The sequence below is a fragment of the Microcoleus sp. B9-D4 genome, from assembly GCF_036705105.1.
Taxonomy (GTDB): Bacteria; Cyanobacteriota; Cyanobacteriia; order Cyanobacteriales; family Microcoleaceae; genus Microcoleus.
This window is the reverse complement of the sequence record NZ_JAUBTS010000006.1, coordinates 1-112,509: the sequence shown is the minus strand read 5'-3', so window position 1 is coordinate 112,509 and position 112,509 is coordinate 1. Positions and strand designations below refer to the sequence as shown.

Annotated in this window: 106 protein-coding genes and 1 pseudogene; 66 read left to right on the top strand and 41 right to left on the bottom strand. The window is 45.0% G+C overall.

Annotation, left to right across the window (positions count from 1 at the left end):
* Positions 1-291: 291 nt before the first annotated feature.
* Positions 292-1,314 (bottom strand): beta-eliminating lyase-related protein, encoded by a 1,023-nt coding sequence (locus tag QUB24_RS05650; protein WP_333151499.1) that lies wholly within the window; start codon positions 1,312-1,314, stop codon positions 292-294.
* A gap of 82 nt (positions 1,315-1,396) precedes the next feature.
* Between QUB24_RS05650 and QUB24_RS05645 the strand changes: the two genes are divergently transcribed.
* The 5 genes from QUB24_RS05645 (at position 1,397) to QUB24_RS05625 (ending at position 5,747) form a co-directional block, all read left to right on the top strand.
* On the top strand, positions 1,397-1,609 hold the full coding sequence (locus QUB24_RS05645; RefSeq protein ID WP_006633566.1) for a DUF2997 domain-containing protein: 213 nt from the start codon (positions 1,397-1,399) through the stop codon (positions 1,607-1,609).
* A gap of 11 nt (positions 1,610-1,620) precedes the next feature.
* The gene (locus QUB24_RS05640) at positions 1,621-2,403 is read left to right on the top strand and encodes an XRE family transcriptional regulator (RefSeq protein WP_333151497.1); all 783 of its coding nucleotides are present in this window, start codon (positions 1,621-1,623) and stop codon (positions 2,401-2,403) included.
* 20 nt (positions 2,404-2,423) lie between these two features.
* On the top strand, positions 2,424-4,022 hold the full coding sequence (locus QUB24_RS05635; RefSeq protein WP_333151494.1) for an Hsp70 family protein: 1,599 nt from the start codon (positions 2,424-2,426) through the stop codon (positions 4,020-4,022).
* Between the two features lie 109 nt (positions 4,023-4,131).
* Positions 4,132-4,989 (top strand): bifunctional class I SAM-dependent methyltransferase/HIT family protein, encoded by an 858-nt coding sequence (locus QUB24_RS05630; protein ID WP_333151492.1) that lies wholly within the window; start codon positions 4,132-4,134, stop codon positions 4,987-4,989.
* A 188-nt stretch (positions 4,990-5,177) separates the two neighbouring features.
* On the top strand, positions 5,178-5,747 hold the full coding sequence (locus tag QUB24_RS05625) for a hypothetical protein (RefSeq protein WP_333151490.1): 570 nt from the start codon (positions 5,178-5,180) through the stop codon (positions 5,745-5,747).
* A 91-nt stretch (positions 5,748-5,838) separates the two neighbouring features.
* Here QUB24_RS05625 and QUB24_RS05620 read toward each other — a convergent pair whose 3' ends face one another.
* Positions 5,839-6,393 carry a GNAT family N-acetyltransferase gene (locus QUB24_RS05620; RefSeq protein ID WP_333151488.1) on the bottom strand — a complete coding sequence of 185 codons (555 nt, stop codon included), beginning with the start codon at positions 6,391-6,393 and terminating at the stop codon, positions 5,839-5,841.
* Between the two features lie 303 nt (positions 6,394-6,696).
* Between QUB24_RS05620 and ilvA the strand changes: the two genes are divergently transcribed.
* On the top strand, positions 6,697-8,229 hold the full coding sequence (gene ilvA / locus QUB24_RS05615; RefSeq protein WP_333151635.1) for a threonine ammonia-lyase, biosynthetic: 1,533 nt from the start codon (positions 6,697-6,699) through the stop codon (positions 8,227-8,229).
* A gap of 163 nt (positions 8,230-8,392) precedes the next feature.
* Positions 8,393-8,890: a DUF29 domain-containing protein gene (locus QUB24_RS05610; protein WP_333151486.1), complete on the top strand. Its 498-nt coding sequence runs from the start codon at positions 8,393-8,395 to the stop codon at positions 8,888-8,890.
* 238 nt (positions 8,891-9,128) lie between these two features.
* Here the strand turns inward: QUB24_RS05610 and QUB24_RS05605 are convergent, their stop codons facing one another.
* Entirely contained in the window at positions 9,129-9,398 is a 270-nt protein-coding gene (locus tag QUB24_RS05605) for a ParE family toxin-like protein (protein ID WP_333151484.1), read from the bottom strand.
* Positions 9,395-9,625, bottom strand: coding sequence for a hypothetical protein (locus tag QUB24_RS05600; RefSeq protein WP_333151482.1), 231 nt, complete (start codon positions 9,623-9,625; stop codon positions 9,395-9,397). The genes QUB24_RS05605 and QUB24_RS05600 overlap by 4 nt, the downstream gene beginning before the upstream one ends.
* Positions 9,626-9,771: 146 nt before the next feature.
* Here QUB24_RS05600 and QUB24_RS05595 point away from each other — a divergent pair, with 146 nt between their 5' ends.
* Entirely contained in the window at positions 9,772-10,071 is a 300-nt protein-coding gene (locus QUB24_RS05595) for a hypothetical protein (RefSeq protein ID WP_333151480.1), read from the top strand.
* Positions 10,050-10,517, top strand: coding sequence for a PIN domain-containing protein (locus tag QUB24_RS05590; RefSeq protein WP_333151478.1), 468 nt, complete (start codon positions 10,050-10,052; stop codon positions 10,515-10,517). The genes QUB24_RS05595 and QUB24_RS05590 overlap by 22 nt, the downstream gene beginning before the upstream one ends.
* Before the next feature lie 122 nt (positions 10,518-10,639).
* On the opposite strand, the gene QUB24_RS05585 is transcribed toward QUB24_RS05590, so the two are convergent.
* Positions 10,640-11,146, bottom strand: a complete 507-nt coding sequence (locus QUB24_RS05585) for a hypothetical protein (RefSeq protein ID WP_333151476.1) — start codon at positions 11,144-11,146, stop codon at positions 10,640-10,642.
* 260 nt (positions 11,147-11,406) lie between these two features.
* On the opposite strand from QUB24_RS05585, the gene QUB24_RS05580 reads away from it, so the two are divergent.
* The 5 genes from QUB24_RS05580 to QUB24_RS05560 all read left to right on the top strand — a co-directional run bounded on the left by QUB24_RS05580 (position 11,407) and on the right by QUB24_RS05560 (position 14,587).
* Complete coding sequence (locus tag QUB24_RS05580; RefSeq protein ID WP_333151474.1) at positions 11,407-11,925, top strand: hypothetical protein; 519 nt, start codon at positions 11,407-11,409, stop codon at positions 11,923-11,925.
* A gap of 138 nt (positions 11,926-12,063) precedes the next feature.
* Positions 12,064-12,270, top strand: coding sequence for a hypothetical protein (locus QUB24_RS05575; RefSeq protein WP_333151472.1), 207 nt, complete (start codon positions 12,064-12,066; stop codon positions 12,268-12,270).
* 202 nt (positions 12,271-12,472) lie between these two features.
* On the top strand, positions 12,473-12,697 hold the full coding sequence (locus QUB24_RS05570; protein WP_333151469.1) for a hypothetical protein: 225 nt from the start codon (positions 12,473-12,475) through the stop codon (positions 12,695-12,697).
* Positions 12,698-12,703: 6 nt separating this feature from the next.
* Entirely contained in the window at positions 12,704-12,964 is a 261-nt protein-coding gene (locus QUB24_RS05565) for an ISAs1 family transposase (RefSeq protein ID WP_333151633.1), read from the top strand.
* Positions 12,965-14,227: 1,263 nt separating this feature from the next.
* On the top strand, positions 14,228-14,587 hold the full coding sequence (locus QUB24_RS05560) for a group 1 truncated hemoglobin (protein ID WP_333055558.1): 360 nt from the start codon (positions 14,228-14,230) through the stop codon (positions 14,585-14,587).
* 519 nt (positions 14,588-15,106) lie between these two features.
* Here QUB24_RS05560 and QUB24_RS05555 read toward each other — a convergent pair.
* Complete coding sequence (locus QUB24_RS05555) at positions 15,107-15,241, bottom strand: hypothetical protein (RefSeq protein WP_333151467.1); 135 nt, start codon at positions 15,239-15,241, stop codon at positions 15,107-15,109.
* A gap of 20 nt (positions 15,242-15,261) precedes the next feature.
* Here QUB24_RS05555 and QUB24_RS05550 point away from each other — a divergent pair, with 20 nt between their 5' ends.
* The 3 genes from QUB24_RS05550 to QUB24_RS05540 all read left to right on the top strand — a co-directional run bounded on the left by QUB24_RS05550 (position 15,262) and on the right by QUB24_RS05540 (position 21,202).
* Positions 15,262-17,619 (top strand): glycoside hydrolase family 31 protein, encoded by a 2,358-nt coding sequence (locus QUB24_RS05550; RefSeq protein ID WP_333151465.1) that lies wholly within the window; start codon positions 15,262-15,264, stop codon positions 17,617-17,619.
* 475 nt (positions 17,620-18,094) lie between these two features.
* Positions 18,095-19,960 carry an ABC transporter ATP-binding protein gene (locus QUB24_RS05545; protein WP_333151463.1) on the top strand — a complete coding sequence of 622 codons (1,866 nt, stop codon included), beginning with the start codon at positions 18,095-18,097 and terminating at the stop codon, positions 19,958-19,960.
* 621 nt (positions 19,961-20,581) lie between these two features.
* Complete coding sequence (locus tag QUB24_RS05540; protein WP_333151461.1) at positions 20,582-21,202, top strand: Uma2 family endonuclease; 621 nt, start codon at positions 20,582-20,584, stop codon at positions 21,200-21,202.
* A 213-nt stretch (positions 21,203-21,415) separates the two neighbouring features.
* On the opposite strand, the gene QUB24_RS05535 is transcribed toward QUB24_RS05540, so the two are convergent.
* The gene (locus QUB24_RS05535) at positions 21,416-21,835 is read right to left on the bottom strand and encodes a hypothetical protein (protein WP_333151459.1); all 420 of its coding nucleotides are present in this window, start codon (positions 21,833-21,835) and stop codon (positions 21,416-21,418) included.
* Between the two features lie 293 nt (positions 21,836-22,128).
* Here QUB24_RS05535 and gnd point away from each other — a divergent pair, with 293 nt between their 5' ends.
* The gene (gnd, locus tag QUB24_RS05530; protein ID WP_333151457.1) at positions 22,129-23,583 is read left to right on the top strand and encodes a decarboxylating NADP(+)-dependent phosphogluconate dehydrogenase; all 1,455 of its coding nucleotides are present in this window, start codon (positions 22,129-22,131) and stop codon (positions 23,581-23,583) included.
* A gap of 34 nt (positions 23,584-23,617) precedes the next feature.
* Here gnd and QUB24_RS05525 read toward each other — a convergent pair whose 3' ends face one another.
* Positions 23,618-23,872: a hypothetical protein gene (locus tag QUB24_RS05525; protein ID WP_333151455.1), complete on the bottom strand. Its 255-nt coding sequence runs from the start codon at positions 23,870-23,872 to the stop codon at positions 23,618-23,620.
* On the bottom strand, positions 23,856-24,053 hold the full coding sequence (locus QUB24_RS05520) for a hypothetical protein (RefSeq protein ID WP_333151453.1): 198 nt from the start codon (positions 24,051-24,053) through the stop codon (positions 23,856-23,858). The genes QUB24_RS05525 and QUB24_RS05520 overlap by 17 nt, the downstream gene beginning before the upstream one ends.
* Before the next feature lie 225 nt (positions 24,054-24,278).
* Between QUB24_RS05520 and QUB24_RS05515 the strand changes: the two genes are divergently transcribed.
* Positions 24,279-24,749 carry a restriction endonuclease gene (locus QUB24_RS05515; protein ID WP_333151451.1) on the top strand — a complete coding sequence of 157 codons (471 nt, stop codon included), beginning with the start codon at positions 24,279-24,281 and terminating at the stop codon, positions 24,747-24,749.
* Between the two features lie 72 nt (positions 24,750-24,821).
* Positions 24,822-25,235 (top strand): alternative ribosome rescue aminoacyl-tRNA hydrolase ArfB, encoded by a 414-nt coding sequence (gene arfB, locus QUB24_RS05510; RefSeq protein ID WP_333126168.1) that lies wholly within the window; start codon positions 24,822-24,824, stop codon positions 25,233-25,235.
* A 39-nt stretch (positions 25,236-25,274) separates the two neighbouring features.
* Here arfB and QUB24_RS05505 read toward each other — a convergent pair whose 3' ends face one another.
* From QUB24_RS05505 to QUB24_RS05490, 4 genes are all read right to left on the bottom strand, one after another.
* Positions 25,275-25,544 (bottom strand): helix-turn-helix transcriptional regulator, encoded by a 270-nt coding sequence (locus QUB24_RS05505; protein WP_333038826.1) that lies wholly within the window; start codon positions 25,542-25,544, stop codon positions 25,275-25,277.
* Between the two features lie 237 nt (positions 25,545-25,781).
* Positions 25,782-26,063, bottom strand: coding sequence for a helix-turn-helix transcriptional regulator (locus QUB24_RS05500; RefSeq protein WP_333102662.1), 282 nt, complete (start codon positions 26,061-26,063; stop codon positions 25,782-25,784).
* A 308-nt stretch (positions 26,064-26,371) separates the two neighbouring features.
* Positions 26,372-26,962 carry a helix-turn-helix transcriptional regulator gene (locus QUB24_RS05495; RefSeq protein ID WP_333151447.1) on the bottom strand — a complete coding sequence of 197 codons (591 nt, stop codon included), beginning with the start codon at positions 26,960-26,962 and terminating at the stop codon, positions 26,372-26,374.
* Between the two features lie 327 nt (positions 26,963-27,289).
* Positions 27,290-27,532, bottom strand: coding sequence for a helix-turn-helix domain-containing protein (locus tag QUB24_RS05490; RefSeq protein ID WP_293176868.1), 243 nt, complete (start codon positions 27,530-27,532; stop codon positions 27,290-27,292).
* Between the two features lie 276 nt (positions 27,533-27,808).
* Between QUB24_RS05490 and QUB24_RS05485 the strand changes: the two genes are divergently transcribed.
* The 10 genes from QUB24_RS05485 to QUB24_RS05435 all read left to right on the top strand — a co-directional run bounded on the left by QUB24_RS05485 (position 27,809) and on the right by QUB24_RS05435 (position 42,184).
* The gene (locus QUB24_RS05485) at positions 27,809-28,807 is read left to right on the top strand and encodes a hypothetical protein (protein ID WP_333151445.1); all 999 of its coding nucleotides are present in this window, start codon (positions 27,809-27,811) and stop codon (positions 28,805-28,807) included.
* A gap of 7 nt (positions 28,808-28,814) precedes the next feature.
* On the top strand, positions 28,815-28,976 hold the full coding sequence (locus QUB24_RS05480) for a hypothetical protein (protein WP_333151443.1): 162 nt from the start codon (positions 28,815-28,817) through the stop codon (positions 28,974-28,976).
* A 1,018-nt stretch (positions 28,977-29,994) separates the two neighbouring features.
* Positions 29,995-30,147: a hypothetical protein gene (locus QUB24_RS05470; RefSeq protein WP_333151441.1), complete on the top strand. Its 153-nt coding sequence runs from the start codon at positions 29,995-29,997 to the stop codon at positions 30,145-30,147.
* A 127-nt stretch (positions 30,148-30,274) separates the two neighbouring features.
* The gene (locus QUB24_RS05465; protein ID WP_333151439.1) at positions 30,275-30,886 is read left to right on the top strand and encodes a 2OG-Fe(II) oxygenase; all 612 of its coding nucleotides are present in this window, start codon (positions 30,275-30,277) and stop codon (positions 30,884-30,886) included.
* Positions 30,887-31,132: 246 nt separating this feature from the next.
* Complete coding sequence (locus tag QUB24_RS05460) at positions 31,133-32,425, top strand: AAA family ATPase (RefSeq protein ID WP_333151437.1); 1,293 nt, start codon at positions 31,133-31,135, stop codon at positions 32,423-32,425.
* 4 nt (positions 32,426-32,429) lie between these two features.
* Positions 32,430-33,089: a hypothetical protein gene (locus QUB24_RS05455; protein WP_333151435.1), complete on the top strand. Its 660-nt coding sequence runs from the start codon at positions 32,430-32,432 to the stop codon at positions 33,087-33,089.
* Between the two features lie 358 nt (positions 33,090-33,447).
* Positions 33,448-34,722 (top strand): alpha/beta hydrolase, encoded by a 1,275-nt coding sequence (locus tag QUB24_RS05450; RefSeq protein WP_333151433.1) that lies wholly within the window; start codon positions 33,448-33,450, stop codon positions 34,720-34,722.
* A gap of 1,046 nt (positions 34,723-35,768) precedes the next feature.
* Positions 35,769-37,943, top strand: coding sequence for a glutamine synthetase III (locus QUB24_RS05445; protein WP_333151431.1), 2,175 nt, complete (start codon positions 35,769-35,771; stop codon positions 37,941-37,943).
* Positions 37,944-38,306: 363 nt separating this feature from the next.
* Positions 38,307-39,311, top strand: a complete 1,005-nt coding sequence (locus QUB24_RS05440; protein WP_333151429.1) for a BMP family protein — start codon at positions 38,307-38,309, stop codon at positions 39,309-39,311.
* 41 nt (positions 39,312-39,352) lie between these two features.
* On the top strand, positions 39,353-42,184 hold the full coding sequence (locus QUB24_RS05435) for a PAS domain S-box protein (RefSeq protein WP_333151427.1): 2,832 nt from the start codon (positions 39,353-39,355) through the stop codon (positions 42,182-42,184).
* 370 nt (positions 42,185-42,554) lie between these two features.
* On the opposite strand, the gene QUB24_RS05430 is transcribed toward QUB24_RS05435, so the two are convergent.
* From QUB24_RS05430 to QUB24_RS05405, 6 genes are all read right to left on the bottom strand, one after another.
* Positions 42,555-43,964: a cation:proton antiporter gene (locus QUB24_RS05430; protein ID WP_333151425.1), complete on the bottom strand. Its 1,410-nt coding sequence runs from the start codon at positions 43,962-43,964 to the stop codon at positions 42,555-42,557.
* 161 nt (positions 43,965-44,125) lie between these two features.
* Positions 44,126-44,899, bottom strand: a complete 774-nt coding sequence (hisA, locus tag QUB24_RS05425) for a 1-(5-phosphoribosyl)-5-[(5-phosphoribosylamino)methylideneamino]imidazole-4-carboxamide isomerase (RefSeq protein ID WP_333151423.1) — start codon at positions 44,897-44,899, stop codon at positions 44,126-44,128.
* Between the two features lie 139 nt (positions 44,900-45,038).
* The gene (locus tag QUB24_RS05420; protein ID WP_333151421.1) at positions 45,039-45,716 is read right to left on the bottom strand and encodes a TIGR02117 family protein; all 678 of its coding nucleotides are present in this window, start codon (positions 45,714-45,716) and stop codon (positions 45,039-45,041) included.
* 14 nt (positions 45,717-45,730) lie between these two features.
* Positions 45,731-46,933: a glycoside hydrolase family 10 protein gene (locus QUB24_RS05415; protein WP_333151419.1), complete on the bottom strand. Its 1,203-nt coding sequence runs from the start codon at positions 46,931-46,933 to the stop codon at positions 45,731-45,733.
* A 131-nt stretch (positions 46,934-47,064) separates the two neighbouring features.
* Positions 47,065-48,324, bottom strand: coding sequence for a serpin family protein (locus QUB24_RS05410; RefSeq protein WP_333151416.1), 1,260 nt, complete (start codon positions 48,322-48,324; stop codon positions 47,065-47,067).
* A gap of 169 nt (positions 48,325-48,493) precedes the next feature.
* The gene (locus tag QUB24_RS05405; protein ID WP_333151414.1) at positions 48,494-49,903 is read right to left on the bottom strand and encodes an amidohydrolase; all 1,410 of its coding nucleotides are present in this window, start codon (positions 49,901-49,903) and stop codon (positions 48,494-48,496) included.
* A 209-nt stretch (positions 49,904-50,112) separates the two neighbouring features.
* On the opposite strand from QUB24_RS05405, the gene QUB24_RS05400 reads away from it, so the two are divergent.
* From QUB24_RS05400 to QUB24_RS05385, 4 genes are all read left to right on the top strand, one after another.
* Positions 50,113-50,883 carry a cysteine hydrolase family protein gene (locus tag QUB24_RS05400; protein WP_333151412.1) on the top strand — a complete coding sequence of 257 codons (771 nt, stop codon included), beginning with the start codon at positions 50,113-50,115 and terminating at the stop codon, positions 50,881-50,883.
* Between the two features lie 144 nt (positions 50,884-51,027).
* Positions 51,028-51,480 carry a cupin domain-containing protein gene (locus QUB24_RS05395; RefSeq protein ID WP_333151410.1) on the top strand — a complete coding sequence of 151 codons (453 nt, stop codon included), beginning with the start codon at positions 51,028-51,030 and terminating at the stop codon, positions 51,478-51,480.
* Between the two features lie 494 nt (positions 51,481-51,974).
* Positions 51,975-53,567 carry a CocE/NonD family hydrolase gene (locus QUB24_RS05390; protein WP_333151408.1) on the top strand — a complete coding sequence of 531 codons (1,593 nt, stop codon included), beginning with the start codon at positions 51,975-51,977 and terminating at the stop codon, positions 53,565-53,567.
* Positions 53,568-53,586: 19 nt separating this feature from the next.
* A complete protein-coding gene (locus tag QUB24_RS05385; protein ID WP_333151406.1) occupies positions 53,587-53,934 on the top strand; it encodes a DUF952 domain-containing protein in 348 nt (115 codons plus the stop codon).
* A gap of 203 nt (positions 53,935-54,137) precedes the next feature.
* Here QUB24_RS05385 and QUB24_RS05380 read toward each other — a convergent pair whose 3' ends face one another.
* A complete protein-coding gene (locus tag QUB24_RS05380; RefSeq protein ID WP_333151404.1) occupies positions 54,138-55,391 on the bottom strand; it encodes a CCA tRNA nucleotidyltransferase in 1,254 nt (417 codons plus the stop codon).
* A gap of 108 nt (positions 55,392-55,499) precedes the next feature.
* Between QUB24_RS05380 and QUB24_RS05375 the strand changes: the two genes are divergently transcribed.
* The 3 genes from QUB24_RS05375 to tsaB all read left to right on the top strand — a co-directional run bounded on the left by QUB24_RS05375 (position 55,500) and on the right by tsaB (position 58,544).
* Positions 55,500-55,748 carry a Ycf34 family protein gene (locus tag QUB24_RS05375; RefSeq protein ID WP_333151402.1) on the top strand — a complete coding sequence of 83 codons (249 nt, stop codon included), beginning with the start codon at positions 55,500-55,502 and terminating at the stop codon, positions 55,746-55,748.
* A gap of 190 nt (positions 55,749-55,938) precedes the next feature.
* The gene (locus QUB24_RS05370) at positions 55,939-57,651 is read left to right on the top strand and encodes a serine/threonine-protein kinase (RefSeq protein WP_333151400.1); all 1,713 of its coding nucleotides are present in this window, start codon (positions 55,939-55,941) and stop codon (positions 57,649-57,651) included.
* A gap of 2 nt (positions 57,652-57,653) precedes the next feature.
* Complete coding sequence (gene tsaB / locus QUB24_RS05365; RefSeq protein WP_333151398.1) at positions 57,654-58,544, top strand: tRNA (adenosine(37)-N6)-threonylcarbamoyltransferase complex dimerization subunit type 1 TsaB; 891 nt, start codon at positions 57,654-57,656, stop codon at positions 58,542-58,544.
* Between the two features lie 292 nt (positions 58,545-58,836).
* Here tsaB and QUB24_RS05360 read toward each other — a convergent pair whose 3' ends face one another.
* Positions 58,837-59,100, bottom strand: coding sequence for a hypothetical protein (locus QUB24_RS05360; protein ID WP_333151395.1), 264 nt, complete (start codon positions 59,098-59,100; stop codon positions 58,837-58,839).
* Positions 59,101-59,251: 151 nt separating this feature from the next.
* Between QUB24_RS05360 and QUB24_RS05355 the strand changes: the two genes are divergently transcribed.
* Positions 59,252-62,671, top strand: a complete 3,420-nt coding sequence (locus QUB24_RS05355; protein ID WP_333151630.1) for a tetratricopeptide repeat protein — start codon at positions 59,252-59,254, stop codon at positions 62,669-62,671.
* Between the two features lie 557 nt (positions 62,672-63,228).
* On the opposite strand, the gene QUB24_RS05350 is transcribed toward QUB24_RS05355, so the two are convergent.
* A complete protein-coding gene (locus QUB24_RS05350) occupies positions 63,229-64,050 on the bottom strand; it encodes an SDR family NAD(P)-dependent oxidoreductase (RefSeq protein WP_333151393.1) in 822 nt (273 codons plus the stop codon).
* A gap of 712 nt (positions 64,051-64,762) precedes the next feature.
* Positions 64,763-66,196, bottom strand: a complete 1,434-nt coding sequence (locus QUB24_RS05345; protein WP_333151391.1) for a carotenoid oxygenase family protein — start codon at positions 66,194-66,196, stop codon at positions 64,763-64,765.
* Between the two features lie 194 nt (positions 66,197-66,390).
* Between QUB24_RS05345 and QUB24_RS05340 the strand changes: the two genes are divergently transcribed.
* The 7 genes from QUB24_RS05340 (at position 66,391) to QUB24_RS05310 (ending at position 74,022) form a co-directional block, all read left to right on the top strand.
* Positions 66,391-67,404, top strand: coding sequence for an LD-carboxypeptidase (locus QUB24_RS05340; RefSeq protein WP_333151389.1), 1,014 nt, complete (start codon positions 66,391-66,393; stop codon positions 67,402-67,404).
* A 112-nt stretch (positions 67,405-67,516) separates the two neighbouring features.
* A complete protein-coding gene (locus tag QUB24_RS05335) occupies positions 67,517-68,275 on the top strand; it encodes a class I SAM-dependent methyltransferase (protein ID WP_333151387.1) in 759 nt (252 codons plus the stop codon).
* 221 nt (positions 68,276-68,496) lie between these two features.
* Positions 68,497-69,498: a cytochrome c oxidase subunit II gene (locus QUB24_RS05330; RefSeq protein ID WP_333151385.1), complete on the top strand. Its 1,002-nt coding sequence runs from the start codon at positions 68,497-68,499 to the stop codon at positions 69,496-69,498.
* 78 nt (positions 69,499-69,576) lie between these two features.
* Positions 69,577-71,382: a cytochrome c oxidase subunit I gene (gene ctaD / locus QUB24_RS05325; RefSeq protein ID WP_333151383.1), complete on the top strand. Its 1,806-nt coding sequence runs from the start codon at positions 69,577-69,579 to the stop codon at positions 71,380-71,382.
* Between the two features lie 171 nt (positions 71,383-71,553).
* Positions 71,554-72,177, top strand: a complete 624-nt coding sequence (locus tag QUB24_RS05320; protein WP_333151381.1) for a heme-copper oxidase subunit III — start codon at positions 71,554-71,556, stop codon at positions 72,175-72,177.
* 90 nt (positions 72,178-72,267) lie between these two features.
* Positions 72,268-72,621, top strand: a complete 354-nt coding sequence (locus QUB24_RS05315) for an HNH endonuclease (RefSeq protein ID WP_333151379.1) — start codon at positions 72,268-72,270, stop codon at positions 72,619-72,621.
* Between the two features lie 171 nt (positions 72,622-72,792).
* Positions 72,793-74,022, top strand: coding sequence for a hypothetical protein (locus QUB24_RS05310; RefSeq protein ID WP_333151377.1), 1,230 nt, complete (start codon positions 72,793-72,795; stop codon positions 74,020-74,022).
* A 14-nt stretch (positions 74,023-74,036) separates the two neighbouring features.
* Here QUB24_RS05310 and QUB24_RS05305 read toward each other — a convergent pair whose 3' ends face one another.
* Positions 74,037-74,336, bottom strand: a complete 300-nt coding sequence (locus QUB24_RS05305) for a (2Fe-2S) ferredoxin domain-containing protein (protein WP_333151375.1) — start codon at positions 74,334-74,336, stop codon at positions 74,037-74,039.
* A gap of 261 nt (positions 74,337-74,597) precedes the next feature.
* Positions 74,598-75,572: a cysteine synthase A gene (locus QUB24_RS05300; protein ID WP_333151373.1), complete on the bottom strand. Its 975-nt coding sequence runs from the start codon at positions 75,570-75,572 to the stop codon at positions 74,598-74,600.
* Between the two features lie 155 nt (positions 75,573-75,727).
* On the opposite strand from QUB24_RS05300, the gene QUB24_RS05295 reads away from it, so the two are divergent.
* On the top strand, positions 75,728-76,339 hold the full coding sequence (locus QUB24_RS05295; protein ID WP_333151370.1) for a lipase family protein: 612 nt from the start codon (positions 75,728-75,730) through the stop codon (positions 76,337-76,339).
* A gap of 21 nt (positions 76,340-76,360) precedes the next feature.
* Here QUB24_RS05295 and QUB24_RS05290 read toward each other — a convergent pair whose 3' ends face one another.
* A complete protein-coding gene (locus QUB24_RS05290; protein WP_333151368.1) occupies positions 76,361-76,945 on the bottom strand; it encodes a Uma2 family endonuclease in 585 nt (194 codons plus the stop codon).
* Positions 76,946-77,245: 300 nt separating this feature from the next.
* Positions 77,246-77,884, bottom strand: a complete 639-nt coding sequence (locus QUB24_RS05285; RefSeq protein ID WP_333151366.1) for a peroxiredoxin — start codon at positions 77,882-77,884, stop codon at positions 77,246-77,248.
* A 160-nt stretch (positions 77,885-78,044) separates the two neighbouring features.
* Here QUB24_RS05285 and QUB24_RS05280 point away from each other — a divergent pair, with 160 nt between their 5' ends.
* The 6 genes from QUB24_RS05280 to QUB24_RS05255 all read left to right on the top strand — a co-directional run bounded on the left by QUB24_RS05280 (position 78,045) and on the right by QUB24_RS05255 (position 82,984).
* A complete protein-coding gene (locus tag QUB24_RS05280; RefSeq protein ID WP_333151364.1) occupies positions 78,045-78,320 on the top strand; it encodes a hypothetical protein in 276 nt (91 codons plus the stop codon).
* Between the two features lie 87 nt (positions 78,321-78,407).
* On the top strand, positions 78,408-78,569 hold the full coding sequence (locus QUB24_RS05275) for a hypothetical protein (RefSeq protein ID WP_333151362.1): 162 nt from the start codon (positions 78,408-78,410) through the stop codon (positions 78,567-78,569).
* Positions 78,570-79,118: 549 nt separating this feature from the next.
* Entirely contained in the window at positions 79,119-79,994 is an 876-nt protein-coding gene (locus tag QUB24_RS05270; protein WP_333151360.1) for a ChaN family lipoprotein, read from the top strand.
* A 52-nt stretch (positions 79,995-80,046) separates the two neighbouring features.
* Entirely contained in the window at positions 80,047-81,300 is a 1,254-nt protein-coding gene (locus tag QUB24_RS05265; protein ID WP_333151357.1) for an AAA family ATPase, read from the top strand.
* Positions 81,297-81,944 (top strand): retron system putative HNH endonuclease, encoded by a 648-nt coding sequence (locus QUB24_RS05260; protein ID WP_333151355.1) that lies wholly within the window; start codon positions 81,297-81,299, stop codon positions 81,942-81,944. Before QUB24_RS05265 ends, QUB24_RS05260 begins: the two co-directional genes overlap by 4 nt.
* 458 nt (positions 81,945-82,402) lie before the next feature.
* A complete protein-coding gene (locus tag QUB24_RS05255; protein ID WP_333151353.1) occupies positions 82,403-82,984 on the top strand; it encodes an NAD(P)H-dependent oxidoreductase in 582 nt (193 codons plus the stop codon).
* 77 nt (positions 82,985-83,061) lie between these two features.
* On the opposite strand, the gene QUB24_RS05250 is transcribed toward QUB24_RS05255, so the two are convergent.
* A complete protein-coding gene (locus QUB24_RS05250; protein ID WP_333151351.1) occupies positions 83,062-83,685 on the bottom strand; it encodes a hypothetical protein in 624 nt (207 codons plus the stop codon).
* Between the two features lie 90 nt (positions 83,686-83,775).
* Here QUB24_RS05250 and QUB24_RS05245 point away from each other — a divergent pair, with 90 nt between their 5' ends.
* Together QUB24_RS05245 and QUB24_RS05240 are read left to right on the top strand one after the other, a co-directional pair.
* Positions 83,776-84,246, top strand: coding sequence for an excisionase family DNA-binding protein (locus QUB24_RS05245; protein ID WP_333151349.1), 471 nt, complete (start codon positions 83,776-83,778; stop codon positions 84,244-84,246).
* Between the two features lie 3 nt (positions 84,247-84,249).
* Entirely contained in the window at positions 84,250-84,819 is a 570-nt protein-coding gene (locus QUB24_RS05240) for a PIN domain-containing protein (RefSeq protein WP_333151347.1), read from the top strand.
* 196 nt (positions 84,820-85,015) lie between these two features.
* Here the strand turns inward: QUB24_RS05240 and QUB24_RS05235 are convergent, their stop codons facing one another.
* From QUB24_RS05235 to QUB24_RS05225, 3 genes are all read right to left on the bottom strand, one after another.
* Entirely contained in the window at positions 85,016-85,189 is a 174-nt protein-coding gene (locus tag QUB24_RS05235) for a hypothetical protein (RefSeq protein WP_333151345.1), read from the bottom strand.
* 145 nt (positions 85,190-85,334) lie between these two features.
* Positions 85,335-86,168 (bottom strand): inositol monophosphatase family protein, encoded by an 834-nt coding sequence (locus tag QUB24_RS05230; protein ID WP_333151343.1) that lies wholly within the window; start codon positions 86,166-86,168, stop codon positions 85,335-85,337.
* 75 nt (positions 86,169-86,243) lie between these two features.
* The gene (locus QUB24_RS05225) at positions 86,244-87,677 is read right to left on the bottom strand and encodes a BCD family MFS transporter (protein ID WP_333151341.1); all 1,434 of its coding nucleotides are present in this window, start codon (positions 87,675-87,677) and stop codon (positions 86,244-86,246) included.
* Between the two features lie 150 nt (positions 87,678-87,827).
* Here QUB24_RS05225 and QUB24_RS05220 point away from each other — a divergent pair, with 150 nt between their 5' ends.
* Entirely contained in the window at positions 87,828-88,772 is a 945-nt protein-coding gene (locus QUB24_RS05220; protein ID WP_333151628.1) for an aldo/keto reductase, read from the top strand.
* A 239-nt stretch (positions 88,773-89,011) separates the two neighbouring features.
* On the top strand, positions 89,012-89,527 hold the full coding sequence (locus QUB24_RS05215) for an isoprenylcysteine carboxylmethyltransferase family protein (protein ID WP_333151339.1): 516 nt from the start codon (positions 89,012-89,014) through the stop codon (positions 89,525-89,527).
* Positions 89,528-89,580: 53 nt separating this feature from the next.
* Here the strand turns inward: QUB24_RS05215 and QUB24_RS05210 are convergent, their stop codons facing one another.
* The 5 genes from QUB24_RS05210 to QUB24_RS05190 form a co-directional block, all read right to left on the bottom strand.
* Positions 89,581-92,448, bottom strand: a complete 2,868-nt coding sequence (locus QUB24_RS05210; protein ID WP_333151338.1) for a tetratricopeptide repeat protein — start codon at positions 92,446-92,448, stop codon at positions 89,581-89,583.
* A 109-nt stretch (positions 92,449-92,557) separates the two neighbouring features.
* A complete protein-coding gene (locus QUB24_RS05205; RefSeq protein WP_333151336.1) occupies positions 92,558-92,836 on the bottom strand; it encodes a hypothetical protein in 279 nt (92 codons plus the stop codon).
* A gap of 87 nt (positions 92,837-92,923) precedes the next feature.
* The gene (locus QUB24_RS05200; protein ID WP_333151334.1) at positions 92,924-93,913 is read right to left on the bottom strand and encodes a tetratricopeptide repeat protein; all 990 of its coding nucleotides are present in this window, start codon (positions 93,911-93,913) and stop codon (positions 92,924-92,926) included.
* Between the two features lie 133 nt (positions 93,914-94,046).
* Entirely contained in the window at positions 94,047-95,651 is a 1,605-nt protein-coding gene (locus QUB24_RS05195; RefSeq protein ID WP_333151332.1) for a protein kinase domain-containing protein, read from the bottom strand.
* A gap of 212 nt (positions 95,652-95,863) precedes the next feature.
* Entirely contained in the window at positions 95,864-97,531 is a 1,668-nt protein-coding gene (locus QUB24_RS05190; RefSeq protein WP_333151329.1) for an NB-ARC domain-containing protein, read from the bottom strand.
* Between the two features lie 225 nt (positions 97,532-97,756).
* Between QUB24_RS05190 and QUB24_RS05185 the strand changes: the two genes are divergently transcribed.
* From QUB24_RS05185 to QUB24_RS05175, 3 genes are all read left to right on the top strand, one after another.
* Positions 97,757-98,347: a C39 family peptidase gene (locus QUB24_RS05185; protein ID WP_333151327.1), complete on the top strand. Its 591-nt coding sequence runs from the start codon at positions 97,757-97,759 to the stop codon at positions 98,345-98,347.
* Between the two features lie 157 nt (positions 98,348-98,504).
* Positions 98,505-99,383: a peptidoglycan-binding protein gene (locus tag QUB24_RS05180; protein ID WP_333151325.1), complete on the top strand. Its 879-nt coding sequence runs from the start codon at positions 98,505-98,507 to the stop codon at positions 99,381-99,383.
* A gap of 112 nt (positions 99,384-99,495) precedes the next feature.
* On the top strand, positions 99,496-99,759 hold the full coding sequence (locus QUB24_RS05175; RefSeq protein WP_333151323.1) for a hypothetical protein: 264 nt from the start codon (positions 99,496-99,498) through the stop codon (positions 99,757-99,759).
* A gap of 164 nt (positions 99,760-99,923) precedes the next feature.
* On the opposite strand, the gene QUB24_RS05170 is transcribed toward QUB24_RS05175, so the two are convergent.
* Positions 99,924-100,538 (bottom strand): pentapeptide repeat-containing protein, encoded by a 615-nt coding sequence (locus tag QUB24_RS05170; protein ID WP_333151321.1) that lies wholly within the window; start codon positions 100,536-100,538, stop codon positions 99,924-99,926.
* Positions 100,539-100,613: 75 nt separating this feature from the next.
* Between QUB24_RS05170 and QUB24_RS05165 the strand changes: the two genes are divergently transcribed.
* The 6 genes from QUB24_RS05165 (at position 100,614) to QUB24_RS05140 (ending at position 106,949) form a co-directional block, all read left to right on the top strand.
* Positions 100,614-102,047: a hypothetical protein gene (locus QUB24_RS05165; protein WP_333151319.1), complete on the top strand. Its 1,434-nt coding sequence runs from the start codon at positions 100,614-100,616 to the stop codon at positions 102,045-102,047.
* Positions 102,048-102,458: 411 nt separating this feature from the next.
* Complete coding sequence (locus tag QUB24_RS05160) at positions 102,459-104,042, top strand: chloride channel protein (protein ID WP_333151317.1); 1,584 nt, start codon at positions 102,459-102,461, stop codon at positions 104,040-104,042.
* Positions 104,043-104,104: 62 nt separating this feature from the next.
* A complete protein-coding gene (locus QUB24_RS05155; protein ID WP_333151315.1) occupies positions 104,105-105,037 on the top strand; it encodes an Rpn family recombination-promoting nuclease/putative transposase in 933 nt (310 codons plus the stop codon).
* Between the two features lie 64 nt (positions 105,038-105,101).
* On the top strand, positions 105,102-105,989 hold the full coding sequence (locus QUB24_RS05150; RefSeq protein WP_333151313.1) for an Rpn family recombination-promoting nuclease/putative transposase: 888 nt from the start codon (positions 105,102-105,104) through the stop codon (positions 105,987-105,989).
* 131 nt (positions 105,990-106,120) lie between these two features.
* Positions 106,121-106,600 (top strand): J domain-containing protein, encoded by a 480-nt coding sequence (locus QUB24_RS05145; protein ID WP_333151312.1) that lies wholly within the window; start codon positions 106,121-106,123, stop codon positions 106,598-106,600.
* 76 nt (positions 106,601-106,676) lie between these two features.
* Positions 106,677-106,949 (top strand): DUF3143 domain-containing protein, encoded by a 273-nt coding sequence (locus tag QUB24_RS05140; RefSeq protein WP_333151310.1) that lies wholly within the window; start codon positions 106,677-106,679, stop codon positions 106,947-106,949.
* Between the two features lie 145 nt (positions 106,950-107,094).
* On the opposite strand, the gene QUB24_RS05135 is transcribed toward QUB24_RS05140, so the two are convergent.
* The 4 genes from QUB24_RS05135 to lysA form a co-directional block, all read right to left on the bottom strand.
* A complete protein-coding gene (locus QUB24_RS05135) occupies positions 107,095-107,841 on the bottom strand; it encodes an isoprenyl transferase (RefSeq protein WP_333151307.1) in 747 nt (248 codons plus the stop codon).
* A gap of 72 nt (positions 107,842-107,913) precedes the next feature.
* Entirely contained in the window at positions 107,914-109,185 is a 1,272-nt protein-coding gene (gene iscB / locus QUB24_RS05130) for an RNA-guided endonuclease IscB (protein ID WP_333151305.1), read from the bottom strand.
* 268 nt (positions 109,186-109,453) lie between these two features.
* Positions 109,454-110,347 (bottom strand): diadenylate cyclase CdaA, encoded by an 894-nt coding sequence (gene cdaA / locus QUB24_RS05125; RefSeq protein ID WP_333151303.1) that lies wholly within the window; start codon positions 110,345-110,347, stop codon positions 109,454-109,456.
* A gap of 230 nt (positions 110,348-110,577) precedes the next feature.
* Positions 110,578-111,996, bottom strand: coding sequence for a diaminopimelate decarboxylase (gene lysA, locus QUB24_RS05120; RefSeq protein WP_333151626.1), 1,419 nt, complete (start codon positions 111,994-111,996; stop codon positions 110,578-110,580).
* Positions 111,997-112,176: 180 nt separating this feature from the next.
* Between lysA and QUB24_RS05115 the strand changes: the two are divergent.
* A pseudogene (locus tag QUB24_RS05115) lies at positions 112,177-112,509 on the top strand (hypothetical protein); the annotation flags it as partial.

Genomic DNA, 112,509 nt, shown 5'->3' with positions numbered 1-112,509 from the left:
CACAAACAATAATTGTAAATAACCAACAATCTCTCAAACCCGCCCCCACCCAACGAGAAATCCCCCCGCCTATTTTTCGCATTTAAAATGTAGGGGAGGGTTTCACAAACAATAATTGTAAATAACCAACAATCTCTCAAACCCGCCCCCACCCAACGAGAAATCCCCCCGCCTATTTTTGCATTTAATATAAATCAAGGTTGATGTGGATTATTGGTTAGGTGGGGGCGGGTTTCTTAGATGGTTCATAGCTGGCAGGTATTATTTGTAAAACCCGCCCCTACATTTTAATCATTGATGTCGTTTAACCGCTTCCACCAAAGCAATAACATCCGCTTCCAAAGTATTAAAAGCCGTTACCAGTCTAATAGTACATTCATCCCACCGATAAAACAGAAAACCCTCAGCTAAAACCGCTGTAATTACCGATTCGGGAAGTTGAATAAAAATCTCGTTTGCTTCAACTTGATGGCAAAACTTCGCTCCCTCAACTCCCGCCAAACCTGCGGCTAATTTAGCTGCCATATTATTTGCATGAGCCGCATTCTTCAGCCACAAATCATCCGTTATATACGCTTCCAACTGTGCCGACAAAAACCGCATTTTCGAGAAAAGATGCCCGCTGCGCTTGCGGTAAAAAGGGAAAGTCTTTGCCAATTCTCGGTTGAAAAATACCACAGCTTCTGCAGCCATCGCGCCGTTTTTTGTCGCTCCAAACGATAGAATATCTACACCGGCGCGCCAAGTGACATCAGCAGGAGAACAGCCAAGACTGGCGACAGCATTGGCAAAGCGAGCTCCATCCATGTGGAGGTGCAAATTGCGCTCGCGAACTACTTCCGAAATATGGGAAATTTCCGCTGGATTGTAGACTGTGCCGGCTTCCGTTGCTTGAGTGATGCTGACGGCTGCGGGTTGTACGTGATGGACGACACCTGCACCAGCGCGATCGAGTATTTTTCCTAAAGTCTCTACCTCTATTTTACCATGATTTCCTGTTACTGTTACTAACTTGGCACCGCCTGTAAAAAACTCCGGCGCGCCGCATTCATCCAGATTAATATGAGATTCCCCGTGACAGTAAACAGCGCCGTAAGGAGGAGTAACAACCGCAAGGGCTAGAGCATTAGCAGCAGAACCAGTTGCTACAGGAAAAACAGTCACCGATGTCTCGAACAAATCCGAAAATTTAACTTGCAAACGCTGTGTATATTCATCATCTCCGTAAGACATCACAGCACCGCAATTAGCCGCTGCTATCGCAGCCATAATCTCCGGCGAAACCCCGGTTGCATTGTCGCTACAAAAATTCATTAGAATAATTGGTAAATAGAATCTATAATATAACTCAACACTCAACAGTCAACACTCAAGCATTAAACCAAGAGGCAGAATTATGGCAGAATACCGCCAAATTGAATACCGCATCGGCAAAGACGGCAAAATTACCGAAACCGTCCTCAACGCCACCGGTTCGAGTTGCACCGAAACCACCGCCGGAATTGAAAAAGCCCTCGGAAAAGTAGAATCTCAAGACTTGCTGCCAGAATACTACCAAGGCGAAGAAAATTTGGTCGTTGAACAAACGCAGACTTTAAAACAAGTTTAGAAGAGTTAAAGATGTTTGAGATCCTCGGTGCAACAGTTGATGTAACAACAGTGCCTGCCTTCAGCTTCGCGCTAGCTATCGGGGGCATTTTTCTAATTTTAGTCTACGTTTATGCTGCATCTGAGGCGGGAGATGCGATCGAGTTTAAGTACGATACAATTCTGCGGGAACGCATGAATCAGCTAGACATTCTCGATTGGCAAGATTTAGGCGAAAAAGCAGGCTTAAGTCGCTTTGGGGTGCGCTTAGTGCGGCAGGGAGACGTGGGAAAACTCACCCTAGACCAACTGAGGCGGCTGGCAACAGTGCTGAATTTGAATTTTCAAGAGTTCGATCGTACTTTGCTCGCACTGCCAATCTCGGCTACAATCACAACTGAGCACAGCGAAATAGAAGAATTGAGGCAGCAGTGTTTCCGGTTGCGGGAAGAACTGCAGCAGCAAAAAGCTCAACTAACTGCCGATTTTCGCCGTGCTACCTTTGAACAGTTGCAAACTTTGTTAACCAACTATCCCGCCGCCCGCAAAATGGCAGAAGCCAAGCCGGATATGCCCGCCAAAAATCTCTCCGCTTTGTTTACTCCCTTAGAAAATCTTTTATCAAGTTGGGATTTTCAAACAATCGGTTCTGCATGGGAACAAACGGCTTACAATCCGCAGTTGCACCAGCCGGATGTTGAGGATATAAGAGAAGGAGAATTAGTTTATATTCGGTTTGTCGGCTATCGGGAGGGAGAACGAATTCTTACTCCTGCTAAAGTTAGTCGCACCCTGCCAGCGGGAATAAAAAATTAAATTTAACATTTAAAATTAACATGACTATAGTTGCCATAGACTTCGGCACCAGCAACACGGTTGTCTGCATTCTCAACCCAGATACGCAAACACCAGAAACTTTGAGATTGGGCGAGATGTCCCGCATTTTTAAAACGAATAATTCGAGCGGAGACGTGCGAGAAATATTTGTAGTTCCGACTTTAGTATTTGTGAAAAATGCCGGAGAGTTGGTCTTGGGGGAAAAAGTGCGATCGCAGCGTTTGGGACAATCCCAGCCAGACCGTTTTTTCAAAGCTTTTAAACGCAATTTAGCGGCCGATTTTCAGCCGCCGCCTCGCAACCTAGACGGCGAAACCTACACACCAGAATCAGTAGCCGAACAGTTTATCACAAGTATTTGGAAACAATTATATTTACAAAATATACAGGCAGAAAAAGTAATTTTTACAGTCCCCGTTGGAGCATTTGAGCGATATCTAGATTGGTTTCGCGACTTAGGAGAAAGTTTGGGATTTGCGGAAGTTCAGGTAATAGATGAATCCACAGCCGCAGCCCTGGGATATGCAGTAAAACGCCCCGGTTCTCTAGTTTTAGTAGTTGATTTTGGTGGCGGAACTTTAGATTTAAGTTTAGTCCGCACTGCTCTAACCCCCCCCTTACCCCCCCGAAGCTTGGGGGGGCTGGGGGGGGTGCGTGGCGAAGTATTGGCAAAATCCGATGCTTATGTCGGTGGAGAAGATATTGATATCTGGATTGTCGAAGATTATTTGCGGCAAATTGGTTCGTCGCGGGCAGAAGTCGGCGCAGTTGGCTGGCAAAATTTATTAGAAATAGCGGAAAAATTAAAAATTCAACTGTCTCAAGTTAATGAGGCTAAGGAAAGCTGGTTTGACGATGAAAATTTTATGTCTTACGACTTGCAGCTAAACCGAGACAAGCTTGAGGAAATTCTGGAATCTAGGCAGTTGTTAGAACAGTTGCGGGAAAGTTTAGATGAAGTTCTGAGTATTGCACAGGGAAAAGGTATCGGCAAAGCAGATATCGAACAGGTTTTGCTGGTAGGAGGAACTTCTTTAATCCCGGCTGTATCTAATTTAGTGGTTTCGTATTTTGGGCGGCAAAAAGTCCAAAGAGATAAGCCTTTTGAAGCAGTGGCGCACGGTGCTTTAGCCTTGACACAATTAGCGAGTGTTGACGATTATTTGCGCCACACCTATGCAATTCGCCTCTGGGAACCTTATGCTAAAGCTTATGCTTATTCGCCGATATTTAGCAAGGAAATGAAGTATCCCTGTCAAAGTTCCGAAGAGTTGACGCTGCAAGTGGCAATTGAAGGGCAAAGGGAAATTCGGTTAGATATTGGGGAAGTTGCGGAGGTATCGCAAGCGGAGGTTATTTTTAACGAAAAAGGGCAAATGACGAGCAGTTGGCTCAACAAACAGACGGATTTTCGCTCTCTGGACAGCCACCACCAGCAGGTTTGTGTGGCGCATTTGAACCCGCCTGGGGTATTGGGAATTGATAGGGTTTCGGTGAGTTTTGAGGTGGATGAGAGGCGGGTTTTGTTGGCGACGGTGCGGGATTTGGTGACTGGTAAGGTGTTGGTGGAAAAAGGGGCGATCGCCAAACTGCAATAATGGTAAAATTTTTAGATAACATTCGGATCTTGAAATCGGTACTCCACAAACTCTCGTCCGCGTGGTGCGCGGAGGGAAGAATATTTATTTAAATCAAATTTATGCCGCCATGAAAAAGCAACAAAATAAATTCAGCCACTTGACGGCAATCGAAAGAATTTATCTGTCATTTCCGGCAAGATTTTTATTGGATAAAAACTTGCTGCAAGGCAAAGTCTTAGATTTTGGCTGCGGCTTCGGCAGCGATGTTAGATTGTTGCAACAAAAAGGCTTCGATATTACGGGTTATGACCCTTATTATTTCCCGGAGTTCCCGGAAGATAAATTCGACACAATCATTTGCTTTTATGTTTTGAATGTTTTGTTTCCTGAAGAACAAGCTAATGTCCTGATGGAAGTGTCGCACCTGTTGAAACCGGGAGGAAATGCGTATTTTGCGGTGAGAAGGGATATCAAAAAAGAAGGCTTTCGAGAACATTACGTCCACAAAAAACCTACATATCAGTGCATTGTCAAACTTCCATTTAAGCCAATTCACATAGATGAGTCTTGCGAAATTTACAAATACGTGCATTACAACCATCAAAGAAATTCTACTAATAACTGCATATTCTGCAATCCGTATAAAAACCTAATTTTGCTAACTGAATCAGCAACAGCTTATGCGATGTTTGACGGTTATCCCGCCAGCAAAGGTCATGTTTTAATCATCCCCAAGCGTCACGTTGCCAATTATTTTGAACTGCCGTTTCGAGAGCAATCGGCTTGCTGGTTTATGGCTAATAAGGTACAAGAAATGTTAAGTAAAGAGTTTCAGCCAGACGGTTTTAATGTGGGAATCAATATTAATAAAGATGCAGGTCAAACTCGCAGTCATGCGGCTATTCATGTTATCCCTCGTTACAGGGGTGATGCGGCTGGAAATAAGGGTGGGATTAGGTATGTGCTTCCCAAGAGGGGAAAATAAAACTTAGCAAATTGTCAAAGGAATTATTTTTTACCGCAGAGGCGCAGAGAACACAGAGGTATAGAGAAGAGAGGTATTCATAATTTTTGTAAGGATTGTTATATTTGAGCAAACGGCGAGCAAAATAGGGTTAAAATGTGTTTGCAAGGTCTAAAACTACACATTAGCAGTAATTTGGTGTTCTGTTTATGTCTAAGCGCAAAAAGCAAGAATGGCTCAAGGAAACCTTAGAGCTCCAAGAAGACCACAATTGGAAGTCAAAGCCTGGAACTCGAATTTTTGTAGCAGGAAGAGGTGCAGTCCGCTTTGATGTCCCGGAAGATTGGCATTTTGAACCGGATACTAAGTCGTTCCGGTTTACGGATAAAAAGCCGCCCGATGATGATTGTTGTTTAGAGGTTTCGTTTAATTTGCTACCACCTGGTAACTGGGCAGATTTTCCGCTGGTGCCGTTATTACAGAAGCTGGTTGAAGATGATACGCGGAATCCGATCGCTCCTGGGGACATTATCCAATTGAAGCGGCAAACTGCCCGCATTGTTTGGACTGAATTTAAGTTTATCGACCCTCCAGAACAGCGGGAAGCTTATTCGCGAATCTGTATTGGGTTGGGTTCTAATGTTCAGTGTTTGATTACTTTTGATTACTGGGTTGATGATGCTGAACGTTTGACTCCTGTCTGGGATACGGTGATGGATTCGTTAGTTCTGGGTTTGTTTATTAGCGACCCTCGAACGGGGTTCGCACGTCCAGATTAGACGGATTTTTTGGGAAATTTTCAACAACTAATTTTGCTAAGTGTGGGATTGGCAAGCCACCAGTTAGTAAATTTAGAACCTACATTAAACTTTACAACCGCTTTGCCATGAAAATATCTGGCTTGCCAATTCCGTTGGCGTCGGGCATCACTCCGACGATCGCAAAACCCATTTTTTGATAAAATTCGTAGGGATGACCGCGCAAATTTCTAATTTTGGCGATGTGTTCCCAAACGTTAGGATAAAGATTGATGCCTGAAAGAGTGGTTTGATTGTCTTCGTCGTCGGTACCCACCCACAGCACGAGCCCTCCCCGGTTTTTAGCTTCTGCTGCTAAATCAGCTACGAGCGATCGACCAATTCCTTGTCCCCGAAATTCTGTTCTCACTACCAGCGGGTGCAGTTCCCAAACATTACCGTCATACTGTTTAATCCCGCCAATCCATCCCAAAACTTGATTGCTGTCGCCGACAGCAATTCGACTGATGCGATCGGCTCCCAAAGATTCTTGTAATTCTTGCAAAGCAGATTTTAGATCGGGCCAAGCATCGGGCCAATGCTCTTTAAAGCCTTCAACTATTAATCTAGCTACCTGTTGAATTTTTGGCTCGTCAACCGCACGCAAATCTGTAATTTGTACGTTCATGAATTTACATACTAAATCAAGGATTACGGACTATAGCCTTTCTCAGTAAGAGAAGGTTTTCTCGGATCTAGGGCCTAGGGCATAGGGCCTAGGGCATAGGGCATACCTCATTTTATTGAGAACTGCTATAATACCGCTCACAAACCGGATTTTATAACCGGGGAAACGGCAAAAACGAATTATTATTCATAGTCTTCAGGCTCCTTATGTTCCCAAGGCGAAAAGTTATTATTGAAAACTTGCGATCGCCAATTCCCCGCAAAATACTAACACAAATACCGTACAATTATCTCACCATCCGGCATCAACCAACCTGCTAACCCCATGCTTTGCGATTACCTGGTACAAATCCTCACCGCCCGCGTCTACGATGTTGCTCAAGAAACAGCCCTAGAATGCGCCCCGAATCTATCAGCACGGCTCAACAATAAACTTTTGCTGAAGCGAGAGGATATGCAGTCGGTGTTTTCCTTCAAACTGCGGGGTGCGTACAACAAAATGGCGCAACTGTCGCCGGATTTGCTAGCACAAGGTGTCATTGCAGCTTCCGCCGGCAACCACGCCCAAGGAGTCGCCCTCGCCGCCCGCCACCTGGGAACTCGCGCGATCATAGTCATGCCCGTAACGACGCCGCAGGTGAAGGTAAATGCGGTGATAGCCCGTGGTGGAGAGGTAGTTTTGCATGGGGATACCTACGACGATGCTTACGCCTTTGCGCGCCAATTAGAGGCGGAAAAAGGTATGACTTTTATTCACCCTTTTGATGACCCGCACGTAATTGCGGGACAGGGTACGATCGGCATGGAAATTCTGCGGCAACATCAAAAACCAATTCACGCGATTTTTGTGGCAATTGGTGGCGGCGGATTGATTTCGGGAATTGCGGCTTATGTCAAGCGGTTGCGGCCGGAAATTAAGATTATTGGCGTCGAACCAGTGGATTCCGATGCAATGAATCAATCGCTGAAAGCGGGTAAACGGGTGCGTTTGTCGCAGGTGGGTTTATTTGCTGATGGCGTTGCTGTGCGAGAAGTGGGGGAGGAAACTTTTCGGTTGTGTCAGGAGTATGTGGATGAGATTATTTTGGTGCATACGGATGATGTTTGTGCGGCGATTAAGGATGTTTTTGAAGATACGCGATCGATCTTAGAACCTGCAGGCGCTTTGGCGATCGCAGGTGCGAAAGCTTACGTCGAACGCGAACAAATCGCAGGAGAAACATTAATTGCTGTTGCTTGTGGCGCAAACATGAATTTCGATCGGCTGCGTTTTGTAGCAGAAAGAGCCGAGTTTGGCGAACGCCGCGAAGCCATTTTTGCAGTCACAATTCCCGAACAAGCTGGCAGTCTCCGCAGGTTTTGCGAGTGTCTGGGAAAGCGCAATTTAACTGAATTTAGCTATCGAATTGCGGATGAAAAAGAAGCACATATTTTTATCGGTGTACAAATTCAAAACCGTGCCGATGCGGTTAAAATAGCCGCCAGTTTTGAAGATTGTGGCTTCAAGACTTTGGATTTAACTGATGATGAATTAACGAAATTGCACGTCCGGCATATGGTGGGCGGGCGTTCGATGCTGGCAGATCATGAATTGTTTTATCGCTTTGAATTTCCCGAACGTCCCGGTGCGTTGATGAAGTTTGTGGGTTCGATGAGTCCTAACTGGAATATCAGCGTTTTTCACTATCGAAATAATGGCGCTGATTACGGGCGAATTGTGGTGGGAATTCAAGTACCGCCGGATGAGATGCAGGAATGGCAGGCTTTTTTGGATACGCTGGGCTATCAGTATGGGGATGAGAGTCAGAATCCGGCTTATAAGTTGTTTTTGAGGTAGGGTTTTTTGGGAAAGTTACCCTCTTTATGAAGTTGAAACCGGGGCAACCACGGGGGATTGCCCCTACAAAAACGAATTACTCGCAACGCGAGACTAAGAAATCTGCCGGATAATGAAGCTGTTAAGTATAATTAAGGAAAGAACACTAAATTTTGATATTTTTATGCAAACACCACAAAGTGGACAAATACCGGGAACTTTAATACAAAGTCTTTATGAAACAGATTTTTATGCTTGGACTCAGGAACAAGCAAAACTCCTCAAACATCGAGAATGGAGTCAAATTGACCTACCTAATTTAATCGAGGAGATTGAGTCATTGGGAAAACAACAACGCGCCGAATTAAGAAACCGCTTGAGTATTTTGATTGGACATTTGCTTAAATGGGAATATCAAGTATCAAAAAGAAGTCGCAGTTGGGTGAATACAATTTGCATCCAGCGTATCGATATATTAGAGTTACTTAAAGAGAATCCAAGTCTCAAACCTTACCTACAAGAATCTCTCCAGACAGCTTACATCAAAGGAATGGCATTAGCTTCTGGAGAAACAAATCTGCCGCGAAAAACTTTTCCAGAGAATTGTCCGTATGTGTTGGAAGACATTTTTAGCGATGCTTTTTATCCTGGTGAACAGGCAACAGATGATGTGATGGAATGAGAGCGATATTAGTTTTTGAATTAGGGCGCACTCCGACCAAAGAAACCGGGTTTTTTTACGAATACTTCGTTGTTACCCGCAGATTTGGGAAAAAACCCGGTTTCTGGGCCCCATGTGTCTAGGACTGATTTATTGGCTGGTTTAGAAGCGGAGAGGCGATTTGGCGGGAGAAACAGTCTTGATGCGTAGGATATTTGCGGACAAAGAGTGTGTTAATTGCCGGATGCGGATCGCGAACCTACAACCGTTGAAGCAACTCGTCATACTCTGTATGTGCACCAATCCAAAACCAGTAAATGCGATCGTTATCTAGTAAGCCAAGAACTCGGTAGTTTAGTCCAACGCGAACTGAATAAATAGGTTGACGCTGACTAACTCGTTTAAACTGAAGGCTGTTGTGGTAGGGATCTGAATGCCAAAGGGCGTAGGCTTTGGCTGCCTGCTCTTGAACCGATGCAGGAAGCTGGTCAAGTTTCTTGCGAAATGCGTTAGTAACACTTGATTTCATGGCGAGTCGGGAAAAACTTCCACCAGGGGGGTAATATCGCCAGCAGCGATTTCCTGACGTACTATCTCAGCTAGACTATCCCACTGAGCGTCTGTTGTCGCTTCAAATTGATCCTTCCACACCTGTTCATCACTGATATCCTCTTCCGCCATTAGAATGCGGATTAACTCTCGTTTCTCGATCGCAGATAGTTGTCTAATGGTAGGGAGTAATTCTGTTAGTGTCATCGGTTGTTTTCCTACGATGCGTCTATGTTAACGGTAGCAGGTCAACGCAGTAATTGCAACTTCCAGGGGATTTGGACAAAAAATGCCCAAAAATTGCTATAATAAAAAGTCTTAGAAACTTAACACTAAAGGCTGAGGTTAAAGTCGTGACAATAACTTCACAAGAAACGGATGTACAAATTCAACAATTCCCGATTATTCTAGGACAGGGAGGGGAAATTACCATTCCCCAGTTATTACAAGATTCTCTGAATGTTAATCAGGGAGATACGCTGGTGTTACTTCAAATAGGTAATCTGATTTTTCTTGCTCCCAAACAACCTCAAGTTCCCCAACTAATCGATGGTATTGTCACGATTATGGAAAGTGAAAATGTGGGCTTAAATGATTTATTGGCGGGTTTAGAAGCGGAGAGAGAGGCGATTTGGCAGGAGAAACAGTCTTGATGCGTAGGATATTTGCCGACTCCAGCGTATTAATTGCCGGATGCGGATCGCGAACGGGAGCTAGTCGTGCGGTGCTGACAATGGCTGAAATAGGTCTTTTCAAGTTGGTTGTATCTGAGCAAGTTTTGGAGGAGTGCGATCGCAATTTACGCAAAAAAATACCTGCCGCTCTGCCAATCTTTACAGAGTTGCTGACTACTATTAACCCCGAAATTCAACCCGATCCATCTCTCGAAGAATCATCGCGGTGGGCAGGTATTATTGAAGCTAAGGATACCCCGATTTTAGCAGCGGCTGTTTTGGCAAATGTCGATCGGCTTTTGAGCTTAAATACTAAGGATTTTACTGCTGAAGTTGCTGCACAAAGCGGGTTAATCATTCAAACTCCAGCAGAATTTGTTACAGAAATCCGAGAGATTGTAGGAAAAGGTTTGTCATCAACCTGATGGGATCGTGATGAGCCATGAATAAGAAAGGCGATCGCACTTGGGTTTTCTGGTTAGGGCGATCGCTTAAAACATATAATTGCTATAATAACTCTTAGTAATTTGACACTAAAGAGGTAAAATTAAGGAGTACGGTTTCCTGACTTCAATATTGCACCCAGCATAAAAATCCCGCCAAAACCCAATAGGTATGGAGGAAAATTTTGGATAAATGAAGCAAGTTCCCGGCTGATTTCTATTCCTTTTGCATTCAAGATATTATCACCCTCTGTTACTAGGATGCACGGTTTTACAAGGGCTTCTGGAAAACACAAAACTCGTTCCTTGAAGAACAGACCAGCTCCGCCTAGAATGATCAGGATTACTGCAAGAATAGTAAGCAATTGGGGTAAGTTTACTGCTTCCATTTTGAAATTGAAACCTGTAGTATATCTAGCATCAAACTCTTGATCGGATAGACTATTGAATCGGAAAATATCCCCCAATATGAGAAAGTACCCGACTAAAATAAAACTAAACAATAATACTAATATAGCACCTGCACTATCTCCTATATAAAATCGATGTAATCCTGGTATCGTAAAAAGGGAGATAATTGCTAAAAGTCTTGCTTTTTTTCTGTTTGACATAATAATTTATTGCTAAGTCAACTAACTCTTGGATAGCCAGCTTTGTATAAACCCATCTCTCACACAGGGAGAATATTAACATCGGGCTTTTTTTGCTAAGCACACATATTCCATATAGTAGAGTTCTGTCATCAACCCTGTAAAGCCAAAAAAGTGGGGAAAAGTGGGAACTTCCTAAAAATCCGCTCCGAAGCTAAAAAAGTGGGAAAAAGTTGGAAAAAGTTTGCTATAGTAACTAAAACTATCCCACCATCCCACCTATGGACAGTCCTCAGATATTGCAATTTGTCGATGAAGCTGTCTGCGCCAAGACAGGCAAACATCTAAACAACTTGCAGCGGAAGATTATCGCGGGAATACTGAAAAATAAAAAATATGCTGACGTTGCAGAAACTTATGGTTATAGTTCCCAGCACGTTAAGAAAGCCAGCCACGAGCTTTTGCAAATGTTATCTGAAGTGTTTGGCGAACAAGTTAAAAAAAGTAATCTTGAATCCGTCTTAGAACGGCATATACATCAGAATATAACAACTTGGGGTAATAATAATACTTTTAAAGATAGTAACAAAATTAGCTATATTAACAATTGTTCTAATCCCTGCACTCGTACCCCAGATGAAACTCAGCCGGAAAATCCCGACTTGCAGCAAACAAGCAAAAATCAAACTAAGATTGAAACAATTGATAAATTACGGCAGTTTGGCTTGAGCGACGAGCAAATTGCAGAAGCGCTAGATATACCTTTAGAGCACGTTAAACAGGTGGACTTGGAGGAGTAAATTTGTGCTATTTGCGAATTTTACTTGGTCGGGCGATTCCCTACGGGATAGCTTCGTTTCACGCTCTTAGTTGTTTTGTTATAATCATCGAAGGTTGCTTTTTTGAAGTAAAAAAAATATTCCCACATTTTTTCAGCTATGAACACAAAACTCATTGAATCCTTAGTACCAATCATCCAGACACTCTCAGAAGACGAGCAATTGCTAATCAAAGCAAAACTATTTAATAACATTCCCTATCCTTCTACTGTGGAAATAACCCAGTTAGCCCAAAGCGGAGGAGCATTTCAATTCCTAGACGACGAACCTGATATTTACACCATTGAAGATGGAGAGCCAATTTAGTGAAGCTAAAAAAAGGAGATATTGTTTTAGCTGAATTTCCCTTTACAGATTTGAGTCAGAAAAAGTTACGTCAGGCTTTAGTGCTGTGGGCAAGTTCAACCATAGATGCAGGGTAAACGCATCTTAACTTCAAGCCAAAATATGCTACAGTTAAATGCGACTAATTTTTAATGTAGCTTGTTGTAGTTTATGGGTGCTATCAATGGCAAGAGGTTTTAGTAAAGCTGTAACTTACCAACAAAAACAAACAGATTCATTGCCTTCAATGAATATTTTAAATGCCACTTTTTTAGAACATTTTGCCAAGTTTAACGACCCAATAATAGAAAGAAGTAAAGAACATTTACTCAAAGATATTATAGCGATTGCGATTCTAGCTGTCCAGACGCGGCGCAGACGGATGGGTGGCAATAGAAGCCTATGGTAACGCCAAATATGGTTAAAAAGCTTTCTACAATTACCGAATGGTATACCATGTCATGACAGGTTTAGTCGATTATTTGCCCGAATTGAACCACAACAGTTTCAAGAATGTTTTTTGAGTTGGGTAAATGCCATAGTCGGGGAATTAGAACTAAACGTGATTGCCATTGATGGCAAAACGATGAAAGAATCTTATGACCGAAATGACCAGCAAAAAGCGCTACATATAGTCGCTGCGTGGTCTTCATCTCATCAATTGGTTTTAGGATAAAAACAGTCGATAAAACATCTAACGAGCTGACAGCAATTCCGCCATTAATAGAAATGTTATAAATGGCCGGAAGTGTAATAAGTCTAGACGCTCGATTGATGTCAAAAAGACATAACATCTCTGATTATCAAGAGACAAGGAGATTATGTTTTAGCCTTAAAAAGCCATCAAAAACTCCTCTAGAAAGCCGTAAAAGAGTGGTTTGAAGTAGCTAAAAAAGGCCATTATTTAGGAAGAAAATATGATGAGTATGAACAAGTAGAAGCGGGACATCATCGAGGGGAAAAAATCCCAGTCTGGACTGTGGATGTATCCGAGTTACCACAAGTGCATAATCAAGAATTATGGACGGGATTAAAAACAGTTGTCATGATAGTTAGTGAACGACGATTGTGGAATAAAACCACCACGCTCAGCTCGTTTTTACCCTTAGTAGTTTAAGCAGTAATGCTGAGAGAATTGCTGGGGCTATCCTCCGTCATTGGGGCATTGAAAATAGCTTACATTGGACGCTTGATGTTACATTTTGTGAAGATGAAAGGCGGATTCGGAAACAGAACTCTCCCGAAAATTTTGCCCTTCAATCGGAGGCTAGCAATAAATTTACTGAAACAAGAGAAAACTTCCGGCACAAAGTCTAAAAATGTAACGGTATCGAGCGGCAATGGACAATAATTATTTAGTTAAAATTTTAAACTCTGCCAGTTAATACTCGAAATCTATAGCCTTTCTCAGAAAGATGAGGTACTCATGGGCTAATGGCATAGGCCTCCGTGGGCATAGGGCATAGGGCATACCTCACCACGCTTGAGAACCGCTATAACACCTATCTAAGAAGGAAAATTAGCCGCCTTTAAGAAGTTCATAAAATCTTAAGGTTCTGATTTAATCGGCTCAATTCGGGTTAAACTTAAGAATTTTAAGAAAGTTTTTTTAGTTATTTAGTAATGCACAAATTCACGTTTTGGTCAAATTAATTTAGATGCGTTTACCCTGGGTGTTGGCGCTGTGTAGGAAACATCTTGCTAAAACAAGCAATCCGTGCATTAGGTCAAAATGCTGGAAGGGCGATCGACAATATCTAACTGGCGATCGAACGTTAATAAAGTTTACAATGATAGAAGGTGGTCTAAAAAATACCAGCAGTCGCAACAGTTACTTAGTAATTATTTTAGATTAAATTAATATTTCACCGGGTGAAAAAAGCAAAGCTGCCAGCTATAATTAAAGAGTAAGTGAAAAAAAATAACTCGCTGAAACGATATGGCAACAACATTGTACGAAAAAATGGGTGGAGAGCCAGCCATTAAAGAGATAGTCGATGATTTTTACCGCGATGTTTTGGCTGACGAGATAGTGAGCCATTTCTTCGATCATACAGACATGGAAAAGCAGCGCCGCCATCAAACTGCTTTTATCTCTTATGCCCTCGGCGGCACCAAGCAATACTCAGGCCGTTCAATGGAGAAAGCACACGCAGGTTTGAATTTACAGCCTGAACACTTTGATGCAATTGTGAAGCATTTGACAGATGCAATAGTTGCCCACGGCGCCTCCCAAGAGGATCTTGATGAAGCGCTAGGTAAGATCGCGACTTTGAAAGAGGCTGTTTTGTACAAGTAAGATCGAGTGAAGACAAGAGGGTTTTTGCAGCCACTAGAATAGTGAGAAAAGTGGAGATTTCGTAATTGTGCAGCGAAAGCTCCACTTTGTTGTTTGCCAGATATAATGAACCGCGAAGATGCGAAGGAAGAGAATAGTTCACAGTTGAGGCGAAGATGGCTAGAGTTATTTAACTGATATCCCCTATGAGTTATGGGAAGCTATCGCGCGATAGATATATAGCAATCCTTGCATCATTTGTGAATTTCTTACTTTCTCCTCACGGGTTCGGGGAGGGTTGGGGTGGGGTACAAAATTTACGACTTTTGCAAGGATTGCTATAGTAGCGGATTTAAGTTATTTCTGACATCTCGCACCGTTATCAAGAACAGGCAAGATGCCTGTTCCACAAGAAAATTTAGTCTTTGTGGAACAGGCAAGATGCCTGTTCATAAAGCCTGATTTAAAATGAAAAATGGTGCAAGGCCTCAGTTATTTTCCACTTAATTTATGGATACCTGTTTCATTTTTTATAGATGCTTATTCATCTAGCCACGGTATTGCCGAAGTATCTTTTACCGCATTTGTTAATTTACTTGAAATGCTGACAATTTGTATTCCTCCTTTAGCTAGATGACGGCAGTCAATTGCGGCTTGCACGATCGGTTTATTCATTGCCCATTACCAAATCCTATATGCCGCAATACTTCGGAAAACTCCAAACTACTGAACAGCCTTGGTCAACGATCGGCTCAGTACAATCTATAAGTAAGAGCGATCGCACAATTCACTTTAATTGCGGCGAAACTTCCCTAAATATCAGCATCCTCGCACCGAATTTAATCCGAGTGCGAATGTCCCCGACAGGTGAATTTAACAGCCGATCGCACTCAATAACTCTCGCTGACGAAGAGTGGGAAATTATACCATTTGAAGTGCGAGAAACCGAGGAAAAAATAGAAATTGAAACCGCAGAAATATTAATTTCTGTAAAGCGAGATCGCCCTGCAATCGAATGCTTTGACAAATCGGGAAAACCCTTTGCTAGCGACTGCGATCGCAGTATGGGATGGCGCGCAGGCGCAACCGCGGGCTGGAAGCGCATCGAAGCAGACGAGCACTTCTACGGTTTCGGCGAACGCACCGGCTTTCTCGACAAACTCTCCGAAGTCAAGACAAACTGGACAACCGACTCCCTCGACTACAATTCCCTCACGGATGAAATGTACCAGGCGATCGCATTTTACATCGCCCTGAATCCCGATCGCGCTTACGGCATTTTCTTAAACACGACATTTTGGAGTCAATTCGACATCGGCGCCGAAAAACCGGGTGTTTTGCGGATGGAAACCAGAGGCCCGGAACTCGACTACTACATCATTTACGGCCCGGAACCCGCCCAAATTATCGCCACCTACACGCAGTTAACCGGCCGGATGCCGCTTCCGCCAAAATGGGCGCTGGGATACCACCAATGCCGCTGGAGCTACGAATCCGAGGACGTTGTGCGGGAGTTGGCGAAGGAATTTCGCGATCGGGCGATTCCCTGCGATGTCATCCACCTCGACATCGACTATATGAACGGCTACCGCGTTTTTACCTGGAGCCCGAAGCGTTTCCCCGATCCGGCGAAACTGATCGCAGACTTGAAAGCAGCGGGTTTTAAGGTTGTCACGATTGTCGATCCCGGTGTCAAGTACGAACCGGAAGCAGATTATGAAATATTCGATCGCGGTGTGGAAAACGACTATTTCGTCCGCACCGCAGAGGGAAAGCTATTCCACGGTTACGTTTGGCCGGACAAAGCGGTGTTTCCCGACTTTATGCGGCCGGAGGTGCGCCAGTGGTGGGGCGAATTGCACAAAACCCTGACAGATGTTGGGATTGCGGGGATTTGGAACGACATGAACGAACCTGCGATCGCCGAACGGCCTTTTGGTGACGGTGGCGAACACATCAGCTTTCCCCTGGATGCACCGCAAGGCCCGGAATCCGATCGCGCTACCCACGCGGAAACCCACAATTTGTATGGGTTGATGATGGCGAAAGCTTGTGCTGAGGGGCTGCAAAAAGTGCGATCGAGCGATCGATCTTTTGTGCTGACGCGATCGGGTTTTGCGGGCGTTCAGCGTTACTCCTCGGTATGGATGGGCGACAATCAATCGCAGTGGGAACACTTAGAAATGTCGCTACCAATGCTTTGCAATATGGGGCTTTCCGGCGTGGCGTTTGTCGGTTGCGACATCGGCGGTTTTGCGGGGAATGCAACGGCTGAACTGTTCGCGCGGTGGATGCAGGTGGGGATGCTGTATCCCTTGATGCGCGGTCATTCGGCGATGAGTACGGCGCAGCACGAACCGTGGGTTTTTGGATCTCGCACTGAGAATATTTGCCGCGAATACATCAATTTGCGCTATCAGTTGTTGCCTTATATTTACACGTTGTTTTGGGAAGCTGCGACGACCGGAACGCCGATTTTGCGACCGCTACTATATCACTTTCCGCGCGATCGCACAACTTATCACCTTTACGATCAAGTATTACTCGGCCCGTCGCTGATGGCTGCACCTGTTTACCGGCCGGGAGTTGAGCATCGCGCCGTGTATTTGCCGGAGGGGACTTGGTACGATTGGTGGACGGGTGAATGCTATCAGGGCCCGATGCACATTTTAGCTTATGCACCTTTGGAGAGAATGCCGCTTTACGTGCGGGGTGGGGGCATAATTGCGTTAGCGAAGCCCTCGAAGAGGATCGAACCTGTGAGGCAATTTGTCAGCGAAGAACCGCTTGATTCATTAAAAATGCGAATTTGGCCCGGAAGCGGTGAATGGACGCTTTATGAGGACGATGGACACAGTTTTGAACATGAAAAAGGTGTCTGGGCAACGACTAATTACAAGGTGTATTTGGAAGGGGAAAAAATCATCGTTGAAATTGCCGCGCGCGAGGGTCAATTTTTGATTTCTGAACGCGAAGTTATTGTGGAAGTTGTTGGCGTTGGCGAACAGCGATTTACAGATGACGGTACGGTGCGGCGTTTGACATTTGGATAGTTTGATATTTGCCGCTTTCCCACTAACCCGCCGGGGGTTAAAACCCCCGTCTCACAGCTCAAGTCCACTGAAGTGGACTGAAGAAATAGGCTAGCAGACTTGATGTAAAGGGAGCATCTCAATGAAAGCAGCAAGCTAGAAATTGGAGTTTTGAGGCAGGAGTTTTGAGGCAGAAGGCAGGAGGAAAGAGTCAGGAGGAAGGAGGAAGAAGGCAGGAGCCATAAAAAGTGTTTTTACAAATATGAGATGCTCCCGATGTTGTAAATCCTGTACATATTGAGCAGCACTCCTGTTTAAACGAAGCTAACAAACTCAAATTCTAAATATTAACCAACAGTCCTCTTTAGAGGACTTTAGCTATGAGACAGGGATTTAAATCCCTGCCGGCCTAATTGTTAGCAAACTATATTACTTGACAACTACTGTTATAATACAGTAGGAGGAGATGAATAAATAAAATTATGGCGATTGAATTATGCAACCCATTCAAATTACCACCTTCCAAGCTTTGTGGCGCAGCCTGGGCATGATAATCAAAGCCGCACCAATAGAACTCCGCAATTTAATAATACTCAACATCATCGGCGGTGCTGCCCCATCTGCCGTGCTTTTTTTAGATAAATTAATCATTGATGAAGTATCTAGGTTGCTGTCGCAAACCCAAACAGCACAGCCCTTTGCTTTGATGCTTTCCCGGCCAATATTGCTGTGGAGTATTGCCGGAGTCTTAAGTCTCAGGTTAGTCGGCGATGCCCTAGACACAATGGGCTCTTTTGTCTCGACATCTTTGCGCGATCGCGTTCAAGGCTTTGTCGAAGGAAAAGTCCTTGAAAAAGTCGCTAATTTCGACGATATTGCCCTGTTTGAAAACCCGGAACTATTAAATATAGTAGAACTCGCAAAAACCGGAGTATTCAAAATACAGCAACTAGCATTTACCATCAGCATGACCATCACGGGAATTTTTATATTTATTCCATCGATAGGCCTTGCTGCAGCGATAGCTTGGTGGGTGCCAGTGCTGATGTTGATTTCATCCTGTCCCTCAATTTACATCCAAAGAAAATATAGCAAAATCATCTGGAGAGTTCAAAGAAAGCAAGCTAAAATCAGCCGCGAGATGAACTTATCCGCTAGAGTCTTGACGGGCGAAGAATATGCTAAAGAATTGCGTTTGTTTGGGTTGCAAGAACTTTGGCTCAAACGCTGGCAGGGTCAGTTTTTGCAGTTTTTTAGCGAGATGCAGCAAATCCGAAAAAAAGGAGCAATTGTTTTACTTTTGTGGTCAGTGTTTAGTAGAATCGGAGTAGCTTTGCCATTTGTTTATGTGGTAATGGGAGCATTGGGTGGTCGCTATACTTTGGGAGATTTGGCGCTGTATTCGGGTTTGATTGTTCAGGTGGAGCAAAGTTTGCAATTATTGATTGGCAATTATGCTAATTTGTACGATATTTCCCTCGGCGTTAGTCCGATTTTTCAACTGTTAGAACTAAAACCAGAATTGCAGTATCCGCTTGGGGATGTGGCATCTCGCCTGCCTAATTTACCAGAAGAGGGGCAAGATGCCCGCCCCACAAAAGATAAAATTGGTATCGAAATTAAGCATCTATCTTTCTGCTATCCCGGTAGCAATAAAAGCACGGTTGAAGATATCAATTTAACGATTAATCCGGGGGAAATGGTAGTGCTTGTTGGTGAAAATGGCGCGGGTAAAACCACCCTTGGCAAACTCCTCGGCCGCCTGTACGACCCGACAAGCGGTACGATCGCCTGGAACGGCAAAGATTTGCGATCGTACTCTCTAGCATACGTGCGATCGCGCATCGCCGTCGTCATGCAAGATTACGCCCGTTTCCCCTCCACAGTTCGCGAAAACGTCGGTTTCGGCGACTTGCTTTCACTCTCAGATGACACCGCAATTAACGAAGCTATTTCCGAAGCAGGAATTAGCGCAAAAGTCAATAGTCTTTCCGCAGGTTTAGAGACTCCCTTGGGGAAACAATTAGAAGACGGCATAGACTTATCGGGGGGACAGTGGCAAAGAATTGCGATCGCCCGCGCCTTAATGCGGCTTTCTACAGCCGAAGTGCTCATTTTTGACGAACCAACCGCCGCCCTCGACCCCAAGACAGAACACGAAATTTACAGCATCTTTCGCCAAATAGCCGCCGGGAAAACAACAATAGTCATCAGTCACAGATTGGGATTAGCAAAAATTGCTGATCGCATCGCCGTCATGGAAAACGGTAAAATAGCAGAAATAGGAACGCACGACGAATTGATAGCATCAAACGGAATTTACTGCTCAATGTTCACCCGTCAAGCTAGCAGCTATATTTAGAGTTAAATAAACAGTCAGCCAGGGGTTTTAACCCCTGTCTCATAGCGAAAGTCGGTTGAAACCGACTGGGGAGATATTGCCATGCTTGTTCAAAAATGTGTCTTTCAGTCCTCTTTGAGAGGACTTTTGCTATGAGACGGGGGTTTTCAACCCCCGGCGGACTTGTGGGTTAGCGTGGGGAATTGGGCGGGGGTGATTGTGATCAATTATCGCGGATTTGCGATCTAATTTCTCTCGTTAGGTGGCGATAAACCGAGTTTCTGCGACAATTTTCAGTGGAGTACGAGAAATATCGGAAGAAACCCGGTTCCTAGGATGATTGTGCGAGATAGATTTATGAGAGATTAATCTCATTTGTTTTGTGGCAAAGTCTCGATCCCCCCTAGCCCCCCTTAAAAAGGGGGGGACAAAAGTCAAATACAAATTCCCGCTTCTTAACAAGGGGACAAAAGTTCTATTCAAAGTCAACCCCTACTCCCCTTCTTAAGGGGGATTTAGGGGGATCTAGCCTTCGAGGTAAAGCAGAGATACCTGTTTTACTGTTGAATGCGATCTTTTTGAGAAAATTGTCAGAAAGTGCGAGCTATAATAAAACCAACCTAGTTGGCGATAATATCAACGATGGAAACTATAACTCTCAACCTACCTGCAGCCGTCGCTTTAACCGACGAACAATTTTATCAATTGTCCATCGCTAATGAAGAGTGGCGATTAGAACAAACCCCCGAAGGAGAACTAATTATTATGCCTCCAACAGGCGGCGAAAGCGGCATCAGAAATTCGGATTTGACTACAGACCTAAATTTGTGGAATCGTCAGACTCGATTGGGAAAAGTCTTTGACTCTTCCACTGTCTTTCAATTACCCAACGGTGCGAAGCGTTCCCCTGATGCTGCTTGGGTACTCCTAGAACGTTGGGAAGCATTATCCGCAGAAGATAAGCGCAAATTTCCTCCCCTGTGCCCGGACTTTGTAATTGAATTGCGTGAAGCGAAGCTATCCCGTAGGGAATCGCAAAGTGATTCCCTAGAAACATTGCGGGCTAAAATGCGGTATTATCGAACAAACGGCTGTCGCTTAGGTTGGCTAATTGACCCGCAAACGCCCTTAGTAGAAATCTATCGGTTGTCTGAAGAGGTAGCAGAAGTGATTAATTTCTCTTTTGACCAACCGCCTACACTTTCGGGTGAAGATGTACTTCCCGGATTTCTTCTAGATATTACACCTATTCTCAATCCTTGAATCTCGCTCCATTTTCTTTAGTTGGCTGGCGAGAAACCGGGTTTCTGCGACAATTTTTGGTTGAGTACGAGAGATATAGGAAGAAACCCGGTTTTTGGGATTCACTGCGTGGCGAAAAACCGGATTTCTGCGACAATTTTTGGTTGAGTACGAGAGATATAGGAAGAAACCCGGTTTCTGAGATTCTTGTGCCTCCAAAAAGTCGATCGCAAATTATCTCCCCGTCAACGTATCCGCATAAGGATCGGGCAAAGCTTGCTGCACTTCAAGCGACAAAGAATCTCCCGTCACCGGTTGGCTAATCAAATTTTTTTTTACCCCATCCCCCCGGCGATCGCGCTCTTGCAACTTCAGCAATTCCTCTTGATAAACAGCAACAATTCGCCCTAAACTCAGCACCAAATCATCCCAATTATCATCTCCCACCAACTTCTCCGAAATTCCCTCAAATAACTCTCCCGCTTGCCTTTTTTGAACATAAGCTTTCAAAAGCTTTCCCGACTTTTGCAAAACAGCCTGATAAATATCCCCATCAGACCACCACAGCCCCTGTTGACTCAGCAGCCAAGTCAAAATATACTCGCGAGCGTGTTGCTCCTTCACCCAGGCCGCGAGATACTGCAAATCTTCCATAGTTACAACAGTCTCCTAAATTTTCCTCAAAATGTCCGCTTGTTTGTATCTACCGTTACCGCGATCGACATAATACCTGCCTTATCATCACCTGTCCCCGTCATTAATATCCCTTAAATCTTAAAAAAACCCTACTGATTTACCAAACAGCAATTCTGAGAATATAAAAATAAACCTAAACCTCCTAGGTCTATTGTCCAATACTTTTAGTCCACCGGAAAGCGGTACACCCCGCCTCGCTTTCCTCTCTCGCAAACCTATCATCAAGCGGGAACAACCAGCGGGTTATTAGCATGACAAAGCAAAATTTTGGTTTAATCGGTCTAGCAGTGATGGGCGAAAACCTAGCGCTCAACGTCGAAAGCAGAGGCTTCTCCGTGGCTGTATACAACCGCACAGCAGCCAAAACCGACGACTTCATGGCCCTACGCGCCCCCGGCAAGAACATTGTAGGCACCAAGACTCTGACAGAATTCGTCGATGCCCTAGAAACCCCGCGCCGAATCTTAGTCATGGTGCAAGCTGGGAAACCCGTAGATGCGGTCATCGACCAGCTCAAACCCATGCTGTCACCGGGCGACATGATTATTGACGGCGGCAACTCGCTCTACGACGACACCGAACGCCGCACCAAAGATTTAGAATCGATCGGACTGGGATTTGTCGGCATGGGCATCAGCGGCGGCGAAGAAGGCGCGCTGAATGGTGCTAGCTTGATGCCAGGTGGCACCCGCACTGCTTACGGCCTACTAGAGCCAATTCTCACCAAAATTGCGGCTCAAGTAGATGACGGCCCCTGCGTCACATTCATCGGCCCTGGTGGCGCTGGCCACTACGTGAAGATGGTTCACAACGGCATTGAGTACGGTGATATGCAGCTCATTGCTGAAGCCTACGATTTGCTCAAAAACGTTGGTGGATTGGACGGCAAGCAGTTGCAGGAAGTTTTTGCCGAATGGAATACCACAGACGAACTCAACTCGTTTTTGATTGAAATTACGGCTAATATTTTCAAGTACATTGACCCGGAAACTAAGCAACCCTTAGTTGAGGTAATTATGGACGCAGCCGGTCAAAAAGGCACCGGCCGCTGGACTGTTATGAGTGCTTTGGAATTGGGCGTGAGCATTCCCACAATTATCGCTGCTGTGAATGCCAGAATCATGTCTTCTTACAAAGACGAGCGCATCAAAGCTTCCCAAGAACTTACGGGGCCTAGCGGCAAGTATGAAGGCGATACTAAAGAGTTTGTGAATAAAGTCCGGGATGCGCTTTACTGCTCGAAGATTTGCTCCTACGCTCAAGGCATGGCGCTGTTGAGCGCGGCGTCGAAGTCGTACAATTACGACTTGAGTTTGAGCGAAATTTCCCGAATTTGGAAAGGTGGCTGTATCATTCGGGCTGGCTTTTTGGACAAGATTAAAACAGCTTTCAAAGACGACCCCACGTTGCCGAATTTGCTGTTAGCGCCGGAGTTCAAACAGAGCATTCTCGATCGCCAATCGGCTTGGCGAGACGTGTTGGCTACTGCTTGCCAACTGGGGATTGCAGTGCCAGCATTTAGCGCCTCGCTGGACTATTTCGATAGCTACCGACGCGAAAGATTGCCGCAAAACCTCACGCAAGCTCAGCGTGATTACTTTGGGGCTCACACCTACGAGCGCACCGACAAACCGCGCGGCGAATTCTTCCACTCAGAGTGGACGCAGACTGCTAAAGAGTCGCTGCAAACCGGTACCACGGACTAATTAATTTTTGTAGGGTGCGTTTCGGCGCACCTTACTAATTATTCTGGGGTTGCAAATTGTTTTGACGTTTTTTTTCGAGATAGCTTTTAATATATTCGTCGTTAAAGAGCGATCGCGCGATCGTGAGTGCTTCTTGTCTTTCTGCGTCGGTCATGTAATCATCGCCTTTTAAACCTGATGGCGGGTGTCGAGGATCGCCGCCTGCATCGATAAATCGCTGACGTGCGATCGCCATTAATTCTCCTAATCTCCGGTCTTGTTGTCTTCTGATATCATGCGGTTTCGTCATAGTCTTCAACCTCGTCTATACGAACAATCTCGCCACTTTGTAGTATAGCAGCCCTTGGTAAAACTCGACTAGGGGTTTCGATGTACCAAAAGCCCTTTTCTTCATCATATATTCTCCAGATCAGCAAGTCGAGAGTTTCCAGGGCATTGATAATTAAGTATTGAACTCCTGATGATGGCATAGGTCGAGCGAGTGTAGTTGAGCCAATTGGCTATTGTATCACCCCTTGCTGACAGGATTTTCAGTTATCATTGATTGTATCCTTGCACCTTTTATCACTTCTCAAAAATTCAGGATTTGCGTAGATAATCAGTAATTAATATCACCATGTGCTTGTGATATTAATACATAAGTATACTGAGAAAATCTGGTATAATAAATAATCGTTTTAAATAAGTGTAATTTTATGAAGCCTTTTATAGTGAGAGCCGCTGCCCTTGTAGGTGATATTGCAGCCTTGGTATTTGATACACTTAAAGAAGAAGAGTCAAGAAAACGTTTATTAGACAGTGGTATTATAGAAGTGGATGAAATGACGGGAAAAGAGTTTGAAGAATTTCTAGATGTCCATTTTATAAAGTTGGGTTATAGTGTTACTTTAACTCAAGATAGTCAAGATTATGGGGCAGATTTAATTTTGTACAAAGATGGCTCAAAAACGGTGGTTCAAGCGAAAAGAAGCAAAAATCCAGTTGGTATTAAAGCAGTTCAAGAAGTAGCAGGAGCGGTCAGACATTACAAAGGAAATAAAGCCCCAGTAATCACCAACAACAGATTTACAGAAAATGCTTGCAAACTTGCTAAATCTAACGAGGTAGAGTTATGGGATAGAAAAAAACTCATCGAATTCATCCTGACAGCTAAGAGTTGTAAATAACTTATCTACCAAATTAAGTTATATATAAAAGATGCACGGCTTTCTCAGTATCTTTAATTTCACTTATTCATCATGTTACAAATTTCTAATACTGTGTTCCTGGACGATCGCGAAATCGAGATTAGTGCGATTCGCTCTCAAGGCGCGGGGGGACAAAATGTAAATAAGGTGGCGAGTGCGATTCACTTGCGCTTTGATATCCCAGCTTCCTCATTGCCCGATCGCTACAAGGAGCGTTTGTTGCAAATCAACGACCAGCGCATCACCTCCGAAGGTGTGATTGTCATCAAAGCTCAGGAACACCGCAGCCAGGAACAAAACCGGGAAGAGGCTTTGAGACGGCTGCAAGAACTGATTAAAAGTGCGATCGTCATACCGAAAAGGCGCAAACCCAGCAAAGCAACTCGTAGTTCCCAGCGCAAGCGTCTCGACAGCAAAACCAAGCGAGGGCAGATTAAAGCTCTGAGAGGGAAAATTACCGATTGATCGATGAAAGGTCGATCGGGCTTTTTGACTTTTTATTTGTCAGTCGGGATTTGGTGGGCCTAAGTCGTTCGGTAAATCGTTAAGCGTTTTTCCCAAAGCTTTGCAAAGAGCTTTCATTTGAGCAATGGTAAGTTCGGGTTCGTCTAGTCCTCGTTCCCATTTGCTAATGGCTTGCTGAGTTAGGGTTTTTGTGCGGGTTTTGTCGGGAATTTGCTTGGCTAAGGCGGATTGCGATAAACCAACAGCCTCCCGCAAGATTTGCAGTGCTGGTATATCTTTCGACTCTTGAGTTTGTTTCTTTCTGGGCATATCATAGCAAATTCACAACCAAAGTTGTTGACAAATCAGTGAAATACAACTAAGGTTGTTAACTATAGAGACAACACAAAGGCGGCTCCTTTAGCCGGACGGTGGAAACGCTTTGGTTTAGCGAGCTGCCTTATTTGTAGTTTCTACCCATTATGCCTGCTGCATACCCTTAGTATTTTCCGGGCTTGGGTGCATGACTTAAGCCCTTTTCCCTAGACTTTTCCGAACCCCTGCGGGTTAGTTATCGTTCGGCGAGGGCTCACGACTTGGTAAGTCATCGGGAATTTTGGTTACATCTAATCCTAAAAGCTCAAACATAGTTTTTAGAGAAACCTGGTACAGGTTAGCCATAGCAAGTATGTTTTCAGCGTTAGGTAGAGCCTTGCCTAATTCCCAGTCAGCTTGTCTTCGCTCGGAAATTCCGATTTTTTCTTTGACTTGAGGGCGTGTTAGTCCAGCTTGTTCTCTGAGTAGTCTCAATGGAGACTTCTCCTTTTCTTGTAAATCTTCTTCTATCATAGGACGAAATATTCATGATGTAAACGTCTTGACAAAGGCTTGCATAAGACGTAAACTTCATGTTGGTAGGCAAAACAAAGGCCGCTCAACGAGCCTCCAAGGTCAAAATGCAGGTTTGAAGAACCGCCTTATTTGTTGTGTCTATCAATTATGCCTGCATACCCAAGCGTATTTTCGGGGGTTGGGCGCATACCTCAAGCCCCTTTTTTCTCAACGCCGAGGAGGTGATGCCATGTAAAAGGTCGATCGACCTCACAGCCTGACTCAAAATTGTATCAAATGTCAACACCATGATTTAGCTGTGCTTGTTAGTTATCGTTCGATGAGGGCTCACGACTTGGTAAGTCATCGGGAATTTTAGTTACGTCTAATCCTAAAAGCTCAAACATAGTTTTTAGAGAAACCTGGTACAGGTTAGCCAGTGCAGCTACGTTTTCAACCGTTGGCATCGACTTTCCTGATTCCCAGTCAGCTTGCATCCGCTCAGAAACGCCGATATGTTGTTTGACTTGAGGGCGGGTTAGCCCAGCTTGTTCTCTGAGTAGTCTCAATGGAGACTTTTCCTTTTCTTGCGAATTTTCTGCCACAATACATGAAGCTTGTTTCACAACCTCTAGGTTCTTGACCTCCTCCGAAAGATGAAGTACACTTAATGCTTGTAGGTCATCGGGAATTTTGGCTACGTCTAATCCCATACATCTAGCAAGTGTTTTTAGAGGTACGCCTAGCTCGCGCGCCAGAGCAATGACGCGATCGAAGCGAGGAATTGATTCTCCTCGTTCCCAATCGCCAATAATGCGAATTCCTACCCCCATTCGACGACTAAGTTCGGGTTGGGTCAAATTTGCACTTTCTCTAAGGTTTTTCAAGGTTATGGTTTCTTGATCTTTAGCTTCCATCAATTGTAGCAGTTAATTGCTAGCATAATAGTGCTTGACAAATTTGACTTATGGCACTAAACTGCTAGTAGATAGGCAAAACAAAGGCAACCGGGCGAGCCTCCAAGGTCAAAATGCAGGTTTGAAGAACTGCCTTATTTTTCGTGTCTATCAATTGTGCTTGCATACCCAAGCGTTTTTTTGGGGGTTGGGCGCATACCTCAAGCCCCTTTTTTCTCAACGCCGAGGAGGTGATGCCATGTAAAAGGTCGATCGACCTCACAGGACAGCCCAACTCAAAATTGTATCAGCAGTAATAATTTTTTAACTGTTGGTTTAATTTAATTGCTAATTCGGCCCAAAGCTCTCTGGAAGTTCATCGATTTTTTCTATTTTTAGTTCTCGGCAAATAGCTTTCAACTGAAAGAGAGAAAATTTTGGTTCTGTGGCTCCAGATATCCATCTATGATACGTGGCCCGGGGAATCCCGCATCTAAAAGCAAACTCATCTTGTGATAAGTCTGTTTTGTTGATTCTTAGGGCTTCCAATGGTGAATTGCCCTCCTGTCTTCGTTCTTTTCTTGATGACATTGTAACATAAATCTCAAATTGAGATGTCATACTTGACAAATTTAAATCGACATCTCATAATGAGATACAAGTGACAGAACAAAAGCTGGCCGGTCAGGGCGAACAGCCAAAACCTGCAGTTTTGAATAACCGCCTTGAGGTGATGCGATGTAAAAGGTCGATCGACCTCACAGGACAACCCAACTCAAAATTGTATCAAAGATCCAGACCAAAACTTCTACTTTGCGATCGCACAACTTCCGTGCTATCGTGCCCTTTCTCGAACCATTCCAGATCATGTCCACATCAATTGACAACTTCTACCTAGGCGATGTCGCCTCCAACTTTCACTTTGCAGGCCCGCTGCTAGACTTTGAAGAAGAAATCCAGAGTCAATCTCCCTTTCACGATTTAGACTACCTGACAGGCGAAATTAAAAGGGGATTCCTAGACTACGTGCGTCAAGGAATCATGCTGGACGCGATCCGAAAGCTGCGATTGTACAAAGACAAGTTCAAAACTTTTAAAAGTTACTGCGAACAAGCATTAGGTCGGCAGTATTTTTACTGCACACAAATTATCAAAGCTGCGAGCATTTGCCTGCGCTTAATTAAAGCAGGATTTGAGATTTTGCCTAGCTGCGTTGCTCAAGTTGTCCCTTTGTTCAAACACGCAATTACCGACCAATATGGCGACTGTCGTTTACAGGAAAAGTGGCAAGAAGTTGTGGATGTCATACCAAAAGAAAGGATTACCGCAGTAACTATTGCCGAAACCGTTGACAACAATCCCAACCTCCGGCTCAAACAAATTCGCATTAAAACCGACACCTACGCCCTTTTAACGAAAAAAGCAGCCGCAGCCGGACTGTCAATTTCGGAATTTTTGGCAAGGTTGGTTGGCGAATACAATCCCAGAAATTCAGACCAGCCAGCGGAACATACTCCCGAACAAGAGGAGATTTTAGACCAATTAGACGCGGAGTTTAAGAAGCCGGTCACGGAACAGACTGCAACTTCTGCCCCACGAAAAGTTAAGTCTAAAGGTTTTGGAGTCAAAGTTGAGCCTAAAGGTGGTAAAACGGAAGTGAAGGCGAAAACTTCGGAAAGGGAAGTTAAGGCGAAAACTTCGGAAGGTGAAGTTAAGTTCAAAAATCGGCAAACTGAAATCAAAGCCGAGAAACAGTCGAATTCATTTAATGAGAAAAATCATGAAGTCATCTGCCCAAAATCCTATCATGCGTCAACTGAAATTAATGGAGGTTCAACTGAACGAAATTCAGTGCCACCTTATTAAAGCCAGTGTGTTGAATTGGTGGCAAATAGTTTTGCCTGACGGTCAGAAAATTGCGATCGAGCACGCGGGCGGCGGACACTGGATTTTTCGGGCTAACGGGCTTGAGAAATTTCATCCAGAAGTGCGGCTAGCGGTGTTAAGGGCGATCGCCCAAGGCTGTCGCCGATAAGTTACGGGTAAGGACACGGCATCACAGCCGTGTCCCGGAAGGGGCTGGTGGGCATCCTGTCAGAGTCCAAGATTTAGGCGATCGAGTAATGCTTCTAAATTCGTAAGTGTTCGTTGTTTTATCTTTTAGCGCTTCGGTAATCGTGTTATTTCTCTATGGTGGCGGAATTTGTCGCAGCAATCCCTTTTTTTAGCTGGATTGTAGCAAGTCAGGGCTGTCAGTTGCACTGAGTCAGGGGCTGGGGTGCGAATGGGCGATTCTAAGGAATGAGAATTAAATAACTTGCATTTTTTGTAGGTTGGGCCCGTGGAACGAAACCCAACGCCACGCTTGATTGTTGGGCGGAGTGAAACGGAGGGTTCGTTCCACTCCGCCCAACCTACGGAAGTTATTTAATCCACGATCCTAAAACCACCACGCTCAGCTCGTTTTTACGCTTAGTAGTTTAAGCAGTAATGCTGAGAGAATTGCTGGGGCTATCCTCCGTCATTGGGGCATTGAAAATAGCTTACATTGGACGCTTGATGTTACATTTTGTGAAGATGAAAGCCGGATTCGGAAACAGAACTCTCCCGAAAATTTTGCACTTCAATCGGAGGCTAGCAATAAATTTACTGAAACAAGAGAAAACTTCCGGCACAAAGTCTAACAATGAAACGGTATCGAGCGGCAATGGACAATAATTATTTAGTTAAAATTTTAAACTCTGCCAGTTAATACTCGAAATCTAACACCTATCTAAGAATGAAAATTAGCCGACTTTAAGAAGTTCATAAAATTTTAATGTTCTGATTTAATCTGCTCAAGTCGGGTTAAGATTAAGAATTTTAAGAAGTTTTTTTAAGTTATTTAATAATGCACAGATTCACGTTTTTGTCAAATTAATTTAGATGCGTTTACCCTGCACCAACACCCCTCGGTTTTTCAGCTAGCAAACTCAAGAAATCGGTGATAAAACAGAGGCCGGATGCGATCGCCCAAATTAGGCTCGCCTCTGCAATTGGACAAGTTAAAATAAATGGGCGATCGCCTGCTGAGCGGCATCATCTATAAGCAAATGGCAAATATAATCGAATCACAACGACTAGCGGCGAAAGTCGATCGCCTGTATAGTAATATTTGGCAGTTGTCTACTCGGTTGCGACACTTCCGGGCGATCGCCCGCAGTTAAGAAAAACCTTTGACTTAAGTAGGCGGACACAAATAAACATTATTATGTCATTGCGCGGAACGAAGCAATCCCAAGTCTGAGCGATTGCTGCATTTCTATCTGCTGTTTCCTTAAACTTTGATGATTTTTGAGTGCCTTGAAATACTATAGCCAACATCCTAACGCTTTCTCGATCGACTACCTCAACGACTTGCGAGGAGCAATTCTAGCCTCCCCTTATCTAGCAATCAACAACCTCAATCGCGATTTCATTGGCACAAAAGGGTTTTCCGTAGTGTTTCAACGTTCGGAAATCGCCGAAGTAGAACGGCGGTTTCCCTTGTTCAAACCCTATCTAGACCAAGCATTACAGCCTGAATGCAATGCTTTTTACCTCAACCCTTTGTTGCTGGGTGAAGGTTCCCGCGTCGATCCGCATATCGATCGATCTTTGCGATCGTACTGCAAAACAGTTGAACCTCCCGCAGCAGTCAGCGTTTTATACGTGCAAGTACCGCCGAACTTGCAAGGGGGAGAATTGATACTGCGGCGCAACAAACAGCAAGTCGGCCAGATTAAGCCGCAAGCCAACTCGCTAATCTATTTTCAAGGAGATTTGACTCACTCTGTCAACGCTGTTAAAAGTACCGGGACTCGTTTGAGTTTGGTTTGCGAACAGTACAGTTTGAGCGAAACAGAATTGCAAGATATTCCAGGATTCACAGTGGAATCTAGGGCCGCGAAAGCAAAAATTAAGTAATGTTTATTCGCTCCTGGGATGGTGATAAATTCAGGACACGCTTAACCAGCCGCTTGCATCAAGGGTTCCATCACCGCCAACTTATGTGCTAGGAGATTATCCATAACAACTACTGCGATCCGAGTGGCTTAAGACCGAGCATTATGGGCGATCGGCTTAAGTAAAATCAAGTATAATGTTAGAGTTACTGAATTGTTATATGGTTAGAGTAACTTATAACATTCCTAATGGAGCAGAGGAACTTAAGTGGCAAAAATAGAAGGATTTAGGGTAATAAATTACCGCTCGCTGCGTGATATTACTATGGGCAAGCTGTGGAATACGCAAAATGCCGAGGAACTAACGCCAATGACAGCCGTTATCGGTAAAAATGGTGTTGGGAAAAGCACGCTTTTCGACACTTTTGGCTTTCTTGCAGACTGCTTAAAAGGGGGAGTCGAAGAAGCCTGTGATGCCCGTGGGCGGGGAGGTTTCGAGAGAATTCGCTCGCAAGGACAAAAGGGAAGTGTTGAGTTTCAGATTTACTATAAAGAGGATCGTAACGCTCGACCAATTACCTATGATTTGGCAATAGACCTTGACTCTTCTGAAAGACCATATGTAAAAAAAGAAAGACTTAGACAACGGAGAAAAAACGAAAAAAAAGGACAACCTTATTCTTTTTTGATTCTGAATGAAGGTAAGGGCTTAGCATGGAAAGGTGAAGAAGGAGGTCAGCTAATTGATGAAGATCGAGGAGAATTTGATGTAAACAATTTAATCGAAAATATCCAAATCGGTGAGACATCAGAAGAAAGTAAAGAAAAGGAAATAGTTGAACTTGACGACAAGAGAAAACTGGGAATTGCTACTTTGGGATCGCTCAAACAACACCCAAGAATTTCCGCATTTCGGAGATTTATCGAAGGATGGTATCTCAGCTATTTCACACCAGACGCTGCCCGTAGCTTACCTCTTGCTGGGCCACAAAAACATTTGAATATTCATGGAGATAATCTAGGAAATGTGGTTCAATTTATGGAGAGAGAGCATCCTAAGAAATTCCACTCAATTCTGCAAAAAATCTCTAGTAAGATTCCAGGGGTGGAAAAGATTAGCACCGCTAAAAGTCCAGACGGTAGACTTCTGCTGCAGTTCAACGATCGAGGTTTTCAAGAACCATTTTATGCTCAACAAATGTCAGACGGAACACTGAAAGTATTTGCCTATCTCCTTCTTTTAGAAGACCCCTCACCACCGCCATTTTTGTGCATTGAAGAACCAGAAAACGGACTTTACCATAAGCTTTTAGAAACTCTAGTCCGAGAATTTCGAGAACACGCTACAGCTCGAAGAAGTGGATCGCAAGTATTTGTTACAACACATCAACCCTATTTTGTAGATGCTCTTAACCCTGAAGAGGTTTGGGTACTTGAAAAGGGCGAGGATGGTTTTTCTCAAATCAGACGAGCTAGCCAAGACCCTCTCATTAATAACCTTGTTTCTGAAGGATTGCCCCTTGGCGGACTTTGGTACAGCGATTATCTAGATAAAAGGTGAATAAATGCACTTTGAGATACTTGTCGAGGATATTTCTGGAAAAACTGCTCTTGAAATTCTTATACCAAAGATTATTAGCACCGAACAACACACATTTAAGATCCATCCTTACAAAGGAGTTGGGCATATTCCTAAAGGTTTAAAATCTGCTTCTGAAGCCAATAAACGACTTCTGCTCGACCAGCTTCCGCGACTTATTCAAGGCATCGGCCAAACATTCTCTCAATATCCTCCTGATTACCCTGCTGTCCTCATTGTAATTTGCGATCTTGATGACCGATGCCTCAGTACGTTTCGCAGAGAACTACTAGATATTTTAGATAAGTGTAATCCTCCGCCAAAGACGCAATTTTGCATAGCAATTGAAGAAGGAGAAGCATGGTATCTAGGCGATTTAGCAGCAGTTAAGGCAGCTTATCCGAGAGCAAAAGAAGCAGTCCTAAATTCTTACACCAATGATAGTATCTGTGGGACTTGGGAGAAGTTAGCTGATGCGGTGTTTTCCGGTGGCAAACAAAAATTATCTAAACAAGGTGGGCAAGCAATTGGTTTAGAGAAGACAAACTGGGCTAACAAGATTCCTCCCCTCATGGACGTAGATAATAATTTGTCACCAAGCTTCTGTTATTTTCGAGATAAACTTCGAGACTTAACGAGTCAGTAAAGAAACCGGGTTTTTTTATTGGGAATCGCCTAGCGCCACGAAGTAGACTCGTAAGAAACCCGGTTTATAGACACCCGTGCCTAAGTCCTGTCTAACTACCAAAATCGGAATAATAGCCAAACTTTTGATGAGTAATAGCCCATACAGCTAGTTTAGCGGGACAACCTCAACTTAAGATTTCCAGAAACAGCGAACAACCCCAAAAATGAAAATAGAACGATGCAAAGCATTTTCAACCGACGCAGGATGTCGGAGTCAATGAAGCTGCCGGTTTGGTAAAATGCCAGAGGCGATCGCCTTACCAATAAAAACCGCCAGATTAATTTAAACTGATTAAAAATTAGGCTGCGAAAATCCGATGATCCACAAGAAGAACCGCAAAAAGTTACCCTTATTGGCAGCATTCTTAGTCACGCCATTTATTTCTTGGTTCCTGAGTGCGATCGCCCTATTTCTCAGTCTCTGGATCATCGTACCAGCACCCACGATGTTCCTGTACCCTTTGGCGGTGGGAGCACCAGAAATCAGTCCTTGGTTGGTTGGTATCAATACGATCGCCCTTCTGCTGAACCTGCTCAGACGGCATCAAGGCAAAGTCTACATTATTTTGTCAATTTGTAACCTGTTCGCCCTCATCCTGGGCCTGCTTCCCCTGATTCAGTTTCCAGCAGCCAATGCAGCCATAGCTACCCAAATGCAAGCAGTTTTAGGGGAAAACTATTTAGCAGCCCTTCCTCAAGCTTTACGCGCCCAGCTACGCCCTCAACCGTTTATCCTCGCAGATGCCTTCCGAGGAATTCCCCTCAGAGACGTTAGGATCGATCGGGCTATTGTATTTGCCAACCCAGGCGGAGTTTCACTGCAACTAAACCTTTATCGGCCGATGCAAATTGGCAAATATCCGGCGATTATCACACTCTACGGGGGAGCTTGGCAAAGAGGTAATCCCGATTACAATCAGGAATTCAGCCGCTATATGGCCGCCCAAGGCTATTGTGTGGTTGCAATTGATTACCGCCACGCTCCCAAGTATCAATTTCCTGCTCAGCTTGAGGACGTACAAGCCGCTCTTTCCTATATCAAAACTCATGCTGCTGATTGGGAAATTGATCTCGATCGAATTGCTTTGATGGGAAGGTCTGCAGGGGCCCATTTAGCAATGCTAACTGCTTATGATTCTAGTGTGCTTCCAGTTCGAGCCGTGGTCAACTATTACGGGCCAAATGACCTGATTCGGGGATACAATGACCCACCTTTTCCTGATGCCATAAATGTTCGAGCCGTCTTGCGCGCCTTTCTGGGAGGAACCCCAGACGAACTCAACGAGCTTTACCGTCGGGCTTCTCCCATAAATTATATTAAACCGAATCTTCCCCCTTCTCTACTGGTTTATGCAGGTCGCGACCATATCGTTCAGCCCAAGTTTGGTCGATCGCTCTACCAACGATTGCGAGCCACGGGCGATTCCCTACGGGATAGCTTCGCTTCACGGGCTATTTTGCTCGAAATTCCTTGGGCTGAACACGCTTTTGATGCAGTTTTTAATGGGCCGAGCAATCAATTAGCTTTGTACTACACAGAACGCTTTTTCGCTCATTCTCTGAAGTCTTCCGATTACCAACCAGTTAAATAAAAGTTTAAATTTTACTCATTTAGGCTCAATAAACTGCGTCTAAAACTGTCTGATATTATGTCCGATTGATTACCCCTAATACGGTAGGGGATCCCCTCACGAAAAATATCTGCCAATAATTGACAATCTCAAAAACCCGCCCTTTTAATGGCTATTGCTCTAAGATCGTGCGTAGGTTGGGCGGAGTGGAACGAACCCTCCGTTTCACTCAGCCCAACATTTTCGCTACAATTTTCCACGGGCCCAAGCGTATTGATATATATTATCCCTGGATAAGTCCGGTAAATGTACGATCGCCCCCCTGTTTCAGCGCCCCGCGTCCTCTTACACTGGAATCCTGTGGTTGTGTGCGCTTGGTGCGATCGACCCTTATGAAAAAAACCTAAAATTCTGTAGCCTACAATACATTTATTTGATTAAGGATTGTTTAAACTCTCCAAGTGTAGATTGTGTACTCTCCATAATTCTCCAAAACCCCTAAACGAGTGCGTTGTTTGCTGGACTGCGATTTATCGATCGTCGAACCGTTAAAAACCATAAGTAGTTTTGACCTGAATTCATCGGAATTGATTTGCACAAAATTTTTGAGCTGACCAGAGTGAAGATTAGCTACTAAATCTGTGCAGCGCAGGCATCTATCATGTTGACTCAAATTAGTACAGGCTCTTGTCATCTATTTTATTGCTAATAACCGAAATCCAACCGCATCTCACACTGGATTGTCACGCCCGGTGGACGGCGAAGTGATTGCGCCTCGCTCATCCAATCTTGTAGAGCCTGCCAAAAAAGGCATTCTCGCAAAAGTTAGCTTTGACAAAAAATGTTGGGTAAATCTCATATGTTGCACCATTCTCAATTAGCCTTTTATGAACAGGCTGGACGGCCTGTGAAGCGAGAAAATTGATCTCTTGTGGAACGGGCATCTTGCCCGTTATTGAGAATGGTGCAAAATCTTAGGTAAATCCAGGATATTCGTCAATCGTTAGACTTTTGCTAACATCTATTTTTTCTCAACTACTCGTCCCGCAATACCAATAAAAATAACCATGAGTGGAAACGAATCGCGCGTTCAAGCAATTTCTCAAATCGTCAACCGCAAACTGATGCCTAGTCGGCCTCCCAAGCGGCTAGAAGATATGTGGGCAACAGACGTTTTTACTCTGAGCAAGATGCAAGAAAGTCTGCCCAAAAGCATTTTCAAATCAGTAAAAAACACCGTTCAAACAGGCCAAAAACTCGATGCTTCCGTAGCTGATGTAGTTGCAGTAGCAATGAAAGATTGGGCTATTTCCAAAGGAGCCCTCTACTACGCCCACGTATTCTACCCGCTAACCAACGGCACCGCCGAAAAGCACGACGGTTTCATCTCAGTGCAAGGCGACGGTTCCGTCATCTCAGAATTTGCAGGGAAAGTTCTCGTACAAGGCGAACCCGATGGTTCCTCATTCCCCAACGGCGGCATCCGTTCCACCGCCGCCGCTCGCGGATATACAGCCTGGGATGTCACCAGCCCTGCTTATGTCATGGAAACAGACAACGGCATGACATTGTGCATTCCTACTGTTTTCATCTCCTGGACAGGTGAAGCCTTAGACAAGAAAACGCCGCTTTTGCGTTCCATTGCCGCCATGAACAAAGCAGCAACTCGAGTGTTAAAGCTATTAGGCAATACCGAAGTTGCTCCGGTAAATTCCAGTTGCGGTTCCGAACAAGAATACTTCCTGGTAGATGCCAATTTCACCAACAACCGCCCCGATTTACTGCTAGCAGGTCGCACCCTGTTTGGCAAACCTCCTGCCAAAGGTCAGCAATTTGACGACCACTATTTTGGAGCGATACCAGAGCGCGTTCAAGTCTTCATGCAGGAAGTAGAAGAAAGAATGTACCGTCTGGGAATTCCTGCCAAAACCCGCCACAATGAAGTAGCTCCCGGTCAGTTTGAAATTGCACCAGTTTTTGAAGCTGCAAACGTCGCCAGCGACCACCAACAATTAACCATGACAATTCTCCGCAACACAGCGAAGAAACACGGTTTTATGTGTTTGCTGCACGAGAAGCCTTTCGCCGGCATTAACGGTTCTGGCAAACACGTCAACTGGTCGGTCGGGAATGCCACCCAAGGAAACTTATTAGACCCAGGCGATACACCGCACTCGAACATACAATTTCTAGTTTTCTGCGGCGCTGTCATTCGCGGAGTTCACAAATACGGGCCGCTATTGCGCGCGGTAGTTGCTACTGCCAGCAACGACCACCGATTGGGTGCAAATGAGGCTCCACCAGCAATTATCTCTGTCTATTTGGGTTCGCAATTAGAAGATATCTTCGGGCAAATTAGCCGGGGAGAAGTTAAGGACTCTAAATGTCGGGGAATTATGAACTTAGGTGTAGAAACACTGCCTACTTTCATGAAGGATGCTGGAGACAGAAACCGGACTTCGCCCTTTGCCTTTACTGGAAACCGATTTGAATTCCGGGCTGTAGGTTCCGGTCAGTCTGTTTCCGGGCCGCTGGTAGCGATGAATACAATTCTTGCAGATTCTTTGGACTGGATTGCTAACAAATTAGAAAGCGACTTGGCTAACGGAACTGAACTGAATGCTGCCATCCAAACCATTCTCAAAGAAGTGATGGACGAGCACGGTGCGGTTGTATTTGGTGGCGATGGCTATTCCGAAGAATGGCACAAAATGGCCGTTGAGGAACGGGGTTTAGCTAACTTGCGGACTACGGCAGATGCTTTACCCGTGTTGAAGGAAGGATACATTGAAGACTTGTTTGAAAAGACAGGTGTTCTGACTCCAGTTGAATTGGAAAGCCGTTACGATGTTTATGCTGAGCAGTATTTACTGGCAATTGAAGTCGAAGCAAAACTGGTAATAAGCATGGCAAAAACCATTGTTTACCCCGCAGCCTTGAGGTATTTAGCTGAACTTTCCGGCACGATTTCTAAATTGAAAGAGATTGGAATTGAAATGGAAAAGGAAAGTGCCGAAAAAGTAGCGGTGCTAGTTAAGTCCATGATGGATACTACGAGCAAATTGAGTGCGGCTTTGAGCAAGCACGATTTTGCTTCGACAGAAGACCATATGCAATATGCTTCGCAAACAATTCGTCCTTTGATGGATGAGGTTCGCCAGTATGCGGATGCTCTGGAAGGTGAAGTGGCTGATGATTTGTGGCCTTTGCCTACTTATCAAGAAATGCTGTTTGTTAAGTAATCGTAAATCTGGTTACTTTCCGGTGATATTTGTAAGGACACGGCACTGCCGTGTCCTTACTTGTTTTTGAGCTTAAATCAGTGTTACGCTGAATCTGTCAATCGATTTGAGATTTGAGATTTTAGATTAAAGAATTGAAGCATTGAGCCCACGGATAAATACGTTCGGCAAGTTTCATCGGATACAGGTTTTTTATTTCTGGGTTCTGAGTCTGCTTTCGGAATGAATCACGTGGCGGGTATCCTGGATGCTTTCGGTCAGAGTCATTAAATGCGAGCGAGAGTAATAGTTGTGAAGATTGTTGAGATACCGTTCAACAAATTTATCGGGGGAGAAAAAGTAATATTGCTGCGAAAAGCTATTATGCAAATTCAATCTCTTTTCAAACAAATGACTCTGGCGGCTCTAGCTCTATTTTTTGCGATCAGTTGCAGTCGATCGACTCCGAACGTAAACTCTTCCCCTGAAGCAAGTACCTCTAGCAGCTTTAGAGTCGCAATGGTCGTCCCAGGCTCCAAAGACGACAACAGTTGGGTTCAAGGCTGCTTTGAAGGATTAAACCTAATCAAAGATAAATTTAATGCTCAGGTAGACTTTACTGAAAATATTGACGATGAAGATAGTGAAGCTGCCATTCGCAAATATGCCCAGTCAGGCTATGACCTGGTAATTGCAGCCAGTGGTGGCTATATCAAAGCTGCCGAAAAGGTCGCTAAAGAATTTCCGCGAACGAAATTTGCCCTGGTTACAACCTATCCAGGGAATAACCAAAATTTGGGGGCTGTTGCCTTTCGATCGGGTGAGGTGGGGTACCTCACAGGCGCTTTGGCTGCCATGAAGACCAAAAGCAATAAAGTTGGCTATATTGTGGGTGCAGCTTATCCGGTTTACAAAGAAGAAGAAGCCTTGTTTAGGCGGGGAGTGAAGGCAACGAATTCCTCTGTTCAAGCCTCGACTGCTTTTCTCAATTCTTGGGTTGATACGGAAAAAGCCACCAAAGTCGCAACGGAGATGGTTGCCTCTGGAGTAGATGTTTTGACAATCAACGCGGATGAGGCAGGGTTAGCCGCGCTAAAAGCCGTTACGCAAAAGCCAGGAGTCCTTGTGATTGGTTGGGCCAAGGATCAGTACGAACTGGCTCCCAGCAAAGTCCTAACTAGCGTTCTGCAGGACATTCCCAATCTGGTGCTAAATGTGGCAGTGTTAACCCAGCAAGGTCGCTGGGAAGGAAAACTTTATAAATTTGGGCTCAAGGAAAAAATCTACGACTTTGCCCCTTTTCGTGGTAGTCTCACGTCTCAGGAAGAGGAGACTTTTAAGACCATCCGAGAAGCTGTGACGACTGGCAAAATTGATGTTTCTCCTTAGTGCGCCTATTAATTGATTTACCAATATTGATCCTAAGTCCGATGCAAAATCAACGCTACGATCGCGCTCTGCAGATTGCCAAAAGCTCTCCTTCTCATCCCTGGCGACGCTTCTTGTCTATTGCAAATCAGCTCCGCTATGGTTTGATATTTTTGGTTCTCCTGAGCTTACTGCCCACAGGTGGCTTGCTGATCTACCTCAGCTTTCAGGCGCAGATCCAGCAATCGCGATCGCTCCAACAAGAGCGTAGTCAGACAGCAGGAGGGCAGATTGATAATTATCTAGATGGCTTGAAACAAAAACTGAGCTATTTAGCTAGGGTCAAAGGACTCACCAACTTTCAACCTCAAGTGCAGCAGAGCCTGTTGGAAGGGATGATTCGTCATAATGATGCTTATGAAGCCGTTGCCATTTTGAACCGGAAGGGACAAGTTGTCGCGTCAGTTTCACCCTACGAACCGCTCAAGTTAGAAAATCCCGCCACTTCGCCACTGTTTATTCGTGCCTTCAAACAACAGGAAGATTATGTCAGTCCTGTAGAAATTAATCCTCAAACCCACGAACCAACTACGATTCTGGCGGTTCCGATTCGGAATGAGCGAGATGAGGTGGATGGGGTGCTATTAGCGCAGGTAAATCTCAACTTTCTCTGGTTTATTGTTTCCCAAACGGAGGTTGGCAAGACGGGTTATGTTTATGTAGTTGATGAGCGTAATCTTCTCATTGCTCAAAAGGGTAGTAAACCAGAAAATTTTCAACTTCAAGATATTTCTCAGCGCCCTTTATTTCAATTTTTGAAAGCATCCGAAGATACTAAGCACCTTAATGTTTATCAGGGTCTAAAGCAGGTAGAAGTATTGGGAGCCAGTGCCTTAGTTCGGAGCGTGAATTGGAATGTGGTTGTAGAACTGCCAACGGCTGAGGCGTATGCTCCCGTTTACCAAATGCTCTCAATTATGGGAGGCTCATTGGCGGTGGTGACGATCGTCGCTGTTGGGATTGGCTTTCTATTTATTCGGCAAATTGTGGTGCCACTCCAGCGCTTAACCACGGCAGCTACTCAACTCAGTGCGGGGCAATTAGAGACACGGGTCAACATCGACAGCCAAAACGAACTGGGGACATTGGCGATCGCCTTTAACAATATGGCAACCCAGTTAGAGGAACTGATTACAGCAGTTGAAGTGGAACGCAATTTTGTTTCAGCCATTCTTGAAATTGCAGGTGCCCTGGTAGTTGTGCTCGACCCGCAGGGACAAATCGTTCGCTTTAACCGAGCTTGCGAACAAACGACTCATTACTCGTTTAGTGAAGTGAAAGGGCGCTACATTTGGGACTTGTTCCCGAACTCAGACTTAGCTAGACAAGCCAAAACTACTTTTGAGTCTTTACAATCTGGTAATTTTCCCCAGCAGTATGAAGGCAGTTGGGTGAGCAAAGATCAACAACTTAGACTTATTGCCTGGTCAGATACTGCTTTACTGGATGATCGAGGTGAAATTGAGTACATCATCAAAACAGGGATTGACATTACTCAACGGAAACAGGCAGAAGAAGAACTCAAAGCGTCGGAGCAGCGGCTATCTTTTCTATTCCGCCAAACTGCACTGGCAGTTGTGGAATGGGATTTAAACTTTCAAGTCACTGCCTGGAATCCAGCGGCAGAGCAGATTTTTGGTTACACGGCGAAAGAGGCGATCGGACACCATGCCGCAGAATTAATTGTGCCTGCGTCTGCCAGAAAGATAGTTGATCAAGTTATGAACGAGTTGTTGATTCAGGTTGGAGGAATGTACAGCGTCAACGAAAATATTACGAAAGACGGCAAAACCATTATTTGCGAATGGTTCAATACGCCTTTAGTAGGGGATGGTGGAGAGATTCTTGGAGTTGCATCCTTGGCACTGGATATTACTGAGCGCAAGCAAGCCGAAGCTGCGTTAAGGCAAGCAAAAGAGGAAGCTGAGGTTGCACTCAAAACCTTACAGCAAACTCAGGCACAGCTTATTCAGGCAGAGAAAATGTCTGGTTTGGGGCAACTTGTTGCTGGTGTTGCTCACGAAATTAATAATCCAGTCAACTTTATCTATGGCAACCTGAGCCATACTGCAGACTACACGCAAAATTTACTAAAGTTGATTCAGCTTTACCAGCAAACCTATCCAACTAATACCCAAATTCAGGAAAAAATTGAAGAGTTCGATCTGGACTACATTAGTGAAGATTTGCCTAAAATGCTGACTTCAATGAAGGTAGGAGCCGATCGCATTCGTCAAATTGTCCTGTCGCTAAGAAACTTCTCGCGGCTGGATGAGGCAGAAATGAAGCCAGTTGATATCCACGAGGGAATTGACAGCACATTGATGATTTTGCAAAATCGACTGAAGGCAAAACCCGATCATTCTGCTATTGAAATTGTCAAAGAGTACGGCGACTTACCGCGAGTAGAGTGCTATGCCGGACAGTTGAACCAAGTCTTTATGAATATTCTGGCAAATGCGATCGATGCTTTAGAAAACTACGACAATCAGCGTTCTCGAAAAGATATCCAAACAAATCCCAGTCGCATCACTATTCGGACTAAGCTAGTCAGAAACGAAACTGGGCCCGGTTGTTCTAAAAACGTGGTGATTCAAGTTCAAGACAATGGGCCTGGGATGACGGAAACTGTTAGACAACAGGTGTTCAATCCCTTCTTCACCACAAAACCAACTGGTAAAGGAACTGGATTAGGACTATCCATCAGCTATCAAATTGTAGTTGATAAGCATGGTGGCTTACTTCAGTGCTTCTCTCAACCCCATCAAGGAACAGAGTTCCGCATTGAAATTCCTGTTTTGCAAAGCGGTGCTGTAGCACTCGTTGGTAAATAACTGCTTGCACATTCCTCTATATATAGCGTTTCTGATGATAGACACTTATGAAGCTAGCTACAAATCGCACTAGGATAGTTTATCGAACAAATTTCGTGAAGCTTTGATGAACGGCATTGTGGGTTTTGAGAGGAGTTTTACTCGGTGGGAAGGCAACTATAAGCTTAGTCAAAACCGCAGCTTGGTCGATCGATAAAATGTATCAAACGCACTGCTAGAAAGTTTAGAGCCGGCGGCTGGTGCCGTTGGTGTGGAAATTTAACATAACCTGCAGGCGAATGAGTAGCAATGGAGACGATCGCCGGAAAGTGATTCAATACCAGCCGATCGCCCCCAACCACCTCAAAACCGACTTAATATCACCCGCTAATCAAACGATTTGCTCGCTAGAAGGTTCCCCGCTAGCAGGAGGCTCTACCGTATCGCCAAAGGCAACCCGCAGAAAAGGCGGCGCTAAAAATGTCGTCAGAATCACCATGATAATAATCGACACTTCTAAGGGTTTATCCAAAACCCCACTCGCCGAACCGATGCCGGCAAACACTAACCCGACTTCGCCCCGAGGAATCATCCCCACTCCGATCGCCAATCGATTGATTCCCGGCAGACCAAACACCACCCAACCTGTTACGATCTTGCCCAAAATCGCAACCACAATCAAAAATACGGCAATCAAAAGGCCAGCCCGATTATCCGGCAGTGTTGGGTTCAAAACCCCCAAATCCGCGCGAGCTCCCACGGTTACAAAAAAGATGGGTACAAATAAGTCGGCGATGGGTTTCACCAATTCATCCAACTCCTCGCGGGCATCGCTTTCATCCAATACCAAACCAGCCGCAAACGCACCCAAAATCGCTTCGAGATGAATTGCATTGCCCAGAAACGCCATGAAGAAAGCAAAGATAAATGCCGGGATCACTATATTGCCGCGAGTTTTGAGTGTGTCTACGACTGCTGAAAAGGTTTTGTTAAACACACCGCCCAATAGAATCGAACCGAGCAGAAAAGCAGTTGCACTGACAATCAAATAGATGACATTAACAACATCAATCTCACCAGTTTTCGCTAAACTCGCAACAACAGCTAGGACAATAATTCCTAACACATCATCAATCACCGCCGCACCAACAATGATTTGACCTTCTTTAGATTTGAGTTGTCCTAATTCCGACAAAACTTTGGAGGTAATTCCGATGCTGGTTGCCGTCAAAGCAGCCCCCGCAAAAATCGCCGGAATCGCCGCCGTGTGGAAAATGAGCATCAAGCCCGCAGTACCGGCGGCAAAGGGAACTGCCACGCCGACACAAGCGACAACGACAGCTTGAACCCCCACTTCTTTGAGTTGTCTGATATCCGATTCTAAGCCAATTTCAAACAGCAGAATAATTACGCCTAATTCAGCCAGCACTGAAATGACTTCACTCTGGGATTCAAACACACTGGTGAGGGCGGCAGGAGACAGATGATTAATCGATTGCAGAACTGTCATAATCCCTGAGTCTGATGCTGACAGCCCTGCTTCGGGAAAAACGACTAGGTGTAAAGCAGATACCCCGACAATTACCCCTGCTACAAGTTCCCCCAAAACCGGCGGAAAATCGAAGTTTCTAGCCGCTTCCGCGCCTAATTTACTGGCGAGATAAATCACTACCAAAGTGAGCAAAACTCCGCTGAGGACGATCGGCGAATTTTCTGCCTCGACTGTTGCTAACAAAGGTATGGGGGCAACTAGAGAAGCCATCCCAGAACTTAAAGCTGTAATTGTATGGTTCAAAAACATGGGTACGATGATGGTAAGAAAGACGATTCGACGGTGACGGTTGACGGTTGACGGTTGACGGTTGACGGTTGACTGTTGACTGTTGACTGTTGACTGTTGATTGTGAGTGGGAAAATTGATAACTGTTACCTATTGGGTAGCCAGTTAACTCGACATGAGTATCAAGCAAAACTCGAAGAACCCAAATCTGGCGGTACATCCTGCCACCGCCCTTGTCCGACTGCTTGAATTGCTTCTTTTAGCAAGATATCGCCGGTATAAATTGCCCTACCAACGATCGCACTTTTGACACCAATTGGTTCTAAAGCCAGCAAACTCAACAAATCTGCGATCGAACTAACGCCGCCGGAAGCAATCACCGGAATCGAAATAGCGTTAGCAATTTCGCGCAAAGATTCCAAATTCGGCCCTTCCATAGTACCGTCACGGTGAATGTCGGTGTAAATAATTTCCGCCGCCCCTAACTCGGCCATTTTTTGCGCCAATTCTGTGGCTAAAACTTCCGAATTTTCTAGCCAGCCTCTAGTAGCAACTTTACCATTTCTGGCGTCGATGCCGACCAGAATTCGAGTGGGAAATTCGGCGCACAATTCGCCGACTAATTCCGGTTGTTCGACGGCGACAGTGCCGAGAATGACGCGCCGGACGCCTAAATTGAGGATAGCAGCAACCGAGGCGCGATCGCGCATTCCCCCACCTACTTGACAGGGAACGTCTACTGATCGGACGATCGCTTCAATGGCTGCTTGGTTGACTGGATAACCTGCTTTGGCGCCATCGAGGTCTACTAAATGCAGCATGGTTGCGCCTTCATTTACCCACTGTCTGGCGACTGCGACGGGGTTGTCGTTAAAAGTTTGAGACTTCGCGTAGTCTCCCTGATACAATCTGACGCATTTTCCATCCAATAAGTCGATCGCTGGAATTACATTCATAATTTTTCCTCAAATTGCTAATTATACCAGTTAAAAAAAAGAATGCAACTTTAGGCAAGAGCCAAACCCATACATAATCATTCATTCTAAAATCTAAAATCTAAAATCTAAAATCTAAAATCGTATTACCTAATACCATTTATTTGTGACATTGGCAACCGCTATTTAAATGAAACATAATCGCCGAAGAAAGCGTTGACCATAAAGGAGTATTGACCTCGGCTTTTTGCAAAGCTTCGGCCGTCCAGTCATTGCAAGTTCTCAAAATAGAGTAACTGCCTTTTGCTTCATAAAAACTGTCGCTGTTGTCGTAGCCGTAGCTAATTTTCCTTTTCTTACCTGCTGCGTCTAATAGAAATGAGTTTTTAATAAAATCTACCATCTTCAGATAATTTTCGCCGCTAATTTTAACACATTTGGTTTCTATACTTTGGGGTAAAACCCGATAACTTGCAACGTGTACGGTAGACGGAGTAGGGAGAAACAGCGCTTTGAAAGCTGTAACTGGGTTGATACTTCCTGATCTGGGAGTTTCCAGCATAAAAGCTCTATCTCCCCAGCCAAAAGACAAATATTTATAATCAGAAGTGGCATCCCGCCCTATTTCTGTTAGCGGTAAAAATTGATTCCAGTCAAAATATTCATTTTTAACTGGAACAATGATTTCAGTGTGAATGCCTTGGTTTGAAATGTATAGAGAGATGGTGCAATCTGCTTGCGAGTAATTTCCCCACTTTCTGGGAGTGAGATAGCCAATTGTTAGGAAAGCAGTTAAAGATAAGATGATAATTCCTAAGCGCTGTATGCTTTTTCTCATTTTAACCGTAGGTTTCAAATTCTGCCTTCGGATGGCGGGCGCTGCATCTTTGTGGGAAAGAATTCTTGCAATGCCGAATTGCGCTGTTCGGGGGTTTCCTTGGCCCAATTCGACAAACTTTCGTAGAAAAAGAACGACACGCCAGCGAAATCTCTTTTTCGCACTTCTTGCACTTGTTCTTGAATTTGTTTGAGTGGAACGGAATTATTTTTAAGACCTGTTAAAATGCCGATCGCAGTTGGAATGTTAATTTTAGCCAGTTTAACTTCTTCCCGTTCCAGTTCTGCACTAAAACGCTTGATATCGCTGCGATAAACCTGCAACACAATTTCTTGGATGTAGCCACGTCTTTCCCAGGTAAACCAGTCCTGCAAGTGGGCGGGTAAAGAAAAGTGAAAAGGGTTGGGAGATAAGCTGACAATACATTTTTCTTTGCGGGATTTGATGGCGCGGGAAACTCGCCCCACGAAGTCGTTGATTTTGTCAGCGCGCCAGCGCACCCAGAAGGTTTCGCGGGGGTCGTTGGAGGGAGGACTTTTGATTTGTTCTTGATACATTGACACTGTTAGGGGCTCGTAGCCAAATTCTACTGGCAAGCCGAAATGGTCGTCAAATTGAATGCCATCTATATCATAATTATCGACAACTTCTAGGATTAAATCTAAGATAAATTGCTGAACTTCTGGATGAAATGGATTCAGCCAAACTCGATCGTGTTTGCCTTCTTTCCAAATAGTTGAACCGTCGCGCCGCTGCGCCAGCCAGTCGGGGTGAAGTGTGGCTAATTCTGATTCGGCGGGAGCCATGAAACCAAACTCAAACCAGGGGATTACTGCTATACCTTTTTGGCGGGATTGTGCTATAATTTCTTTGAGGATGTCTCGGTCTTTCAATCCGGGCGATGGGTCGAGCGACTGTCCGAATACTCGTTGGGCAGCAGCACTCGGATAAAGCGTATAGCCTCCTTGCCAAACCGTGGGATAGATGGTATTAAAATTGAGTTTTTCCAGTCGATTTACAGCGTCAATGATGTTGTTGCGGGAGAAAATAACGTCGCTGTCAATGTTAGTCAGCCAGACGCCGCGCAATTCGGTTGTTGGGGTGGTGGGCGGGGTTTGAGCCAAGAGACGGGGGGATAAAATCGCGGAGGAGGTAAGGGCGATCGTAAAAACAACTATTAAAGCCAGTATCCGCTGCCATTTGTGCACTTTAATCATCAATTTGTCGCAAATATGATTATTTTTAGACTGATATTTTACCGTATAATTAGCTTGTTAGGGTGCGTCAGCTAGGGTTATTTGATTAAAAGTCGATCGAACATTTCCTGACACACCTACTATTTTTGATATTATTGGGGGTCAACGATGGTACCCATAAATAATATTGTTCCTGTAGTATCGTCTTGAATGGCACAAAAGAATGGACGGTTTACTTTCATTTGAAAAGGCGAGCTTCTGGTTCCGATGGAAGTCACGGCTGCTGCTTCTGTACCTTCTTCGTTTACTTCGACAAATGTTTTGTGTTGTACTGAATCTACTGCTATTTTGTCATCAGTCATCGGAGAAAAGTCGGATTGGAAACTATCAAAAATTCCTGCCATTCCCAAAGGTATGAGTGTGTTGCTGAGTTCAACTTTATAATCTATCTTGAAGCGCGGTATTTCAATACTACCCTTTTTTTCTTCGCTAAATTGTTGCATCCATATTTTCCAGTTTTCTGGTGTTAATTGCTCCAAGAAAGTGGCCAAATTGCTATTGGACTTGGGCAAGAAAATATACATAGCCAGAGCGCCTTCTTTTCCGTAACGTAAACTGACTGCTTGAAATTTGTCTGTTGCGTAGTACCCATAAATGCCTGTCTGAGACATCATCGGATGCTGTTTGGAACTGCCGTCGGTTAAAGAGAAAGTTTTGTTGGCAGTTTTAGATTTATCAAAGGGCGTTTGCCAGTTGCCTTTGAAATAGATGGCGTTAATCAAAAACAAGACTTGATCCGAACTAATTCGATCGACTATTTTATCAATTTTTCGTTGAGTTTTTTGGCTCACCCAGTTGTTAATGATGCTGGGAGCTTGCGGATTCATAAAGTCTAGTTCGGTAAGATGAGCATTGTAGTAGTGTTGATTTATTTGCAGAAATTCTGGTTTTAAGGAGAAGCCTTGTTTCGCCCAAAGCGAGTTTGCAATTGATACTTGGACATTGGGGTCAACTTTCTGCAAACTATTTTGCAAAGCTTGATTTCCTTCGTTGACTTCTTGGGGAGTCATTCCCGTTAATTCGAGAACTTTTGTCATTTCTTGTTTGGTTTCTCCGCTAACTCCGTTGTATGCCATTGATAGTGCGAGGGCGACAGAAGTAGGGGAAATAAAGATATTTTGATTCGGCTGTTGTTTGGTGAGGGAGTTGAACAAGTTAAAGCCAAATTTGGTATTAGCTGCAACAAGTCTGGCGTCTACATTGCTCGGATTGTTAGGGGGTGTCATGGCTGCAGCTTTTGAGTGAGGAGGATTTGCGAGGTTGATGGGGTTAATTTTCAGTGACGGCGCTAATTCTGCGAAAATTGCTAATGTAATGATGGCGACAGTAGCCAGCCTGGTTTTCCATGACATAACAGTTCTCTTTGGTTGATATTTTGGGTGATGTGGTATCACGTTTTTACCTCTTTGTTTTTAGTTTCGCGACTGGGGACTAAAGTTTTTGATAGTTTAATATAGTAAGGATTAAAGTCCTTACTATAAACAGTTGGTTAACTATTTTTAGGAATAGAGAGGATAGCTTTTAAGAGTAACCTTGCAGTTTCATAACTTGGCGGTAGTGCGCTTCAATCTCGCTCACAGTTTGCGATTGACGCTTGCTCGTCCACTCGCTGCGATCGAATAATTCCCGCCTCAAAGCATCAACATCGATCGTTTTTACCTTACCTTCAGCGACAATTTGCTTGCCGTTTACCCAAACGCCGTCTACCGCATTAGTCGGGCGTCCCAAGATTAGCAAGCCAATCGGATCTGTGCGCGGCAGCAATGATAAACTGGTTAAATCATACAGCACAAAATCTGCTTTTTTACCGATTGTCAGAGAACCCATTTCATCGGCGAGATTCAAGCCTTTTGCTCCTCCCAGGGATGCCATTTCTACAGACTGGCGCGGTGTAATCCATTGGCGGTAATCCAAATCCGTGATATTGTGCAAAATCGAACCAATTTTAATCGCTTCTAGCAAATCTTGAGAGTCATTGCTAGCAGCGCCGTCGCAGCCAAAAGATACGTTTACTCCCGCTTGACGATATTTCAAAATCGGTGCAATCCCGCTTCCTAGCCGCAAGTTGCTGAGGGGATTGTGTACGACTGTCGCTCCCGTTTCTGCCATAATCGCAATGTCGGAATCGTCCAGCCAAACGCAATGCGCCAAGGAAGTTCTGGGACTCAAATAACCAATTTTTTGCAGGTGTTCGACAGCGCTACAGCCGTATTTTTCGTAAGCTAACTGTTTTTGAGCGGGGGTTTCCAAGAGGTGGGCGTGCCGGCAAAGATTGTAGCGATCGCTCAAATCGATGCAGCCTTCAAACAAAGCATCAGAACATAGTTGAATTCCCGTCGGCGCCAACAACATATTAACACCTTTTTCGGGATTGTGAAACTGTTTTATTGCTGTTTCCATTAACTCTAAAGTTGCCTTAGTCGAGCGAATGTAAGCCGCGTGTTCGATACCGCTATCGCCCGCAGGCATTCCCGCTGTCAGGGATTCATCTTGAATTAATGGCCCGATAAAAGCGCGGATGCCGATTTCTTGATAAGCGCGAACTGCGGCGGCGATTGTCTCTAATTCTTGCCCCGGAATCAAAACTAAATGATCGACTACGCTTGTACCGCCCGACAGCAATGTTTCTACCGCATTTCCCAAGGCACTCAAGTAAACTTGTTCGGGATCGAGAGGCGTAAAATCGTATAATTCGGCAATCCACAACTCCAGCGGCAAAGGGGGAATAATGCCTCGTTGCCACATTTCTGAAGAGTGAGTGTGCGCGTTGACAAAACCGGGCAGCAGCAGCTTATTTTTGCCCTCGATAACTGTTCCTGCTGGCTCTAAACTGGGCCCGATCGCACTTATGCAATTATCCACCACTTGCACATTTGCGGTTTCATAACCGCTATCAACCGGAATTAAAGCATTTTGAATCGTAAAGCTCATAGATTTACCCTTTTTGTAAATTTATATTGATTTTTATTGTATGCTTCCCAGGCGCTAACATTGGCGATCGCCTGTAATAAAGTTAATAAATCCTAAAATTTATAAAAAAGTTGCCACGGATACTTAATTATAACAAAGATTTAAGATATGACAAGTTAGTAACAATCAAATAGTTATAATATTGAAATTGTTTTTGAGCCAAAATCCATATGAATCCTGATTCTCTCCGCACCTTGGGCGTACCGCCGAATGCTTGGAAAGTTGATGCCAAAATTGCTGATATCACCCGATCGCCGATCGCGCCTCAACCTGTTACCCTGGAAACAGAAACTAAAACCCTGCGTTTGGACTTAGCAAAAGCAGCAATGTTGGTGATAGATATGCAAAACGATTTCTGTCATCCCGACGGTTGGCTAGCACATATTGGCGTAGATGTAACGCCCGCCAGAACTCCAATTAATCCTTTAAAAAATTTGCTGCCAAAATTGCGATCGCACGCAATACCAATTATTTGGATCAACTGGGGAAACCGGCCCGATTTGCTCAATATTAGTGCAGCTTCCCGTCACGTTTACAATCCCACAGGATCCGGCGTAGGTTTGGGAGATCCGCTGCCAAAAAACAACGCACCTGTACTGATGGCAGGGAGTTGGGCGGCGCAGGTTGTCGATGAATTAAAACCCAAACCGGAGGATATTTGTGTTGATAAATATCGGATGAGTGGCTTTTGGGATACTCCTTTAGATAGTATCTTGCGGAACCTCGGCAGAACTACACTTTTCTTTGGAGGAGTAAACGCCGATCAGTGCGTCATGGCTACCCTGCAAGATGCTAATTTCCTCGGTTACGACTGTATTTTAGTCAAAGATTGTACAGCTACGACATCTCCAGAGTATTGCTGGCAAGCTACTCTTTATAACGTTAAACAATGTTTTGGTTTTTTGTCGGATTCTCAGGCTATGTTAGAAGCAATTAAATAGTAGTCAGCAATGATTCCTAGAATGAGTGTAGGGGCAATCCCCCCGTGGTTGCCCCTCTTGATTAAGAAACTGAGTAGGCGGGTACGGGGCTGGGCGGGCACGGGGGCACTGCCCCTACGATAATTAACAATTAAGCACAAAAAAATGACAAACCAGTGCGTGATTCCTGTTATAAAGTCTCCGAAAGACTACCAAGCATTTCGCATCAATCCGGGCGATACTAATAGATTAGCTATCGTCTTCGATCCGGTAATAGCTAATGTTTCATTAACAGTTTGCGTGGAAATTTTCGATGTGGGCGGCAAAACCCCTCCCAACCGTCATCAATTTGCAGTAGAAATGTTTTTTGTACTCAAAGGAACAGGGCAAGCAACCTGCGACGGCAAAACAGTTAGCATTCAACCGGGAGATAGTTTGTTAGTGCCTCCTACAGGCACTCATGTAATTGAGAATACGGGAAGTGAACGTTTGTACACTTTGTGCATCATGGTGCCGAATGAGGATTTTGTGGAACTAATTCGCAGCGGTACACCAGTCGAACTCGATGAGGAAGATATGAGAGTTCTTGGGCGATCGGATGTACTCGTATCGTGTTAGGTTTGTAGTAAGCTGTTACGCATTTAAATTGAAAATTCCGGACAGGCTAGAAGCCCGTCCCACAAGAGTTTTATGGATTTTTGACACACAGTTTAAATGTAAAACAGCTTATAGCAGTTTTTAATTGGATGAAATACAGGACATGGCAGTGCCCAAAGCGTGTCAACTTAAGCTATCAGTCCGCCAGTCCTCCCGCGCACCCGCCATTCCGCCAGGGACTGAAGTCCCTGTCTAATAGCTAAAGTCCTCTCAAGAGGACTAATGAGTTGAAAAGTGTTTTTCTTAGTCCTCTTGAGAGGACTTTAGCTTTGAGGCAGGGGTTTCAACCCCTGCCGGACTATGGGTTGTACGTTAATTTGACACCAATGGGCAGTGCCGTGTCCCTACGAACAATCATCAGGTTTGTAGTAAGGACTTGAGTCCTTTATCAGAACTTTTTTAGTTGATGTTTTTTAGGCTTTATGCTGAAACTTTGTCCGAAAGAAAAAGCGTCAATGCTAACTAAAGATGGGGTTCGTTTAGATGCTGACATCTACCGCCCCGATGCGGAGGGCGAATTTCCAGTATTGTTAATGCGACAACCTTACGGAAGGGCGATCGCCTCTACAGTAGTATATTCCCATCCCGCATGGTACGCCAAACACGGCTACATCGTTGTCATCCAAGACGTGCGGGGACGCGGCACTTCCGAAGGCGAATTTAACCCCTTTGTTAGCGAAACACAAGACGGTTTTGATAGCGTCAATTGGGCAGCTAATTTGCCTGGAAGTAACGGCAAAGTCGGGATGTACGGTTTTTCCTACCAAGGCATGACTCAACTCTACGCGGCGGCTGCTAAACCGATCGCATTAATCACAATTTGTCCGGCAATGGTAGGCGGCAATTTATACACAGATTGGGCCTATGAAGGCGGCGCATTTTGTCTGCAATCAAATCTCGGCTGGGCAATTCAGCTAGCGGCAGAAACCGCTCGCTTAAAAGCCGATATTTCTGCCTATCAAGCCTTTTATGCAGCTTCGAGAAATCTCCCGCTATACGATACCGTGCCGGCGCGTCCTGAGATTATTAAAAATCTCGCACCCGACTCATATTATCACGATTGGTTGGATAATTATCGACCGAGCGAGTATTGGGAAAAGTTATCGCCAAACATCAAAGATTTAGACTTGCCAATGCTGCACGTGGGCGGTTGGTTTGATACTTATTTGCGGGGAAAAATCCATCTTTACAAGGAAATGGCGAGCCGGAGTTCCTGTCCGCAGCATTTGATAATTGGCCCTTGGGCGCATTTACCTTGGGGGCGAAAAGTGGGAGCGTTGGATTATGGTTTTGCAGCTTCAAATCCTGTGGATGAGTTGCAAATTCGCTGGTTCGATCGCTTCCTCAAAGGAGTTGATACAGGAATATTAGACGAGCTGCAGATTTCGCTATTTGAGATGGGGAGGAATGATTGGCGGAAATTTGATAACTGGCCTAATAATAATCATAAATCTTATTTTTTAGCAAGTACCGGACTTGCCGCGATTAGAGAAGATGCGGGTATTTTAACAGAGAGTTGCGCGGATGTTTGCACTGATGATATATTCGTACATGACCCTTGGCGGCCGGTGCCATCCTTGGGAGGTCACGCTGGATTTCCTGCAGGTGCGATCGAGCGATCGACTATTGACTGCCGCACCGATGTTTTAACATACACTTCCGCCCCTATAACGGCAGATTTGCACTTAGCTGGAGATATAATTCTCGAAATATTTTGTACCGCAGATGCGCCGAGTTTTGATTTGTGTGCCATACTTTCTGAGGTAAAAGATAGTGGCAGCGTCTACAATTTTAGTCAAGGTTACGTGCGGGTGAATTCAGGTGAAACACCTGTAAAAATTGGGCTGCAAGCAACTTGTATGCAAATTGCCAAAGGTAATGCGTTGCGTCTGAGTTTGAGTGCTGCTTGTTTTCCCGCTTACGACGTGAATCCGGGAACGGGTGCGCCGGGCGGTGAAGCGCGGGCGCTCGATGCTAAAATTATCACGCTGACAGTAAGTTGTGGCGGGAATTGTCCCTCTCAAATTTTGCTGCCAATTGTCGATTAAACCTAGAACTTATTGAATTATGAGCGTTATCTTTCACATCACCCGCAGCCAACAGTGGGAAGAAGCAAAACAAGTTCAATCCTATCGCGGAGATACGCTAGATACTGAAGGATTTATCCACTGTTCGACTCTGCCGCAAGTTCTTAGATCTGCTAATAAATTTTTTGTGGGACAAACAGGATTGCTGCTGCTTTGGATTGACTCGGAGAAAGTGCAAGCTGAACTTAAGTATGAATATGCTGCCGGTGAGAATTACCCGCACATTTACGGGCCGTTGAATGTTGATGCTGTGTTGAAAGTTGTTGAGTTTGAACCGGGTGCCGATGGCAAGTTTGAATTGCCGGAAGAATTAAAAAATGTTGTTTAAGATTCTGATTTTTGAGCATTGTCAACTAACTTTTTAGGGCGGGCTAGAAGCCCACCCCACGGGAAATTTTATCTTTTTAGGGCGGGCTAGAAGCCCACCCCACAAGAAATTTTATCTTTTTAGGGCGGGCTAGAAGCCCACCCCACAAGAAATTTTATCTTTTGTGGAACGGGCATCTTGCCCGTTCTAATTTCTGCAAAATATCAATGAACATCAACCAACTCTGCCGCCAATTTCAGCGCATCTTCGCGAGTCGCAATTCTCCCTTCCACCCGCGCTAATTGAATCTCCATCAACAATTGACCTATGCGCGGACTTCGGGGCAATTTCAAATATTCCATTAAATCATTGCCGCTAACTAATTGCGTAGGATGAGCAATAATATCCTCGGCATCAAGATAGCGATTAATTAACAGTGAAATCTCATCAACCGCAACTCCCGCCGCCACCGCCAACACCGCTAAAACTGGAAATACTATTCCCACATCCCGAAACAAAAAATACTGTTCTCGCAAAGACATTTCCGCGATAGGTTTTGCTTGCAATTTTGGCAAGTAATTCAAAAGCCCGATCGCACTTTTAATCTCCGCATTGCTGTACTTCAACCGCAGCAACTGCTTTTCAGCAATGGTCGGGTCAGAATCTGCCAAAATAGCCAGCTTCGCGACAGCCAACAAAGGCGTTTTAATTGTATCTCGAATCTGACGCCCGAATTCCTTCCCTAATTCCGGGTAAATTGCCGCTAACTTGGCAGCAGACGCATCAATTTTTGTCAAAATATCAAAACGGTCGATCGCACTTTCAAACCAAATCGAAAACAAACCATCTTCGCAACCGCGACAAATCCAAGGAACACCGTTAGGATTGCTCAACAAATAGCCTAATTCCGTCCGCACCCGTTCCACCGCTACCCGACTCAACAGCGGCGCTAATTCCCGAATCGCCGATTGAGTTTCAGGTTCGATCGCAAAACCCAACTGCGCGGCTTGGCGGTAAGCTCTTAATAACCTCAGCGGATCGTCCTCCAAATTTGACCGCGAAACCATCCGCAGCAAACCCAACCGCAAATCAGTTTGACCGTCCAAAGGATCGATGATTTCTCCTGTAAAAGGATTGCAGGCGATCGCATTTATCCGAAAATCTCGGCGCAGCAAATCCCCCTCCAGACTCCCCCCTTCCGCTTGCGCCAAATCCACCGTACCGCCCGCAAACACCACCCGCGCAATTTGGCGTTCCGCATCCAACAAGACAAATCCACCTTTCGTGCGATCGGCAATTTTTCGAGCAGTCTTCACGGCCCGTGTTAGCATAACGAAATCCAAATCAAAATAGTGCGATCGGCGGCCCAGCAACGCATCCCGCACCGCACCGCCCACCAGATAAGCAGGCGGTGTCAGCAGTTCCAAATCAAACGGCCAACTATCAGGAGATAATGAAGAGGGCAAATTAATCGGCATCGCAACAAAAATCTACTTTCCTTACAAACAATTAAACTCTTGCTACGCTAGATTAACAGAAAGCTCAATTTTCACCAATCTTTTTGAAATGCACAGAGGATATCAAGAATGTGTATTTGTATTAACTGCCACTATGTAGACCGCTGCTTCACCTACCACGCCGTAGAAGAACAGCACGAACAGCTTCACCTTACCGAAACACCCGATTTCGACCCCGTAGAACCCACCATCAACGTCAACATCCGTCCCCGCCAAGACGAAATTGAAATGGAATGGGATGTAGTCGGGTGTGAGAGTTTCAAGCAAGAGACCGGCAAATGGGCCTCATTGCGGCCAGGCGAACTCGTCCCGACTTAAGGAAGAAGTCATTAGTCAGTAGTCAGTAGTCATTAGTTATTTGTTGGTTGTTGGTTGCTATTTGTTGTTTTTTATAGGTTTTTTGTGAGTAGTTAACGATAACAACCAATAACCAATTCCCAATTCCCGATGCCCGATGCCCAATTCCCCATTCCCAATCTAAAATCTAAAATCTAAAATCTAAAATCCAATGTGCTATTGCTTAAACCCAACTTGTCAGAATCCGCAAAACCCAGGGGATGCAGAATTGTGCCAAAGTTGCGGATCAAAATTGTTGTTAACTCTTGACTCAGAAACGCCCTCAGCATCTCGCTACCGAACAATAAAGCCGATCGGGCAAGGAGGCTTTGGCAGAACATTTCTAGCAGTTGATGAAACCAAACCCCTGATTTTTTCGCAGTGCGTAATCAAGCAATTTTTGCAGCAAAATACCGCAGCCGAAAAAGCCGCTCAACTATTTCACCAAGAAGCAGCCCAGCTACAAACCTTGGGAAAACATCCCCAGATTCCAGAATTAATCGCGCATTTTGAACAAGACGGGAGACAGTATTTAGTACAAGAATTTATAGACGGCAAAAACCTAGCCAGAGAATTAGAACAAAAAGGAGCATTCACCGAAACTCAAACTCGGCAAATCCTCAACGATTTATTGCCAGTGCTCCACTTCGTCCACAAATCCAAAGTAATTCACCGCGATATCAAACCAGAAAATATCATTCGCCGCCGACTATCTCCAACTCCTTTACCCGCCTTAGAAAATTCCTATCAACCCTCTCCTTTCCAAAAAGATATTGTTTTAGTAGACTTTGGTGCAGCTAAGAAAGTAACAGCAACCGGGTTGCCGCAAACAGGTACAATCATCGGCAGTGCTGCTTATACAGCCCCAGAACAATTGATGGGAAAAGCAGTTTTTGCCAGCGATATCTACAGTTTGGGCGTTACCTGCATTCACTTGCTGACAGAAATTCCTCCCTTCGATTTGTTCGACAGTACAGAGGATTCTTGGGCTTGGCGAAATTATTTGAAGACTGCTGTTAGCGATGATTTCGGCCGCATCCTCGACACCATGCTCCAAAGTGCCACCAATCGGCGCTACAGCTCAGCCTCAGCAGTCATCCGGCACTTGAACCCCAAACCTGTGTATTTAGACGCACAACCGGTGCTAGACGCGCCGGAAACGCCCGCAGAACGGGTGGTTACACCTGCGCCCGGTGTGTCGCTTTTCACTCGCCAACAGCAAGCCGAAATTCAGCAAGCTTTACAAGAGGATCTCGCCCCGTACAATGTTACAATCCAAGTCAGTCAAGCCAAGCAACAGCTCACTATCGTCATCAACAGAACCGAAGACAACCCCGTTTACTATCCGCACTTATCTCAAATAATTGCCACCAGACTCACCGATTTGCAGCTAAATAAAGTCGCAGCCGTGAAGCTGTTGGGAAGACTCAACAATTCTCGCCGCCCGGAGTGGAAGCAAATATTGCAAATCGATCCCAAGATTAAATTGAGAAACAAACTCGTGCGGCTGCAACACAATCAATTACTCAAGAAAATCCCCCCTGTTACTACCCAAGAATTTTGGCTGCCGAAGTTGAAAACTCAGGATTTTTGGATAGATGCGCTAATGTTTGCCTTAGTTTGGTTTATCTTTGGCTCTCAAATAGTCATTTTTAATTCGTGGTTCGCCCTAATAGTTGCGTCGGGTTTTATGACGGTGAAGCATCAAGTTTCCCAACACAAAGAATTTGCAAATAAAAATTTATTTGCCAGTTTAGTAGTGCTGTTTTTGATGACTGGCGGCCTGGGTAATTCCCGAATTTTAAATACGGGAATATTTGGCATTCTTTTGGGTTGCTTAGTTGTGGCTTTACCGCTGTTTTTTGTTAAGGAAAATTATCAGTAATCGTGAATAGCAATCCCCAAGACGGAACATCAGTTAAAAAATACGGCTTAGCCCTGCACACAGCTAGTCGCGAACTCGGTTTAGCCATCAGCAATTTTGCCGGGGATTCTCGCTGCCAAACTTGGAATTTGGATCGGGATTTAGCAACTCATTTGCATCAGTATTTAGTAGAGTTTATTGGGCCGCAAACTTGGGCGGATTTGGCTTTTATTGCAGTGGCGAAGGGGCCCGGAGGTTTCACGGGGACTCGCATGGGTATGGTGACTGCGCGGACTTTGGCTCAACAGTTGGATATTCCTGTTTTTGCGGTTTCAACTTTGGCGGCTGTGGCTTGGGCGGCACCCCCCCAACCCCCCCTTGCTAAGGGGGGGCTTTTGAGTGCAGAACCTTCCCGCGATTTTGTAGGGGCGGTGCCCCCGTGCCCGCCCCCACCCACAGATGATTTCATGGGCATTTCAGGCATCGGGGCTCTTCACGAGGGTTTGCCCCTACAAGAAAATGAAACCGCCCTGCCCCAACCTCCCCTTGCTAAGGGGGGGCTTTTGAATACGGAACCCCCTCAATCCCCCCTTGCTAAGGGGGGGCTTTTGAGAAAGGATATGGCGCTGCAAATGCCTGCACAGCGGGGACAATTGTTTGGCGCTGTTTATTCAGTTAACAAAGATTCTGGTTTAACTGAGTTGTTTCCTGATACTGTAATGACGGCGGAATCTTGGCAGGAAAAGTTGGAAAGTTGGGAAAATTCTTATCAGTTAATTGAAGTGGGCAGCGAGTTGGGTTGGTCGGTTTCTAGTGTGTTGGAATTGGCTTATTGGGAGTGGAAACAAGGAAGTCACCCTGATTGGTCGGATGCTTTGCCTTTTTACGGGCAACATCCGGTTAAGGGACACTGAATATTGGGAATAGGGCATTGGGAATAGGGAATTGGGCATTATTTCGTTTCAGTTAAACTCACATCTTGCACCATTGTCAAGAACAGGCAAGATGCCTGTTCCACAAGAGAATCTACTCTTTGTGGAACAGGCATCTTGCCTGTTCCTAAAAGGCTAATTTAGAATAATGCAAGATATAAATTAAATCAACTTGTAGAGTGCGTTTTTTTTCCGACTATGGCCGATGGCCGATGCCCGATGCGCGGTGCCCGTAAATGCTTTATAAGCAATTAAGCAGACTTGATATCGTTGTTTATTTAAGGGCGATACAAACTTCGAGGCAAAAAGTTAATGTTAGCGGGTCTGGGTTTTCGGTTCGCAATTGCTCGATCTCAGCTCGATCGCAGCCGCGAGATTCCATAAAATCGAGCATCCAGTTCGTTATGGTAGCGAGATCGATGTATTTTGCTCCGAGACAAACAGGGCAAATTTCTGGGCTGAGGGTACCGGTGCCGCCGCATTCGGGGCAATCCCAGTGGCTTATTACGGGATCGGGGGTAGTTAGGATGTTGTTCATGCTGGGAAAAAGTACGCGCGGCGTAGCGATCCCGCAGGGAATCGCACCTACTCGTTCACTCTAGCAAATATGCCGATCGCCCTGACTTCTTCCTGCCTTTACACTAAGCGAGCTAGTGAGTAAAATCGACAAAAATACAAAAAGGGTGGTTATGCTCGATCGCACTCAATGGTTTTTGGCGGGTATGTCGATCGCGCTTTCGCTTCAGCTAAGTCAGCCAGTTGCAGCAGCCGTGCCCGTTGGCAAAACCGTACAAACAGCACAAACTGACAGTAGCGACGCTGCCAAAAAAGTATTTGAAGAGGCAGAGAAACTTTACCAGCAAGGAACAGCGGACTCAAAAAGAAGTGCGATCGTCAAGTTGGAAGAAGCATTAAAGCTTTATCGAGAAGCGGGCGATCGCTCTGGGGAAGCTACAACTCTCGCCTGGCTCGGCGGTATTTACTCAGAATTGGGAGAAATACAGAAAGCGCTAAAGTATTACAGTCAGTCCCTTCCCCTGAGTCGGGCTGTGGGCGATCGCGCGCAGGAAGCGAGAACCCTCATCCGCATCGGCTATGTTTACTCAGAATTGGGAGAAAAACAGAAAGCGCTAGAGTATTACAGCCAGTCCCTTCCCCTGGATCGGGCCGTCGGCGATCGCGCACAGGAAGCGAACACCCTCTACAACATCGGCCGTGTGTACTCAGAATTGGGAGAAAAACTGAAAGCGCTAGAGTATTACAGCCAGTCGCTTCACCTATTGCGGGCAGTAGGCGATCGCGGTGGGGAAGCTATTACCCTCAACAACATCGGCAGTGTCTACGATGATTTGGGAGAAAAACAGAAAGCACTAGAGTATTACAGCCAGTCCCTGACCCTGAGACGTGCAGTAGGCGATCGTCGTGGGGAAGCTACCACCCTCAACAACATCGGCAGTGTCTACGATGATTTGGGAGAAAAACAGAAAGCCTTAGAATATTACAGCCAGTCCCTGACCCTGAGACGTGCAGTAGGCGATCGCGGTGGGGAGGCTACCACCCTCAGCAACATCGGCAGCGCCTACTCAGCATTGGGAGAAAAACAGAAAGCGCTAGAGTATTACAGCCAGTCCCTGACCCTGAGTCGGGCAACAGGCGATCGCGATGAGGAAGCTCGCACCCTCAACAACATCGGCAGTGTCTACTCAGAATTGGGAGAGAAACAGAAAGCGCTAGAGTATTACAACCAATCCCTTCCCCTGAGTCGGGCTCTCGGTAATCGCCCTGGGGAAGCTTCCACCCTCAACAACATCGGCCGTGTCTACGACGATTTGGGAGAGAAACAGAAAGCCCTAGAGTATTACAACCAATCCCTTGCGCTGAAAGGAGCAGTAGGCGATCGCCGCGGGGAAGCTACCACTCTCAACAACATCGGCAGTGTCTACGATGATTTGGGAGAACAACAGAAAGCTTTAGAATATTACAGCCAATCCCTGACCCTGAAACAAGCAGCCGGCGATCGTCGCGGCGAAGCGATTACCCTCAACAACATTGGCTTGGTTTACTCAGATTTGGGAGAGAAACAAAAAGCTTTACAATATTACAGCCAATCCCTTCTCCTGGATCGGGCCGTCGGCGATCGCGGCGGGGAAGCTACCACCCTCAGCAACATCGGCACTGTCTACTCAGAATTGGGAGAACAACAGAAAGCGCTAGAGTATTACAGCCAGTCGCTTCCCCTGAGTCGGGCAAGAGGCGATCGCCGCGGGGAAGCTAGCAGCCTCAACAACATCGGCACTGTCTACTCAGAATTGGGAGAACAACAGAAAGCGCTAGAGTATTACAGCCAGTCGCTTCCCCTAAGTCGGGCAACAGGCGATCGCGGTGGGGAAGCTGCCACTCTTTACAATATAGCTTCTGTCAAACGCGACCAAAACAATCTTACCGAAGCCCTCAACGACATTGAATCCTCTCTCAAAATCATCGAAAACCTCCGTACCAAAATAGCCAGCCCAGAACTCCGCAGCTCATACTTTGCCACAGTACAAAACTACTACGAACTCTACATCGATTTGTTAATGCAACTGCATAAAACTCATCCTAAATCCGGTTACGATACAAAAGCCTTAGAAGCCAGCGAAGGTTCGAGGGCCCGCAGTCTCCTCGAACTCCTCTTTGAAAGTAACGCCAACATTCGCGAAGGCATTTCCCCCGATTTACTGCAACAAGAAAAGACCGTCCAACAGCAACTCGATGCCATTGAAAAGCAGCGCATCGAAGCAATCAGCAGCCCCAATCCTAATCAAACTAAAATCGCTGAAATCGACAAACAGCGACTCGCACTTTTGCAACAATATCAGGAACTTCAAACCAAGATTCGTACCGCCAGCCCCCGCTATGCAGCCCTCACCCAACCCCAACCTTTAACCCTGCCAGAAATTCAGAAACAGATTCTCGATGAAAACACGATTTTATTGCAGTATTCCCTTGGCGCATACGGCAGTTATTTGTGGGTCGTTAGCCAAAAGGGACTAACCAGCTATGAATTACCAAAACAGGTTGACCTTGAAACAGCAGCCCGCAATTTCCGAGACGCAATAACTAGCCCAATCCACAGAGATATTCCCCAAAAAGTTGCCGAAGCGAGTGCAAATCTAAGTCAATTAATTTTACAGCCCGCAGCAGCCCAATTAGGCAATAAACGCTTATTAATTGTTCCCGACGGCGTGCTGCACTATACCCCTTTTCCGGCTTTAACTCTTCCCCAAACCAGGGGACAAAATACCAATGTTCCCTTAATTGCCTCACATGAAATTATTACCCTGCCTTCTGCCTCAAGTCTCGCTATTCTCAGGCAAAATTACGGAGATAGAAAACCGCCAAGCCAAACTTTAGCAATTTTAGCCGATCCTGTTTTCAGTCCAGACGATGAAAGAATTAAAGGAAAAATAACCCAAGCAACAACAGAAAAGTTAGAAGCAAATAACCTCGGTTTAAATCGCTCGCTTCGTGCTTCTAATCGGGAATGGCCGCCAAAACGCCTCGCATTTACCCGCCAAGAAGCCCAAACAATATCCAGCTTATTCCCCTCAGCTTCTAGCCGTCAAATATTTGATATTGATGCCAGTCGCACTACTGCTACCGATGGAAACTTAGCAAATTATCAAATCGTGCATTTCGCCACCCACGGCATGGCCAACAGCAAAAATCCCGAACTGTCAGGAATTGTGATGTCGATGGTAGATGACAAGGGCAATCTTGTCAATGGCTTTTTGCGCCTCACGGATATTTTCAACTTGAAACTGGCGGCAAATTTAGTGGTTTTAAGTGCTTGTCAATCGGGAATGGGACAGAATGTTAAAGGCGAAGGAATGGTGGGATTAACGAGGGGTTTTATGTATGCGGGAGCTCAGCGGGTGGCGGTGAGTTTGTGGAGTGTGGATGATGAAGGAACTGCTGTGTTAATGCAAAAGTTTTATCAAAAAATGCTACAACAAAAGTTAGCGCCGGCGGCAGCTTTGAGGGCCGCGCAGATTGAAATGATGCAGCAGGAAAAATGGAAATCTCCCTATTATTGGGCTGCTTTTACCTTGCAAGGGGAGTGGAAATGATATACAGCACTTTTGCTGGTAAGTAAGTACATAGCCCTTGTAGGGACACCGCACCGTGCCCATTGGTGTCAACTTAACGTTAAACCGGTAGTCCGACAGTCCGACAATCCGACAGTCCGATAGTCCGATAGTCCGATAGTCCGACAATCCGACAATCCGACAATCCGACAATCCGACAATCCGACAATCCGACAATCCGATAGTCCGATAGTCCGATAGTCCGACAGGGAATGAATTCCCTGTCTCATAGCTAAAGTCCTCTGAAGAGGACTCATGAGTTTAAAAATTCGGCGTTGCTGAATACAGGTAGGAATTCATATTTTCCAATTGCGATAAGACAACTATGGTGAGTTTTGTAACATCAAGCAAAAAGTTGATTCCTACCGTGAATCAGCAACGTCAAAAATTCTTTTTCCCAGTCCTCTTCAGAGGACTTTAGCTATGAGACAGGGATTTCAATCCCTGGCGGACTACCGGGTGGGCGGGCTGACTACCGGGTGGGCGGGCTGACAGCTTAAGTTGACACCAATAGCCGAAGATCCCGCCCATAAAAAAGTTTATCGCCCGCTAGCTAAAGCCTCCCGCAATTTACGGCCCCGCGATTTATCCCGAAGTTCGGGAGTCGCCATCCGCAACACGAAATCCAGCAACCAAGGCGCAATTCGGTGACACCAAACTGCTAGATGACTTTGCCATCCTACCAAGATTTCCGGCGCATCTTTGTGCAATCCCGCGACAAGTGCTAGGGCAACTTTTTCGGGAGTTGTGGGCACTACCCACCGGAATTGTTCCAAGTCTCGCACCATGTCGGTATCTGTTAGAGAGGGCAGCAAAGCTGTGACTCGAACATTGTACTGAGTTAACTCGCTACGCAAAGCTTGGGTGAATCCCAAAATCGCAAATTTGGTAGCAGAATAAGTCGCCATTGTGGGAGCGGCAATTTTGCCCATTAAGCTCGAAACATTGACGATTGTTCCCTCTTTTTGAGTCGCCATTCGCCGAGCTATCAAGCGGGTAATTGTGTAGGTTCCGAGCAAGTTTAAGGCGATTTCTTCCTCGATTAATGGCAGCGGGGAACGTAAGAATGATGCTTGGTGGGCGACGCCTGCACAGTTGACTAGCAGGTGAATCGGGCCGCAATCTCGCCAAGCTTGGGCGATCGCAATATTCACCGCAACTGACTGAGTTAAATCTAAAGCTAACGGCACTACTTCTGTGCCCAAAACATCGATTTCCTCTGCCAGTTCAATTAATTGCTTGCGGTTGCGCGCCACAATCAACAAGCGTTTGACTCCTTGTCTCGCTAATGCCAGGGCGATCGATCGCCCAATTCCGCGCGAAGCTCCTGTAACAAGAGCTGTTTTTCCTTGAAGTTGCATAGATTAAACCTTTTGGTAGATACTCATCGCGGCACGGAGTTATGAGTTGTGAGTTGTGAATTATTAGTTATGAGTTGGATGTTTTGGCGGTAACAACTCATAATTCATAATTGTTGAAAAGGCTATCTTGTTCCGATAAGCCTAATTTATTCGTGGGGTTAACTCAAAACCCAAAACTGTTGAATCGCTAACGTGCGCGTGAGTTGAACTAAACTTTTGGTTTGCCAGGAATCAGTCAAATATCTGGTCATGTAACCTCATGCAAGCAGACAAACCTGAGATGGGCAAACCGAGTCGGAAATCATGGCCAAGCGGGCTTTATTACCGCTTTTTCTTCTGTTCGCGGAGGTGGACTTTGCCTGTATAGCCGCGAATAAAATCGCCGGGAATTGGTTTTCTTCAGTCCACAGAGGCGGACTTGGCCTGTGTAGTCGCGAATTTATTCGCCGGGAATATTCACCCCGAATTGGTCATTGTTCGGGGCTTAATTACCCCTTGTTTTAGTCCGCAGAGGCAGACGAAATCCTGTGCAGCGGCGACTTACAATCGCCGGGGATTCGTGCGAATGGGCACAGGATAATTGAGCAATGCAGATTATCAATTCCACACCTCCTAGATATGAGAATTTCCTATCTACACACACCTTAACAACTTGACAGAGAAGCGGCAACAATTTTTAATAAATCTTCCGCAACACTTCTTTACAATTTTCTCAGACTGCCGATTTCCAAGTGCCGTGAAAGCCCAAAGGTATGACACCGGGCAATTCTAGCTTGCAAACAGGTTCGCGGGAAAGTCCGTCGCTGTCAAATATCCAGACTTCGCTGCTATCAGAATTGCCGTCATAAATAACTGTTACTATCCAACCTTTTTCCGAGGAAATATCTGGAACGTAGATGGGCTCTGCGGGATAGCGATTTTCGCCACAGTCGGCAATTGTGAGATTGCGGCTTTGCGTGTCCAAACGGGCGATCGCACCATAACGTTCCGGTACAATATCAACGTCAGGGCGATACATTGCCAGATAAATATATCGTGCGTCTTGTCCTACTTCGTCCGCCGGTACAACCGGAAACTCACAAGGTTTATCCAACAATTCTTCTATTCCTATCACTTTCGCCGTCAGAGGATTGAGATGCACTCGGCAAAGAGTACCCTCCGCATCGGTGCTAGTTTCACCAGTCGGTACTTCTTTCAGTCGCTGATTAGTTTGAAAGTCAGCGAAGCGCACAAAATCTACCGCCACCGAACCATCTTCCTTCACAAAACCATTAGCAAAATGCCACTGAAACCAAGGTTCGGTTTCGCCGCGACTAACTAAAGAGAGAGTTTCAGAGTCAAAAATTAATATCTGAGTACCTAACTCCGGTTTCCACTGAAAGGACTCGCTATAACTGCTAATTCCCGTTAACAAGGGCAAAAAATTGACTTGCACCGGCGGGATGAAAAATATCAGATACTTTCCCGCAAAAACAAAATCGTGGAGCGCGTAAATTCCATCTAAAGCAACTGTTGATTGTTGCACGACTTGGCCAGTAAAATCGCTTTTATACAGATTCAACTTTGTAGTCGCACCGTTGGTAACTCCAAAGTTGAAAATATTGCCAGTAATCGGGTCGCGCTTGCAGTGAGCAGAATAAACAAATTTACTATCTAAACTGCCTAAATCGTCCGTTCCCTGAGTTTCCAGGGTTTGCAAATCGAGGCGGTGAGGCGGGCCACCTTCCCACAATGCCAAAAGGCGATCGGGCAAAGCTAAAACAGAAGTATTGGCAGCATTTTTAACAGTTTTAGTCCACCGCAACCACACAGGGCCCGGTGCTGTCATGCCATAATTACTGTAGAGAAATTTATCAGCTTTTTCTTCAGCTAGATATCCCGCTGTTTGCACGTAGCGATAAACAGCCGTAGCACCGACATCGGTAAAATGTACTGCCAAAATTGCACCGTCGCCATCAAACCAATGTCCCGCAGCAACACCGCCGCGTTCCAAACGTCCGGGCCCGTTGCGGTAGAGAGTGCCGCGCAATCCGTCGGGAATTTTACCAGTTTTAACCGATAGCTGAGTCAGCGGAAACTCTGCCGCCGGACTGGCTAAAGATTTAGCCCAAGATTTTTTAGCTGAGATTTTAGTGTCTGTTTTCATTTGAAACTCGCAATTTTAAACTGATCTGACAGATATTTTGCTATACAATTATAGCAAAAACCATCTATAACAGTTCTCGCGTGAGCCATTCATCAATGAATTAACAATTGCTCAATCCCCCAATCTAAAATCTAAAATCTAAAATCTAAAATCTCAACCTGTACCTCACTTAATCGAACAAGGGTATAACACCTATGACTCTCCGCCGCCGTGCTCTGATCAGAACTTTTGGGCTGACTGCTATTGGTACTCAGCTTTTGCCACTCGCCCAAACCAACCTATCTCCCAAAAGTGCGATCGAGCCGCGCCGCCTGCAAGTCGGCGATACTGTAGCTTTAATCAATCCTGCAGCTTTCAACTACGAAAAAGAAGTGCAGCCATTTTTTAAAGTTCTGGATAACCTGGGTTTAAAAGTTAAATTGGGAGAGCATTTTTACGACCGCTACGGCTATTTAGCCGGCAAGGATGCCGATCGCGCCGCCGATGTCAACGCAGCCTTTGCCGATGACTCAGTGCGAGCTATTTTTACCGGAATGGGGGGCTGGGGCTGTGGTCGGATATTGCCACTCCTAGATTACAATATTATCCGCAACAATCCAAAAATAATTATGGGATTTAGTGATATTACGGCGCTGTTATTGGCGATTTATGCTAAAACTAATATAGTTACTTTTCACGGCCCTTTAGGTGTGTCAACTTGGAGTCCATTGACAGTAAATTACGTCAAAAAAGTTTTGTTTGACGGAGGCTCTGTGACCATGCAAAACTCCAAAAGCGTGCAAGTTGAAACAATCGGGCGCGGAACCGCTAGGGGAAAACTCATCGGCGGCAATTTATCAGTAATAGCAGCAATGGTCGGTTCTGCATATTTACCGACATGGGAAAACAGTATTTTGTTTGTTGAAGAAGTGGGCGAAGAGGTTTATCGCATCGATAGAATGTTGACGCAGCTTAAATTAGCGGGCATTCTTGATAAAATATCCGGTTTTATTTTCGGACAGTGTACCAAGTGCGAAGCTGAAAAACCCCAAGAGTCCCTAACCTTGCCTCAAGTCTTGTCCGACCACATTCGCCCTTTAAATATCCCTGCGTGGTATGGTTCAATGGTGGGACACATCCGGGAGCAGTTCACTTTGCCGATCGGCAAACAAGTCGAAATTGACGCAAATTCTGGTACAATCAGATTGTTAGAATCCGCTGTCAATTAAATCTTGAACTATTCTGGATATTACCGAGGCAGAGCCTCTGGATCTGCGTTCCCCGGCAGAGCCAGGGAACGAGAAAACGAGAAATAAATTTAAACACAAAATCAGAAATATCGTGAAAAAAGCTGCACAATTCCTTAAAGCATTAACAGTAATAATCTTGACAATTCTTTGCCTGTTGCCGCTCAATGCCTGTGCAGCAGCCAGTAAAACCGCCAACAGCGACACCATTTATCAGCAGCGAACCGTCCACAATCCCGACGGCATTGGTAAATTTTACATGGGTCGAGAAATTGCCCAAGTCATGGGATATCAAGGCGCTGGTTGGCTAGAAAGACCGTCTCGCGGCATGGAAGAAAAATCAGCTCGATTAGTCAACAATCTCGATTTAAAACCAACCGATATTGTCGCCGACATTGGAGCAGGAACGGGATATTTTAGCTTTCGCATCGCTCCCTTAGTTCCAGAAGGAAAGGTTTTAGCCGTTGACGTGCAGCCGGAAATGATTAATTTTCTGGAATTGAATAAAAAAGAAAAAAATATTGCTAACGTTGAGCCAGTTTTGGGCAGTATCGACAATCCGAATTTGCCGGAAAACAGCGTAGATTTAGTTTTGATGGTGGATGCTTATCACGAATTTGCATATCCCAGAGAAATGATGCAAGGAATTGTGAAAGCACTCAAACCGGGAGGCCGCACGGTATCGATCGAGTATCGGGGCGAAAACCCGCTGATTCCCATTAAAGGTTTGCACAAAATGACGCAGAAGCAGGTGAAAAAAGAAATGGCCGCCGTCGGTTTAGTATGGAAAGAGACAAAAGATATGTTACCCCAGCAGCATTTGATGGTGTTTGAGAAAAAATCTCAAATTTAGCAGCCAAACAGAGCGATTCTTTACCATTTTTACTCATTTTTGTCAAGGTACAAAAGACGTACTTGTGAGGCGATCGGGCGATCGGTCAAAAATTCTAAGCCTTAAGTAACCCTTAAGAGAGACATTTTACTAAAAATACCATTTACAATTAAAAATTGATAACCCAGAGGCGCTTCCTTCATTTTTCAAGCGAAGAAGTGTCGCTATTAAGAAGTACCAGCGTGAACATTCCAAGTTCCATCCTCACCATGCTCGCCGGCATCGGAGTGACTCTGATCAGTCTCTGGTACGGGCAGAATCACGGTTTGATGCCGATCGCCGCCTCTGACGAAGCATCCCAGATAGACGGACTATTCAATACAATGATGACCATTTCCACTGGACTATTTATCATGGTGCAGGGAATTCTCATCGTTGCTGCAATTAAATATCGCCGCCGTCAAGGAGACAACACAGACGGGCCGCCTTGGCATGACAACTTTCCCTTAGAAATTCTTTGGACAGCCGTGCCGGCGGTGATTATTTTAGGAATCGGAGTCTACAGTTTTGAGATTTACAACTCAATGGGAGGCCTCGATCCGATGGGCAATCATGACCACGGCACCATGCAAGCGCACTCTAAAATGCGGGGAAGTGCGATCGCAGCCACACTCTCAGATACACCCCAAAACGCCCCTCAAATTCCGTCTAGAAAACTTGTTGCTTTAGGCGTAGGCGCTTCCCCAGAAAATGAAGACAAACCAGCAGACTTAGTTGTCAATGTCACAGGTTTGCAGTACGCCTGGATTTTTAGCTATCCAGAAAGCGGCGTTAGTTCCGGCGAACTGCATATGCCAGCCAACCGCGACGTACAGCTAAATATCTCAGCCCAAGACGTGCTGCACGCATTTTGGATGCCAGAATTTCGCCTCAAACAAGATGCAATTCCTGGGCGGCCGAGCGAACTGAGATTTACACCAACTAAAACCGGCGAATACCGGGTTGTTTGTGCTGAATTGTGCGGCGCTTATCACGGAGCGATGAAAGCTGTAGCAGTCGTTCACACGCCCGAAGAATTCGACGGTTGGCTGCAAAGCCAGCAAGTTGCTAGCACTCAAAACTTAGAGCAAGCAGTTGCAGTCAATCCAGGGGAATTGTCAGACGGTGAATTTTTGGCTCCCTACGTCAGGGAAATAAAAATTAATTCCGAAACCCTAGAACAACTTCACCCAACTCATCACTAAAAATAGTCATTAGTTCCTGGCACTGGGTCTTTGATCCTTAGCTAATAACTAATGACTAATAACTAATGACTAATAACTATGACACAAGCACAGTTCCAAGAAAGTGCAAACACTGAGGCTCGCGGAACAGCGCCCGCCGATAGACATTGGCGCGACTACTTCACTTTTAATACCGACCACAAAGTCATCGGTATTCAATACCTGGTAACAACATTTATTTTCTATCTAATCGGCGGCGTGATGGCAACTTTGGTGCGAACAGAACTCGCCACCCCCGACGCCGATTTTGTCACCCCCGAACTCTACAACAGTTTATTTACTGTTCACGCGACGGTGATGATCTTCCTGTGGATCGTACCCGCCGGAGCCGGATTTGCTAACTTTTTGATCCCCTTAATGATCGGGGCCAAAGACATGGCATTTCCCCGGCTGAATGCCCTTGCCTTTTGGATGATTCCCGTAGGCGGCGTGTTGCTGTTGAGCAGTTTTTTGGTAGGAGCTCCACAGGCGGGTTGGACTTCCTATCCGCCTTTGAGCTTAGTTACTGCTCAAGCCGGGGAAGAAATTTGGATTCTCAGCGTTTTGATTCTGGGAACTTCTTCGATTTTGGGGGCGGTGAATTTTGCCATTACCATCTTCACCATGCGGGTTCCCAGCATGGGTCTCAATGATATGCCCTTGTTTTGCTGGGCGATGATTGCGACTTCAGCGCTGACTTTGATTGCTACTCCAGTCTTAGCCGCAGCTTTGATTTTGCTGTCGTTTGACTTGTTAGCGGGAACGGCATTTTTTAACCCGACAGGCAACGGCGATCCCATCGTCTACCAGCATTTATTCTGGTTTTATTCGCACCCGGCAGTTTACATTATGATTATGCCCTTTTTCGGGGTGATTTCAGAAGTTTTGCCGGTGCATTCCCGCAAGCCAATTTTTGGTTATTTGGCGATCGCATATTCCAGTCTCGCGATCAGCTTTTTGGGCTTGATCGTGTGGGCGCACCATATGTTTACCAGCGGCACTCCCGGCTGGCTGCGGATGTTTTTTATGATCACGACTATGATCATCGCCGTACCAACTGGGATTAAAATATTTAGCTGGTTGGCAACTATTTGGGGAGGAAAACTCCGGCTTGTCAGCGCCATGCTATTTGGGATGGGTTTTATCTCAACATTTGTCCTCGGTGGCATCACCGGGATCATGGTAGCTTCCGTACCTTTCGACATTCACGTTCACGACACTTATTTTGTCGTCGCTCACCTACACTACGTGCTGTTTGGCGGCTCAGTGTTTGGCATTTACGCTGCTTTTTACCACTGGTTCCCCAAAATGACGGGGCGGATGATTAATGAATTTTGGGGTAGAGTTCACTTTGTTTTAACCTATGTGGGCTTTACTGTAACTTTCTTGCCGATGCACGCTTTGGGGATGCAAGGAATGCCCCGGCGGGTGGCAATGTACGACCCGAAATTTACCACAATTAATGTCATTTGTACTGTCGGTGCTTATATGCTGGCAGTGTCTACGATCCCGTTTATCATTAATGTGATTTGGAGCTGGAGGTACGGCCCGAAAGCAGGTGACAATCCTTGGCAAGCTTTGAGTTTGGAATGGATGACGACTTCGCCGCCCCCGATCGAAAATTTTGAAGGAGTGCCGGTATTGGCAACGGGGCCTTACGATTACGGCATGGAAAAAATTCAGAATACAGGGGAACGTCTCAGGCTCAAGCTGAGGGAAAATGCCACCCGCAACGCCCAGAAAACAGGTATTCCTATTGCGGAGGCTCAAGCTTCAACTTTCTTTGGCGGTACTGCCACTTTGGTCGCTCCTGAATCAGAGATAGATGTTGATTCTCCTGCTGATGAAAGTCAAGATGGCGAATAGTTATTAGTCATCAGTCATTAGGCATTGTTGACTGTTGACTGTTGACTGTTGACTGTTGACTGTTAACTGTTAACTGTTGACTGTTAACTAATGACTGATGACTAATGCCAACTGCCAACTGCCAACTGCCAACTGACAACTGACAACTGACTTCTTCATTACCAATTTCTTATGCAAATTCCAGCGATCGATCCGACAAAAACAGCCCTAAATTACCACCACGAGGGCGAAGTAGAAGCACACGGTGTCGAGCATCCCGACCACCGAATGTTAGGTGTAATTGTGTTCCTGTGCGCTGAAGGCATGATATTTTTCGGTATGTTTGCCGCGTATTTGATTTATCGGGCGATGGCCCCCGTGTGGCCTCCTGAAGGTACGCCGGGGCGAGAGTTATTGCTGCCGGGAATTAATACGGTGATTTTGATTGCTAGCAGTTTTGTGATTCACAATGCTGATACTGCAATCAAAAAGAATGATGCCACCGGAATGCGGAATTGGTTGCTCGTAACTATTGCTATGGGCGCAGTTTTCTTGGCAGGTCAGGTTTACGAATACACTCATTTAGAGTTTGGCTTGACGACGAATTTGTATGCCAGTTGCTTTTACGTTTTGACTGCTTTTCACGGCTTGCACGTTACGTTTGGAGTGCTCCTGATGGCCGGTGTGGTGTGGCGATCGCGCACCCAAGGTCACTATTCTAGCGAGCACCACTTCGGCATCGAAGCGACTGAGATTTACTGGCACTTTGTCGATGTGATTTGGATTGTTTTGTTTCTGTTACTGTATATTTTGTGATCCCAGAGGCTTTTCAACCTCTGCCACAAGAGATTTGTATGACCCCCAATTGGGGGTTTTTTTATTGTTTGGAGAGTGCGATCGCCTTTCATGCACCTCCTCAAAGCCGATCGCGCTAAACTAAAAGTAGCAATTCTCCTATCCAGCAGCATTGAGAAAATTATGCAGTGCGAATTGTGCGATCGACAAATGGAAGCATTAACCGCCCATCACCTCATCCCCAAACAAAACACCAAGCGGAAAAACGAAGATCCAAGCCCGACAATCGACATTTGCTCAGCCTGTCACCGCCAGATTCACTCTCTATTTGAGAACAAACACCTCGCCCAAGAGCTCAATACCCTGGAAAAGCTCAAAAATGATCCTGAACTCCAGAAATTTCTCTCTTGGATTAAGAAACAAAAAACCGACAAACGCATTCAAGTACGCGGCAAAAAAGCTTGATTGCAGAGCCCGAACTCAGATATATAGTCCTGGCCGCAGTTACTGTCTGCCGCCCGGTTTCTTCATTAATTTTTCGTTTCCTAACCCAAAATTTTATAGAGAAACCCGGTTTGTTTGCGTAAATCCTAGTATAGTGATTTACTTATTTGTAACAAGCTGCCAACAATTATCATGAACCTCACCTCCCTCGAACTCGCAAAAGACCGAGCGCGCATCTACAAAAACTACCTCCAAATGGAAATAGATGCCCAAGCTAACATCAACAAACTAGCTTTTTTAGACAGGGGCATTGAAAAATCCCCTTACCAACAACACATTAAAAACTATCCCGATTATCTCAAACAGAAACCCGACGGCTTAAAAGTAATTAGCTCTATTCCCGGCCCCAATAATCCCCTCAAACTTACCCCGTTTCCCAGCCTGGGAGAACTACCTCAAATTAACTCTCAAGCTTTAAATTTCCTCCACGAAGACATCAAACAAGCCTGCGTTTGCATTGGTACTTTTGTAGATGGCAAAATTCAGGCGCAGTGGCTGGGAAAAAACGCACTTACCAAAGCTGAACAGTGGAGTGCCACTAAAATTATCGCACTCCTTAATATCGTCAGTCAAGTAAATACCAAATATCCAGACTGCGACATTGACAACTGCGTTGTTAGAGATGGCAACGGGCTAAGACACGATTTTTACTTTTACGATTTAGCAAAAGACATGATTAGCTATGCCTCAAATATAGCAAGTTCAAACTCCTTAGCTGCGATGTTCAAACGCTTCGATACTCGCATAGGACTAGAGCAATGGCTGAAGAGCGCTACTGGCAATAATGACCTAATTTTTCGCGGCGATTACGGCGAAAATCCTTATCACAACAACCCCAAAATCTTCGATCTCACCAAAAAACAAGTGCTGCTAAGTGCGGCATTAAACAGTACCAAACAAAGTAATACCGTATCTGCTTATGATTTGACCAGGCTAATTTCCATGTTAGGATGGCACTTCCACATCGAACAGCGATCGCGCATGAAAGCATCTCAGTGGAACAGCTTAGAAAGCATTGTCAGAGCAATGGGACATGACAGCGCTCGATATGTGGACGTAGCAATTAAAACTTTGGGGATGGATAGCCTCATCACTTCTCCTGTAATTATCTCAAAATTGGGTTACGGACTGAGCTCGATCCGGGGAACCCTAGAAACAGTTTATGTGGCTTTAGTGCGGTTTGTAGACGAGCGGCCCAAAGCGGCGGGAAAGCCGGCAAAACTCAGAACTTTAGCCATGACTTTGCGGGCTGAAAAACCTGTAGGCGGTTCCAGTGTCGATCGCTTGGCGATCGAACTCGACGCCAGATTTTGCGCCGAAGTCACGGAAATTCTCCGCCGATTGTTTGCGGAAGAATTTTAAAGGCGGGCGATCGACTAATGTGAAAGTCGGTGAAACTTACGGTAAAGCATCCTCTCTACCGGCTTTCCTCCCCGCAAATGTTGCTCAGTTATTGCCGCAACTTCCTCCTGACAAACACCGCTGTACCAAACCTCTTCTGGTAGTACCAACACCATCGGCCCGTTGCCGCACTGTCCCAAACAACCGCTAGCAACAACTTCAACTTCTGAGGGCGACAATTTCTGAAAAGCTGCCAGTACCTTTGCTGAATTTTGCTTGCGACAAGTGCGGTTTTGGCAAACAAGAACTTGCCTAGAAGATTCTGTGATTTTCATGTTTTTTTACTTGACATTCTGCTAGATATCTGCTATTTTTTTATCATGGGAATAGGTGCGCGCATATATGCCCAAATTGTAGGAAAGTCGTTGAAAACTTTGGACGGGCTAGAAGCCCATCCCACAAAGCATTAAACTTGAACTGCATTCAATCGCTTTGAATTCCTCAAATTATCCTGGGGAGTAGGGGTTGGGCGTCCCGCCCGCCCGAAAAATACAATTTAGATGCGGGATAGCTTAAGACTTCAACGCACCCTATAATTAATCTGGTGACAAACCTTTGGAAGCCAACCATTGTCGATCGAACAAACGCGACTGATACCGAGCCCCGCCATCACAGAGTACCGTAACAATCGTATGTCCAGGCCCCATTTGCTTCGCCAAAGCCACAGCCGCCCCCACATTAATCCCCACAGAACCGCCCATAAACAGCCCTTCTTTCCTCAGCAGTTGGTAAATCACGCGGACAGCTTCAGTATCGTTAATTTGAATGGCATCGTCTACCGGGGCATTCTCCATATTTGCAGTGACACGAGTGGTGCCAATTCCCTCAGTAATCGAACTACCTTCAGTCTTAATTTCCCCAGTTTTGAAATAACTGTAAAGCCCGCTGCCCATCGGGTCTGCCAAGACAATTCTCACAGCAGGATTTTTTTCTTTCAAAAACATTCCTACGCCAGCAAAAGTGCCGCCTGTACCAGTAGCTGTTACCCAAGCATCAATTTTACCGTTCGTTTGTTCCCAAATTTCCGGGCCAGTTGTCTCGTAATGAGCTCGGCGATTGGCTAAATTGTCAAACTGATTTGCCCAGACTGCATTCTCCATTTCTGCCGCCAATCTGCCCGACAATTTGACATAATTATTCGGGTCTTTGTAAGGAACAGCGGGAACAGTCCGAACTTCAGCGCCCAAGGTTTTCAAAGCATCGATTTTTTCTTGAGATTGGTTATCGGGAATCACGATCATACATTTATAACCTTTCGCGTTGCAAATGTGTGCCAAACCGATGCCAGTATTGCCCGCAGTGCCTTCAACAACGGTGCCGCCCGGTTTCAGCAAGCCTTTTTCTTCTGCGTCTTTGATGATGTATAAAGCAGCCCTATCTTTAACGGAACCGCCGGGATTGAGAAACTCTGCTTTGCCGAGAATTTCGCAGCCAGTTTCATCGCTGAAGCTGTTTAAGCGAATTAGTGGTGTGTTGCCTATTGTGCCTACAAAGCCGTTTTTAATATCCATATTTTTTTGATTTTTGCCTGCTATATTTATAGACTATCGCGAACAGACAAACATTATACGTCTAATTAGGCAAGAAAGAAGGTAGAATCTCAAGATATCTCAGAGGCAGCTAGCTCAACTCAAAGTTGAGATGCTATACAAATTAGTAAGGTGTCATGGAAACTGTCATTTTAGTTAACGGTGTTGGACTTCGCGGTGCAGAAATGTTATTGTTGCACTGGCGCTTGCAAAAATACGGCTATCGAATTAAACAATTTTCCTATGCTGCTTGGGGAAATTCATTAAAGCAAAATGTTACGTCTCTCCAAAAAATATTAACAGCAGAAAAAGCTGATACTATCCACTTTGTCGGTCATAGTTTAGGTGGGCTATTAATTTACCTATTGTTTGACAACTTTCCGCAGCAACGTCCGGGAAGAATTGTTACATTAGGTACTCCCCATCAGGGTAGTAGCTTTGCTTGCAGATTGAGTCGCAAATCTTGGGGAAGATTTATCTTAGGACGCAGCCTCATGACAGGATTGTTCGATAGAATATTACCGCCACCCAATAGAGATGTGGGAATCGTTGCTGGTAATTTGGATATCGGTACTGGTTGGTTGTTGCGCTTGCCTCGTCCTAACGATAGTCTAATTGCAGTCGAAGAAACTCGCTGTACGGGTGTTGCCAAACATATTATTTTGCCTGTTTCCCATACCGGACTCTTGGTAGCACCCATCGTTGCGAAACAATGCTCCAGCTTCTTAAAAACTGGTCATTTCCTGTGATTTTATACCTGCGATTTCGCCTTACCAAATTTTACTCATATTGAGTACAAATCCCGGCAAAACCGGGTCGCCACTAACTGTAGCCGGATTCTCCAAACATTCTTCGGGCAAACCGGGATGGTAAATATAAACTCTGCGATTTTGGCGGTCAATTAACCAGCCTAACTGAACTCCTGGTTCTCTCATATATTCTTGCATTTTTTCTTGCAATGGCTTTAAGTCTTCAAAATCGGGTCTGAGTTCAACTACAAAGTGAGGGCAAATCGGGGCAAATTTTTCTTGCTGTGCTTTTGATAAAGTATTCCACCTTTCCAGTTTAATCCAGGAAGCGTCAGGCGACTTTTGTGCACCTGTTGACAGAGTAAATCCTGTACTCGAAGTAAACGCTAAACCAGTACCATTTTGTTCTGCCCAAACCCACAGCGGCCCAAATATATTACCTTCTCGGTTTCCCGTCTCCGAACCAGTAGGGGGCATAATTAGCAATTCTCCCGATTTGTTGCGTTCAATTCGTAACTCACTATTGATTTGACAGAACTCGAAAAACTCGTCGTCTGTCATTTGCAATTTGGGCGGTATTCGCAACACAATTGTTGATGACAGCATTTTGCCTTTCCTCCAATCTAAAGTGTTTACACAAGATTGCACAATTTCTTTGTTTGTAGTGAGGACTTGAGTCCTCGAAAATCAGGATTAAGGACTCAAGTCCTAACTATAAGCTGGTGTGGGTTCAATTCCGGTTGTATCGGAATGATTAAACCACAGAGGGCACAGAGAACACAGAGAAAGAGAAGAGAGAGATAATAATTCCGATGTCAACGGATTTGATATTACGTGCGAATTATAGAGGTAAGGTGTGCACTGCACACCTTACCTAATTAGGTTCTGTGTCCAGGAATGCTAAACCTATTTATTCGGCTGAGGAGTCATCCGCAAATAAGGCTTAACCGGCGTGTAGCCTTTGGGAAATTTCTCTGCCAATTCTGCGGGGTCGGTAATCGAAGGTACGATGACGCAATCGTCGCCGTCTTTCCAATCAACCGGAGTCGCAACGCTGTATTTGTCGGTAAGTTGCAAGGAATCAATTACTCGCAAAATTTCATTAAAATTCCGACCAGTGCTCGCGGGATAAGTAATGCTCAAACGCAATTTCTTTTCCGGGTCAATCACAAAAACTGTGCGGATTGTTAAGTTGTTTAGCGAGTTGGGATGGATCATGTCGTAAATGTCGGAAACTTTACGATCGCCATCTGCTAAAATCGGATAATTGAGGGTGACGTTTTGAGTTTCCTCAATATCTTTAATCCAGCCCATGTGAGAATCCACATCATCGACGCTGAGGGCAATGGTTTTGACGCCCCGCTTGTCAAATTCCGACTTGAGACGGGCCACTGCACCGAGTTCTGTGGTGCACACTGGAGTATAGTCTTTCGGGTGGGAAAACAACACGACCCAGCTATCGCCAGCCCAGTCGTAGAAGTTGATTTCCCCTTCAGACGAAGCTTGGGTAAAGTTGGGAACTGTATCGCCTAATCGCAGAGTCATAACTGATTTCCTCTAATTTTATTTAAGGACTGTTCCTTATCATGCCATAATTACCCGGTTTCTCGATCGAGCTGTAAAGGATTCTAAACTTTTTGGTCGCTCGATCGGCAATTCCACTACTCTAATCTATGTGTGGCTTCTAACGCTAAATTTGATTGCTATGCTTTACTTTTTGCTTAAGGCAATACAGCCTGTTTTAGTCCCGCTGTGTTTTGTCTCCGCCTGGGGTTTAGTTTTTTTGATATTTTCGAGTATCGGGCGTACTGTCGCCGACTCCCTGCGCCGAGCTCAGCGGATGCACCAAATCCCTTGTGCTAACTGCGTATTTTTCACCGGCGACTACCACCTCAAGTGTCCCGTTCAGCCTACAATAGCTTTATCTGAAGATGCGATCGACTGTCCTGATTATCGACGGCATTCGGGAACTTACGGTTAAAAAATCCGATCGGCGCTTTACATATTTCTTAACATCTCTGGCTCTTTCAATTAAACTTAAATTGTGGTAAAGAGATTTTTAGGATAGATGCACATCGACGACGAAAATCAATTCGTGGAAGCCCCAGATGCAGTTTACATTCCCCCCAACGCCAAGCTGTTTATTTACAACTGTGGCACAAAGCCGCTAATATTTATTTGTATTGTCGATCCCGCGTGGCAAAAGGAAGACGAGATTATTTTCCAGTAATTTTCTAGTTTTTCTCCTTGTATGCTCGTTACCAGGCTCTGCCCGGTAACGCATATCTAGAGGCTCTGCCTCTACTGAAAAATAAATCACAAACCGAAAATTTCTTTTAACAACAACAGCACCCAGCCATATGTACCGAGTGATTTCCTCTTTTTTCAACTTCGATGTGGAGTTGCAATAATCCTCGGATTCATTTGCATTGCTCCCCTCTAATTAGTTGAGGAAGTATCAGCTTTGTTGGTGGGTGCTGCTATTGGTTTTTAATGAGACAGATGTGAGATTAAACAGCGTTTTTACTCCTTAGATTCTATTGTGAACTTCGCTGTGCTATCTAGATGTGGTATCTGTCAGAGAAGCTTTTTGTTCGCTTCATATTATTAATTTAGCACCTTCTTCTAGGAGCGCAAGTACCTGCAACTAAACTTTACAACTTTAGAAGTAACTGCCGATAATTATGAAGTTAAATTAAGAATTGAGCTTTCTAGCTGCTCAGCTAAAATAGTAGAGTTCGGCTGTGCTTGGTGCTGCGAGAAACGGCATAATGTGTGTATGAAAACAACCAAACTCATCAAAATGTGCGCCTTATCGCTCAGCATCTTTCTGCTGTGCAGCAGTGCAGCGGCTGCTTCAACGACGGCGAACCCTCAACCTTCGCAGACTTACACTAATCAAGAGATTCTGGAACAGTTGGTGAAGGCAAAAGTCGTGTATTTGGGAGAAACCCACGATAGCGCGGAAGACCACCAAGCTCAACTAAAGATTATCCGAGAAATGCAGCGGCAAAATCGGAAAATTGCGATCGCGATGGAAATGTTTCAGCGTCCCTTTCAAAGCGCGATCGACAACTACTTAGCAGGTAAACTGACTGAAGAGCAATTAGTCGAGGAAACAGAGTACGATCGCAGATGGCGTTTTCCCTGGGAATCTTACGCCCCCATTTTGCGGTTTGCCAAAGAAAATCAACTACCCGTCCTCGCCTTAAATACACCCTCCGAAGTAACGAGAAAAGTTGCCACTCAAGGTTTAGAAAGCCTCACAGCCGAGGAAAAAAAGCACATTCCCCCAATATCCGAAATTCGCACCGACAACGCGGAATATCGGCAACTGCTGCTAGAAGTTTTCCAGCAACACCAAAAGGCTGCACAGGGAAATAGTACGGCTTTTGAAAGATTTTTGCAAGCCCAAGTTTTGTGGGACGAAACTATGGCGGAAAAAATAGCTGAATTTGTCAAAGCAAACCCCGACTATCAAGTTGTGGTGTTGGCGGGGAAAGGGCACATTATTTACGGTTACGGCATTCCCAGTCGCGTCGAGAGGCGTTTGGGAGTCGGGAATGTAAAAATGCGATCGGTTTTACTCAATTCCAATGACAATCCTGTTTTGTCGGCAGATAGACCCATTGCTGACTTTGTTTGGCAGCATTGATTTGATATGATCTCAAAAATATAACCCACTAAGCCAGAGCGAGAACCAAATCGTGAAAGTCAAGCGTCTAAAAATGAACTCATTCCGAGGCATCAGCGATTTGACCCTGGAGTTTGATACAGATGAGCCGACCGTGTTCATCGGTATCAACGGTGTGGGAAAATCCAGCATACTTGAGTGTTTGGCTATTCTTCTCTCCTGGCTGACAAAGCGAATTCAAACTCCCAATAGTAATGGACGTTCTTTCCACGAAGATGATATCAAAAAAGGATGCAAAGAAACTCACAACGAAATTACAATTTCAATCAATGACTGGTCGGAAGTGGTATGGTCTTTAACCAAGGTCAGTAAAGGGCGAAGCAAGGATACTAGCAGCCATCTTGGGGACTTAAAAAAAGTTGTCGCTCGCATACACAGTCAGTTAGATGCTAATTCTTACGCAGCATTGCCTCTGGCTGTTTACTACCCAACTAACCGTGCCGTACTTGATATTCCTTTGAAGATTAGGACGAAACATTCGTTTGAGCAGATAACTGTTTATGACGAGGTTCTCACGGGAGGGCAGATCGATTTTAGGCGCTTTTTTGAATGGTTTAGAGATCGGGAAGATTTAGAAAATGAATTACGACTAAATAATACTAATGAGTATCGCGATCGCGAACTAAAAGCAGTCAGAGATGCGATCGCTAACTTACTAGACGGCTGGTCAAATTTACGGGTTAGGCGATCGCCTTTGCGAATGACTGTAGACAAACAAGGCGATGAACTGATCGTCAATCAACTATCCGATGGTGAAAAATGCTTGTTAGCACTAGCAGGAGATTTAGCAAGGCGTTTGGCGATCGCAAATCCGGATCGAAATTACAATCCGCTTGAGGGTTCCGGCGTTGTTTTGATTGACGAGATTGAGCTCCACTTGCACCCAAAATGGCAACGGGCGATTATTCCGAATCTGAAAAAAACCTTCCCAAATTGCCAGTTTATAATTACGACTCATTCGCCACAGGTAATCAGCGATCTCAAATGGGTTCATCTTTTGAGGTCAACATCTGAAGGAATTGCGATCGATCGAGTACCATCCTTTGGGAAAGATAGCAATCGGATTCTAGAAACGCTTATGCAAACTCCCGAACGTCCGCAGGAAATTAAGGAAGATTTACGTGAATTGTTTGGCTTGATAGACAAGGGCGAACTGGGAAAGGCACGGCAATTTCGCCAAGAATTAGCACACAGAATGGGAGAAGAAGATCCTGAATTTGTGAGAGCAGATTGGCTAATTCAACGCAAGGAAATTCTCAATAAATGAAATATATTCAAAAGGGGAAAGAACCTCAAAATTTTTCCGACTGGAAGGCTACACAGAAGTCTCTCGGTGTCAACTATGATTACAAAAGTCTTTCCAACCCTGAGAAAAAAGCGGTACACATTTCTTTGCTAAGTGAACAAGGCTATATTTGCTGCTACTGCTGTAAGAGAGTTGAGCAAAGTAATAGCCATATTGAACATCTAGCCCCCCAGAGCAAGACTGATTCCGAATTATCTCTTGATTACACAAATATGCTAGGCTCTTGTGGCCGAGATACAAATAAGCCAGAGTATTGTTGGCCAGAGTATTGTGGCAATAAGAAGGGGGATCGTGCGATCGCGGTTTCGCCACTACAAGCCAACTGTGAAGAATTTTTTAATTACTCTAGCACTGGTGAGATACTGCCAACTGCAAATAATTTAGCTCATCAAAAAGATGCTCAAACAACCATTGAAGTTTTGGGACTCAATCATTTTGACTTAACAGAGGGACGAAAGCAAGCATTTGAAGCACTGGAAGGAATAACACAGGAAGAGGCAGAATTATTAGCTCAAGTTTGTCAACAAATGGATGCACAAGGGCGATACCAGCCTTTTTGTAATGCCGTTTTGTCTTTTTTCAAAAATTATTTTGGTGTTTCTTAAGTTGAATGTTACCCAAAGATTGCGCGATCGACGATCGGACTTAATATAAACTTTACCCCACCGCATCACCCGATCGCAGATTGCAGAAACTCGATGCACCAAGGCACACTTTACATATCGGTCATCCGTCGGTTATATTTACTACAAACCGCGCGCAGGCGTGTGGGAGACTCCTCATATCAAATCCGTTAGCATCGGAATAGTAAATTCGAGTTCACTGTTGACTGTTCACTGTTGACTGTTCACTGTTCACGGTCAACCGTCAACAGTCAACCGTCAACAGTCAACATCATTCCGGTGTAACCGGAAATGATATCAGTCACGCCGGCCCGGTTTTTTATTGGTGACTATTTATTTAACTAATATATGTTAAGGCAAGAGACAGCGATCGCCTTCCTTTGCTAAAATTTATCTGGGAAATGTCAAGATTATCTTGTCAAAATATCACGAAAAAATCAATGACAAACAGACCAAAAATTCTCGCATTTGCCGGAAGTACCCGCGAAGCATCCTACAACAAACTCCTGGTAAAAGTTGCGGCGGCTGGGGCTACGGCGGCGGGTGCAGAAGTTACTTATGTAGATTTGCGCGATTTGCCGATGCCACTATTTGACGAAGATTTGGAAGCAAAAGAGGGAATGCCAGAAAATGCCCGCAAATTTAAGGAATTGATGGTAGGGCATGACGGGTTTTTGATAGCTTCTCCTGAGTATAACAGTTCAATTACGCCTGTGTTGAAAAATGCGATCGATTGGGTATCGCGCCCAGCACCGGGTGAACCGGGATTGGTGGCATTTACTGGCAAAGTAGCGGTAATTATGAGTGCTTCCCCAGGCGGAATGGGGGGTTTGCGGGGATTGGTGCATTTGCGATCGATCCTGGGGAATATTAACGTATTGGTACTCCCGGATCAGAAAGCAATTCCCCAAGCTTTTGAAGCATTTAATGCTGACGGTACGATGAAAGATGCCAAACAGCAGGACTCTGTTGAAAATCTCGGTGCTAAGTTGTCTAATGTGCTGTCGAAATTAATCGCATGAGGCAATAAATTCATTTTGCAGTAGGGATACAGCAATGTTGTGTCCCTATCCCAGCATCTGTTATTTTGCTGGCTGCATCAAGTGCGATTCATAGAATAAAAGCCTTGAAACGGCATTGTTAAAATGCCCAATATCCGACTAATTTCATTAATAAAAAAGTCTCGCTTGTCAATGAAAATTGTGCTGCCACTCAATTTAAGAAACTTCCAATCAGTACCCGTAGTAACAGCCCCATAAATGCTTTCAATTTGCTCTCCGCTGCGCTGATTAAATAATTGGGCGGCTACCATTTCTGCAATACACTGGCCTAAACCGGATTTAATACTTTCATTCTTAGCCTCTGTGAGAGTAATTACGGGGGCACGAATTTCATAGGAATCCTTCGATGCAGTGAGAATATAATCGCAATACCCGTTTAAGCCCGCTTCTACATCTACATTGAATTCTGAACCAGAGAAAAAACCAACTTGAAAATTAAATTGCCGCCTGACTTCCAATAATATTGGAGCAATAATTAATTCAGCGCGAGCCTTTTCTGTATTAATTGCAGTAGCTAAAGACAGGTTTTCAGTTAAAGTAGTTTGCAAATAGGAACTTGGCTGTACCTCTGGGATATCACTAAACAAATCTAAAGGTTCTTCTACGGTTAAATTAAAAGATTCTCTAACTTTCGCTAAAGTTGTAAAGTCGCTGTATGCCACAGGTTAACCTCCTTGCTCGATTTTGGCGATCGCATTCTCAAATTGCTACAATTATAATTGATTGCCTGTTATTCTCACCCCCAAATTAACATGACATTCACCGGAGATCCAGACTCAGCACCTGCTTTGCCGACAGCAGCAGAAGCCGCAGTTGCCAAAACCAGCAGCCGCGCTTTAGAATCGCACTTGCAAAATCATCCGTCTGGCGAATCCCTCAAATTGATATTAAACGAAAAAGAGGGAAAGACAATTGACATACCTGCCGCAGCATTGCCACTGCTATTAGGGATTTTGCAACAGACAAGCAGCGGCAATACTGTCAAGCTAACTCCCATTACTGAGGAACTCGATATCTGGCAGGTTGAGGCCTTACTCAATGTCTCCCGCGAGTATGTGTGGAAGTTGCTAGATTCTGGCGAAATTCCTTACAAAATGGTAAGTACCTGTCGCCGGATACGTTATGAAGATGTAATGAAATATAAAAAGCAGGATTATGACAAAAGAAGTAAAATACTTGACGAACTTGTCGCAGAATCAGAAGCACTCGGTTTGTACGACTAACTCATGGAAATTGTAAAAGTTGTCTGCGATGCTAATGTTTTGTATTCAGCCGCACTCCGCGATTTTCTGATGGAATTAGCAGTTGGTGATGTGTTTGAGCCGAGGTGGACAGAAGAGATTCACGGCGAGTGGATGAGAAACGTGCTTCAGAACAATCCAAATCTCACATTAGAACAGCTTGCCAGAACCAAAAATCTGATGAATGCAAGCATTAAAAATTGTGTGGTGACTGGCTACGAGCCAATTATACCAGATTTGGAACTTCCCGATCCGGGCGATCGGCACGTTCTAGCAGCAGCAATTCATTCTCGCGCGGATTTTATCGTTACTTTCAATCTCAGGGATTTTCCTACTGAGAATCTCAAACAATATAACATTGAACCGCTGCACCCAGATGACTTTATCCTGCGCTTTCTCAACTTAAAGTTTGAAGGTGTATGCAAAGCAGCCGAGAAACAAAGAATCAGGCTCAAGAATCCGCCAAAAACGCCTGACGAGTATTTACAAACGCTGGTAGAATTGGGACTGCCGCTGTCAGCAAATCGGATGCGAGAATTGTGTTATCGAGATTAGTGCGATCGCAAACCGCAGACTTTTCCGAGTTTCTTCCCAGGTTTATTGTTGTATCTTCCCACAGGCTAACTCTTCGACATAGCAAATATACCACTCATCTGCTTTTGCCAGCACCGCAGTAAATCTATTTTCCCTTGTGCCTATACTTGAAAACGGGTATAATTTTATTTCCTAGAGATAATAGATCGTGAAAACATTACCACAAATTGTACCAAAACCGCATCACCCGATCGACGTAAAACAAAACCACCCGATCGCAGATTGGCAGAAATAGACAAGAGTAGGCATACTTGAACCATCGGTCATCGGTCGGTATATTTCTTCCAAACAGCACGGCAGGCGTGGGAGACTCCTCCGTCACGCCTGCCATGCAGTTTTATTTGATAATTGTGTGATTTGTGCGATCGCCAATGATACCAGTTCCCAAAAAGAATGAAACTGTAGATTATATTCAAACCCTTTGGGAATTAGTAATTCCTTAATCGAAAATCGAAAATCGAAAATCGAAAATAGTATCACCCCATTTTTTTCTTCTTCCAAGCCTCCACAAACGGCAAAAACACCGACACCAACTCCTGCCGATTCATCACCAAAGTCGGATAAGAAATCCTGCCGTAATTCTTCCCCACTTCCAGCGGAAAAATCCCCTGAGATTCCAGCGGTAGCCAAACCGCACCAGCAGCCTTCACAATTACCCAACTCCCGGCAATATCCCAAATTTTCGGAGTCGCTTCCACCCCTCCCATAGCCACACCCGAAGCCACAGTCAAAAAATTGTAACTAGCCATACCCAACATCCGAATTTTACTCGGAAGATGAGGCCCGATACCCACACTTCGGGAACACAAATTAAAAATATGATTCCCGCTCATCTTATCAGCAGTGGGACAAATCGGCCGATTGTTCAAAAACGCACCTTGAGGCATATTTGCCAATACATTGTCGCCCGCCAAATCCCCTGCATAAAAACCGTGAAAAAACTGATTCACCGGCGGCAAATGCACGCAGCCAAAAACCGGAGTTCCGCGATACAATAAACCCAAAGAAATCCCCCAAATCGGAATTCCCCTAGCAAAATTAGTCGTAGCATCCAGAGGATCGACAACCCAACACCATTCATTATCTGGGAAAACGTGTTCTCCTTCCTCGCTCAAAATTCCGTGAGTGGGAAAAGCAGATGAGATCGCACTTCTAATCTCCGCATCCGCCCAATTATCAGACTGCGTAACCAAACTCCCATCATCCTTCTCATCTGCTTGTGCAGAACCAAAATCTTTCAAAAACTGCTGGCCGACTGTCTTGACAGTAGTCTGAGAAAAACTTAAAATAGAATCCCAAAAATCTTTCATTTGCAGTTTTTTTGTATTAAGGACTGAAGTCTTTGATCGAGAAGAGAATGAGGACTAAAGTTCTCACTACAAACCTTAGTCTAATTCATTTTCAAGAATAGTGGCGATCGCACTTTTAGCATTATCCTGAAACTCCCCAACATCCACCCTACCCAACAGCCAAACAGCCAGAATCATACCCACCGCCGGCACAGCAAAAACCAACCCATAAGCCAACATCGGCACCCCAAACAAACTTCTGCCCAAATCCAAAATAGCACCGCCAGTAATCGTCGCCACACCCCGCGCCATCGCCTGCGACAAACCCCAAGCACCAATAAAAGTCCCAGCAGTTTCCGCCGCAGTCAAATCCAACATCAAACTCAGCGCACCCGTCGTAGTAATACCCGAAGCTAAACCAAACAACATTAAAGCCGACTTAAACACAATTGGATTACCAGTAAATCCCGATAAAATAATTAAACCAAAACAAGCCGCCACCGACAAACAGCCCAACCTAATCGTATTTTGCTTGCCAATGCGCGGCACAATTAAAAAACCAGTAGCGCTCAAACCGATCAGAGTACCAGTACCATAAATAGCATTCAACCGCGTAGTTTCCGAAATCGGCATCTTAAAAATTTCCCCGCCGTAAGGTTCCAAAACCGCATCCTGCATAAACAAGCAAATTGTCATAATCAGCAGGAAAGTAAAAAACAAACCGGTTTGGCGGCTAGCAGTCAAAATCCGCAGCGCACTTCCCAGAGTAATTTTATCTTCTCGATTCACTGCCGACGATCGCATCTTGTACCGCGAATACTTTTTCTCAACGCCAAAAGTTGCAATCCCCACCAACAGCAAAACCAGCGCCGGCACCTTCACAAACAAACCATTAATCGAAGCCTGCAAAACTTCCCGTGGCACATCCCCATCAATTTGCTTCAGCAAACCGCTGCTAACAATCGCCCCGATAATAATACCAACCATCAGCATCGACCACACCACACCCACCAACTTCGATCGATCCTCCTCATCGGAAACATCCACCAACAAAGCAGCAAAAGGAGTCGAACTCGAGCAAATAGCAATACCGTAAAGCGCAAAAATCAAACCCAACAAACCCACCCAACCGTAAGTAGGAGTAGTCCACCCCACAGCCTCCAAACTGCTACCCAAGCGCCACATTACCTGCACCGCCAAAAAAGCAGAAATCACAAACAGAACCCCCCCCATCCACACATAACCCGTGCGGTGATGGCCAAACAAAGGCTTAGCATCAGACATTTGCCCGAACCACACCCTAGCCGGCGCCACAAACTGGTGCATAGCCAGCGTACCAGCCACCACAGTAGCCGGAATCCCCAACTCCTTAATCATCAAGCGATTGAGCACCCCCAGGGTCAAAATCGACATCATGCCCAATCCCATCTGAAACAAACCCAACCGGAACATAGTCACGAGGGTAACTCTCTTGATGGCAGGAGTCGCGGAATCTGTTAATCTTGAATCTGGTAAACGGTCGATCGACATAACTATTCAAATAAACACAGCATTTGCATTTATAGTAACTGAGATATCGCAACCAGCCGCGTTTCCTCCCCCGGCTAGAAGCTCGATCGCGATTATTCGTATAAATTCATATAAAAATAAAGAGAATCAATAACTGTGGATTTACCAACCGTGACAACCATTACCCTAGGACAAAATGGCCCAGCCGTCATTCCCCTGTGCGTCGGAACTTGGGCTTGGGGCGACAAACTATTTTGGAACTACGGCAGCAACTACGGCGCCGCCGAAGTCGAAGCAGCATTCAAAACATCCCTAGACAGCGGAGTCAACTTCTTCGACACAGCCGAAGTCTACGGTAACGGCTTGTCAGAAGAATTGCTGGGGCAGTTTATCAAAAAAACCAGCCAACCCGTGCAAATAGCCACCAAATTCGGCCCCGTACCTTGGCGGATTACAGGAAAATCAGTTTCCGAAGCCTTAAGTGCCAGCTTAAAACGCTTGCAAGTCGAACAAATAGCCCTCTACCAAGTGCACTGGCCATTCACTTTTTTACTCAGTCAAGAAACCCTGATGAACGCCTTAGCCGATGAAGTAAAACAAGGCAGAATTCAAGCAGTAGGAGTCAGCAACTATTCAGCAGAACAGATGCGCCAAGCCCACAAAATACTAGCAGCCAGAGGCGTTCCGTTAGCAACAAATCAAGTCCGTTACTCCTTGCTGTCGCGGCAAGTAGAAAAACAAGGAATTGTGAGTGCAGCGCGCGAATTGGGCGTCACAATTTTAGCTTACAGCCCCTTAGCCCAAGGATTGCTCACCGGCAAATACACAGCCCAAGAACCACCTACAGGAGCCCGCAAAATGGACTCCCGCTTCAGCAAAAGCGGCATCGAAAAAATTGAATTAGTCATGTCTACCCTGCGGAAAATGGGCCGAAAGCGCGATCGAACGCCCGCCCAAGTTGCCCTAAACTGGTTGATATGCCAAAACGGAGTCATCCCCATTCCCGGCGCCAAAACCGCCAAACAAGCCCAAGAAAATGCAGGCGCGTTAGGCTGGAATTTGAGCCAAGAAGAAGTCAATCAATTAGAATTAATGACACGTCCCTGGCGAGAATAAATTTGTTAATTGTTGACTGTTGACTGTTGACTGTTGACTGTTGACTGTTGACTGTTGACTGTTGACTGTTGGCTGTTGGCTGTTGGCTGTTGGCTGTTGGGTGTTGGGTGTTCGCCGTAGGTTGGGTTTTACTTCACTGTACCCAACCTACAGTTCACTTTCTTATCCCCTCTTCCTTCTCCCTCCTTCCCTCTTCCTTCTTCCTTCTTCCTTCTTCCTTCTTCCTTCTTCGTCTTACTATGAAAATCTTAACTGACTGGGGTTTCACGCGCGAAGGCTGGCGCAATAACAGCCGCGGCGAATATTTAGTTTTGCTTCAAGGAGGATTGCTCACAGGATTTGTAATCTTACCAGTTTATCAACTGCCAGGATTAAAAATTCAATCAACCCACTTACTTTATATTATCTGGTTTATGGCCAGTATTCTCGGCTTAACCGGATTAATTTTCATCATCAAAGGATTGATAGACTTAGGAAAAAACCTCACACCTTTACCATATCCCAGAGAAGACGGAGAATTAGTCCAAACAGGCATTTACGGAATAGTGCGGCATCCATTATACAGCGGCTTAATTTTAGCAGCCCTCGGCTGGACACTTTTTCAAATGAGCATATCCCACTTAATAGCCAGCGCACTATTAATAATACTTTTCGAGATCAAAGCCAACCGAGAAGAAACCTGGTTAACCAAAAAATATCCAGAGTATTCAGAGTACCGCCAAAAAGTCAAAAAACTAATTCCCGGAATCTATTAACAGTTCGATCTAAAAACCTCGCTGTCAACAGTCAACAGTCAACTGTCAACTATCTAAAGACCATTACCAATTAGAATAAACGGTGCCCAGTAGTATGGATGATGCAAACGACTGGCCACTGACGGTTTCAAACCGCTGCGAGTTTGAGCTAAAATTGATAAATTGGCCGATCGACCCAACACTGAATCATCACCTGTAATTAAGGCTATTTGCGCTTTTTGCAAAGCTTCTGCCTTTTTATTTCCCGACAGCAACGCCGTATAAAAAGCAACCATCAAAGCTTGAGTGCCGCCATCATCTACTTTCCATAAAGATGCGATCGCAGCTTTTGCCCCTGTTTCCTGTATCTGGTAGCCAAAACCTAAAATTTCTTCTCCATTACCTAGTTTACCACCTATCCCCGTCTCGCAAGCACTCAATACTACCAAATCTACATTCAGTAGGTTTAAAGTTTGAATATCGGGCAGGGTAATTACATCCTCATCACCTAGCAAAATAAACGAATCTTCTGGTTGTCCGGTAACAAACATAGCATGAGTTGCCAAATGTATAATTGTATAATCTGGCAAACGCGGAATCATTGTGGCACGATTGAATTCCCGATCTATTAATTTTGTAGTTCCCGGCACCATCGCAGCTAAATTTTCCACTTCCAGCCCCGCAAATTGCAAGCCAGAAAAAGCAAATCGAGTAGATCCGCGTTCAAAATTAGAACGACGCGCACCAAAAGCAGCCGCCAAAACGCGAGGTTGATAAGTCGTTTCTCCATTGAATTTTGTGAGGCTCGTAGCAGTAATATTATTAATGGCAAACCGCTGCCCCAACCATTGTTTACCATCATATAAAGCTGCTAGAGGAATGTAGCGCAACTGTCCATCAGGAGCATAAATAATGCTTTTAGCTTGTGCTTCAGTCAGATCGTGTTCGACGGGTTTGATTAACCAATTATAAAGTTTCTTAGCTGGGATTTTGGCATCGGATTTGGGATCTTCCAAAGCCATGCGAAATTCCAGAATTGCTTGATTCAGTTCTTGTTTTTTAACTGCTACAGTACGTCGGAATGGGGGAGCATCAGCAGTTGTTATTACCAATTCTAAACGGTCTTCTAAAATTAAAGGCTGAATCAATACGGCTTTTTTTTCTAACCGCTGCAATAGGTCTCCCCGTATGGTATTGAGTTGAGCTAGATTCACAGTTTGTACTCTAGCATTAGGGCTGAGTTGTTGGACAATAGCAACAATTTCAGGGGAGTTAATAAATTCATTGAATGTGCCGCGCATTTCCTGCTGCATTTGCCTGAAATTGGCAATTTCTTGTTGCTGCAGGGGCGTGCGGTTAGCTACGGGAATTTTTTCTAATTCAGCAAGCTTTCTGCCTAGTTGAATCTCTCTATTTAAAATTTCATTGTGCCTATCTCGGATTTGCTGTTCTTGAGGAGTTAAGGGAATGCCTTGTGCCGTTTGTTCGTTTCCCCGAACGGAATGCAGGTAATCTTCTATTTCTTGAATTTTGAGTAAATCGAGGACTTGTTGTGCTTCTAACACTCGATCTTGTTGCAGTAATAAATCGGCGAGGCTGCGGTAGGTATCGGCGACAGTTGTTGTATAAGATCGCTGTTTTTCGGCGGGGAGAGAGCGTAACTGGCTGCGAATTGATTCGGTAACGTTGACAGATTCTTTATAGAAAATTATGGCTAATTCTGGTTGATTTTGTTTGGAGATTACGTCAGCAATGTTACTGAGAGTAATTCTTTCTCCAGGGCGATCGCCTACTTCTTTACGGATTGCTAAAGATTCCTGATATAATTGCAAAGCCTGGGAATATTGACCAATTCTTTGATGAACTGTACCTAAACTATCCAAAGTATCACCTAGATCCTTACGATTGCCAAGCTTTTGGAAAATTGACAATGCTTGTTTGAGGACATCTATGGCTTGAGAATACTGACCTAACTGCTGGTAAACTACGCCTAAATTGTTAAGGGTCTTTCCAAATCCTGTAATATCGCCAATCTCTTTACTAATAATTAAAGCTTGCTGATAAGAGTTTAATGCTTCAGTAGAATGACCCATTTTCTCATAAACAAAACCAATGTTATGAAGAGTTGTTCCCATGCCTCGTTTATTATTTGTTGCTTGATAAGTAGCTAAAGCTTGTTGATATAAGTTTAGTGCTTCCGAGTATTGACCCAGTTCGCTATAGGTTGAACCAGTTAGATCGAGAATATGAGCTTTATAAGTAGGATTATTTAAAATTTCAAATATCGCTAACGCTTGCTGATAAAACTCTAAAGCACGAACATACTCTCCCAAATTGCCGTAAATTATTCCAAGACTGGCTAAGGCACTTCCTTCACCAGCTCGATCTCTCTCTTCTCTACTAATAGTAAGAGCTTTTTGATAGAACTCTAAAGCACGATAATAATCCCCCATTTCTTGATAAACAGCACCAAGATGATTGAGAGTGTTACCAACTCCTGCTCGATCGTTAAACTCTTGACGAATAGTGAGAGCTTGCTGCAATACTTCTAACGCTGGTTGGTATTCGCCTAATAATCGATATACGTCTCCAAGATTGTGGAGAGTAGCTGCTTCCCCAGTACGATCGCCTAAATTTCGACGCACTTCTAATGCTTTTTGATAAAACTCTACTGCTTGATGATATTGATTGAGATAGTGGTAAACAACGCCTATTTTGTGAAGAACTTCCCCCTCACCTGGGCGATCGCCGATTTTTCTCCTAATCTCTAAAACTTGTTGGTAGGTTTCCAGTGCTTTTTGTAGCTCGCCGCTATTTAATTGCTCGTTCCCCTGTTGAAAAAGTCTATCTGCTTCAGTTTTAGTATTTTGGGCATTTTGTGCTTGTTCTGGCACTTCCAGCGCTAAAGCATTCGATCTTTGTAACAGGGGGGATCCGAGCAAAAGCAGGTAGCAAAAAATAAAAGTTGATATCAAAGATAATTCCCTCACTTTTAGCTAACCCCAAACAAGTTTACCTCAATAGGTCATTGGCCTTAAGAACAAGAAATTCCTAACCTGTACGATCGGCTATATTACCTGGAGTGGGTGGTCTGACACTAGGAGGCGGTGTGATCGGTGGTGTCCTCGGAGCGCTATATTCGGCTATATTAACTGGTCTGACACTAGGAGGCGGTGGGATCGATGGTTTTTTCGTAGTGCTAGCTGCCTGTTGTTCTGGCTCAGAAACACGAACACTTAAAATAGTTTCTCCAGCACCAAGCCTAAACCCGTTTGTTACAGAAACTAATTCCTCAGCTACCTGACTGGCAGATTTTTCATTATTACTCATTTTCGTTCTTGCCTCTCACCTCATGATTCCCAATTTCATACTCCCTCTAAAAACTGTTCTCCGGAAAAAATCAAAATTTTCTCTAAATTAACTCCCCAATCCTCCGGCAAAGCGTTGCGGTTTTGCCAAACTTGCCTTGAGTTTGGAAATCTGTGTTTCAATTTCCTTGACTCTTGGCGTATTTCCTAAAGCTTTGTGACTGTTTATGGCTTGCGTCAACCAGCGAACGGCTTCTTGCTTTTCCCCGATCGCCCCGTACAACTCCCCCAAAGCCTCCTCTAACTGCGCTTGCTCCCCGATGTCTTTGGCTGCACTAGCTAATTCCTGTGCTTTTAGATAATTGCTCTCCGCCAGCAATGTCACCCCTTCTTGCCAGTATAAATCGCCGAGCTTGCGATAGGCAATAGCTTCTTGAAAACCCTTTGCTACCAATGCTTCCAATGTCTCGATCGCCTCAGATTTCAAATCCGAACCGATGTAAAAATAAGCACGTTGCAAAGCTTTGGTTTTCTCGGCAATTTTTTGACTGTTAATTTGCTCGATCGCCCCTTTCACCAGTTGCTTTTGGGTCGTTGGTAGCATTCGGAAGCTTCGATCGGGCAGTTTTTCCTCGTCAGATGTCCTGCCGTTCTCAGCTTTTACCACCAGTAAATACACAAATCCCGGTTCCAGTTGTGGTGTTCCCGGATACACTACCTCATTTCCATTAACTTTTGTTTCCCAAATTGTGCGATCGCCCTTCACTAAACTCACAGTATAATTATTAACACCGGGAACTTTATTCCAACGCAACTTCGGTCGATCGTTCAGCAATAATGTACGCCGAGGACTGATAATATAAGGAATTAAGACATCAAGAGGCCCGCGAGGATCGGCAGTATAATCCTCACAGTCGATCGCTAGCATTTCCGATCGCTCGATACCTGAAACTTGAGGATGCAATCCATTAATTATCGGATAAACTCTTGACGCTGTGACGATCGGGATTAAAGGCGTCAGCCCAAAAATAGCAAAGTAAGTAAATGTTTTGCCTTTGAGATTGATTGGTGTCAGCTTGGATGGATGATTATTTTTCATGACCTAAATTATTTTTCATTGTTCGCGATAGCGAAGCGATCGCATAAACTTTGGAAATCTTCATTAGTCCTCTTTTAGAGGACTTGTGCTTTGAGGCAGGGGTTTAAACCCCTGCCGGACTATCGGAGATACGCTATAACTTTAAATTTTGAAAATTTTTGCTAAATTCTTGCCGTATCCATCTCTGTTCTTCAGAAGACTCCGACTGCAAATTATCATAGCACTTTTTCCAATTAGATATAGATGCTTGTTTATTGCCTTGACGTTCTAAAAGAACAGCGTGCAAACAGTAAGCAACAGAGCGATCGCTAGCAATATTAATCGCTTTCGTCAGGTTATTGTTAGCCTCTTCATATCGCCCTAACTCCAACTGCGCCCAACCTAAATTTTTGTGTATAGTGTACGTTGTCTTAATATCTGTGGCAAGTGGTAAAGCTTTTTCTAACAGCGGTATAGCTTTTGCATATTGTTTATCTAAAATTTCCAGTCGCGCCAAATTATTTAAAGCTTTATTAACACCTGCATTGATAGCAATTTGATATGCAGCGCGAGCCTTGTCATACTCTTGTTTGTCTTCATAAATTACGCCTAAGTTATAGTTAATTCTTCCATCATTTGCTTGAAATACTAGAGCTGTTTTATAATATAATTCCGCCTTATCTAAACGTTGATTTTTGTAATTACTCAAACCTTCTTTGTTAAGATAAAATACTATCTGGGGTGAGAAAGTCCACAAACCGCCTAGCAAAAAAAAGCTAGCTAGAGCTAGTTTGCCTACCCAGTTAAAACGAATCCTATCAAAAATAGGATTCGTTTTACTGGGTTCGATCGATTGTTTAATTTCTGGCAATGGTTGCGCCACGCTTTCCAAGGGCGATCGCGAGTTGACCCCTGCCAAAATTTGCAATATTTCCTGGCATTTTTGTGGTCGCTTGCCAAAAAAAGGAGCCATCATGCGGTCAATTAAATCTGCCAAATGTGGTAAAACTTGCGTTGCTTTATCTCGCCATATTAACTGACCGTTTTCGGCATCTTTAGGTAATTCAATCGGTAACTTTCCTGTTAGAAAATAGACAAAAGTACGCCCCAAAGCAAAGAAATCCGATTGCGGTACTGCATGACCCTCTGCTTGTTCGCTTGGCGTATAGCCAGCAGAAATAATCGCAGTTCCCGTATAATTTTCTTTTTGTTGCCGCAAGTAAGTTTCTGTTACTTCTCGCACCGCACCAAAATCAAGTAATACCAATTTCCCATCCGGCTTTAACATGATATTGGACGGTTTAATATCTCGGTGAAAATACTGCTGCTCGTGCAGTAAATTGAGAATTTGTGTGAGTTGTGTCAACCACTCAATGGCAGTTTCTGTATTTATTGGTTGATTCGCTCTTGCTAACATCCACTCTTGTAAATTTTGCCCCGGTATTTTCTCCATTACCAAACATGGTAACGGTTTGCTACTACCTTCAGGCCAATTAAAATATCCGTCTTTTTCTACACGAGGAATGCCAGGGTGTCTTTGGCTCATTAAAAACTCTGCTTCTCGCTGAAATAAAATGGTAGCCTTTTGCTTAATATCTGGGTTATGAAAGTTAGCCAAATTCAAAACTTTTAATACTTTGATAATGCCACCATCGTCTACTTCAAAAATATCGCCAAAGCCACCGCCACCAATGCGATCGATAACTCGATAGCGATTTTGCAATATGAATCCTGGATGAATTAAGTTATTTGGAATCATAGAACCTCTTGATAAATCTCGTTTTTACCTGATTCTAGATCCCCCTAAATCCCCCTTAAGAAGGGGGACTTTGAGAAGACTTCCCCCTAAAAAATGGGGACTTTGAGTACATCCGGTCCCCCCCTTCTTAAGGGGGGTTAGGGGGGATCTAAGTCTAATAGTCAAACAGCATTCTTTAACCCTAGATTTTTTTTCCAAATGATTTAGGCTCGCTATATTTCAGTTTCTCCTAGCAGTTTGAGAAGATTTTTCTCTGCATATTGAAGCTTTGGGGAAGGACACTCGCGCACTTTTGACAAAAGTTCTTTTAGCTGCATTTGATAATTATTTATTCGAGTTAAATCTAAGCGTTCTCGAACTTTGGTTAAGATCGGGTGTAGCTGAGTAATTTTAGTCTCCTTGAGTTCTGGCGATCGCTCGAAAGCATGACTTCCGATTAAACCTAGCTTGTCGGTGGATTGCGCTTCCATTGCTTCGAGAATATTTTGGCATATTTGTTCGATCGAATTATGGGTGAGATATTTCATCATCACGGGTTCGAGAGTGAATTTTGCTTCAGCACTAGAGGGAGAAAGCTCTTTTTCGATTAAGGAACGCCTTACCAAGGATTCTAATACTGTTAGTAATTCTGAACTAGAAACGCCTGCTGATAATTTTGCTTTCAGTTGGTTCCAGGAAATCGGCTGCTGTTCGATCGCCAGCCAGTACATGACAGCTTTTCCTAAAGCCGATAACCGCTGAAAATGTTCGTTAAGTAGATTGGCAAAAATATCGCCAATAACTAAGGAGCTTTGACCCATAAATTGACTGATATTGCCATTAAACAACTCTTGAATTGTGGTAGCAGTAATTTTCAGTGCTGCAGGATGACCTCGGTATATTTGTATCAGTTCATCTAAGCCGTTTTCTGAGTCAGAAAAACCTTTGGCAGCCAACAGCATTTTTGCATCTGTTTGTTTTAAGCCTTTAACTTGTAATGTACGCACAGGTAAGGTTTCGCCTGCTAAAGATGCAACCTCTACAGGTTTTTCTCGCGATAAAATTAGCAAGCAGCTTTGATGCCGTTCTTCTCCGATTCGTCGCAGTAGTTGACCGTACCCTTCATAACCATCTCCGTAATACCCAGCGATATCTCCACTTTGCAAAATCATTTCCCAATCATCTAGGATCAGCAAACAACGGCGATCGCGCAAACTTTTGATTAGGGAAGAAATTTGCTCGCCTATAGTAGTTGGCAGTTGCGTTTCTGGGGAACTGCTGGCAAATGAGTTCAACTCAGTCAAGATTGTGAGTAAGGGAGGTGCATGGCGGAGACTGCGCCAAATTAAATATTCAAATCCACCCTGAATTTGTTCTCCCAGTTTAGCAGTCAGAGCCGTTTTACCAATACCTCCCATACCCAACAGCGCCACCAAGCGACAGCGATCGCGGAGTACCCATTGACTGAGGGTATTTAATTCTGCGGCGCGGCCGAAAAAATTTGAGACTTCCGGCGCTTCACCCCAATCTTGGCATAAAGGAGTGCTTGTAACTCCTGAAACATCGCCAAAATCCTCGATGTTGACCAATTGTTCCGCTATTTCTGGTGCAATTGGCTGTGCGGCTATCTCTGACTGCAAGTGCGATCGCCTTTCCAATGCCGATCGAAAGTTTCTTTTACTGACTCTTTCCCCTAAAGCTTCCGAAAGCAGATTCCATAACTTGGGGCCCACATCTTGCATCAGGTATTCGGCAGCATATCCGTAAGCCTCTGCAATCTTATGATACTCCTGCCCTTGCCAAGCTCCCCTCAGAATTATTACTTCTATATCTTTTAAGTGTCTGTTTGTTTTGGCAAAGACCGCGGTATCTGCGAGTTTCAGCCCTTCTTCAACATTCATAAGGTTAAAAATTTTTCATTGGATCTTGAGTATAACCTGAAGTTTACTGAGGTTTACTTAGTTAGACTGAGGTTGCCTCAGTATTTTTATTTTTGTATTGAACTTTAACAACTTAGGTTATCTATATCGACCTTACAATAACAACTCGCTACTGTATAAATATCAGCTCAAACAAACGAGCTGAAGCCAAATCAATCATTGACAACACTTACCTTGAGTTAAATTATGTCTATTAATCATAACGTTCCGTATTTCAGTCAAGAAGATAACGAGATTGAACCCTGGCGCACTTGCGGTGCTACAAGTTCGGCAATGTGTCTGAAATACTTTCAAGTTGCAGATTTAGGTTCCTTTCCACAGTACGAAGATGATGTTAAAAAACGTTTCGATCGGCAGGGAATAGATCACGGTTCTCCCGATGGCATCAAAAGATTGTTAGAGGGTTTAGGGTTGAGAGATAAGTTGACATTAAAGGGAAGTCTTTCAGACATCACTCGGTCTCTCGATTCTGGCGAGATCTGTATATTGCACGGTTTTTGGACGAATTCAGGTCACATTCTAGTTATTCGCGGTTATAACGCCAGTGGTGACTTTTTTGTGAATGACCCAGCAGGAGAATGGTTCCACTCAGGCTATCGGAAAAATTCCCGATTTTCACCAGATAACAAGGGCGAAAACAAGTTATACAGCGGTAAATTGATATCCTCCGCGGGCAATGCCTCTAGTTTGCGTGAAGCTTTATCTTTTTATGACAATTGGGACAGTAGCACGATCGAATCTACTGCAACAATGTGGCTGCATCGAATTTCTAAATAGCCGAAAAACTTACTGCGTTTGCAATTAAAATTGCGTCCGGTAAAGCCCCTGAATAAAAAAAGTTTGTAGTGAGGACTTTAGTCCGCATTTTTCCCAAACCTGCAACCAAAGACTGAAGTGCTTACTACAAACATCATTACTACTTGGAGAACTGAATATGACCATTAAAAAAGTCGAGTTACAAATCAATGACGGGATTATTGATAGCCCTCACCTGATTGACGAGGTAGAAATCCTGCAAAGGCGCTTGAAAGATTGGGGATTATTACCCAAAGATGCCAAAATTGACGGACTTTTTGGGTCTGTCACAAAAGCAGCAGTCGAACAATTTCAACGGATGCGCCCTGCTAATAAAAGCCAATTTGTCCCCGGCGGACTACAAGTTACTGGAAAAGTCGATCGCAATACCTGGGCTGAGTTGCTGAAAGTGAAGCCAGAAGAAATAATCATAGTTAGTCGCACACCCAAGACTTCGGATATGCCCGATGGATTCCCTAGCATCGATCGTATTTTAGATGTTGCTCAATGCCCATCCGAAATTCGCCCCTTTGCTCAGAAAAATTTGCCTCTTATTCTCAATCAATGTCTCAACGATGGAGTTGTCGATCTAGGGCAAATTGCCTATGTTTTTGCAACGGCCCAACATGAATCCCTTTTGGGACGGTTCATGATGGAATTAGCTGATGGGTCGGATTATGAAGGTCGCGAAGATTTAGGAAATACTGAACCCGGTGATGGCCCTCGCTTTAAAGGCAGAGGTTTTGTCCAAATTACAGGTCGTCGCAACTATCAAATCTGGAGCGAAAAACTCGGAATTAATTTGATAGATAATCCAGAAAAAGCCGCTCTCCCTGAAATTGCTGCCATGATTCTAGTTCGGGGAATGCGCGATGGTAGCTTTACGGGTGTAGGTTTGAGTGGTTCCATTGTGGGCGATCGACGCGATTTCTTCAACGCCAGAACAATAGTGAATGGACGGGACAGGGCTGACCTCATCGCGGAGTTCGCCGAGTCTTATTTCAACGCCATAGCCTAAACAGAAGTTGCCCCCTCCGTGGGGGAACTTCCACCTAAAAATTCAACAAGTAGGCATTCTGCCTGCCCGATGGTTACTTACCATTTCTATGTATATTTATGAGGTTAATCAAATGACACATTCTTCTATGGTTGAGACTCAAGCAAACGATGCCGATCGCGGAAAAGATTTTGCACAAGTTTTGCAAGAGGATAATGGAAAATACTCGACAATGCGAGCTATGAGTTTGATTGCGCTGATTGCAGCGATTGTGTTTGGCGCAATCACAATAACTACCAAAAACGCTGATGGCAAAGAGATTACAACTGCTTTTTTAGCTGCTGCTTTTGCACCAAAAGCTATTCAAAGATTTGCAGAAGGTTCTCCGTCTAAGTAAAGTCTAGTTAAGTCGATCGCACCTCACCCCTTCATCTCCTCACCAAATAACCAGAAATGAAGGTTGCAGGTGCGATCGCCCTCTGCTCTGATTAATGACAACTGACAACTGACAACTGACAACTATCAACTGACAACTGTCAACTGACAACTGACAACTGACTTTCATTCATGTCGCCTACCATCAGGCATCACCGCACCCTTTAAATTCGCCCCTGCCAAATTAGTATCCAACAGCAAAGCATTTCTCAGATTAGCACCCTTCAAATTAGCACCTTCCAGATTAGCCATCCACAGATTAGCACCCTCCAAATTCGCCCCTTCCAAATCAGCGTTAACGAGAAAAATACCTTTCATAAAAGCACCTCTTAAGTTAGCAGTTATCAAATTACTCCCTCCCAAATAAGCATCCTCTAAAAACGCATTTTCTAGATTGCTTCCCTCCAAATTTGCCCCAGCCAAATTGCTGCTTATCAGGTAAACCCCAGCCAAATTTGCCTGTTTCAAGTTAGCATTTACCAAATGCGCGCTCCACAAATTCGCATCTTTTAGGTTGGCTTTTTCTAAATTGACGCCTTCCAGAGAAACTTCGCTCAAATTCGCCCCGGAAAGATTGCAACCTTGACATTCCCTCGCTGTCAGCAATTGCCCGACTTGATGCTTGACTGACGAACGGTTCGCTGCGAAAATTATTAAACCTGTAGTTGCTAAGGCAATAATACTAAAAGTGGCAAGCCCGATCGCACTTACAATCTTCCTTTGTCCCGCGCCTCGAAACATCCGTTTGCAGTCCCCTAAAAATATTTCGATAATTGTTCGTATTTATAACCTAGTTCCTTCCTTCCCCTTCCCCTTATGAAAAAAAAGTTAAAATTTAAATTCCTGACGATCGCACTTCTTGTAAGCTTAGCAATAATCGGTGTCGGGTGCGATCGCCTTTTCACAAAACCCTTTCAACTTCCCGCCTCAGCCAAACAAGAACCCTGGCCCATCCAAACAGGCCTCCGAACAGCCATCCTTCGCGACAACATACCAACAGTCAACCGCGTAGTTTTAGTACCCGACGAAGCCACATTCTTAACAGCCATCCAAAAATGGAATCTCAAAGGAAACTGGCCTATTCTCATCGAAGACAAAAAATATGCGCCCATGTTTTTGCAGCGCTTTCAACCCGAAGAAATAGTCCGTTTGCCCAGCATCAAACAGCAACTGCCAAAAAATCAAAAACTCCAGCAATTAATGCTGAACGCCACAGCAGCCGCCTGGAATGCCACGGATACTCAAACCTTAAAAGCAAAATGGAAGCAACTCGGCTGGGAACCCCCAGGAGTAGTAATCACATCAGAAAACGACGCCGCACGTTCTGCAGCAGTTGCCTTAGCAGCCGCTCACGGTCAACCTTTAGTCTTTCTAGAAGGCAACTTCGGAAAACCCAACGATACCCTCAATAACACACAGTGGAAAACTCTGCAACTAGCAGTTACAAAAGCTGTCGAATCAACCGGATATTTTTACTCTCAACTCGCAGACGCGATCGACACAATAACCATTGTACGCCAACTAGCAGTCAAATATCAATCTCCTGAAAAACCAGACGAACAACTAGCCGTTACCGACGGTTTGGGAAGGCACCCCAACGGCGAACGCTGGGCGGCTGTTGGCTGGATTTACGGTTCCGAGGTGCGATCGATCTATCAAGCCATGTGTGCCATATTTTTAGACAGCCAAACAGCCATGCTTTATGACAGTTACCCCAAGGAAGGAAATTGGGCAAAATATGAAATGGAGGAAGCAGCTAGCGGACTAAAAACCATAGGTTTAAATGTCGAATTAGTGCAGAAACCAGAATCTAGCCTGGAAAAGTGGCGGAGTTTAGCTTCAAAACCGTGGACATTTGACTTAATATTAATGAATTCCAAAGGCTATCCAAAATCATTCCAAGTGGGCAACGGCGACGCTTTAGTTGAAGACATACCAAAACTCCAATTTCCCGCAGCAATCCACATGATCCACAGTTGGTCAGCAGCAGCGCCAGATGACACAAACACCGTTGCCGGAAGGTGGCTAGAGAATGGTGCTTACGCATATATTGGCAGCGTCAACGAACCTTTTTTATCGGCATTTATTCCACCTAAATTAATGGTCGATCGCCTAAAGCGAGGATCACCCTTTTTAATCGCAGCACGTCAGCTAGAATCCCCACCCTGGAAAGTCACTACCATCGGCGATCCGCTAATGTCGATCGCCAAACCCAGACCAAGAATCCCGCCCAATCAACAACCGATGTGATATTATGCGCGAGCGAGGGATTTAAAATTGGAGATAGGAGATTTGTGGTTTGAGATTTGTGGTTGTCAGGTAAAATATCCAATCGCCAATTCTTTAATTTGAAAGTTGTTTTGCACTGATTTATATGATATTGCTAGTTCACTGATGCGATCGGCCTAACCACCCACAAGGTAAATATAGTTGATTAGGATTATCGCCAGAGTATATCTAAGTTTGAATGTAACTGAGCATACAATCACGCCAAATCCGCCGCTCCTCAGAATCAGTCATTCCACCCCAGCGGCCCGCCCAAAAAATTTACCCTAAAATACGCCTTAATATAAGTTGTCAATTCCCCTAAAATCACTCAAAATGAAAATAAGAAATAAATTGTAATATTATATAACTTCTCACCGAAGAATTAACCGCTAAATGAGAGCCATCCCTCCTGTGGATCTGCAGCCACCCGGGCCAACCGCAGCAACTCCCCAAGCCTCCCGCCTAAGCCCGCTATTCAACCGCCTGCACCCCAGCCCAGAAACCCTCCTGCTCATCCTCTCCCTAGTCATCGGGGGAGTTACGGGTGCAGGCGTCGTCACCTTTCACTACCTCATCCACTTCATCCACAGCCTGATGCTGGAAGACTTCATGGGGGCGATCGCCTCGAAAGGCTCTTGGACGCTAGCCTGCATTCCCACCCTCGGCGGAGTCATCATCGGGCTGATGCGGTGGCGATTTCGGGACTTTGGCCCGAATATGTCTTCCTTAATTGCAGCCACCCGCGGCTTGCAAGAACTCTCCCCCCTCAAACCCATCACCAAAATGGTGGCAGCCTCAGTTTCCCTCGGCACCGGCGCCTCCCTCGGCCCGGAAGCCCCCAGCGTCGAAATCGGCGCCAACTTCGGAATGCTGCTGGCTCAAGTTTTGCAGCTCTCCCCAGAACGGCAGCGCTTGCTCCTGGGCGCCGGAGCCGCAGCAGGTTTATCCGCCGGGTTTAACTCTCCCATCGCCGGAGTGTTCTTTGCCTTAGAAGTCGTGCTCGGCAGCACCTTCGCCACTTCCTCAGTCAGCGTTGTCTTGCTCTCCGCCGTAGTTTCCGCGCTCATCGCTCAAATCTGCTTGGGAGCTCAGCCGGCCTTTTCTTTGCCAGTCTACGATGTCCGCAGCCCCCTAGAACTGCCTCTGTACATGGGATTGGGAATTTTAGCGAGCGGAGTGTCTCTAGCCTACACAGAAGCAATTCAATTAGCCGAGGGCTGTTTTCAAGGAAAAGTCCGAGGATTTGCTTGGCTCGGACGACTGCCCCGGCCGCTTCACCCGATCGTCGGCGGGGCCGCAGTCGGCTTAGTCGCCCTGCAATTGCCTCAAATTTTGGGTGTCGGCTACGAAACAGTCCAAGCAATGCTCCAAGATGTTAAATTTTCCTTGCCTTTGCTGTTGCTGCTGCTGTTTGTCAAACTGGCGATGACAGCAATCAGCCTCGGCAGTGGTTTAGTGGGCGGCATCTTCGCTCCGGCGATGTTTTTGGGAGCTTCCCTGGGTTCGGCTTACGGCCTGTTTTTGGAAATGCTGCCGGCAATGAGCGATCGAGTCGCTGGCCCTGCCGCCTACGCAATGGTGGGAATGGCAGCCGTCCTCGCCGGCAGCGCCAGAGCACCGCTGACAGCCATCCTGTTGATGTTTGAATTAACCCGCGATTATCGGATTGTCTTGCCTTTGATGGCAGCAGTCGGCTTGAGCGTTTGGCTGGTGGAGTGGGTCAACCGCCGATCGACAGCCCACAGCCTCAACCTTCAGCAAATGGGCGTAGATGTGGCTGTCAACGAGCCGATCAAAGCCAGGGAACAGTTGCAGGATTGGGAAGATGCTCTGGGCGATCGGATTGTCACAGAGTTGATTTCTTGCCAACTGCCGATCGATGACGAACACAGGGGCGATGAACCTGTGCTGGCGATCGCCAATGCACATTTGCCGGAAAATGTCAAACCATTGCCTGAAACAAAATCAGCCGTTTGACCGATCTCAAATCCCGTTGCTTCGGCACAAAACCGATAACCTTAAAGCTAAATCTGACAACTATGATATTTATCAACCCAAAAACCGATTACGCCTTCAAAAAAATCTTCGGTTCCTCAGAAAGCAAAGAGATTCTAATTAGCTTTCTCAACGCTTTAATTTATGAAGGAAATCCCACCATCGAAGACTTAGAAATTATCAACCCAAATCTGCCGCCCAAACTAGAAGGCTTAAAAGATACTTATCTGGATGTGAAAGCCAAACTAATCGACGGCACTTTAGTAATCATTGAAATGCAAGTGCTCAACGTCCAGTCTTTTGGCAAGCGAGTTTTGTACAATGCAGCAAAGACTTATGCTTTTCAATTGGAAGCAGCACAAGGCTATCGATTGCTGAAGCCAGTAATTGCTCTGACAATTACAGATTTTGAAATGTTTCCTAACAGCCCAGAATTTATTTCCCGATTTGTGTTCAAAGAAGTCAATAAAAACTTTATTTATCCCGAAAACGATCTGGATTTAGTGTTTGTAGAGTTGCCGAAGTTTACAAAAGGACAGGAGGAACTTGAAACTTTAGCAGACAAATGGATTTATTTTATGAAAAATGCCAGAAGTCTGACATCGGTTCCAGAAACAATGGATAGCATACCAGAAATACATGAAGCTTTTAATATTGCGAATCAAGCCAAGTTAAGCCGAGAGGAAGTGGAAGATTTGGACAGAAGAGAACAGTTTATTTATGACCAACAAGGAGCAATTCTTAAGGCTGTTCAGGAAGGAATAGAACAAGGCATAGAACAAGGCATAGAACAAGGCATAGAACAAGGCATAGAACAAGGCATAGAACAAGGCATAGAACAAGGACGAGAACAAGGAAAGCGAGAAGAAAAGCTGGCGATCGCCCGACAATTACTTTCACAGCTAGATAATGCCACGATCGCCCAAGTTACCGGCCTTAGCGTTGAGGATGTGCAGAATTTGCGGGGAGATTCTTAACCCTTCCTACGAGCATAATTTACTGTCCTGATTGAATTCCTACCCTACGGGCAAATTTTTAACCATGATATTTATCAACCCAAAAACCGATTACGCCTTCAAAAAAATCTTCGGTTCCTCAGAAAGCAAAGACATTCTAATTAGCTTTCTCAACGCCTTGATTTATGAAGGTCATCCCACAATTCAAGACTTAGAAATCATCAACCCGAATCTACCACCCAAACTAGAAGGCTTAAAAGATACTTATCTGGATGTGAAAGCCAAACTCAGCGACGGCACTTTAGTAATTATTGAAATGCAAGTGCTCAACGTCCAGTCTTTTGGGAAACGAGTTTTGTACAATGCAGCGAAGACTTACGCTTTTCAATTGGAAGCAGCACAAGGCTATCGATTGCTGAAGCCAGTAATTGCTCTGACAATTACAGATTTTGAAATGTTTCCTAACAGCCCAGAATTTATTTCCCGATTTGTGTTCAAAGAAGTCAATAAAAACTTTATTTATCCCGAAAACGATCTGGATTTAGTGTTTGTAGAGTTGCCGAAGTTTACAAAAGGACAGGAGGAACTTGAAACTTTAGCAGACAAATGGATTTATTTTATGAAAAATGCCAGAAGTCTGACATCGGTTCCAGAAACAATGGATAGCATACCAGAAATACATGAAGCTTTTAATATTGCGAATCAAGCCAAGTTAAGCCGAGAGGAAGTGGAAGATTTGGACAGAAGAGAACAGTTTATTTATGACCAACAAGGAGCAATTCTTAAGGCTGTTCAGGAAGGAATAGAACAAGGCATAGAACAAGGCATAGAACAAGGACGAGAAGAAGGAATGCGAGAAAAGGCGATCGCGATCGCCAGACAATTACTCTCACAGCTAGATAATGCCACGATCGCCCAAGTTACGGGGCTTAGCGTTGAGGATGTGCAGAATTTGCGATCAACCAATTCATAGTTTAAAGTGGGCAATCGTACCTTGATCCGATCGCCCAACCTCAACCCCTCGACATCGCAGACAGTGGCGCTACCCTCAAATCTGCTCTAAAATAATCAAAAATTATAAACAACAAGCCCAGAGGCGCTGAGGTGACTTCTAACGAGGGAACGGCAAACAGCAAAAGTCAGAAAATACCCGACAAAACCCCCTTGGGTTCTAGCTACTACGGCTTGTTAGGGCTGCATCCTTCCGCATCGCCGATCGAAATTCGGCGATCGTACCGGGAACTGAGCAAACTCTACCATCCCGATACCACCGAGCTGCCGCCCGCAGTCGCCACCGCCCAATTTCAGCAGCTCAACAACGCCTACGCCACCCTCAGCAACCCAGAACGTCGCCTCGCCTACGACCTCAAAATAGGCTATTCTCGCCTGAACGTGATTGGGCCACCCCCAGGCTTCAATACTCCGGTTTCGGGATCGGGCAAAAAAACTTACAACTCCGCTTACCTAGATCCCACGGATCGACCTCTTTCCCCCGGAGAAATGTTCGCCCTGTTTATCATGGGAGCTAGCTTAATCGGATGTTTGGTACTGGCGATCGCGATCAGCTTAATTCGCGGCAATTAAACCCTCAAATCCGACATCCCCAATCTAAAATCGGAAATCCCCAATCTAAAATCTCAAATCTAAAATCTAAAATCCCATGACTCTTCCTTCCGCTGACACTCCTTTGTACAACCATCCACTCCCAGAAATCGAGCAGTGGCTAAAAAGCCGCGGCTGCCAGCAAGATCGGCGAGAACTCCACTGCTGGCAGATCGATCGACCTACCTGGAAAGCAGAACTATCCCTCGATATCGACCAACTCACCATCCGGTACATCGATGCTGGAGCCGACGGCCAAGACATTCAGCGAGCATTCAAATACTCCCTCTCACGTCAGGACATTGAAGCGGCCGTTTTCTCCGGCCCCTAATTGGATTTTAGATTTGAGATTTGAGATTTTAGATTTGTCCTCCAATCTAAAATCTAAAATCGTTATGTTGAGCAGGAGATGACCTACTTGGAAACTAAAAAATCAACCAAAAAATCTAAAATCTAAAATCCCAAATCCAAAATCGTTAGACTTTGCCAAATCGGCGGCTGCGCTTCTGATAATCAGACAAAGCGCGGTGAAACTCCGATCGATCAAAATCCGGCCACAGCGTCTCAGTAATGTAAATTTCCGAATAAGCCATTTGCCATAGTAGAAAATTGCTCAACCGCATTTCCCCACTCGTCCGGATCAGCAAATCCGGGTCACAAACATCAGCAGTATACAAATAGCGTTTAAATAAAACCTCATCAATCTCCTCCGGCTGCAACTTGCCCTCTTTCACCTGAGTGGCGATCGCCCGACAAGCTTGTACAATCTCCTGACGCCCCCCGTAATTCGTCGCCACCGTAAACAAAATCCCCTGATTATGCTGAGTGGCCGTCACAGAACGCTCGATTTCCGCCTGCAAAGACTTCGGCAAAGCCTGCAAATTCCCCATAAATTGAATTTGCACGTCCTCGTCCACCATCTCCCGCAATTCTTGCCGCAACTTTCCCTCAAACAAACTCATTAAAAAATCCACCTCTCCGGCCGGCCGCCCCCAATTCTCCGTCGAAAAAGCATAGGCCGTTAAAGCTGGAATCCCCCAATCTTTGCAGCAGCGCAACAGTTCCTTCAGAGTGCTAGCTCCTCGGCGGTGTCCCGCAATCCGCGGCAACCCCCTCTTCTTAGCCCAGCGCCCGTTCCCGTCCATAATCACTGCTATGTGCTTAGGCAGTAGTTCCTGTTGCAGATCCTCCGGCAACTTTTCCAAGCAAATTCCTTGACTCATCTGTCTTCCCCCTTGGATACTCCCACTGTACCTGTACCCAGGTCAGTGGCGAGAGGAAAAGGGGGGCAAGGTTTATGCTGCATACGAATAACCATCCTTTCTGTGAACAATTGAACAATATTTGTGGCTAATTCCTGACACCAATTCTGAGGCAGAAATATTGAATGAACCACTGGTTCTTACGGCAACACGTCCAACGTATATACCAACTTTTTTACCAGAGGTCACAACCGCTTTGACGATATCTCCCGTTTGAAAACCTTTAATAAACTTAAGTCTGGGGACATAGCGAGATGGAAAGCCAAATTTGTCGGTACGGCACATTTGACGTATCCCGTGACCAGTTGCCTTGATCAATAGTGGCTTGTTTGTTAAAATCTTCAACGACTCGACCTTTCCAACACAAGCTGCATCTAGCCAATGAGTTTTAGCTAAATTTAATCGAGTGCGATTGAACTTAGTTAAACCGCCACTGCCTGTAGAAACAGGCAAGCCAGTTGTACAGAGTCGATTAAATAACGCCCAACGAGTAGAATTAACCACTGTTGCATCTTTCAAAGGACGTTTTGCTTGAGACAGAATCCGTTTCAAAATCTCTGGTTTTTTAGAGAGGAATTGCTCAATATTTTGAGTATCTTTCTTAATGTTGCATTTTTCGCAAGCAAGACAAAGATTAGAAATACGGTTAGATCCACCTTTAGCTTTGGGATGAATGTGTTCGACTTGTAGCGGTGTATTAATCACACCACAGTAAGCGCACTTCCTGCCCCATTTATTCAGCAAATATTCCCGGATCTCGTAGCCCCATAAAACGCCTTGCTGGTATTCAATCCCAGAAATCTCTGGGTTTTCTAATTGCTGGAGGTCGAATCGCACAAGCTCTTGAATAACAGACGAAATTGGCGCAAGCTTCATCAATCTAGTTACCCATGTTAGGGTTGTTTCGACGCGGTGTTGCAAGCTTGGTGCTAGCCAACCTTTAGGGCGAGTCCTGTTTAAGAATCTGGCCCGACGATAGCGGGTATGGCGATTTCTTCTACCTCTACGCAATGAACGACGAGACTCCAGACTGGCTTTGATAGCTTGACCTCGGTGTGTTAGTTCTGCACCAAAGATTACGTTTTCTCCTTGCACTAATGCAATTGGGCTGGCCTTGGAGCCAGGATCTAATTTAAGAGTAATTGGTTTTTGCGGTATAGTTACCTCTACTTTCAAAATTAGCGTAAATGGATACCTTTTGAAGACAGCAGCTTTGCCATTAGTTAGCAATTTACGTGCCAATCCTGGGCGGATTGGATTGAGCGGTCGTTTTTTGGTATCAAGTACAAAAACAAAATTAGACATTTAAGTCCTCCCTTACGGGGTAATGTTTGCTTCGTCAATGTTTAAGGTCGGTAACTATCTTAAAAGCACTGGCTTAACCCTTACACGTGTTTAACTTTTAAGTTCTAGAGCGGAAAACTAGCACGCATTTTCCGGTAGGTACTTCAACGCTTACCTTAAACGTAGTGGGCGAACCACTTAGAGTGGTCAACTAGGCTCTTTCTGTGCCCGCGCTGTCTCGGTACTCCGAGCAGCGCCGGGTGATTGACGGTTTCTCCCGATTACCCGACTAACGGCGCAGTATCCGTTTTAATAGCGTCACTCCCTTCAATCCTATCTGGCGTCCGAGATTGCCGATCGGAATTGGAGCCACAACTCTTTCTCCCTCGGAGGCGAACAGCTTTGCTTCCAGCAATTCCTTAAGTTTGTTGCTAGTCAAAGGTCGATTTAAAAGTCCCATCTGGGCTAAAGAAATAGAACCCGTTTCCTCGGACACCACCACGCACACGCAAGCTTGCACCCGTTCCGTAATCCCCATCGCCGCCCGGTGGCGCGTTCCCAACTGCCGCGACGCAGTGCGATCGGACAAAGGCAAAATTACCCCCGCCGACACGATCCGCGAACCTCGAATCAAAACAGCTCCGTCGTGCAGCAAAGTTTGCGGCTGAAAGATAGTCTGCAACAATTCTTTAGAAACTTCAGCATTTAGCTTTAATCCCGGCACAGAAAAATCCCGATCGTCGATCGGAGAATCTGTTTCTATAATTAGTAAAGCGCCCGTGCGGTTTTGCGAAAGTTCTTTTACTGCGTCCACAATTTCATCTATTACGCTGTCCGGTTCGGGAGTTGGTCGGCGATCGCGTCCAAACAATTGCCGAAATTCCCCCCGACCCAATTGTTCCAGAAATCGGCGAAACTCCGACTGCAATATTACCGCCATTGCCACAGCCGAACCAGTCACCAAGCTATTGAGCGCAACGTGCAACAGCCTCAATCCAGCCCAGTTGCTCACCGCCGCCGCCAGCATCAAAATAATAAATCCCCGTACCATCCACAGCGTTCTGCGCTCGCCAACAATGACGAGCACCAAATACGCAAGGGCAAAAACCAGTCCAATATCGATCCCTTGAATCAATAAGGACTGAACCAGGGCCAAGTCAAAGCCAGATTGTTGATTGTTCATGGTTCATCGAACGCTACCGCCTGTGAACCGCGAACCGTGATGCACTCGAACCCGTGAACCATGAACAGTTGTTATAAGGAATACTCTGAAAATCCCCGTGTTTTTAGACCGGGGAGTGTCAATCCAATCGCGTGACTGAACAAGGCAAAAGTTAAAAGTGAAAAGGCAATCATCACTAAGTAAACATGGATTGTCTTTCTTTTAACTTTTAACTTTTAACTTCTAACTTTTTACTTTTGAGCTCCGAGTCGTTCAGGAAGGCGGTCAAGCCTCAGCAAATCCTGGTAAGTTTCCCGCTGTATAATCGTGTTAACTTCCCCATTTCTCACTAAAACCGCTGCCGGTCGGGGTACTCGGTTATAGTTAGAAGCCATACTGTAATTGTATGCCCCTGTGGCCGTAACCGCGAGGACATCTCCGGCCTGACACTCTGGCAATTTGGCATCTTTAATCAGAACATCCCCTGACTCGCAGTGTTTCCCAGCAATTGTCACTGTTTCCGTTAAGGGAGCAGACATTTTACCGGCTGCGAGGACTCGATAAACTGATTGATAGGTAATAGGACGCGGATTGTCGGACATCCCTCCATCCACAGCTAGATACGTCCGCATTTCCGGAATGACTTTTTGAGAGCCAACGGTGTAAGCTGTAACGCAAGCTGTACCGACGAGCGATCGACCCGGTTCGCATAGCAATTTCGGTAATGGCAATTTCTGCCGTTCGCAAGCTGCTACCACTGCAGAGCAAATTGTACGAGCCCAATCTTCAATGCTGGGAGGATCGTCCGCTTCAGTATAGCGAATGCCCAACCCGCCACCAATATTAATTTCTGTTGCTGGTAAACCATAACTCTGTGCTTTAGTCAAGGCCTGAACTATGACTTCGGCTAAATCGTCATGGGGTTGCAGTTCAAAAATCTGAGAGCCGATGTGAGCGTGCACTCCCACGCAAAATAACGACGATTGTTGGCTGATGAATTTAAATACTCGATCGAGCGAGTTGGGATCAAAGCCAAATTTACTATCGATTTGACCCGTCTGAATGTACTCGTGGGTGTGACACTCAATTCCAGGAGTAAACCGCACCATAACTCGTGTCGGCCCACCTGTGAGGCTGCTGACACCCGATTCTCCCAACTCTGCTAGAGTCTCTAAATCCCGCCAATTGTCGGCTACGGTAATGCAGCCGCTTTCGACAGCTAGCTGCAGTTCCTCGCGGGACTTGTTGTTACCGTGGAAGTAGATTTTGTCGGGACTGACGCCGGCTTGCAGTGCAGTGTAGATTTCTCCGGCGGATACGACATCTATGCCTAAACCTTCGTCCGCTGCGATCGCGCAAACTGCCAAACAACTCCAAGCTTTAGAAGCATAGAGCACTTGAGATTCGCCCGGATAGTAACGCTTAAAAGCATCCCGGTACTGGGTACAAGCCGCCCGCAACGTTTCTTCGTCTAAAATATACAACGGCGAGCCAAATTGCTCCACCAAAGCTGTCACCTCGCAGCCTCCGATTTCCAACCGATCGCTGCTGTTAACACTGGCTGTCAGCGGTAACAGTTCTTGATTGGGCGATCGAGTTTGCAGGGCTTGTTGAGACTCAGACAGATACTTAAGTCCCGATTCCACCCCGAAAGATTGAGTTGATACCATCGCGCAATAACTATCCTTACGGTCTTTCCCAGTGTACAATTGACGGCAAGCAATTGGGTCAGTTGCCCCCAGATTCATTCCGCAAGCAGGCTGACTGACTGAGACTCGATCGAACTGGAGCATCCTTGCAGTGAGTAATGATCAAATCTCAAATCTCAAATCTCAAATTTAAAATCGACTGTGCGTTTTCTACAAATTAAACATCTCGCTGCAGAACACCTCAACAGTGCAGTCGAACTCGATCGGCTTTGTTTTGGCGGAATTTGGGCGATCGAAGGCTACAGGCGCGAGTTAGACAGTCCTAACAGCGATTTATTAGGTCTTTGGACATGGGAGGGGGCGGGCACGGGGACACCGCCCCTACAGATTCGGGCGGGCACGGGGACACCGCCCCTACAGATTCGGGCGGGCACGGGGACACCGCCCCTACAGATTCGGGCGGGCACGGGGACACCGCCCCTACAGATTCGGGCGGGCACGGGGACACCGCCCCTACAGATTCGGGCGGGCACG

What these genes read in the sequence shown, in the direction of transcription:
- QUB24_RS05650 (WP_333151499.1), bottom strand. Translation starts at nt 1,314, where the DNA reads ATGAATTTTTGTAGCGACAATGCAACCGGGGTTTCGCCGGAGATTATG.
- QUB24_RS05645 (WP_006633566.1), top strand. Translation starts at nt 1,397, where the DNA reads ATGGCAGAATACCGCCAAATTGAATACCGCATCGGCAAAGACGGCAAA.
- QUB24_RS05640 (WP_333151497.1), top strand. Translation starts at nt 1,621, where the DNA reads ATGTTTGAGATCCTCGGTGCAACAGTTGATGTAACAACAGTGCCTGCC.
- QUB24_RS05635 (WP_333151494.1), top strand. Translation starts at nt 2,424, where the DNA reads ATGACTATAGTTGCCATAGACTTCGGCACCAGCAACACGGTTGTCTGC.
- QUB24_RS05630 (WP_333151492.1), top strand. Translation starts at nt 4,132, where the DNA reads ATGAAAAAGCAACAAAATAAATTCAGCCACTTGACGGCAATCGAAAGA.
- QUB24_RS05625 (WP_333151490.1), top strand. Translation starts at nt 5,178, where the DNA reads ATGTCTAAGCGCAAAAAGCAAGAATGGCTCAAGGAAACCTTAGAGCTC.
- QUB24_RS05620 (WP_333151488.1), bottom strand. Translation starts at nt 6,393, where the DNA reads ATGAACGTACAAATTACAGATTTGCGTGCGGTTGACGAGCCAAAAATT.
- QUB24_RS05610 (WP_333151486.1), top strand. Translation starts at nt 8,393, where the DNA reads ATGCAAACACCACAAAGTGGACAAATACCGGGAACTTTAATACAAAGT.
- QUB24_RS05605 (WP_333151484.1), bottom strand. Translation starts at nt 9,398, where the DNA reads ATGAAATCAAGTGTTACTAACGCATTTCGCAAGAAACTTGACCAGCTT.
- QUB24_RS05600 (WP_333151482.1), bottom strand. Translation starts at nt 9,625, where the DNA reads ATGACACTAACAGAATTACTCCCTACCATTAGACAACTATCTGCGATC.
- QUB24_RS05585 (WP_333151476.1), bottom strand. Translation starts at nt 11,146, where the DNA reads ATGTCAAACAGAAAAAAAGCAAGACTTTTAGCAATTATCTCCCTTTTT.
- QUB24_RS05580 (WP_333151474.1), top strand. Translation starts at nt 11,407, where the DNA reads ATGGACAGTCCTCAGATATTGCAATTTGTCGATGAAGCTGTCTGCGCC.
- QUB24_RS05575 (WP_333151472.1), top strand. Translation starts at nt 12,064, where the DNA reads ATGAACACAAAACTCATTGAATCCTTAGTACCAATCATCCAGACACTC.
- QUB24_RS05570 (WP_333151469.1), top strand. Translation starts at nt 12,473, where the DNA reads ATGGCAAGAGGTTTTAGTAAAGCTGTAACTTACCAACAAAAACAAACA.
- QUB24_RS05560 (WP_333055558.1), top strand. Translation starts at nt 14,228, where the DNA reads ATGGCAACAACATTGTACGAAAAAATGGGTGGAGAGCCAGCCATTAAA.
- QUB24_RS05555 (WP_333151467.1), bottom strand. Translation starts at nt 15,241, where the DNA reads ATGAATAAACCGATCGTGCAAGCCGCAATTGACTGCCGTCATCTAGCT.
- QUB24_RS05550 (WP_333151465.1), top strand. Translation starts at nt 15,262, where the DNA reads ATGCCGCAATACTTCGGAAAACTCCAAACTACTGAACAGCCTTGGTCA.
- QUB24_RS05545 (WP_333151463.1), top strand. Translation starts at nt 18,095, where the DNA reads ATGCAACCCATTCAAATTACCACCTTCCAAGCTTTGTGGCGCAGCCTG.
- QUB24_RS05540 (WP_333151461.1), top strand. Translation starts at nt 20,582, where the DNA reads ATGGAAACTATAACTCTCAACCTACCTGCAGCCGTCGCTTTAACCGAC.
- QUB24_RS05535 (WP_333151459.1), bottom strand. Translation starts at nt 21,835, where the DNA reads ATGGAAGATTTGCAGTATCTCGCGGCCTGGGTGAAGGAGCAACACGCT.
- gnd (WP_333151457.1), top strand. Translation starts at nt 22,129, where the DNA reads ATGACAAAGCAAAATTTTGGTTTAATCGGTCTAGCAGTGATGGGCGAA.
- QUB24_RS05525 (WP_333151455.1), bottom strand. Translation starts at nt 23,872, where the DNA reads ATGACGAAACCGCATGATATCAGAAGACAACAAGACCGGAGATTAGGA.
- QUB24_RS05520 (WP_333151453.1), bottom strand. Translation starts at nt 24,053, where the DNA reads ATGCCATCATCAGGAGTTCAATACTTAATTATCAATGCCCTGGAAACT.
- QUB24_RS05515 (WP_333151451.1), top strand. Translation starts at nt 24,279, where the DNA reads ATGAAGCCTTTTATAGTGAGAGCCGCTGCCCTTGTAGGTGATATTGCA.
- arfB (WP_333126168.1), top strand. Translation starts at nt 24,822, where the DNA reads ATGTTACAAATTTCTAATACTGTGTTCCTGGACGATCGCGAAATCGAG.
- QUB24_RS05505 (WP_333038826.1), bottom strand. Translation starts at nt 25,544, where the DNA reads ATGCCCAGAAAGAAACAAACTCAAGAGTCGAAAGATATACCAGCACTG.
- QUB24_RS05500 (WP_333102662.1), bottom strand. Translation starts at nt 26,063, where the DNA reads ATGATAGAAGAAGATTTACAAGAAAAGGAGAAGTCTCCATTGAGACTA.
- QUB24_RS05495 (WP_333151447.1), bottom strand. Translation starts at nt 26,962, where the DNA reads ATGGAAGCTAAAGATCAAGAAACCATAACCTTGAAAAACCTTAGAGAA.
- QUB24_RS05490 (WP_293176868.1), bottom strand. Translation starts at nt 27,532, where the DNA reads ATGTCATCAAGAAAAGAACGAAGACAGGAGGGCAATTCACCATTGGAA.
- QUB24_RS05485 (WP_333151445.1), top strand. Translation starts at nt 27,809, where the DNA reads ATGTCCACATCAATTGACAACTTCTACCTAGGCGATGTCGCCTCCAAC.
- QUB24_RS05470 (WP_333151441.1), top strand. Translation starts at nt 29,995, where the DNA reads ATGGGCGATCGCCTGCTGAGCGGCATCATCTATAAGCAAATGGCAAAT.
- QUB24_RS05455 (WP_333151435.1), top strand. Translation starts at nt 32,430, where the DNA reads ATGCACTTTGAGATACTTGTCGAGGATATTTCTGGAAAAACTGCTCTT.
- QUB24_RS05450 (WP_333151433.1), top strand. Translation starts at nt 33,448, where the DNA reads ATGATCCACAAGAAGAACCGCAAAAAGTTACCCTTATTGGCAGCATTC.
- QUB24_RS05445 (WP_333151431.1), top strand. Translation starts at nt 35,769, where the DNA reads ATGAGTGGAAACGAATCGCGCGTTCAAGCAATTTCTCAAATCGTCAAC.
- QUB24_RS05440 (WP_333151429.1), top strand. Translation starts at nt 38,307, where the DNA reads ATGCAAATTCAATCTCTTTTCAAACAAATGACTCTGGCGGCTCTAGCT.
- QUB24_RS05435 (WP_333151427.1), top strand. Translation starts at nt 39,353, where the DNA reads ATGCAAAATCAACGCTACGATCGCGCTCTGCAGATTGCCAAAAGCTCT.
- QUB24_RS05430 (WP_333151425.1), bottom strand. Translation starts at nt 43,964, where the DNA reads ATGTTTTTGAACCATACAATTACAGCTTTAAGTTCTGGGATGGCTTCT.
- hisA (WP_333151423.1), bottom strand. Translation starts at nt 44,899, where the DNA reads ATGAATGTAATTCCAGCGATCGACTTATTGGATGGAAAATGCGTCAGA.
- QUB24_RS05420 (WP_333151421.1), bottom strand. Translation starts at nt 45,716, where the DNA reads ATGAGAAAAAGCATACAGCGCTTAGGAATTATCATCTTATCTTTAACT.
- QUB24_RS05415 (WP_333151419.1), bottom strand. Translation starts at nt 46,933, where the DNA reads ATGATTAAAGTGCACAAATGGCAGCGGATACTGGCTTTAATAGTTGTT.
- QUB24_RS05410 (WP_333151416.1), bottom strand. Translation starts at nt 48,324, where the DNA reads ATGTCATGGAAAACCAGGCTGGCTACTGTCGCCATCATTACATTAGCA.
- QUB24_RS05405 (WP_333151414.1), bottom strand. Translation starts at nt 49,903, where the DNA reads ATGAGCTTTACGATTCAAAATGCTTTAATTCCGGTTGATAGCGGTTAT.
- QUB24_RS05400 (WP_333151412.1), top strand. Translation starts at nt 50,113, where the DNA reads ATGAATCCTGATTCTCTCCGCACCTTGGGCGTACCGCCGAATGCTTGG.
- QUB24_RS05395 (WP_333151410.1), top strand. Translation starts at nt 51,028, where the DNA reads ATGACAAACCAGTGCGTGATTCCTGTTATAAAGTCTCCGAAAGACTAC.
- QUB24_RS05390 (WP_333151408.1), top strand. Translation starts at nt 51,975, where the DNA reads ATGCTAACTAAAGATGGGGTTCGTTTAGATGCTGACATCTACCGCCCC.
- QUB24_RS05385 (WP_333151406.1), top strand. Translation starts at nt 53,587, where the DNA reads ATGAGCGTTATCTTTCACATCACCCGCAGCCAACAGTGGGAAGAAGCA.
- QUB24_RS05380 (WP_333151404.1), bottom strand. Translation starts at nt 55,391, where the DNA reads ATGCCGATTAATTTGCCCTCTTCATTATCTCCTGATAGTTGGCCGTTT.
- QUB24_RS05375 (WP_333151402.1), top strand. Translation starts at nt 55,500, where the DNA reads ATGTGTATTTGTATTAACTGCCACTATGTAGACCGCTGCTTCACCTAC.
- QUB24_RS05370 (WP_333151400.1), top strand. Translation starts at nt 55,939, where the DNA reads ATGTGCTATTGCTTAAACCCAACTTGTCAGAATCCGCAAAACCCAGGG.
- QUB24_RS05360 (WP_333151395.1), bottom strand. Translation starts at nt 59,100, where the DNA reads ATGAACAACATCCTAACTACCCCCGATCCCGTAATAAGCCACTGGGAT.
- QUB24_RS05355 (WP_333151630.1), top strand. Translation starts at nt 59,252, where the DNA reads ATGCTCGATCGCACTCAATGGTTTTTGGCGGGTATGTCGATCGCGCTT.
- QUB24_RS05350 (WP_333151393.1), bottom strand. Translation starts at nt 64,050, where the DNA reads ATGCAACTTCAAGGAAAAACAGCTCTTGTTACAGGAGCTTCGCGCGGA.
- QUB24_RS05345 (WP_333151391.1), bottom strand. Translation starts at nt 66,196, where the DNA reads ATGAAAACAGACACTAAAATCTCAGCTAAAAAATCTTGGGCTAAATCT.
- QUB24_RS05340 (WP_333151389.1), top strand. Translation starts at nt 66,391, where the DNA reads ATGACTCTCCGCCGCCGTGCTCTGATCAGAACTTTTGGGCTGACTGCT.
- ctaD (WP_333151383.1), top strand. Translation starts at nt 69,577, where the DNA reads ATGACACAAGCACAGTTCCAAGAAAGTGCAAACACTGAGGCTCGCGGA.
- QUB24_RS05320 (WP_333151381.1), top strand. Translation starts at nt 71,554, where the DNA reads ATGCAAATTCCAGCGATCGATCCGACAAAAACAGCCCTAAATTACCAC.
- QUB24_RS05315 (WP_333151379.1), top strand. Translation starts at nt 72,268, where the DNA reads ATGCACCTCCTCAAAGCCGATCGCGCTAAACTAAAAGTAGCAATTCTC.
- QUB24_RS05310 (WP_333151377.1), top strand. Translation starts at nt 72,793, where the DNA reads ATGAACCTCACCTCCCTCGAACTCGCAAAAGACCGAGCGCGCATCTAC.
- QUB24_RS05305 (WP_333151375.1), bottom strand. Translation starts at nt 74,336, where the DNA reads ATGAAAATCACAGAATCTTCTAGGCAAGTTCTTGTTTGCCAAAACCGC.
- QUB24_RS05300 (WP_333151373.1), bottom strand. Translation starts at nt 75,572, where the DNA reads ATGGATATTAAAAACGGCTTTGTAGGCACAATAGGCAACACACCACTA.
- QUB24_RS05295 (WP_333151370.1), top strand. Translation starts at nt 75,728, where the DNA reads ATGGAAACTGTCATTTTAGTTAACGGTGTTGGACTTCGCGGTGCAGAA.
- QUB24_RS05290 (WP_333151368.1), bottom strand. Translation starts at nt 76,945, where the DNA reads ATGCTGTCATCAACAATTGTGTTGCGAATACCGCCCAAATTGCAAATG.
- QUB24_RS05285 (WP_333151366.1), bottom strand. Translation starts at nt 77,884, where the DNA reads ATGACTCTGCGATTAGGCGATACAGTTCCCAACTTTACCCAAGCTTCG.
- QUB24_RS05280 (WP_333151364.1), top strand. Translation starts at nt 78,045, where the DNA reads ATGCTTTACTTTTTGCTTAAGGCAATACAGCCTGTTTTAGTCCCGCTG.
- QUB24_RS05275 (WP_333151362.1), top strand. Translation starts at nt 78,408, where the DNA reads ATGCACATCGACGACGAAAATCAATTCGTGGAAGCCCCAGATGCAGTT.
- QUB24_RS05270 (WP_333151360.1), top strand. Translation starts at nt 79,119, where the DNA reads ATGAAAACAACCAAACTCATCAAAATGTGCGCCTTATCGCTCAGCATC.
- QUB24_RS05260 (WP_333151355.1), top strand. Translation starts at nt 81,297, where the DNA reads ATGAAATATATTCAAAAGGGGAAAGAACCTCAAAATTTTTCCGACTGG.
- QUB24_RS05255 (WP_333151353.1), top strand. Translation starts at nt 82,403, where the DNA reads ATGACAAACAGACCAAAAATTCTCGCATTTGCCGGAAGTACCCGCGAA.
- QUB24_RS05245 (WP_333151349.1), top strand. Translation starts at nt 83,776, where the DNA reads ATGACATTCACCGGAGATCCAGACTCAGCACCTGCTTTGCCGACAGCA.
- QUB24_RS05240 (WP_333151347.1), top strand. Translation starts at nt 84,250, where the DNA reads ATGGAAATTGTAAAAGTTGTCTGCGATGCTAATGTTTTGTATTCAGCC.
- QUB24_RS05235 (WP_333151345.1), bottom strand. Translation starts at nt 85,189, where the DNA reads ATGGCAGGCGTGACGGAGGAGTCTCCCACGCCTGCCGTGCTGTTTGGA.
- QUB24_RS05230 (WP_333151343.1), bottom strand. Translation starts at nt 86,168, where the DNA reads ATGAAAGATTTTTGGGATTCTATTTTAAGTTTTTCTCAGACTACTGTC.
- QUB24_RS05225 (WP_333151341.1), bottom strand. Translation starts at nt 87,677, where the DNA reads ATGTCGATCGACCGTTTACCAGATTCAAGATTAACAGATTCCGCGACT.
- QUB24_RS05215 (WP_333151339.1), top strand. Translation starts at nt 89,012, where the DNA reads ATGAAAATCTTAACTGACTGGGGTTTCACGCGCGAAGGCTGGCGCAAT.
- QUB24_RS05205 (WP_333151336.1), bottom strand. Translation starts at nt 92,836, where the DNA reads ATGAGTAATAATGAAAAATCTGCCAGTCAGGTAGCTGAGGAATTAGTT.
- QUB24_RS05200 (WP_333151334.1), bottom strand. Translation starts at nt 93,913, where the DNA reads ATGAAAAATAATCATCCATCCAAGCTGACACCAATCAATCTCAAAGGC.
- QUB24_RS05195 (WP_333151332.1), bottom strand. Translation starts at nt 95,651, where the DNA reads ATGATTCCAAATAACTTAATTCATCCAGGATTCATATTGCAAAATCGC.
- QUB24_RS05190 (WP_333151329.1), bottom strand. Translation starts at nt 97,531, where the DNA reads ATGAATGTTGAAGAAGGGCTGAAACTCGCAGATACCGCGGTCTTTGCC.
- QUB24_RS05185 (WP_333151327.1), top strand. Translation starts at nt 97,757, where the DNA reads ATGTCTATTAATCATAACGTTCCGTATTTCAGTCAAGAAGATAACGAG.
- QUB24_RS05180 (WP_333151325.1), top strand. Translation starts at nt 98,505, where the DNA reads ATGACCATTAAAAAAGTCGAGTTACAAATCAATGACGGGATTATTGAT.
- QUB24_RS05175 (WP_333151323.1), top strand. Translation starts at nt 99,496, where the DNA reads ATGACACATTCTTCTATGGTTGAGACTCAAGCAAACGATGCCGATCGC.
- QUB24_RS05170 (WP_333151321.1), bottom strand. Translation starts at nt 100,538, where the DNA reads ATGTTTCGAGGCGCGGGACAAAGGAAGATTGTAAGTGCGATCGGGCTT.
- QUB24_RS05165 (WP_333151319.1), top strand. Translation starts at nt 100,614, where the DNA reads ATGAAAAAAAAGTTAAAATTTAAATTCCTGACGATCGCACTTCTTGTA.
- QUB24_RS05160 (WP_333151317.1), top strand. Translation starts at nt 102,459, where the DNA reads ATGAGAGCCATCCCTCCTGTGGATCTGCAGCCACCCGGGCCAACCGCA.
- QUB24_RS05155 (WP_333151315.1), top strand. Translation starts at nt 104,105, where the DNA reads ATGATATTTATCAACCCAAAAACCGATTACGCCTTCAAAAAAATCTTC.
- QUB24_RS05150 (WP_333151313.1), top strand. Translation starts at nt 105,102, where the DNA reads ATGATATTTATCAACCCAAAAACCGATTACGCCTTCAAAAAAATCTTC.
- QUB24_RS05140 (WP_333151310.1), top strand. Translation starts at nt 106,677, where the DNA reads ATGACTCTTCCTTCCGCTGACACTCCTTTGTACAACCATCCACTCCCA.
- QUB24_RS05135 (WP_333151307.1), bottom strand. Translation starts at nt 107,841, where the DNA reads ATGAGTCAAGGAATTTGCTTGGAAAAGTTGCCGGAGGATCTGCAACAG.
- iscB (WP_333151305.1), bottom strand. Translation starts at nt 109,185, where the DNA reads ATGTCTAATTTTGTTTTTGTACTTGATACCAAAAAACGACCGCTCAAT.
- cdaA (WP_333151303.1), bottom strand. Translation starts at nt 110,347, where the DNA reads ATGAACAATCAACAATCTGGCTTTGACTTGGCCCTGGTTCAGTCCTTA.
- lysA (WP_333151626.1), bottom strand. Translation starts at nt 111,996, where the DNA reads ATGGTATCAACTCAATCTTTCGGGGTGGAATCGGGACTTAAGTATCTG.